Origin of the sequence: Klebsiella sp. PCX, from assembly GCF_021869705.1 — a bacterium.
GTDB lineage: Bacteria > Pseudomonadota > Gammaproteobacteria > Enterobacterales > Enterobacteriaceae > Klebsiella > Klebsiella quasipneumoniae.
The window spans coordinates 805,111-920,453 of record NZ_CP091527.1 but is presented as its reverse complement, the minus strand read 5'-3'; the positions used below and the strand labels follow the sequence as shown (position 1 = coordinate 920,453).

At 58.2% G+C, this 115,343-nt stretch carries 103 protein-coding genes and 1 riboswitch (2 of these 104 only partly in view); of the genes, 57 read left to right on the top strand and 46 right to left on the bottom strand.

Features of this window, described 5'->3' with window-relative positions; all coding sequences use genetic code 11:
* The 10 genes in view from gspF to GQR96_RS04220 are tightly spaced (at most 20 nt apart) and all read left to right on the top strand, a layout consistent with a single transcriptional unit that may run on beyond the window.
* Nucleotides 1-443, top strand: partial view of a type II secretion system inner membrane protein GspF gene (gene gspF, locus GQR96_RS04265; RefSeq protein WP_069734361.1) — the final stretch only. 772 nt of this gene lie to the left of the window's left edge; 443 of the gene's 1,215 nt are visible here — the last part of the coding sequence; its start codon lies off the left edge, out of view; it ends in the stop codon at nucleotides 441-443.
* Between the two features lie 20 nt (nucleotides 444-463).
* Nucleotides 464-886 (top strand): type II secretion system major pseudopilin GspG, encoded by a 423-nt coding sequence (gene gspG / locus GQR96_RS04260; protein ID WP_004204417.1) that lies wholly within the window; start codon nucleotides 464-466, stop codon nucleotides 884-886.
* A complete protein-coding gene (gspH, locus tag GQR96_RS04255) occupies nucleotides 886-1,401 on the top strand; it encodes a type II secretion system minor pseudopilin GspH (RefSeq protein WP_004204416.1) in 516 nt (171 codons plus the stop codon). Before gspG ends, gspH begins: the two co-directional genes overlap by 1 nt.
* On the top strand, nucleotides 1,398-1,763 hold the full coding sequence (gene gspI, locus GQR96_RS04250; RefSeq protein ID WP_069734362.1) for a type II secretion system minor pseudopilin GspI: 366 nt from the start codon (nucleotides 1,398-1,400) through the stop codon (nucleotides 1,761-1,763). The genes gspH and gspI overlap by 4 nt, the downstream gene beginning before the upstream one ends.
* Entirely contained in the window at nucleotides 1,760-2,356 is a 597-nt protein-coding gene (gspJ, locus tag GQR96_RS04245; RefSeq protein WP_065904245.1) for a type II secretion system minor pseudopilin GspJ, read from the top strand. Before gspI ends, gspJ begins: the two co-directional genes overlap by 4 nt.
* Entirely contained in the window at nucleotides 2,353-3,333 is a 981-nt protein-coding gene (gspK, locus tag GQR96_RS04240) for a type II secretion system minor pseudopilin GspK (protein ID WP_175936600.1), read from the top strand. Before gspJ ends, gspK begins: the two co-directional genes overlap by 4 nt.
* Nucleotides 3,326-4,522 (top strand): type II secretion system protein GspL, encoded by a 1,197-nt coding sequence (gene gspL / locus GQR96_RS04235; RefSeq protein ID WP_062914383.1) that lies wholly within the window; start codon nucleotides 3,326-3,328, stop codon nucleotides 4,520-4,522. Before gspK ends, gspL begins: the two co-directional genes overlap by 8 nt.
* Nucleotides 4,515-5,000 carry a type II secretion system protein M gene (locus GQR96_RS04230; RefSeq protein WP_065904241.1) on the top strand — a complete coding sequence of 162 codons (486 nt, stop codon included), beginning with the start codon at nucleotides 4,515-4,517 and terminating at the stop codon, nucleotides 4,998-5,000. The genes gspL and GQR96_RS04230 overlap by 8 nt, the downstream gene beginning before the upstream one ends.
* Nucleotides 4,990-5,718, top strand: coding sequence for a type II secretion system protein N (locus GQR96_RS04225; protein ID WP_065904239.1), 729 nt, complete (start codon nucleotides 4,990-4,992; stop codon nucleotides 5,716-5,718). The genes GQR96_RS04230 and GQR96_RS04225 overlap by 11 nt, the downstream gene beginning before the upstream one ends.
* 14 nt (nucleotides 5,719-5,732) lie before the next feature.
* Nucleotides 5,733-6,533, top strand: a complete 801-nt coding sequence (locus tag GQR96_RS04220) for a prepilin peptidase (RefSeq protein ID WP_065904237.1) — start codon at nucleotides 5,733-5,735, stop codon at nucleotides 6,531-6,533.
* Between the two features lie 47 nt (nucleotides 6,534-6,580).
* On the opposite strand, the gene hrpB is transcribed toward GQR96_RS04220, so the two are convergent.
* Nucleotides 6,581-9,010, bottom strand: coding sequence for an ATP-dependent helicase HrpB (hrpB, locus tag GQR96_RS04215; protein ID WP_065904235.1), 2,430 nt, complete (start codon nucleotides 9,008-9,010; stop codon nucleotides 6,581-6,583).
* A gap of 72 nt (nucleotides 9,011-9,082) precedes the next feature.
* Between hrpB and thpR the strand changes: the two genes are divergently transcribed.
* The 9 genes from thpR to panD all read left to right on the top strand — a co-directional run bounded on the left by thpR (nucleotide 9,083) and on the right by panD (nucleotide 16,078).
* Nucleotides 9,083-9,619: an RNA 2',3'-cyclic phosphodiesterase gene (gene thpR, locus GQR96_RS04210; protein WP_004204405.1), complete on the top strand. Its 537-nt coding sequence runs from the start codon at nucleotides 9,083-9,085 to the stop codon at nucleotides 9,617-9,619.
* A complete protein-coding gene (sfsA, locus tag GQR96_RS04205) occupies nucleotides 9,619-10,335 on the top strand; it encodes a DNA/RNA nuclease SfsA (RefSeq protein ID WP_004204404.1) in 717 nt (238 codons plus the stop codon). The genes thpR and sfsA overlap by 1 nt, the downstream gene beginning before the upstream one ends.
* A gap of 162 nt (nucleotides 10,336-10,497) precedes the next feature.
* Entirely contained in the window at nucleotides 10,498-10,953 is a 456-nt protein-coding gene (gene dksA, locus GQR96_RS04200; protein ID WP_002888845.1) for an RNA polymerase-binding protein DksA, read from the top strand.
* Nucleotides 10,954-11,012: 59 nt separating this feature from the next.
* Nucleotides 11,013-11,894 (top strand): tRNA glutamyl-Q(34) synthetase GluQRS, encoded by an 882-nt coding sequence (gene gluQRS / locus GQR96_RS04195; protein WP_049003548.1) that lies wholly within the window; start codon nucleotides 11,013-11,015, stop codon nucleotides 11,892-11,894.
* A gap of 62 nt (nucleotides 11,895-11,956) precedes the next feature.
* On the top strand, nucleotides 11,957-13,351 hold the full coding sequence (gene pcnB / locus GQR96_RS04190) for a polynucleotide adenylyltransferase PcnB (protein WP_071592560.1): 1,395 nt from the start codon (nucleotides 11,957-11,959) through the stop codon (nucleotides 13,349-13,351).
* On the top strand, nucleotides 13,348-13,827 hold the full coding sequence (gene folK / locus GQR96_RS04185; protein ID WP_017901161.1) for a 2-amino-4-hydroxy-6-hydroxymethyldihydropteridine diphosphokinase: 480 nt from the start codon (nucleotides 13,348-13,350) through the stop codon (nucleotides 13,825-13,827). The genes pcnB and folK overlap by 4 nt, the downstream gene beginning before the upstream one ends.
* Before the next feature lie 119 nt (nucleotides 13,828-13,946).
* Nucleotides 13,947-14,738: a 3-methyl-2-oxobutanoate hydroxymethyltransferase gene (panB, locus tag GQR96_RS04180; protein WP_004204400.1), complete on the top strand. Its 792-nt coding sequence runs from the start codon at nucleotides 13,947-13,949 to the stop codon at nucleotides 14,736-14,738.
* A gap of 11 nt (nucleotides 14,739-14,749) precedes the next feature.
* The gene (gene panC, locus GQR96_RS04175) at nucleotides 14,750-15,604 is read left to right on the top strand and encodes a pantoate--beta-alanine ligase (RefSeq protein ID WP_053810756.1); all 855 of its coding nucleotides are present in this window, start codon (nucleotides 14,750-14,752) and stop codon (nucleotides 15,602-15,604) included.
* Between the two features lie 93 nt (nucleotides 15,605-15,697).
* Nucleotides 15,698-16,078: an aspartate 1-decarboxylase gene (gene panD / locus GQR96_RS04170; RefSeq protein ID WP_004204397.1), complete on the top strand. Its 381-nt coding sequence runs from the start codon at nucleotides 15,698-15,700 to the stop codon at nucleotides 16,076-16,078.
* Nucleotides 16,079-16,114: 36 nt separating this feature from the next.
* On the opposite strand, the gene GQR96_RS04165 is transcribed toward panD, so the two are convergent.
* From GQR96_RS04165 to GQR96_RS04150, 4 genes are all read right to left on the bottom strand, one after another.
* Nucleotides 16,115-17,368 (bottom strand): polysaccharide deacetylase family protein, encoded by a 1,254-nt coding sequence (locus tag GQR96_RS04165; RefSeq protein WP_064178513.1) that lies wholly within the window; start codon nucleotides 17,366-17,368, stop codon nucleotides 16,115-16,117.
* A 58-nt stretch (nucleotides 17,369-17,426) separates the two neighbouring features.
* Entirely contained in the window at nucleotides 17,427-17,867 is a 441-nt protein-coding gene (locus GQR96_RS04160; RefSeq protein ID WP_064178514.1) for a PTS sugar transporter subunit IIA, read from the bottom strand.
* Nucleotides 17,868-17,990: 123 nt separating this feature from the next.
* Complete coding sequence (locus GQR96_RS04155) at nucleotides 17,991-18,761, bottom strand: ABC transporter permease (protein ID WP_004204389.1); 771 nt, start codon at nucleotides 18,759-18,761, stop codon at nucleotides 17,991-17,993.
* Nucleotides 18,758-19,684: an ABC transporter ATP-binding protein gene (locus GQR96_RS04150; RefSeq protein ID WP_004204387.1), complete on the bottom strand. Its 927-nt coding sequence runs from the start codon at nucleotides 19,682-19,684 to the stop codon at nucleotides 18,758-18,760. The genes GQR96_RS04155 and GQR96_RS04150 overlap by 4 nt, the downstream gene beginning before the upstream one ends.
* Before the next feature lie 178 nt (nucleotides 19,685-19,862).
* On the opposite strand from GQR96_RS04150, the gene can reads away from it, so the two are divergent.
* On the top strand, nucleotides 19,863-20,525 hold the full coding sequence (can, locus tag GQR96_RS04145) for a carbonate dehydratase (protein ID WP_004204385.1): 663 nt from the start codon (nucleotides 19,863-19,865) through the stop codon (nucleotides 20,523-20,525).
* A 55-nt stretch (nucleotides 20,526-20,580) separates the two neighbouring features.
* Here the strand turns inward: can and hpt are convergent, their stop codons facing one another.
* Both hpt and GQR96_RS04135 read right to left on the bottom strand, forming a co-directional pair.
* Complete coding sequence (hpt, locus tag GQR96_RS04140) at nucleotides 20,581-21,117, bottom strand: hypoxanthine phosphoribosyltransferase (RefSeq protein WP_004204384.1); 537 nt, start codon at nucleotides 21,115-21,117, stop codon at nucleotides 20,581-20,583.
* Between the two features lie 4 nt (nucleotides 21,118-21,121).
* Nucleotides 21,122-21,241, bottom strand: coding sequence for a hypothetical protein (locus tag GQR96_RS04135; protein ID WP_032426021.1), 120 nt, complete (start codon nucleotides 21,239-21,241; stop codon nucleotides 21,122-21,124).
* A gap of 79 nt (nucleotides 21,242-21,320) precedes the next feature.
* Here GQR96_RS04135 and GQR96_RS04130 point away from each other — a divergent pair, with 79 nt between their 5' ends.
* Complete coding sequence (locus tag GQR96_RS04130; RefSeq protein ID WP_023319745.1) at nucleotides 21,321-23,711, top strand: glucose/quinate/shikimate family membrane-bound PQQ-dependent dehydrogenase; 2,391 nt, start codon at nucleotides 21,321-21,323, stop codon at nucleotides 23,709-23,711.
* Between the two features lie 75 nt (nucleotides 23,712-23,786).
* Here GQR96_RS04130 and cueO read toward each other — a convergent pair whose 3' ends face one another.
* The gene (gene cueO, locus GQR96_RS04125) at nucleotides 23,787-25,388 is read right to left on the bottom strand and encodes a multicopper oxidase CueO (protein ID WP_069135385.1); all 1,602 of its coding nucleotides are present in this window, start codon (nucleotides 25,386-25,388) and stop codon (nucleotides 23,787-23,789) included.
* Between the two features lie 145 nt (nucleotides 25,389-25,533).
* On the opposite strand from cueO, the gene GQR96_RS04120 reads away from it, so the two are divergent.
* The 5 genes from GQR96_RS04120 (at nucleotide 25,534) to speD (ending at nucleotide 30,208) form a co-directional block, all read left to right on the top strand.
* Nucleotides 25,534-25,881, top strand: coding sequence for a YacC family pilotin-like protein (locus GQR96_RS04120; RefSeq protein ID WP_004204381.1), 348 nt, complete (start codon nucleotides 25,534-25,536; stop codon nucleotides 25,879-25,881).
* 245 nt (nucleotides 25,882-26,126) lie between these two features.
* Nucleotides 26,127-26,537 carry a hypothetical protein gene (locus tag GQR96_RS04115; protein WP_065904213.1) on the top strand — a complete coding sequence of 137 codons (411 nt, stop codon included), beginning with the start codon at nucleotides 26,127-26,129 and terminating at the stop codon, nucleotides 26,535-26,537.
* Between the two features lie 590 nt (nucleotides 26,538-27,127).
* Complete coding sequence (locus GQR96_RS04110; RefSeq protein WP_164877792.1) at nucleotides 27,128-28,381, top strand: FKBP-type peptidyl-prolyl cis-trans isomerase N-terminal domain-containing protein; 1,254 nt, start codon at nucleotides 27,128-27,130, stop codon at nucleotides 28,379-28,381.
* 147 nt (nucleotides 28,382-28,528) lie between these two features.
* Nucleotides 28,529-29,389, top strand: a complete 861-nt coding sequence (gene speE / locus GQR96_RS04105) for a polyamine aminopropyltransferase (RefSeq protein WP_004204376.1) — start codon at nucleotides 28,529-28,531, stop codon at nucleotides 29,387-29,389.
* Nucleotides 29,390-29,413: 24 nt separating this feature from the next.
* Entirely contained in the window at nucleotides 29,414-30,208 is a 795-nt protein-coding gene (gene speD / locus GQR96_RS04100) for an adenosylmethionine decarboxylase (RefSeq protein WP_004204375.1), read from the top strand.
* Between the two features lie 156 nt (nucleotides 30,209-30,364).
* Here speD and yacL read toward each other — a convergent pair whose 3' ends face one another.
* Both yacL and acnB read right to left on the bottom strand, forming a co-directional pair.
* Nucleotides 30,365-30,727, bottom strand: a complete 363-nt coding sequence (gene yacL / locus GQR96_RS04095) for a protein YacL (RefSeq protein WP_023319739.1) — start codon at nucleotides 30,725-30,727, stop codon at nucleotides 30,365-30,367.
* 187 nt (nucleotides 30,728-30,914) lie between these two features.
* Nucleotides 30,915-33,512, bottom strand: coding sequence for a bifunctional aconitate hydratase 2/2-methylisocitrate dehydratase (gene acnB / locus GQR96_RS04090; RefSeq protein ID WP_017901168.1), 2,598 nt, complete (start codon nucleotides 33,510-33,512; stop codon nucleotides 30,915-30,917).
* Nucleotides 33,513-33,943: 431 nt separating this feature from the next.
* Here acnB and GQR96_RS04085 point away from each other — a divergent pair, with 431 nt between their 5' ends.
* Complete coding sequence (locus GQR96_RS04085; protein WP_065904211.1) at nucleotides 33,944-35,575, top strand: DUF3300 domain-containing protein; 1,632 nt, start codon at nucleotides 33,944-33,946, stop codon at nucleotides 35,573-35,575.
* Between the two features lie 11 nt (nucleotides 35,576-35,586).
* The gene (locus tag GQR96_RS04080) at nucleotides 35,587-36,393 is read left to right on the top strand and encodes a DUF2950 family protein (RefSeq protein ID WP_004204369.1); all 807 of its coding nucleotides are present in this window, start codon (nucleotides 35,587-35,589) and stop codon (nucleotides 36,391-36,393) included.
* Between the two features lie 43 nt (nucleotides 36,394-36,436).
* Here GQR96_RS04080 and GQR96_RS04075 read toward each other — a convergent pair whose 3' ends face one another.
* The 5 genes from GQR96_RS04075 to pdhR form a co-directional block, all read right to left on the bottom strand.
* The gene (locus GQR96_RS04075) at nucleotides 36,437-36,721 is read right to left on the bottom strand and encodes a hypothetical protein (protein WP_004204367.1); all 285 of its coding nucleotides are present in this window, start codon (nucleotides 36,719-36,721) and stop codon (nucleotides 36,437-36,439) included.
* A gap of 164 nt (nucleotides 36,722-36,885) precedes the next feature.
* The gene (gene lpdA, locus GQR96_RS04070) at nucleotides 36,886-38,310 is read right to left on the bottom strand and encodes a dihydrolipoyl dehydrogenase (RefSeq protein WP_002888731.1); all 1,425 of its coding nucleotides are present in this window, start codon (nucleotides 38,308-38,310) and stop codon (nucleotides 36,886-36,888) included.
* Nucleotides 38,311-38,516: 206 nt separating this feature from the next.
* The gene (gene aceF, locus GQR96_RS04065; protein WP_065904209.1) at nucleotides 38,517-40,415 is read right to left on the bottom strand and encodes a pyruvate dehydrogenase complex dihydrolipoyllysine-residue acetyltransferase; all 1,899 of its coding nucleotides are present in this window, start codon (nucleotides 40,413-40,415) and stop codon (nucleotides 38,517-38,519) included.
* A gap of 14 nt (nucleotides 40,416-40,429) precedes the next feature.
* Nucleotides 40,430-43,093 (bottom strand): pyruvate dehydrogenase (acetyl-transferring), homodimeric type, encoded by a 2,664-nt coding sequence (gene aceE / locus GQR96_RS04060; protein WP_004204365.1) that lies wholly within the window; start codon nucleotides 43,091-43,093, stop codon nucleotides 40,430-40,432.
* Between the two features lie 137 nt (nucleotides 43,094-43,230).
* On the bottom strand, nucleotides 43,231-44,010 hold the full coding sequence (pdhR, locus tag GQR96_RS04055; protein ID WP_002888699.1) for a pyruvate dehydrogenase complex transcriptional repressor PdhR: 780 nt from the start codon (nucleotides 44,008-44,010) through the stop codon (nucleotides 43,231-43,233).
* 644 nt (nucleotides 44,011-44,654) lie between these two features.
* Here pdhR and aroP point away from each other — a divergent pair.
* From aroP to GQR96_RS04040, 3 genes are all read left to right on the top strand, one after another.
* Nucleotides 44,655-46,025, top strand: a complete 1,371-nt coding sequence (gene aroP / locus GQR96_RS04050) for an aromatic amino acid transporter AroP (protein ID WP_004204364.1) — start codon at nucleotides 44,655-44,657, stop codon at nucleotides 46,023-46,025.
* 184 nt (nucleotides 46,026-46,209) lie between these two features.
* Complete coding sequence (locus tag GQR96_RS04045; protein ID WP_062914375.1) at nucleotides 46,210-47,616, top strand: glycoside-pentoside-hexuronide (GPH):cation symporter; 1,407 nt, start codon at nucleotides 46,210-46,212, stop codon at nucleotides 47,614-47,616.
* The gene (locus GQR96_RS04040; RefSeq protein ID WP_069135388.1) at nucleotides 47,616-48,566 is read left to right on the top strand and encodes a glycoside hydrolase family 43 protein; all 951 of its coding nucleotides are present in this window, start codon (nucleotides 47,616-47,618) and stop codon (nucleotides 48,564-48,566) included. The genes GQR96_RS04045 and GQR96_RS04040 overlap by 1 nt, the downstream gene beginning before the upstream one ends.
* Before the next feature lie 235 nt (nucleotides 48,567-48,801).
* On the opposite strand, the gene ampE is transcribed toward GQR96_RS04040, so the two are convergent.
* Both ampE and ampD read right to left on the bottom strand, forming a co-directional pair.
* A complete protein-coding gene (gene ampE / locus GQR96_RS04035) occupies nucleotides 48,802-49,656 on the bottom strand; it encodes a beta-lactamase regulator AmpE (RefSeq protein WP_004204361.1) in 855 nt (284 codons plus the stop codon).
* The gene (gene ampD, locus GQR96_RS04030) at nucleotides 49,653-50,216 is read right to left on the bottom strand and encodes a 1,6-anhydro-N-acetylmuramyl-L-alanine amidase AmpD (protein ID WP_069734364.1); all 564 of its coding nucleotides are present in this window, start codon (nucleotides 50,214-50,216) and stop codon (nucleotides 49,653-49,655) included. The genes ampE and ampD overlap by 4 nt, the downstream gene beginning before the upstream one ends.
* A gap of 133 nt (nucleotides 50,217-50,349) precedes the next feature.
* Between ampD and nadC the strand changes: the two genes are divergently transcribed.
* The 4 genes from nadC to hofC all read left to right on the top strand — a co-directional run bounded on the left by nadC (nucleotide 50,350) and on the right by hofC (nucleotide 54,446).
* Nucleotides 50,350-51,243, top strand: coding sequence for a carboxylating nicotinate-nucleotide diphosphorylase (gene nadC, locus GQR96_RS04025; protein ID WP_004204359.1), 894 nt, complete (start codon nucleotides 50,350-50,352; stop codon nucleotides 51,241-51,243).
* A 180-nt stretch (nucleotides 51,244-51,423) separates the two neighbouring features.
* Nucleotides 51,424-51,855, top strand: a complete 432-nt coding sequence (ppdD, locus tag GQR96_RS04020) for a prepilin peptidase-dependent pilin (protein WP_004204358.1) — start codon at nucleotides 51,424-51,426, stop codon at nucleotides 51,853-51,855.
* A gap of 10 nt (nucleotides 51,856-51,865) precedes the next feature.
* The gene (gspE, locus tag GQR96_RS04015; RefSeq protein ID WP_069135391.1) at nucleotides 51,866-53,251 is read left to right on the top strand and encodes a type II secretion system protein GspE; all 1,386 of its coding nucleotides are present in this window, start codon (nucleotides 51,866-51,868) and stop codon (nucleotides 53,249-53,251) included.
* Entirely contained in the window at nucleotides 53,241-54,446 is a 1,206-nt protein-coding gene (gene hofC / locus GQR96_RS04010) for a protein transport protein HofC (RefSeq protein ID WP_069135392.1), read from the top strand. The genes gspE and hofC overlap by 11 nt, the downstream gene beginning before the upstream one ends.
* 36 nt (nucleotides 54,447-54,482) lie before the next feature.
* Here hofC and GQR96_RS04005 read toward each other — a convergent pair whose 3' ends face one another.
* The gene (locus tag GQR96_RS04005) at nucleotides 54,483-55,526 is read right to left on the bottom strand and encodes a GMP reductase (protein WP_004204353.1); all 1,044 of its coding nucleotides are present in this window, start codon (nucleotides 55,524-55,526) and stop codon (nucleotides 54,483-54,485) included.
* A gap of 343 nt (nucleotides 55,527-55,869) precedes the next feature.
* Between GQR96_RS04005 and coaE the strand changes: the two genes are divergently transcribed.
* Genes coaE through yacG form a run of 3 tightly spaced genes read left to right on the top strand, consistent with a single transcriptional unit; the run spans nucleotide 55,870 to nucleotide 57,437 of the window.
* Nucleotides 55,870-56,490, top strand: coding sequence for a dephospho-CoA kinase (coaE, locus tag GQR96_RS04000; protein ID WP_023319728.1), 621 nt, complete (start codon nucleotides 55,870-55,872; stop codon nucleotides 56,488-56,490).
* Complete coding sequence (zapD, locus tag GQR96_RS03995; RefSeq protein ID WP_004204350.1) at nucleotides 56,490-57,233, top strand: cell division protein ZapD; 744 nt, start codon at nucleotides 56,490-56,492, stop codon at nucleotides 57,231-57,233. Before coaE ends, zapD begins: the two co-directional genes overlap by 1 nt.
* A gap of 9 nt (nucleotides 57,234-57,242) precedes the next feature.
* Nucleotides 57,243-57,437, top strand: coding sequence for a DNA gyrase inhibitor YacG (gene yacG / locus GQR96_RS03990; RefSeq protein ID WP_004204348.1), 195 nt, complete (start codon nucleotides 57,243-57,245; stop codon nucleotides 57,435-57,437).
* Nucleotides 57,438-57,489: 52 nt separating this feature from the next.
* Here yacG and mutT read toward each other — a convergent pair whose 3' ends face one another.
* From mutT to leuO, 23 genes are all read right to left on the bottom strand, one after another.
* A complete protein-coding gene (gene mutT / locus GQR96_RS03985) occupies nucleotides 57,490-57,882 on the bottom strand; it encodes an 8-oxo-dGTP diphosphatase MutT (RefSeq protein ID WP_017901183.1) in 393 nt (130 codons plus the stop codon).
* Nucleotides 57,883-57,939: 57 nt separating this feature from the next.
* Nucleotides 57,940-60,645, bottom strand: coding sequence for a preprotein translocase subunit SecA (secA, locus tag GQR96_RS03980; protein ID WP_004204346.1), 2,706 nt, complete (start codon nucleotides 60,643-60,645; stop codon nucleotides 57,940-57,942).
* 62 nt (nucleotides 60,646-60,707) lie between these two features.
* Nucleotides 60,708-61,205, bottom strand: a complete 498-nt coding sequence (secM, locus tag GQR96_RS03975; RefSeq protein WP_236948500.1) for a secA translation cis-regulator SecM — start codon at nucleotides 61,203-61,205, stop codon at nucleotides 60,708-60,710.
* Nucleotides 61,206-61,528: 323 nt separating this feature from the next.
* Nucleotides 61,529-62,446: a UDP-3-O-acyl-N-acetylglucosamine deacetylase gene (gene lpxC, locus GQR96_RS03970; RefSeq protein WP_002888632.1), complete on the bottom strand. Its 918-nt coding sequence runs from the start codon at nucleotides 62,444-62,446 to the stop codon at nucleotides 61,529-61,531.
* A 100-nt stretch (nucleotides 62,447-62,546) separates the two neighbouring features.
* The gene (ftsZ, locus tag GQR96_RS03965) at nucleotides 62,547-63,698 is read right to left on the bottom strand and encodes a cell division protein FtsZ (protein ID WP_069135394.1); all 1,152 of its coding nucleotides are present in this window, start codon (nucleotides 63,696-63,698) and stop codon (nucleotides 62,547-62,549) included.
* A gap of 62 nt (nucleotides 63,699-63,760) precedes the next feature.
* Nucleotides 63,761-65,023 (bottom strand): cell division protein FtsA, encoded by a 1,263-nt coding sequence (gene ftsA / locus GQR96_RS03960; protein ID WP_004204343.1) that lies wholly within the window; start codon nucleotides 65,021-65,023, stop codon nucleotides 63,761-63,763.
* Nucleotides 65,020-65,850, bottom strand: coding sequence for a cell division protein FtsQ (gene ftsQ / locus GQR96_RS03955; protein WP_004204342.1), 831 nt, complete (start codon nucleotides 65,848-65,850; stop codon nucleotides 65,020-65,022). The genes ftsA and ftsQ overlap by 4 nt, the downstream gene beginning before the upstream one ends.
* A gap of 1 nt (nucleotide 65,851) precedes the next feature.
* Nucleotides 65,852-66,772 carry a D-alanine--D-alanine ligase gene (locus GQR96_RS03950; protein ID WP_004204341.1) on the bottom strand — a complete coding sequence of 307 codons (921 nt, stop codon included), beginning with the start codon at nucleotides 66,770-66,772 and terminating at the stop codon, nucleotides 65,852-65,854.
* Complete coding sequence (murC, locus tag GQR96_RS03945) at nucleotides 66,765-68,240, bottom strand: UDP-N-acetylmuramate--L-alanine ligase (protein ID WP_017901185.1); 1,476 nt, start codon at nucleotides 68,238-68,240, stop codon at nucleotides 66,765-66,767. Before murC ends, GQR96_RS03950 begins: the two co-directional genes overlap by 8 nt.
* A 47-nt stretch (nucleotides 68,241-68,287) precedes the next feature.
* Nucleotides 68,288-69,358, bottom strand: coding sequence for an undecaprenyldiphospho-muramoylpentapeptide beta-N-acetylglucosaminyltransferase (murG, locus tag GQR96_RS03940; protein WP_048294155.1), 1,071 nt, complete (start codon nucleotides 69,356-69,358; stop codon nucleotides 68,288-68,290).
* Nucleotides 69,355-70,629 (bottom strand): cell division protein FtsW, encoded by a 1,275-nt coding sequence (gene ftsW, locus GQR96_RS03935; protein ID WP_004204337.1) that lies wholly within the window; start codon nucleotides 70,627-70,629, stop codon nucleotides 69,355-69,357. The genes murG and ftsW overlap by 4 nt, the downstream gene beginning before the upstream one ends.
* Nucleotides 70,629-71,945 (bottom strand): UDP-N-acetylmuramoyl-L-alanine--D-glutamate ligase, encoded by a 1,317-nt coding sequence (murD, locus tag GQR96_RS03930; RefSeq protein ID WP_069135395.1) that lies wholly within the window; start codon nucleotides 71,943-71,945, stop codon nucleotides 70,629-70,631. The genes ftsW and murD overlap by 1 nt, the downstream gene beginning before the upstream one ends.
* Nucleotides 71,946-71,947: 2 nt before the next feature.
* Nucleotides 71,948-73,030 (bottom strand): phospho-N-acetylmuramoyl-pentapeptide-transferase, encoded by a 1,083-nt coding sequence (mraY, locus tag GQR96_RS03925; protein ID WP_004204335.1) that lies wholly within the window; start codon nucleotides 73,028-73,030, stop codon nucleotides 71,948-71,950.
* Nucleotides 73,024-74,382, bottom strand: coding sequence for a UDP-N-acetylmuramoyl-tripeptide--D-alanyl-D-alanine ligase (murF, locus tag GQR96_RS03920; RefSeq protein WP_053810767.1), 1,359 nt, complete (start codon nucleotides 74,380-74,382; stop codon nucleotides 73,024-73,026). The genes mraY and murF overlap by 7 nt, the downstream gene beginning before the upstream one ends.
* Nucleotides 74,379-75,866, bottom strand: coding sequence for a UDP-N-acetylmuramoyl-L-alanyl-D-glutamate--2,6-diaminopimelate ligase (murE, locus tag GQR96_RS03915; protein WP_017901188.1), 1,488 nt, complete (start codon nucleotides 75,864-75,866; stop codon nucleotides 74,379-74,381). The genes murF and murE overlap by 4 nt, the downstream gene beginning before the upstream one ends.
* Nucleotides 75,853-77,619: a peptidoglycan glycosyltransferase FtsI gene (locus GQR96_RS03910; RefSeq protein ID WP_004204330.1), complete on the bottom strand. Its 1,767-nt coding sequence runs from the start codon at nucleotides 77,617-77,619 to the stop codon at nucleotides 75,853-75,855. Before GQR96_RS03910 ends, murE begins: the two co-directional genes overlap by 14 nt.
* Nucleotides 77,620-77,634: 15 nt before the next feature.
* The gene (gene ftsL, locus GQR96_RS03905; RefSeq protein WP_002888550.1) at nucleotides 77,635-78,000 is read right to left on the bottom strand and encodes a cell division protein FtsL; all 366 of its coding nucleotides are present in this window, start codon (nucleotides 77,998-78,000) and stop codon (nucleotides 77,635-77,637) included.
* Entirely contained in the window at nucleotides 77,997-78,938 is a 942-nt protein-coding gene (rsmH, locus tag GQR96_RS03900; protein ID WP_017901189.1) for a 16S rRNA (cytosine(1402)-N(4))-methyltransferase RsmH, read from the bottom strand. The genes ftsL and rsmH overlap by 4 nt, the downstream gene beginning before the upstream one ends.
* A 2-nt stretch (nucleotides 78,939-78,940) precedes the next feature.
* Entirely contained in the window at nucleotides 78,941-79,399 is a 459-nt protein-coding gene (mraZ, locus tag GQR96_RS03895; protein WP_004204327.1) for a division/cell wall cluster transcriptional repressor MraZ, read from the bottom strand.
* 640 nt (nucleotides 79,400-80,039) lie between these two features.
* Nucleotides 80,040-81,044 (bottom strand): catabolite repressor/activator, encoded by a 1,005-nt coding sequence (cra, locus tag GQR96_RS03890; RefSeq protein ID WP_004145952.1) that lies wholly within the window; start codon nucleotides 81,042-81,044, stop codon nucleotides 80,040-80,042.
* A gap of 180 nt (nucleotides 81,045-81,224) precedes the next feature.
* Nucleotides 81,225-81,716 carry an acetolactate synthase small subunit gene (ilvN, locus tag GQR96_RS03885; protein ID WP_002888536.1) on the bottom strand — a complete coding sequence of 164 codons (492 nt, stop codon included), beginning with the start codon at nucleotides 81,714-81,716 and terminating at the stop codon, nucleotides 81,225-81,227.
* Between the two features lie 2 nt (nucleotides 81,717-81,718).
* Complete coding sequence (gene ilvI / locus GQR96_RS03880; protein ID WP_017901190.1) at nucleotides 81,719-83,443, bottom strand: acetolactate synthase 3 large subunit; 1,725 nt, start codon at nucleotides 83,441-83,443, stop codon at nucleotides 81,719-81,721.
* A gap of 394 nt (nucleotides 83,444-83,837) precedes the next feature.
* Nucleotides 83,838-84,806, bottom strand: coding sequence for a transcriptional regulator LeuO (gene leuO, locus GQR96_RS03875; RefSeq protein ID WP_072140386.1), 969 nt, complete (start codon nucleotides 84,804-84,806; stop codon nucleotides 83,838-83,840).
* Between the two features lie 614 nt (nucleotides 84,807-85,420).
* On the opposite strand from leuO, the gene leuL reads away from it, so the two are divergent.
* The 9 genes from leuL to aroD all read left to right on the top strand — a co-directional run bounded on the left by leuL (nucleotide 85,421) and on the right by aroD (nucleotide 95,601).
* Entirely contained in the window at nucleotides 85,421-85,507 is an 87-nt protein-coding gene (leuL, locus tag GQR96_RS03870) for a leu operon leader peptide (protein ID WP_017901192.1), read from the top strand.
* 95 nt (nucleotides 85,508-85,602) lie between these two features.
* Nucleotides 85,603-87,174 carry a 2-isopropylmalate synthase gene (leuA, locus tag GQR96_RS03865; RefSeq protein WP_065904203.1) on the top strand — a complete coding sequence of 524 codons (1,572 nt, stop codon included), beginning with the start codon at nucleotides 85,603-85,605 and terminating at the stop codon, nucleotides 87,172-87,174.
* Entirely contained in the window at nucleotides 87,174-88,265 is a 1,092-nt protein-coding gene (gene leuB, locus GQR96_RS03860; RefSeq protein WP_017901193.1) for a 3-isopropylmalate dehydrogenase, read from the top strand. The genes leuA and leuB overlap by 1 nt, the downstream gene beginning before the upstream one ends.
* 2 nt (nucleotides 88,266-88,267) lie before the next feature.
* Nucleotides 88,268-89,668 (top strand): 3-isopropylmalate dehydratase large subunit, encoded by a 1,401-nt coding sequence (gene leuC / locus GQR96_RS03855; RefSeq protein ID WP_004177417.1) that lies wholly within the window; start codon nucleotides 88,268-88,270, stop codon nucleotides 89,666-89,668.
* 10 nt (nucleotides 89,669-89,678) lie between these two features.
* Nucleotides 89,679-90,284, top strand: a complete 606-nt coding sequence (leuD, locus tag GQR96_RS03850) for a 3-isopropylmalate dehydratase small subunit (protein ID WP_004204321.1) — start codon at nucleotides 89,679-89,681, stop codon at nucleotides 90,282-90,284.
* 397 nt (nucleotides 90,285-90,681) lie between these two features.
* Nucleotides 90,682-92,715 carry an oxidoreductase gene (locus GQR96_RS03845; RefSeq protein ID WP_048294153.1) on the top strand — a complete coding sequence of 678 codons (2,034 nt, stop codon included), beginning with the start codon at nucleotides 90,682-90,684 and terminating at the stop codon, nucleotides 92,713-92,715.
* 11 nt (nucleotides 92,716-92,726) lie between these two features.
* On the top strand, nucleotides 92,727-93,590 hold the full coding sequence (locus tag GQR96_RS03840; protein WP_017901194.1) for a shikimate dehydrogenase: 864 nt from the start codon (nucleotides 92,727-92,729) through the stop codon (nucleotides 93,588-93,590).
* A gap of 10 nt (nucleotides 93,591-93,600) precedes the next feature.
* Nucleotides 93,601-94,815 (top strand): MFS transporter, encoded by a 1,215-nt coding sequence (locus GQR96_RS03835; RefSeq protein WP_057213392.1) that lies wholly within the window; start codon nucleotides 93,601-93,603, stop codon nucleotides 94,813-94,815.
* Nucleotides 94,816-94,845: 30 nt separating this feature from the next.
* Entirely contained in the window at nucleotides 94,846-95,601 is a 756-nt protein-coding gene (gene aroD, locus GQR96_RS03830; RefSeq protein ID WP_004204316.1) for a type I 3-dehydroquinate dehydratase, read from the top strand.
* A gap of 37 nt (nucleotides 95,602-95,638) precedes the next feature.
* Here aroD and GQR96_RS03825 read toward each other — a convergent pair whose 3' ends face one another.
* Entirely contained in the window at nucleotides 95,639-96,535 is an 897-nt protein-coding gene (locus tag GQR96_RS03825) for a LysR family transcriptional regulator (RefSeq protein WP_004204315.1), read from the bottom strand.
* Nucleotides 96,536-96,766: 231 nt separating this feature from the next.
* Here GQR96_RS03825 and GQR96_RS03820 point away from each other — a divergent pair, with 231 nt between their 5' ends.
* Nucleotides 96,767-98,077: an MFS transporter gene (locus GQR96_RS03820; RefSeq protein WP_004204313.1), complete on the top strand. Its 1,311-nt coding sequence runs from the start codon at nucleotides 96,767-96,769 to the stop codon at nucleotides 98,075-98,077.
* Nucleotides 98,078-98,121: 44 nt separating this feature from the next.
* On the opposite strand, the gene GQR96_RS03815 is transcribed toward GQR96_RS03820, so the two are convergent.
* Together GQR96_RS03815 and sgrT are read right to left on the bottom strand one after the other, a co-directional pair.
* Nucleotides 98,122-99,306 carry a sugar efflux transporter gene (locus GQR96_RS03815; RefSeq protein ID WP_004204311.1) on the bottom strand — a complete coding sequence of 395 codons (1,185 nt, stop codon included), beginning with the start codon at nucleotides 99,304-99,306 and terminating at the stop codon, nucleotides 98,122-98,124.
* 286 nt (nucleotides 99,307-99,592) lie between these two features.
* Complete coding sequence (sgrT, locus tag GQR96_RS03810; protein ID WP_004204309.1) at nucleotides 99,593-99,745, bottom strand: glucose uptake inhibitor SgrT; 153 nt, start codon at nucleotides 99,743-99,745, stop codon at nucleotides 99,593-99,595.
* Nucleotides 99,746-99,832: 87 nt separating this feature from the next.
* Between sgrT and sgrR the strand changes: the two genes are divergently transcribed.
* From sgrR to thiQ, 4 genes are all read left to right on the top strand, one after another.
* Nucleotides 99,833-101,488 carry an HTH-type transcriptional regulator SgrR gene (gene sgrR, locus GQR96_RS03805; RefSeq protein WP_065904202.1) on the top strand — a complete coding sequence of 552 codons (1,656 nt, stop codon included), beginning with the start codon at nucleotides 99,833-99,835 and terminating at the stop codon, nucleotides 101,486-101,488.
* 37 nt (nucleotides 101,489-101,525) lie between these two features.
* Nucleotides 101,526-101,745: riboswitch (TPP riboswitch) on the top strand.
* 32 nt (nucleotides 101,746-101,777) lie between these two features.
* Nucleotides 101,778-102,761, top strand: a complete 984-nt coding sequence (gene thiB, locus GQR96_RS03800; protein WP_032455549.1) for a thiamine ABC transporter substrate binding subunit — start codon at nucleotides 101,778-101,780, stop codon at nucleotides 102,759-102,761.
* The gene (thiP, locus tag GQR96_RS03795; RefSeq protein ID WP_069734365.1) at nucleotides 102,737-104,347 is read left to right on the top strand and encodes a thiamine/thiamine pyrophosphate ABC transporter permease ThiP; all 1,611 of its coding nucleotides are present in this window, start codon (nucleotides 102,737-102,739) and stop codon (nucleotides 104,345-104,347) included. Before thiB ends, thiP begins: the two co-directional genes overlap by 25 nt.
* Nucleotides 104,331-105,032 (top strand): thiamine ABC transporter ATP-binding protein ThiQ, encoded by a 702-nt coding sequence (gene thiQ, locus GQR96_RS03790; RefSeq protein ID WP_017901198.1) that lies wholly within the window; start codon nucleotides 104,331-104,333, stop codon nucleotides 105,030-105,032. The genes thiP and thiQ overlap by 17 nt, the downstream gene beginning before the upstream one ends.
* Here the strand turns inward: thiQ and GQR96_RS03785 are convergent.
* Together GQR96_RS03785 and araC are read right to left on the bottom strand one after the other, a co-directional pair.
* Nucleotides 105,019-105,786 (bottom strand): DedA family protein, encoded by a 768-nt coding sequence (locus GQR96_RS03785; RefSeq protein WP_004204302.1) that lies wholly within the window; start codon nucleotides 105,784-105,786, stop codon nucleotides 105,019-105,021. The two genes, thiQ and GQR96_RS03785, sit on opposite strands and share 14 nt — an antisense overlap.
* Before the next feature lie 128 nt (nucleotides 105,787-105,914).
* Nucleotides 105,915-106,760, bottom strand: a complete 846-nt coding sequence (gene araC, locus GQR96_RS03780; RefSeq protein WP_004204301.1) for an arabinose operon transcriptional regulator AraC — start codon at nucleotides 106,758-106,760, stop codon at nucleotides 105,915-105,917.
* 337 nt (nucleotides 106,761-107,097) lie between these two features.
* On the opposite strand from araC, the gene araB reads away from it, so the two are divergent.
* From araB to rapA, 5 genes are all read left to right on the top strand, one after another.
* Nucleotides 107,098-108,807, top strand: coding sequence for a ribulokinase (gene araB, locus GQR96_RS03775; RefSeq protein ID WP_017901200.1), 1,710 nt, complete (start codon nucleotides 107,098-107,100; stop codon nucleotides 108,805-108,807).
* A gap of 10 nt (nucleotides 108,808-108,817) precedes the next feature.
* Nucleotides 108,818-110,320, top strand: coding sequence for an L-arabinose isomerase (araA, locus tag GQR96_RS03770; protein WP_004204297.1), 1,503 nt, complete (start codon nucleotides 108,818-108,820; stop codon nucleotides 110,318-110,320).
* A gap of 137 nt (nucleotides 110,321-110,457) precedes the next feature.
* A complete protein-coding gene (gene araD, locus GQR96_RS03765; protein ID WP_017901201.1) occupies nucleotides 110,458-111,153 on the top strand; it encodes an L-ribulose-5-phosphate 4-epimerase in 696 nt (231 codons plus the stop codon).
* A gap of 175 nt (nucleotides 111,154-111,328) precedes the next feature.
* The gene (gene polB / locus GQR96_RS03760; RefSeq protein ID WP_065904196.1) at nucleotides 111,329-113,686 is read left to right on the top strand and encodes a DNA polymerase II; all 2,358 of its coding nucleotides are present in this window, start codon (nucleotides 111,329-111,331) and stop codon (nucleotides 113,684-113,686) included.
* 187 nt (nucleotides 113,687-113,873) lie between these two features.
* Nucleotides 113,874-115,343: the 5' portion of an RNA polymerase-associated protein RapA gene (gene rapA, locus GQR96_RS03755; RefSeq protein WP_065904194.1), read on the top strand. Its footprint extends 1,437 nt past the window's final position; 1,470 of the gene's 2,907 nt are visible here — the first part of the coding sequence; the start codon lies at nucleotides 113,874-113,876; its stop codon lies beyond the right edge, outside the window.

Below are 115,343 nucleotides of genomic sequence, written 5' to 3'. Positions count from 1 at the left end.
CGGTCATCGGCCGCGTGACGCGCAGCGTCAACAGCGCGCGCTACGCCCGCACCTTAAGCATTCTCAACGCCAGCGCGGTGCCGCTGCTGCTGTCGATGCGCATCAGCGCGGGCGTTCTCAGCAATGCCTGGGCGCGCAGCCAGCTGGAGACCGCCAGCGAGTCGGTGCGCGAAGGCGTCAGCCTGCATCGCGCGCTGGAGGCCACGGCGCTGTTTCCGCCGATGATGCGCTACATGATCGCCAGCGGCGAACAGAGCGGTGAGCTGACCGCCATGCTGGAGCGCGCGGCGGAGAACCAGGACCGGGAACTGAGCGCGCAGATCCAGATGTCCCTCAGCCTGTTTGAACCCCTGCTGGTGGTCACCATGGCCGGCATGGTGCTGTTTATCGTGCTGGCCATCCTGCAGCCGATCCTGCAACTGAATACCCTTATGAGTATGTGACTGTATTAATGGAGAAAACTATGCAACGGCAACGCGGCTTCACGTTACTGGAAATTATGGTGGTGATCGTCATTCTCGGCATCCTCGCCAGCCTGGTGGTACCCAACCTGATGGGCAACAAGGAGAAAGCGGACCGCCAGAAGGTGGTCAGCGATCTGGTGGCGCTTGAGGGGGCGCTGGACATGTATAAGCTGGACAACAGCCGCTACCCGAATACCGAACAGGGTCTGCAGGCGCTGGTGACCGCCCCGGCCGTCGAGCCGCATGCCCGCAACTACCCGGAAGGCGGCTATATCCGCCGCCTGCCGCAGGACCCATGGGGAAATGAGTATCAGCTGTTAAGCCCCGGTCAGCATGGCGCCATCGACGTCTTCAGCGTCGGCCCGGACGGGATGCCCGACACCAATGACGACATCGGCAACTGGACCCTCGGGAAGAAATAGTGTCTCAGCGCGGTTTCACCCTCCTGGAAATGATGCTGGTCCTGCTGCTGATCGGCGTCAGCGCCAGCATGGTGCTGCTGGCGTTTCCCTCCGCCCGCACCCAGGAGGCCACGCAGATCCTGGCGCGCTTTCAGGCGCAGCTGGATTTTGTCCGCGAGCGCGGGCAGCAAACCGGCCAGCTCTTCGGGATCGTTATCCACCCTGACCGCTGGCAGTTTATGCGCCTGCAGCCTGCCGACGAAGGCGCCCCGGCGGCGGCTGACGACCGCTGGGGCAACGCGCAGTGGCTGCCGCTGCAGGCCGGGCGCGCCACCACGGCGGAAACCCTCCCGCGGGCCAGGCTGACGCTGCGCTTTCCCAACGGCCAGGCGTGGACGCCGGGCGAGCAGCCCGACGTGATCATCTTTCCCGGCGGCGAAGTCACCCCGTTTCAGCTGCGGATTGACGCCGCGACGGGCATCAACATCGACGCCCAGGGCGACAGTCAGCCGCTGGCGGCGCGGGAGCAGCCATGAAACGCGAGAGCGGAATGACGCTTATCGAAGTGATGGTCGCGCTGGTGATTTTCGCCCTCGCCGGCCTGGCGGTGATGCAATCCACCCTGCAGCAGACGCGGCAGCTCGGGCGTATGGAAGAGAAAGTCCTCGCCAGCTGGCTGGCGGATAATCAGCTGGTGCAGCTGCGGCTGGAGAAACGCTGGCCTGCCCTCAGCTGGTCTGAAACCACCGTGGAGGCCGCCGGGACGCGCTGGTTCGTCCGCTGGCAGGGGGTGGAAACCGCGCTGCCGCAGCTGCGGGCGCTGGACGTGGAGGTCCGGCGGCAAAAAAGCGATCCCGCGCCGCTGGCGACTCTGCGCACCTGGGTGACGCCGCCATGATAACGAAAATGCGCGGTTTCACCCTGATTGAAACGCTGCTGGCGCTGGCTATCCTCGCCGTCCTCAGCGCCGCCGCCGTGATGGTGCTGCAGAACGTCATCCGCGCCGATGGCCTCACCCGCGAGAAGAGCCAGCAGATCGCCGCCCTCCAGCGCGCTTTTCGCCAGATAGCCGACGATGTCACGCACATCATTCCCCGTCGCGCCAGAAACAGCGACACGCTTTTCTTTGCCGGACGTTTTCAGTTGCAGAGCGATGACTGGGGGCTGGCCTTCAGCCGCAGCGGCTGGCCGAATCCGCTGGGGATCCTCCCGCGCTCGGAGATCCAGAACGTCAGCTACCGCCTGCGCCAGCAGCAGCTTGAACGGCTGAGCTTCGATCAGCAGGATCCGCTGACCGGCAGCCAGCCGACGGTCCGGGTGCTGCTGCGCGAGGTGACGGCGTTTCGCCTGCGGTTTTATGCCGACGGGCGCTGGCAGGAGACCTGGGACCGCCCTCAGACGCTGCCGCAGGGGCTAGAGATCACCCTGATCCTGGCGAACAGCGGGGAGATAACCCGCCTGTTTTTACTTACCCCGGGGGGCGGCCAGTGAAAAATCGGCAACGCGGCGTCGCGCTCCTGATGGTGCTGTTCATCCTCGCCCTGATGATGATCCTCGCCAGCGCCATGACCGAACGCACCTCGGTCATTTATCAACACACCGCCGTGACCCTCGATAATCTGCAGGCCAGATGGTACGCCCTGGCGGCGGAAAACATGGCCGCCGCGCTGCTGCAACGCGACGCGCTGGACTCGCCCAGTCAAACGAACCTGGCGCAAACCTGGGCGCAGGAGGGACGCCGCTTTACCCTCGACGATGGCGAAATCCTCGCCACGATCCGCGACGGGCACGCCTGCTTTAACCTCAATGCCATCAACCATCGCGCGGATGAGACCAGCGGCGAAACGCCCTACCCGACCGACGTCTTCGTCCGGCTGCTGGCGCTGCTCGGTGAATCACCGCTGCGCGCCAGCCAGATCGCCGCCGCCCTCGGCGACTGGACGGACAGCGACGGCCAGCCACGACTGAACGGGGCGGAGGACGAGGTTTATATGGCGCAAACCCCGGGCTATCTCGCCGCCAACCAGCCGATGCAGGACGTCAGCGAGCTGCGCCTGCTGGCCGGTATGGACGCCGCGCTCTATCAGCGCCTGCTCCCCTTCGTCTGCGTCCAGCCGGATGACGCGCTGCAGGTCAATGTAAACACCCTGCGGCCCTCCCAGGCCGCCCTGCTGGTGGCCCTCTTTCCCGGCGATCTGACGCTGCAGGAGGCGCAACAGCTGTTGCACAACCGCCCGCGAACCGGATGGAGCAGCGTCGCCGCGTTTCTCGCGCAGCCTACGCTGCAGAAAACCGATACCACGCTCGCCCGCCCCTGGCTGACGGTGCGCAGCACACGCTTTATCGCCGCCTTCACCGTGGTGACCGGCAACCTTCGCTTTCAGCTGCACAGCGTCCTGCAACAGGAAGGGCGCGCCTTTACCGTCGTCCAGCGGCGATACGGACTTTCTATGGTGGTTGATGAATAAGTTTAACGCTTCCCCCCAGGCCATGCTGATCGTGCGCTTCGCCCCCGGGCAGGCGCCGCTGCACTGGCAACTCTTCGCCCCCGGCGATCCGCATCACGAAGCCCGCGGCCGGTGGCCGGCTGACGACGCCAGCCCTTTCCCGGCGCTGGCGGCGCATTATCCAGCCTGGGTGCTGATCCCGGCCAGCGACTGCGCGTTTCACCCCCTCAGCCTGCCGGCGGGCCTGCGTAAACCGCCGCTGCAGGTGGCCCCGTTCCTGTTGGAAGAGCAGCTGGCCGACGATGTGGAAGCCACCCATTTTGCCCTGCTCCACCGCCAGCAGGCCCAGTGCGAGATCGTCGCCGTGCAGCGGCAAAAAATGCGCGACTGGCTGGCGCGCTGCGAGTCGCTCTCCCTACGCCCCCTGGCGTTGACGCCCGATGTGCTGGCCCTGCCCTGGCAACCGCCGGCGTGGAGCGCGGTGCAGGTGGACGAGCAGTGGCTGATCCGCCACCAGCCATGGAGCGGCATGGCGGCGGAAAGCTCCTGGCTGGCGGAGCTGCTGCAGGGCGAGGCGGAAGAGCACGTCATCGACAGCTATTCGCCGCCGCCCGCGGCGCCGGGAGCGTGGCGCGCGCAGCCTGCGCAGACGCTGCTCTCCCTCGCCGCAAATCATCCGGCGGCGCAGAAGCTCAGCCTGCTGCAGGGAGAGTTTGCCATCCGCCGTCGGCAGCCTGCGCAGGGGAGCTGGCGTCCGGCGCGGTATGCCGCGCTGGCCCTGGCGCTGCTGGCGGCGGTGAACAGCGTACTGGATCATCGCGATCTGGCGCGCCAGGCCGAGGCGGCCCAGCAGGCCAGCCGGGCCTACTATCATCGCTGGTTTCCTACGGAGAAAAAGGTGATTAACCCGCGACTGCAGATGCAGCAGCATCTGCAAACCCTCGCCCGTCAGGCGCAGCATGCCCCCCTCGTCGACCGCCTCAGCGCGTTGCAGAACATCATCAGCGAAACGCCGGGGATCCGCCTGCGGGCGCTGAGCTGGGATGCCGCGGCCAACCGTCTGCAGCTGGATATCGCCGCGGCCTCTTCCCGGGCGCTGGAGCAGTTCACCCAGCGGGCGCAGCCGCGGTTTCGCGTCCGGCCAGGCGACATGAGCACGAAACCGGATGGCATTGAAGGACAACTGACGCTGGAGGAAAACGATGGCTAATCTGTTTATCTGGTGGCGGCAGCGCACGCCGTCGGAGCAGCGCCTGCTGCTCGGACTCGCGGGGCTGCTGGTGGTGTGCGCCCTCTGGTACGGGCTGTGGCAGCCCTGGCGAGCCCGCGAGGCGCAGTGGCGGCAAACCCTGGTGAAAGAACAGGCCAGCCTGCGCTGGATGACGCAGCAGGGTCCGCGCCTGCAGCAGCTCAGCCAGCAGCCCGCGCTGGCGGCAAAAGAGGCGCTCACCGCGCTGGTGATGCGCGAGGCGGCGAGCCACGGGCTGGAAGTCGTTCTTCTGCAGCCGCAGGGAAAACGTCTTCAGGTCACCCTTCAGCCCTGCGCCTTTCAGGCGCTGATGGACTGGCTGGACGCCCCGGCGATGCGCGGCGTCAACGCGGTCTCGCTATCCGTAACCGCACAGCCGTCGCGGCCGGGCTGGGTCACGGTCAACCATCTGCTGCTGGAGCGCGACGATGAAAGCTAACGGGTTCGCGGTTGGGCTACTGCTGGCGCTCTATCTGCTGTGGTTGACCGCCACCGCCCCGGCGCGCCTGTTAGTCCCGATGCTGCCGCCCGAGGTACAGGTGGCCAACCTCAGCGGCAGTATCTGGCGCGGCGCGGCGCAGTCAGTCTCCTGGCGCGGCGAACGACTTGAGCGGCTGACGTGGTCGCTTACCCCGGCTGGCTGGCAGATCGCGCTCAGCGATCCCCGCGGCGTGGAGGGTCAGGCCCGGCTGTGGGGGATCCGCGATCTGCGCCTGCAGGAGGGACGGCTCACCGCCCCCGCCAGCCTGCTCGGTCGCTGGCTAACGCCGACCATGCCCGTCAGCGCCGAAGGAGAGGTCACTTTCAGCCTGGCCGAAGCGCACTTCAGCGAGGGGCGCTGTCAGCAAATCACCGCCGGACGCGCGCAGTGGCGTCAGGCCAGGCTGCACTCTCCGGTCGGTAGCCTGGAGTTAGCCCAGGTCAGTGGCACCTTAAGCTGTACGGCGACCGGCGCCGTGGCGCTGGCCATCCGCCAGGATTCTCATCAGCTGAGCCTCAGCGGCCAGGGAACCCTGTCGCCCGATGGCCGCTATCTGTTTCACGGTACGCTACAGCCCAGACAGGGGATACCGCCCCTGCTGGCGCTGCTGGTCACCCGCCCGATGGCCAAAAACGACCCGGGCCCGACGCCGTGGCAGCTGCAGGGAAAATGGTGATTAAAGGAGCAAAAATGACGACATTAGCCGCATTATCGCTGCATTTCCCTCTAATCTGGTATGGCTTTCTGCTGCTGTTCGGCCTGGCGCTGGGCAGCTTTTACAACGTGGTGATCTACCGTCTGCCGCGCATGCTGGCCCAGACCGCGGACGACGAGCCGCTAACCCTCAGCACGCCGGGCTCATCCTGTCCGCAGTGTCGCCAGCCGATCGCCTGGCGGGACAATATCCCGCTGCTCAGCTTCCTCTGGCTAGACCGTCGCGCCCGCTGCTGTCAGGCGCGCATCTCGTGGAGCTATCCGCTGACCGAGCTGACCACCGGCCTGCTGTTTATCCTCGCGGGGGCGCTGCTCGCACCGGGACTGGCGCTGGCGGGCGGCCTGGTGCTGCTCTCCTTTCTGCTGATACTGGCGCGGATTGATGCCCGGACCCAGCTGCTGCCCGATCGCCTGACCCTGCCCCTGCTGTGGGCCGGACTGCTGTTTAATCTTAACGAGGTGTACATTGCGCTGCCGGACGCGGTCGCCGGGGCGATGGCTGGTTATCTGGCGCTGTGGTCGGTCTATTGGCTGTTCCGCCTGCTGACCGGCAAAGAGGCTCTGGGCTATGGCGATTTTAAGCTGCTGGCGGCGCTGGGCGCCTGGTGCGGCTGGCAGGTTCTGCCGCAGGTGCTTTTGGTCGCCTCGGCCAGCGGGCTGACGTGGACCCTGCTGCAGCGCCTGTGGACCCGGCAGTCGCTGCAGCAGCCGCTGGCCTTCGGCCCCTGGCTGGCGCTGGCGGGAGGGGGCGTTTTTCTCTGGCAGCAGATGGTCTAGCGTGAGTGGTTCGACTGGCCGGGCAGAATGCCGCCCGGCGCCTGGGGCTACGAATATTTTTTGCTGCGCCGGGTCGGGGCGGCGTTGGCCGGATCGTCCGGCCAGACGTGTTTCGGATAGCGTCCCTTCATCTCTTTCTGTACCTCACGGTAGCTCCCCTGCCAGAAGGCGCTGAGATCGCGCGTGATCTGCAGCGGACGCTGAGCGGGCGACAGCAGCTCCAGCACCAGTGGCACTCGCCCCTCGGCGATAACCGGCGTCGTGGCCTCGCCGAACATCTCCTGCATACGCACCGCCAGCGCCGGCGGGTTCTCCGCATGGTAACGGATCGCCAGACGGCTGCCGGTCGGCACGGTATAGTGCGTCGGCAGCTCGCGATCCAGCTTCTGGCGCAGCGGCCACGGCAGCCAGTCCTGGAGCGCCTGCCGCAGATCCAGCGCCTTCAGCGCCCGCAGCGAGTGAACGCCGTTCATCTGCGGCAGCAGCCATGCCTCCAGCGAGGCCAGCAGCGAAGCGTCATCCACCGCGGGCCACGCCTCTTCCGGCAGCCATTGCGCCGCACACTGCAGCCGCAGCCGCAGCTGCTCGGCCTCTGGCGTCCAGTTGAGCACACCGAGGCCTTTCTCACGAATCCCGTTGAGCATCGCCTGATGCAGCTCCGCCTCAGAGGGCTTCGCCAGCGGCTGGGTCTTAATCACCAGCTGGCCCGTCACCGTCCGCCGCCAGGCTTTCAGCGTCCCCTGCGCTTCATCCCACTCCACCGTGTCGGAACGCTGCGCCAGCTCGGGACGGGCGGCGATCAGCTCGCCGATATCCACCGGCAGAGCCAGCAGCATGCGGGCATCCGGTGAGGCGCTGCCCTGCAGCAGCAGCGGAGCGATCAGCCACTCATGGCGGCCCAGCGCGTCGTCGGCGTCCAGCATCGCGCCCATACCGTTCGCCAGCTGATAGCGTCCCTCCTGACCGCGGCGGCGGGCGATGCGGTCGGCGAAGGCCGACGCCAGGAGCGCAGCCATTCGTCCCGCATCGGGCTGGCCGCTGCGGCAGGCCAGACGCTTCATCAGCTGCTGCGCGCGCTGCTGCCAGTTGGCCTGCTGACGGGAAAAGACGGCGCCCAAATCCGCCAGCCCGCCGCGCGGCGGCTCCTCAAGGATCGCCGCCAGCCTGGCCGCCGTCGCCACTTCGTCATCGGTCTGCGCAGCGGCCAGCATCGCCGCCAGCCGGGGCTCGTTGCCGAGGGTCGCCATTTTGCGGCCAAACGCCGACAGCCGCTCGCCGTCCAGCGCCGAGAGCGCCTCCAGCAGGCGGCGCGCGGCAGCCAGGTTCACCGCCGGCGGCTGATCCAGCCAGGCCAGCGAGGCCGGATCGTGGCAACCCCACTGCAGCAGCTCCAGCAACAGCGCCGACAGATCGCTGTGCAGGATCTCCGGTTCGCTCTGCGCCGCCGCTCGTTCGGCCTGTTCTTTGCCGAGCAAATGCAGGCAGATCCCCGGGGAGAGACGACCGGCGCGTCCGGCGCGCTGGGTCATCGATGCCTGGCTGATGCGCTGCGTCACCAGCCGGGTCAGGCCGGTGCGCGGGTCAAAGCGGGCAACACGCTCCTGGGCGGTGTCGACCACCAGGCGGATGCCCTCGATGGTTAAACTGGTCTCAGCAATGTTGGTGGCCAGCACCACTTTGCGCTTCCCGGCCGGCGCCGGGAGGATCGCTTTGCGCTGCTCGCTTAGGGGCAAAGCGCCATACAGCGGGCAGAGGATGACATCCTCCGCCACGCGCTCCGTCAGCTGTTCCTGAACGCGCTGGATCTCGCCGACGCCGGGCAGAAACAACAGCATCGACCCCTGTTCATGCCGCAGGAGCTCCGCCGCCGCTACCGCCACCGCCTCATCAAAACGCTGGTGCGCGGAGAGCGGGCTGAAGCGACGCTCCACCGGATAAGCGCGCCCCTCCGAGACCACCACCGGCGCCTCCGGCAGCAGACGCTGCAGGCGCTCGTTATCGAGGGTCGCCGACATAATCAGCAGCTTGAGATCGTCACGTAACCCCTGCTGGACATCAAGCAGCAGGGCCAGCGCCAGATCCGCCTGCAGGCTGCGCTCGTGAAACTCATCGAGGATCACCAGCCCCACGCCCGTCAGCTCGGGATCGCGCTGGATCATGCGCGTCAGGATCCCCTCCGTGACCACCTCCAGGCGGGTCTGTGGCCCGACGCAGGTTTCGGCACGCATGCGGTAACCCACGGTCTCCCCTGGCTTTTCGCCGAGCAGTTCAGCCAGCCGCTGCGCGACATTGCGCGCCGCCAGACGCCTAGGCTCCAGCAGGATAATGCGTCCCGCGATGTTACCCTCAGCGAGGATCTGCAGCGGCAGCCAGGTCGACTTCCCGGCGCCGGTCGGCGCGTTGAGCAAAACCTGCGGCGCATGCTGCAGGGCGGATAACAGTTCTGGGAGGACGGCGGCAACCGGCAATGAGGACACAAAAGGCTCCGGGGGTTAACATTCAGGGGCTCGCATTGTAGCATCCCCCTAATTCATTACCGAGTCTCTATCATGTCTGAGCCGAAAAGGCTGTTTTTTGCGATTGAACTGCCGCCTGCCGTCCGCAAACAGATTGTCCAGTGGCGGGCAACGCACTTCCCTGAGGATGCCGGCAGGCCCGTCGCGGCGGATAACCTTCATCTGACGCTGGCGTTTCTCGGCGAGGTGAGCGCGGAAAAACAGCGGGCGCTGTCTGCCCTCGCCGGCCGCCTCCAGCAGCCGGGCTTTACCCTGACGCTGGACGATGCCGGACAGTGGCTGCGTTCGCGGGTGGTCTGGCTCGGGACCCGTCAGCCACCGCGCGGCCTGCTGCAGCTTGCCAGTATGCTGCGCGCTCAGGCGGCGCGCAGCGGCTGCTATCAGAGTCCGCAGCCGTTTCATCCGCACATTACCCTGTGGCGCGATGCCCGTCAGGCGGTGCCGATCCCGCCGCCCGGCTTTCGCTGGACGTTTCCGGTGAACGAGTTCGTGCTCTATGAATCCAGCTTTAGCCGCGGGCGCACGCGCTACACGGCGCTGGAACATTATCCGTTTGATAAGGAAAATTGATGCAGTTTGATCCGCCGTTGCAACCCGCCATTTTGCTTAAACGTTACAAACGTTTTCTTGCCGACGTGGTGACCCCCGATGGCCGCGAATTGACGCTCCACTGCCCAAATACCGGTGCCATGACCGGCTGCGCCGTCCCGGGCGACACCGTCTGGTATTCCACTTCTGACAATGCGAAGCGCAAATATGCCCATACCTGGGAATTAACTGAAACGCAGCAGGGCGCCGTTATTTGCGTCAACACGCTGCGCGCGAATACGCTGGCGAAAGAAGCAATTTCCGCCGGAATAATCCCTGAACTTTCAGGCTATAACCAGCTGAAAAGCGAAGTGAAATATGGCGCTGAGAATAGCCGTATCGATATTATGTTACAGGCAGATGATCGCCAAAACTGCTATATTGAAGTGAAATCGGTTACGTTGGCGGAGAAAGAATACGGTTATTTTCCTGATGCGGTGACTATGCGCGGACAGAAGCACCTGCGGGAGCTGATGGCCGTCGCGGCAAATGGCGACCGCGCGGTGATTTTATTTGCCGTCCTGCATTCGGCAATTGACCGTTTCTCTCCCGCGCATCATATTGATGCCAGATACGCACAGCTGTTAACAGAAGCCCGCGACAAGGGGGTGGAAATTCTCGCCTGGAAAGCGGAACTTTCTACGACGAGGATGACTCTGAATAAGCCGATCGCCGTGGTGTTAAACCCCGGTAAATAAGTGGCTAAATAGTGTTCGGGTCGCAAGCGCGAATACGCTTTTCTTCACAGGGTTGTCAAGTGTAACGTTTAGATAATTGCTATCCGGAAAAGCATCTGCTATTTATAGCGGCCTGATTTTCCCCCACATGGGGATCGATAGTGCGTGTTAAGGAGAAGCAACATGCAAGAAGGGCAAAACCGTAAAACATCGTCCCTGAGTATTCTCGCCATCGCTGGGGTGGAGCCGTACCAAGAGAAACCGGGCGAAGAGTATATGAACGAAGCCCAGCTGGCGCACTTCAAGCGTATTCTTGAAGCATGGCGTAATCAACTCAGGGATGAAGTGGATCGCACCGTATCGCACATGCAGGATGAAGCTGCTAACTTCCCGGACCCGGTAGACCGTGCCGCCCAGGAAGAAGAGTTCAGCCTGGAGCTGCGTAACCGCGACCGCGAACGTAAACTGATCAAAAAGATCGAGAAAACGCTGAAAAAAGTTGAAGACGAAGACTTCGGCTACTGCGAATCCTGCGGCGTGGAGATCGGCATTCGCCGTCTGGAAGCGCGTCCGACAGCGGATCTGTGCATTGACTGCAAAACCCTGGCGGAAATTCGCGAAAAACAGATGGCGGGCTAATCCCCTGCTGCCTCACTCTCTGGCGGGAGTCTCTCCCGCCTGGTTCTGTTGTCCGTACCATGACTGACTCACGCTATATAGGGCGCTTTGCTCCCTCCCCCTCCGGCGAACTCCACTTCGGCTCTCTGATCGCCGCGCTCGGCAGCTACCTGCAGGCCCGCGCGAACCAGGGTATCTGGCGCGTTCGTATTGAAGATATCGACCCGCCGCGCGAAGTCACCGGGGCCGCCGACACCATCCTGCGCCAGCTCGACCACTATGGTCTGCACTGGGACGGCGAGGTGCTCTGGCAGTCGCAACGGCACGAAGCCTACCGCGAGGCGCTGGCCTGGCTGAGCGAGCAAGGGCTGAGCTACTACTGCACCTGCACCCGCGCGCGTATCCACGCCGTAGGCGGGATCTATGATGGTCACTGCCGCGACCTTGGGCTGGGGGCGGAAAACGCCGCGCTGCGTCTGCGCCAGACCCGTCCGGTTCTGCAGTTCACCGACCGCCTGCGCGGCACGCTGGTCGCCAACGAGCCGCTGGCGCGAGAAGATTTTATTATCCACCGTCGCGATGGACTGTTTGCCTACAACCTGGCGGTGGTGGTCGATGACCACTTTCAGGGGATCACCGAGATCGTCCGCGGCGCCGATCTGATTGAGCCGACGGTGCGGCAGATTTCGCTGTATCAGCATTTTGGCTGGCAGGCGCCGGACTACCTCCATCTGCCGCTGGCCCTCAATGCCGACGGCAATAAGCTCTCTAAACAAAACCACGCGCCGGCGCTGCCGGAAGGCGATCCGCGCCCCGAAATCGTCCGGGCGCTCCGCTTTCTGAATCAGGAGATCGCCGGGGAGTGGCAGGCCCTGAGCATCAATGATTTACTCGCCCAGGCCGTCGCCAACTGGCAGCCGGCGAAAATCGAGCATTCTCAAATGGCTCCCGCTGAGCTATGATTAGCCGCTATTTTTACACTGTACAGTTGATCTGAAGTCCGTCTGACACTACGAGGTGCACCATTTTTACCCGAGTCGCTAATTTTTGCCGTAAGGTGCTAAGCCGTGAGGAGCGCGAGGCAGAAGCCGCCGTCGAACCAACGCCTATGACGGTGATCCCGCGTGAGCAGCATGCTATTTCCCGCAAAGATATCAGTGAAAACGCCCTCAAGGTCATGTACCGCCTCAACAAGGCGGGCTACGAGTCCTGGCTGGTCGGCGGCGGCGTCCGCGACCTGCTGCTTGGCAAAAAGCCAAAAGATTTTGACGTCACGACCAACGCCACGCCGGATCAGGTGCGTAAGCTGTTCCGCAACTGCCGTCTGGTCGGGCGCCGTTTCCGCCTCGCGCACGTCATGTTCGGGCCGGAAATTATTGAGGTCGCTACCTTCCGTGGCCATCACGAAGGACACACTACCGATCGCGTCACCTCCCAGCGGGGCCAGAACGGCATGCTGCTGCGTGATAATATCTTCGGCTCGATCGAAGAGGACGCCCAGCGTCGCGACTTCACCATCAACAGCCTCTATTACAGCGTGGCGGACTTTACCGTTCGCGACTACGTCGGCGGCATGAAGGATCTGCAGGACGGCGTGATCCGCCTGATCGGCAATCCGGAAACCCGCTATCGCGAGGATCCGGTACGCATGCTGCGCGCGGTGCGCTTCGCCGCCAAGCTGGATATGACCATCAGTCCGGAAACGGCCGAACCGCTGCCGCGGCTGGCCGCCCTGCTCCACGACGTGCCGCCGGCGCGCCTGTTCGAAGAAGTGCTCAAGCTGCTGCAGGCCGGGCATGGCTATCAGACCTACCTGCTGCTGCGGGAATACAACCTGTTCCAGCCGCTGTTCCCGACCATCACCCGCTACTTTACCGAGCGCGGCGATAGCCCGATGGAGCGGATCATCAACCAGGTGCTGAAGAACACCGATACCCGCATTCGTAACGACATGCGCGTCAATCCGGCCTTCCTGTTCGCAGTGATGTTCTGGTATCCGCTGCTGGAGACGGCGCAGAAAATCGCCCAGGAGAGCGGTCTGGCGTACTATGACGCCTTCGCCCTGGCGATGAACGACGTACTGGACGAAGCCTGCCGTACGCTGGCGATCCCTAAGCGCATCACCACCCTGATCCGCGATATCTGGCAGCTGCAGCTGCGCATGTCCCGTCGCCAGGGCAAACGCGCCTGGAAGCTGATGGAGCATCCGAAATTCCGCGCCGCCTACGATCTGCTGGAGCTACGCGCTGGCGCTGAAAACAACGGCGAACTGCAGCGTCTGACCAAATGGTGGGGCGAATTTCAGGTCGCCGCGCCGCCGGCGCAAAAAGATATGCTCAACGACCTCGGGGACGATCCGGCGCCGCGCCGTCGCCACCGCCGTCCGCGCAAGCGCGCGCCACGCCAGGGTAACGCATGACCCTGGCCTATATCGCCCTCGGCAGTAACCTCGCTTCGCCACTGGCGCAGGTGCAGGCGGCTATCCACGCCCTGGGCGAAATTCCGCACAGCCGCGTGGTGAACGTCTCTTCGTTCTACCGCACGCCGCCGCTGGGCCCGCAGGATCAGCCAGACTATCTCAACGCCGCCGTCGCGCTGGAAACCACGCTGTCCCCTGAGGCGCTGCTCGATCACACCCAGCGCATTGAGCTGCAGCAGGGTCGGGTGCGCAAAGCCGAACGCTGGGGGCCGCGCACCCTCGATCTCGACATTATGCTGTTTGGCGATGCGCTCATTAACAGCGAGCGCCTGACCGTTCCGCACTACGATATGAGAAACCGCGGCTTTATGCTCTGGCCGCTGTTCGAGATCGCCCCGGACCTCCACTTTCCTGACGGCATGGCGCTGCGCGCCGTGCTGGATGATCTCGGCGCGGCAAAGCCCGCTATCTGGTAATTCCCTCTCCTTTTTTAGCATTTGCGGCGATCGTCGTAATCGGTTGCCCAAAATCATTGCCCCTCTGAATGCTGCTGTTAGAATGCCGGTTAATATGACTTTCATCATCAGGAAATGTTATGAAACCGACCACCATTGCCCTGCTGCAGAAATGCAAACAGGAAAAGAAGCGCTTTGCCACCATTACCGCCTACGACCATAGCTTCGCGAAGCTGTTCGCCGATGAAGGCATTAATGTGCTGCTGGTGGGCGACTCGCTGGGAATGACGGTGCAGGGTCACGACTCCACCCTGCCGGTCACCGTAGAAGATATCGCCTATCACACCCGCGCCGTCCGCCGCGGCGCGCCGAACAGCCTGCTGCTCGCCGACCTGCCGTTTATGGCCTACGCCACGCCGGAGCAGGCCTTCGAAAATGCCGCCGTCGTGATGCGCGCTGGCGCCAATATGGTCAAACTCGAAGGCGGCGCCTGGCTGGCCGAGACCGTGAAGATGCTGGCGGAACGCGCGGTGCCGGTTTGCGGCCATCTCGGCCTGACGCCGCAGTCGGTGAACGTCTTCGGTGGCTATAAAGTGCAGGGACGCGGCGATGCGGCGCAGACCCTGTTTGAAGACGCGTTAGCGCTGGAAGCGGCAGGCGCGCAACTGCTGGTGCTGGAGTGCGTCCCGGTCGCCCTGGCGAAACGCATAACCGAAGCCCTGACCATTCCGGTGATCGGCATCGGCGCGGGCAACGTCACCGATGGGCAGATCCTGGTGATGCATGACGCTTTCGGCATTACCGGCGGCCACATTCCGAAATTTGCCAAGAATTTCCTTGCCGAGGCGGGCGACATCCGCGCCGCGGTGCGGCAGTATATTGCCGAAGTTGAATCCGGGGTCTATCCGGGCGAAGAACACAGTTTCCATTAAGGAGTCTTGTTGTGCTGATTATAGAATCCGTGCTGCTGCTGCGTCAGCATATCCGCCGTCTGCGTCAGGAAGGCAAGCGTATCGCGCTGGTCCCGACGATGGGCAACCTGCATGATGGTCATATGAAGCTGGTTGATGAAGCCAAAGCCAGCGCGGACGTGGTGGTGGTCAGTATTTTCGTCAATCCGATGCAGTTTGACCGCGCCGATGACCTGGCGCGCTACCCGCGCACCCTACAGGATGATTGTGAAAAGCTGAACAAGCGTCATGTCGATTTTGTCTTCGCGCCGACGCCGGCGGAAGTCTACCCGCAGGGCACCGAAGGCCAGACCTACGTCGACGTCCCCGGCCTGTCCACCATGCTGGAAGGCGCCAGCCGCCCGGGCCATTTCCGCGGCGTATCGACCATCGTCAGTAAGCTGTTTAACCTGGTTCAGCCTGACGTCGCCTGCTTTGGCGAGAAAGACTTCCAGCAGCTGGCGCTGATCCGCAAGATGGTTGCCGACATGGGCTACGATATCGATATTATCGGCGTGCCGATCGTCCGCGCGAAGGATGGCCTGGCGCTAAGCTCGCGTAACGGCTACCTGACCGCCGACCAGCGCAAAATCGCTCCCGGCCTGTATAAAGTGCTGAGCGCGGCGGCGGAAAAACTGGCCGCCGGCGACCGTCAGCTCGACGAGATCATCGCTATCGCCGAACAGGAGCTGAACGAGAAAGGTTTCCGCGCCGACGACATTCAGATCCGCGATGCCGACACCCTGCTTGAACTGACCGACGCCAGCCAGCGCGCGGTGATCCTGATGGCCGCCTGGCTCGGTCAGGCCCGCCTGATCGACAACCAGATCGTCACGCTCGGTCAGTAGACAGCGGGTAAAAATCGGGCAATACTTGCCCGGGCTTTTCTCAGGGCGGACGTCGTGTCCGCTCTGCTACATTAAGGTTGAAGGGTAGAAGTTATGATGCGTAATATGCTGCAGGGCAAGCTCCACCGCGTAAAAGTGACGCAGGCTGACCTGCACTATGAAGGTTCCTGCGCCATTGACCAGGACTTCCTGGATGCGGCCGGTATTCTGGAGAATGAAACCATTCACCTCTGGAACGTCACCAACGGCAACCGTTTCTCCACCTACGCCATTGCCGCCGAGCGGGGCTCCAGAATCATCTCCGTTAACGGCGCCGCCGCGCACTGCGCCAGCGTCGGCGATATCCTGATCATCGCCAGCTTCGTCACCATGTCTGACGAAGAGGCGCGCCGCTGGCAGCCCAACATCGCCTACTTCGAAGGCGACAACGAAATGAAGCGCCAGGCAAAAGCGATTCCGGTGCAGGTCGCCTGATGACCACGGCGCCGCACTCAGGCGCAGCGCCGAAGTTTACCCCTGCGGCTGGTTACTGATCAGCCGCGACATCGTCTCCAACGAATCCGTGCGTAAGATATATAACCGCTTTAGCAGAAACGGATTGTCCCCCGGCTTCACCTTCCCACGCACCGTCGTCACCGCCATATGAAACCCGGCGTCATTCGCCGCCTGCACCGCCGTGGCGTTATACCCGCCGAAGGGATAGGAAAGGTAGAGCACATGTGGATTAAACTGGCTCAGCGCCCGGCGCGAGCGGGCAAAATCAAACAGAATATTATGGTAGTTGCGGCTGAATAAGATCGGCCGCCGGCTGGCGTCCACCCGGTGGAGAAAGTGGGTATGCGACTGAATGTCAAAGACGTCCTGGATCTGCCGGAGCTCAGAAATGCTCATGAACTGCAGCGATTTCGGATCCCATTGCTGCGGATGACGCTTAATACGCGATGAAATAATAAAGGCGGTGGCGTGGAAGCCATACTGTTTCAGCACCGGATAGGCGTAGCGATTTACCGATTTCAAGCCGTCATCGAAGGTGATGGCGACTGCCCGGGCCGGAAGGTTGATTTTATTGCGCACGTAGCCTTCCAGCTGATAGAGGGTCAGCGTGGTATAACCCTGATCCCGCAGCCAGGTCATCTGGTTATTAAAGGCGCGTACCGAGGTGGTGGTCGAGGTATGGCGGAAACGGGTGTTCTCTTCGTCACGCAGAATATGGTGATAGGTCAGCACGGGGATCCCGTTATCCTCCTGCGCATCCAGACTGCTGACCCACGCCAGCCGGTCGCCAATGCGGATCTGAAACCAGGTCTGATTGAGCCGGTCCTTCAGCTTGCTGAGGATCGGATAGCGCAGATTATTGGCCAGCGTGCCGAACGGCGCGCTGCTCACAGAGGGAGCGTCATAGAGCGGCGTATCTTTCCAGGTGAGTAAATTCTGGTTACTCAGCGGCTTATTGAGATCCCCAAGACGGTCCTCCACCCGCTGCTTACCCTGCACTGGCTCCAGATGGCCCTTGTCAATAAACCCGGTGCCGAAGCCGAAGCGAAACTCATAGTAATCAGCCGCCGTCGGGACAACCGCGAGGATTTGCCCGGCACGCACATTGCCGACGCTGACCACATGGTTCCCCACCTGCGCCCAGATAACCGCGTCTTCGGTGGTTTGCATATAGCGCACAGGCTCGCCCTGCTGGCTAAGCAGACTGGCGGAGGCGCTGAGTGAGGTCAGTAAAAGAAGCAGAGTAAAAAATCGGGCAAGCATGCGCATCGAACCGGTAAACCATCAACGGCGGTTATTGTAACAAAAGCGGCATCTGTCCCGCTGCTTAATTTCCAAAGGAATCATGACGCAACCGGAACGGGGGGTTCTTCTGCTGCTGATGCCACAGGCTGCTCACCATCGGACCGCCCGCGCTGACGATAGCCTGGCGAAACGCCTCGCTGCTTAACGTATTCCGCAGCAGATACATTCGCTCAAGTAATGAATAGCTGACGCCGGAGATCACTTCGCAGTGGGTATGTTTGTGGCTCATCAGCGCCGCGGCCCGATAAGGCGCCGCGCCGGTTCTGTCGGTAAGGAAAATGACCCCGTCCCCGGAGTCGGTGGCATGCAGCGCATCGCACATCATCCGGCTCAACATATTGCTGCTGAGATTGCGCCAGTAATTGACCGCCCGGCACTGGGCCAGTGGACCAAATTTTTGTTCAAGACGATCCAGCATCTCCTGCGCCAGCTCATCGTGGCAGGTAATGACCCAACCAAGCATGCTTCCCTCCTTAGCCAGCCAACAATGTAGCAAGGGGAAGATGGCGTATCGGTGATGGCGGTCAAAGATAAGCGGTTAGCGCTTCGCGTATTGGCGTCCGGAAGCGCTAAACCGTGATGAGTATCAGCTACGCAGGCCGCGGCCGCGCTGGATTAACGACCAGCAGAGGAGATAGAAGGCGACGATGAAGACCACCAGCACCGCAAAGGTGGTCACCAGCGGCACATCGTTGATACCGAGGAAGCCGAAGCGGAAACCGCTGATCATGTAGACGATGGGGTTCAGATGCGACAGCCCCTGCCAGAACGGCGGCAGCAGGGTCAGCGAGTAGAACACCCCGCCGAGATAGGTCAGCGGCGTCAGCACAAAGGTCGGGATCAGGCTGATGTCATCGAAGGTCTTGGCAAACACCGCGTTCAGCAGCCCGGCCAGCGAGAACAGCACCGCAGTGAGGAGCAGCGTCAGGGCAACAAACAGCCAGGAGTGAACCTGGAACGGCACAAAGAACAGCGACACCGCGGTCACCAGGATGCCCACGCACAGCCCGCGCGCCACCCCGCCGCCCACGTAGCCGGCGATAATCACGTGCGTCGGCACCGGCGCCACCAGCAGCTCCTCAATGTTGCGCTGAAACTTGGCGCTGAAGAACGACGAGGCGACGTTGGCGTAAGCGTTGGTGATCACCGCCATCATGATCAGGCCCGGCACGATAAACTGCATATAGGTAAAGCCATGCATCTCGCCGATGCGCGAGCCGATCAGGTTGCCGAAAATCACGAAGTACAGGGTCATGGTGATCACCGGCGGCACCAGCGTCTGCACCCAGATGCGCATAAAACGATGGATCTCTTTGGTCCAGATGCTTTTCAGCGCGACCCAATAAAGCTGCATCATGCTGACTCTCCTTTTCGCTCATGCACCAGGGTGACAAACAGCTCTTCCAGACGGTTGGCTTTGTTACGCATACTCAGTACCTGCACCCCCTGGGCGCTCAGCTGCGCAAAGACGCTGTTAATCCCCTGCTCGCGCAGGACCTCCACTTCCAGCGTCGAGGTATCGACCAGCTGATACTGGTAGCCCTCGAGCTTCGGCACCGGGCTTTTTGGCGCGAGGTCGAGAATAAAGGTCTCTGACTTCAGCTTCGACAGCAGCGCTTTCATCGAGGTGTTTTCCACCAGCGTACCGTGCTGGATGATGCCGATGTTGCGGCACAGCATTTCGGCCTCTTCGAGATAGTGGGTGGTCAGAATAATGGTGGTTCCGCGATCGTTGAGATCCTTGAGGAAGCCCCACATCGAGCGGCGGAGTTCGATATCGACGCCGGCGGTCGGCTCGTCGAGGATCAGCAGCTTCGGCTCATGCATCAACGCGCGAGCGATCATCAGGCGGCGCTTCATCCCGCCGGAGAGCATCCGCGCGCGTTCGCTGCGTTTTTCCCACAGATCGAGCTGTTTTAAGTACTTTTCGCTGCGGGCGATGGCTTCTTTACGCTCAACGCCGTAGTAGCCCGCCTGGTTAACGACGATCTGCTGCACGGTCTCGAACGGGTTAAAATTAAACTCCTGCGGCACCAGGCCAAGCTGGCGCTTGGCGTTGACGACATCTTTCTCCAGATCGTAGCCAAAGACATTGACCTGACCGGAGGTTTTGTTCACCAGCGAGCTGATGATGCCGATCGTCGTGGATTTTCCCGCCCCGTTCGGGCCCAGCAGGGCATAGAAATCCCCCGCTTCAACCTGCAGGTCGATTCCCCGCAGTGCCTGAACCCCGCCGGGGTAGGTTTTTTTGAGCTGTTTTAATTCCAGAGCAATGGTCATTAAATATCTCTTCTCGTGTCATGACACGTCATTAACCCGCCTGACTGACGTTTGCGCTGTACTGTCGCGGCCAGCGCATCTGCAGCCTGAAGTATCACGGGTTAAGATGGTTTTAAAAAAGGTGAGCTTACCCTATATTAGCGCAACGCACTTACTTGGTTACAGGCCGATAACGTCCATGAATGATATAGATACACTCATCAGCAACAATGCACTATGGTCAAAAATGCTGGTGGAAGAGGACCCCGGCTTTTTTGAGAAACTGTCGCAAACGCAGAAACCGCGCTTCCTGTGGATTGGCTGTTCTGACAGCCGCGTTCCCGCTGAGCGACTCACCGGCCTGGAGCCAGGCGAACTGTTTGTGCATCGTAACGTGGCGAATCTGGTGATCCACACCGACCTCAATTGCCTGTCGGTGGTGCAGTATGCCGTCGATGTCCTTGAAGTTGAGCACATCATTATCTGCGGCCACTACGGCTGCGGCGGCGTGCAGGCGGCGGTGGAGAACCCAGAGCTGGGGCTCATCGACAACTGGCTGCTGCATATCCGCGATATCTGGTTTAAACACAGCTCGCTGCTGGGGGAAATGCCGGAGGAGCGCCGTCTGGATACCCTTTGTGAACTGAACGTGATGGAGCAGGTATACAACCTGGGACATTCGACGATTATGCAATCGGCGTGGAAGCGCGGACAGAAAGTCACCATCCACGGCTGGGCATACGGTATTCACGACGGACTGCTGCGCGATCTGGATGTCACCGCCGTGAGCCGGGAAACCCTCGAACAGCGCTATCGCCACGGGATCTCCAACCTCAAGATCAAGCACATCAACCACAAATAGCCTTCAGACTTAGCCACTCAGGCGCGAGCGGCGCGCGCCTGAGTGGAATATCCCCTTACTCGTCCAGCAGGGTGACTTTGCCGATATACGGCAGATGGCGGTAGCGCTGAGCGTAGTCGATACCGTAGCCCACCACGAACTCGTCCGGAATGGCGAAACCGACGAACTCAACCGGGACATTCACTTCACGGCGGCTTGGTTTATCCAGCAGCGTACAAATGGCCAGCGACTTCGGCTCGCGCAGACTGAGGATCTCACGCACTTTAGACAGGGTATTGCCGGAGTCGATGATGTCTTCCACGATCAGTACGTCTTTACCACGGATGTCTTCGTCCAGATCTTTGAGGATTTTCACATCACGGGTGGTGGACATGCCGCTGCCGTAGCTCGAGGCGGTCATAAAATCGACTTCATGCGGCACCTGCACTTCACGGCACAGGTCGGCCATGAACATAAAAGAGCCGCGCAGCAGCCCCACCAGCACCATTTCGCTGCCGCTGTCCTGATAATGTTCGTTGATTTGACGACCCAGTTCCGCGATGCGCGCTTTGATCTCGGATTCCGGGATCATCACTTCTACAGTATGTTTCATAAGACTAACCATTTGATTCTAAATATAAATCATCAAAGCCGCTGCTTTCGCCCCGACGATGACCGGCAAGCCATCCAGTATACCAGCAAAAAGAAATCTGCGGTGCAGGGATTAATAAAGCCATATTTGTGATTCCGATCACACTTGTTAAATCCTATAATTAATTGCAGTTAAAAAATTAACAAACACATGAGTAACTTTCTATGGCTGAAACAAAGTCTCAACAATCAAGGCTCCTGGTGACGCTGACTGCGCTATTTGCAGCGTTCTGCGGCCTGTATCTTTTAATCGGCGGAGCATGGCTGGTCGTGCTTGGCGGCTCCTGGTACTATCCCATCGCCGGTCTGGTGATGCTGGGCGTGACCGTGATGCTGCTGCGCGGCAAGCGCGCTGCGCTGTGGCTGTACGCCGCACTGCTGCTGGCGACCATGATCTGGGGCGTCTGGGAAGTCGGCTTCGACTTCTGGGCGCTGACGCCGCGTAGCGACATCCTCGTCTTCTTTGGTATCTGGCTGATCCTGCCTTTTGTCTGGCGTCGTCTGCCGGTGCCTTCCGCTGGCGCCGTAGGCGCGCTGGTCGTCGCCCTGCTGATCAGCGGCGGCATGCTGACCTGGGCTGGTTTTAACGACCCGCAGGAGATCAACGGCACCCTGAGCGCCGACGCCACCCCGGCCGCGCCGATCTCCAACGTTGCCGACGGCGACTGGCCGGCCTATGGCCGCAACCAGGAAGGTCAGCGCTTCTCCCCGCTGAAGCAGATTAACGCCGACAACGTGAAGAACCTGAAGGAAGCCTGGGTGTTCCGCACCGGCGACCTGAAACAGCCGAACGATCCGGGTGAAATCACTAACGAAGTGACACCGATTAAAGTCGGCGACACGCTCTTCCTGTGTACCGCCCATCAGCGCCTGTTCGCGCTTGACGCCGCCACCGGTAAAGAGAAATGGCATTTTGACCCGCAGCTGAACGCCGACCCGTCATTCCAGCACGTCACCTGCCGCGGTGTCTCGTATCACGAAGCGAAAGCGGATAACGCCCCTGCTGACGTCGTGGCCGACTGTCCGCGCCGCATTATCCTGCCGGTGAACGATGGTCGCCTGTTCGCAGTAAACGCCGACAACGGTAAGCTGTGCGAAACCTTTGCCAACAAAGGTATTCTCAACCTGCAGACCAACATGCCAGTGACCACGCCGGGCATGTATGAACCCACTTCCCCGCCGATTATCACCGATAAGACCATCGTGATTGCCGGCGCAGTCACCGATAACTTCTCTACCCGTGAGCCGTCAGGCGTGATCCGCGGTTTTGATGTGAATACCGGGAAACTGCTGTGGGCCTTCGATCCAGGCGCGAAAGATCCGAACGCCATCCCAAGCGATGAGCATCACTTCACGCTCAACTCACCGAACTCCTGGGCGCCTGCCGCCTACGACGCCAAACTGGATCTGGTCTATCTGCCGATGGGCGTGACCACTCCGGATATCTGGGGCGGCAACCGCACGCCGGAGCAAGAGCGCTATGCCAGCTCGATTGTCGCGCTGAACGCCACCACCGGTAAACTGGCCTGGAGCTACCAGACCGTCCACCACGACCTGTGGGATATGGACATGCCTTCTCAGCCGACGCTGGCTGACATTGAAGTCAATGGCAAAACCGTGCCGGTCATCTATGCTCCGGCGAAAACCGGCAACATCTTCGTGCTGGATCGTCGTAACGGCGAGCTGGTGGTCCCGGCCCCGGAAAAACCGGTCCCGCAGGGCGCCGCCAAAGGCGATTATGTGGCCAAAACCCAGCCCTTCTCCGATCTGAGCTTCCGTCCGAAGAAAGATCTGACCGGGGCGGACATGTGGGGCGCCACCATGTTCGACCAGCTGGTGTGCCGCGTGATTTTCCACCAGATGCGCTATGAAGGTATCTTTACCCCGCCGTCTGAGCAGGGCACCCTCGTCTTCCCGGGTAACCTGGGGATGTTTGAATGGGGTGGTATCTCCGTCGATCCGAACCGTCAGGTGGCTATCGCCAACCCAATGGCGCTGCCGTTCGTCTCTAAACTGATCCCACGCGGCCCGGGCAACCCAATGGAACCGCCGAAAGATGCGAAAGGCTCAGGCACCGAGTCCGGCGTGCAGCCGCAGTACGGAGTCCCTTACGGCGTCACCCTGAACCCGTTCCTGTCGCCGTTCGGCCTGCCGTGCAAACAGCCGGCATGGGGCTATATCTCCGCGCTGGATCTGAAAACCAACGAAGTGGTATGGAAAAAACGTATCGGTACTCCGCAGGATAGCCTGCCGTTCCCGATGCCGGTTAAACTGCCGTTCACCATGGGTATGCCGATGCTGGGTGGGCCGATCTCCACGGCGGGTAACGTCCTGTTCATCGGCGCGACCGCGGATAACTACCTGCGCGCGTACAATATGAGCAATGGTGAGAAACTGTGGGAAGCCCGTCTGCCAGCCGGCGGCCAGGCGACTCCGATGACTTACGAAGTGAATGGCAAACAGTATGTTGTCATCTCTGCCGGCGGTCACGGCTCGTTTGGTACAAAAATGGGCGATTATATCGTCGCCTATGCGCTCCCGGATGAGGCGAAATAAAACGCAAAACGGCAACGAAAGTTGCCGTTTTTTTTGTCTTTATCCCCTATTTCCAAGCGCCAGGGCTATACCGCCCTAAACCGTGAATCCCAACATCATCCCGGTGTCTTCATGTTCCAGCAGGTGGCAGTGGGCCATATAGGCAAACTCCTTCGGCGCCGGATGATCAAACTTCACTAATACTTCACTCACGTCCCCTTCCACACGAACGGTGTCTTTCCAGCCGCTACGATGCGCCGCTGGCGGCTTGCCGTTTTCGCTAAGGATGCGGAACTGGGTGCCGTGAATGTGGAACGGATGTAGCATCATGTCGCCCTTGCCGGAGATGACCCAGCGTTCATACTCTCCTCTGGCGGCGGCAAACATCGGCACATTCATGTCGAAGGCTTTGCCGTTGATGCGGTTGGCGTTATGGAAATCAAACCCCTTAGCCGACGACATACCATGATTCATGCCGGACCCGTGGTTCATGTTGCTCATGTCGCCGTGGTGCATACTCCCCATGTCGCCCATCCCGCCGTGCCCCATCATGCCGTGATCCATTCCGGCCATCGCCTGATCGCCATATTTCTCCATCAGCGCCTGCATGCCCATCCTGTCAAGCATCGGATCCATCGACAGCTGGAGCTGACGCTGCGTCAGCCCCGTCAGGGACGGTAGCGCCGGCAGAGCGGCCAGGGTATCCAGCAGCTTACCGGAGGCAGGAATAACCAGCGGCTGGACGCGCAGTACCGGCTGTGGTTTATCGAAAGGCGCAATGGCCATGCCCATCTGGCTCACCGGCAGGGTCACCAGATCAAAAGGTTTACCGTCGCTGGTGTCCACCAGCACCTCAAAACGCTCCCCCATCAAGACCGGCAGTTCATTGACCTTCACCGGCTCCGCCAGCAGACCGCCGTCGCTGGCCACCACGTACAGCGGGCGCTTATCACTGGTCGCAAAATTGAGGGAACGGGCATTACAGCCGTTCAGCAAGCGCAGACGTAGCCAGCCGCGCGGGGCGGCATGTTCAGGATAGAGAGCGCCATTGGTCAACAGCGTATCGCCAAACCAGCCGACGGCGGCGCTCATGACATCCAGCTGATAATCAATTTCGCCAGCGGCGGTAAACTTCTTGTCCTGTACGATAACCGGTACATCATCGATTCCCCACTGCTTCGGCAACAGCAGGCGTCCGCTCTCTTCATCCTCGATCAGCACCAGCCCCGCCAGCCCCATCGCCACCTGCCGACCGGTGGTCCCGTGCTGATGGGGGTGAAACCAGCAGGTGGCCGCCCGTTGCGTTGGCGTGAAGCTCACCGTCCGAGTGGAGCCCGGGGCGATAACCCCCTGCGGTCCCCCGTCGACCTCGCCCGGTACCTCCAGACCATGCCAGTGCAGCGTGGTCTCTTCTGCCAGCTGGTTAGTAATGTCCACCGTGATGGTCTTCCCCTGCGTCAGCTGCAGCGCGGGCCCCAGCAGCGAGCCGTTATACCCCCAGGTGGTGGCGTTCATCGCGCCAAACTGCGTTTTGCCCGCCTGGATGGACAGCGCGATACGGTTGCGCGCATCGGCCGTCAACAGCGACGGTACCGGCAGGGCCGGGCGACTGGCTGCAAAGACCGCACGGCTCCAAAGCGGTAACGCGCTGGCCATGCTGACCGCGGCGGTCAGTTTGAGGAAGTCTCGACGTTGCATATTCACATCCTTTTATTCTGCGGGCGAATATTTGAGCTTAAACCCTACCGTAACGGGAAGGTCAAGCAGAAGAGTGAGAATAAAGATCGGCGCTGTGTAAAGAAGTATGCTAATTTGAAGCGTCGGTGATCTAACGGTAGAAAAAATGAAGACGCTTTTCAGAACAATGGTACTCGGCAGCCTGCTTACTCTCTCCGCCAACAGCTACGCGCTCAGCGAATCCGAAGCGGAAGACATGGCTGATTTAACCGCGGTTTTTGTGTTTCTGAAAAATGACTGTGGCTACCAGAACCTGCCCAACACACAGATCCGGCGCGCTCTGGTGTTCTTTGCCCAACAGAACCAGTGGGACCTGAGCAACTACGACAGCTACAACATGAAAGCGCTTGGCGAAGACAGCTATCGCGATCTCAGCGGCATTAACCTTCCGACGGCGAAAAAATGTAAAGCGCTGGCCCGCGATTCACTTAGCCTGCTGGCTTACGTCAAATAATTTCCCGCGCGGGCGGCAACGCGCCGCGCTTTTCCCCTCCTCACCCGCCTCTAATATTTACCATTATTATTTTATATAAAATAAACCTTATATATATCGCAATACATAAATCCAATAAATAAATTAAACCCGTACTAACAGCCTTTCCAGAAAAAAACAATAAAATATCCCTAATGATATATTGCAAAATAAAAAACAGCCTTTTAGAATCCGTTGAAAATATATCTACTTCATGGACTGAAATTGTGAATATCTCGCTGACTCTTCGTATTATTCCACTCGCCGCTACGTTATTAGCCGGCTGTAGCAATACCGCCTCTCGCCAGCAGGTAAAACCGCTCACCACTCCGCTAACGTCACAGCAGCAGGCAGAACAGGAGCGCGCGGCTAGCGAACAAGCGCGTATTGAATCCTGCCGACAGGCGCTGGACTCGCTAAAAGAGGTTAACCCACAGCAGGCAACCAAACTCAGCAATGACTTCAATGCCTTAGTGCGTGCGGCATCACAATACAACAGCGTGCGCGAGAAGGTGGCGGATCCCACCCGGCTTGGCATTGACTCCATGTATCAGTTTAAATCCATCAAACTATGCGCCGATATCCAGAAAACGCTGATCGATAGCCTGGTACAGCGGGGTGAAAGCAAACAGCCATGAACAGAGCCGCCACGCTGACCCTCAACGCGCCCCTGCTGATGCTCGTCGCGGCGCTGGCGCTTTCAACACCGTTCTTCGCCGGCGCCGCGCCGGCGTTTCTTGACTACGCCCAGCAACAAACCCAGGCGCATGAAAAAAGCGATGCTGCAACCGCAAAGCAAACGTCAGGCGATCGTCAAAATGCGGATAATAAAAAAAAGACGCCTAATACCGCGCAATTGCAAAAAAGAATCGCCAGCCAGCAGGCGACCATTGAGCAAAAAGATAAAACTATTCAGCAATTAAAAAAACAGCTTGCTAACACTCCGGCTACCGAAACCTCCATCGCAAATGAGCAAACGGCATTAAATAACAAAATAAAAGAATTACAGGTCGCCTTAACCGCCGCCACCGCGAAAAATGAGGCGTTAATAAAAAAAGAAAGCACAGCCCAGAATACTATTCTGCAGCAAAGTCAGGCCGCCGCGCTGCAGCAGATCCAACAATTAACGTCACAGCTTCAGCAAGCCGAAGCTGAAAATAAACGGCTCAGCGCCAGCCTCACCGCTATGAATACGGATAAACAGACGCTCGCTACCCGGTTGGCCGCGATGGAAAAAACGCAGCAGGCCGCTCCTGACCACGCAAAAGCCCTCGCCGCCGATAAGCAGTCGTTAACCACCCGGCTGGCCGTGATGGAAAAAGAGAAGCAGACCGCTCTCGACCAGGTCAAAGCCCTTAACGCCGATAAGCAGTCGCTGACAAACCGGCTCGCCGCGGCAGAGAAGACGCAGCAGACCACCCTCGACCAGGTTAAAACCCTTAACGCCGATAAGCAGTCGCTGACAAACCGGCTCGCCGCGGCAGAAAAGACGCAGCAGACCACCCTCGACCAGGTTAAAACCCTTAACGCCGATAAGCAGACGCTGGCTAACCGGCTCGCCGCGGCAGAGAAGACGCAGCAGACCGCTCTTGATCAGGTCAAAGCCCTTAACGCCGATAAGCAGTCTCTGGCTAACCGGCTCGCCGCAGCGGAGAAAGCGCCATCGAGCCGCGCCGATGCCGCCGTGGCGGCAAAAGATGAGCCCCCCGAGATGGCGGCCATAGTGGCGGCCTATCGCCTGCAGGCGGACAAAGATAACGCCCAGCTGCGGATGAAAGAGGATGCAATCCAGCTGCTGCGGACGCAGCTGACGGTCCCGCCGAGAAATACCACCGGCAAAACCGCCGCCAAACTCAGCGCGCCAGGTGAACAGCAGGCTTACGCCATCGGCGCCTCGATGGGTACAGAGGCGCTTAATGTCCTCACGACTCGTCGCACTCAGGGGGTTAACGTCGACGCTGGCCTGGTGCTGCAGGGCATCGAAGATGCTTTCAGCGGCCAGCTTCGCCTCGGCGAACAGGAGCGTAACAAAGCGCTGTTTGACATTTCACAGCAGGTTTTCCAGAACCTGAATAAAATCGAGCAGAAAAACATCAGCGCCGGTCAGAAATACCAGCAGGCGTTTGCGCGCAAAAAAGGTGTGGTCTTCAAAGAGGGCGTCTACAGCCGTATCGATTACCCGGGTAAAGGAAAAATTAGCGGCAACGATCTGGTGACCGTGGTGATCAAAGAGATGCTGACGGACGGAACGGTGATCAATGATATGGAGACGAAAGATCAGGCGCTTACCCAGAAACTGGATGCCTATCCCCCGGTATTTCGCGGGCCGCTGAAGCGCCTGCAGAACCACGGCTCCGTGACGCTGGTCGTCCCGCCCGACAAAGCCTATGGCAGTAAAGGGTTGCCACCGAAGATCCCCCCAGGCGCCACCATGGTCTATTCCGTGCGGATAGTGGATAGCCAACCCGCGCCGGCAAAATAGCCCTGTCTCCCCACCGCCCTCTCCGGGCGGTGCTGTTATTCCTGCCGCATTGCTGCAATAACCGCCGTGCATCCTCATCTATAGTTGTCTATGATGTTGCACTCGTTTTACGGGTGTAACAGATGTTAACGAAGGAGGAGCCTCACCGTGGCCGATAATCCACTGTGGCATGAAACGCTGCATGACCATTTTGGTCAGTACTTTAGCGTTGATAACGTGCTGTACCACGAAAAAACCGATCATCAGGATCTGATCATCTTTGACAACCGCGCCTTTGGCCGGGTGATGGCGCTGGATGGCGTCGTGCAAACCACCGAACGCGATGAGTTTATCTATCACGAAATGATGACCCACGTGCCGCTGCTGGCTCACGGCAACGCCAAGCATGTCCTGATCATCGGCGGCGGCGATGGCGCGATGCTGCGCGAAGTCTCTCGTCATCGCAGCATCGAAAGCATCACCATGGTGGAAATCGACGCCGGGGTGGTCTCATTCTGCCGCCAGTACCTGCCCAACCATAGCGCCGGCGCCTATGACGATCCGCGCTTTACGCTGGTAATTGATGATGGCGTCAATTTTGTTAACCAGACGACGCAAACGTTTGATGTGATCATTTCGGACTGTACCGACCCTATTGGCCCGGGGGAAAGCCTCTTCACCTCGGCTTTTTATGAAGGCTGCAAACGCTGCCTGAATCCGGGAGGGATTTTCGTTGCGCAGAACGGCGTCTGCTTCCTGCAGCAGGATGAAGCGGTCGGTAGCCATCGCAAACTGAGCCACTATTTTCGCGACGTCAGCTTCTACCAGGCGGCGATTCCGACCTATTACGGCGGGATAATGACCTTTGCCTGGGCGAGCGACAACGAGGCGCTGCGCCATCTTTCCAGCGAAATCATTCAGGCGCGCTTTCACAAAGCCAACCTGACCTGCCGTTACTACAATCCGGCAATCCATACGGCGGCCTTCGCCTTACCACAATATCTGCATGATGCTCTGTCCGCACCGTGAAGCGAAATAAGGGGGTGAACTAAATTGAAAAAATTGAAGCTGCACGGCTTTAACAACCTGACCAAAAGCCTGAGTTTTTGTATCTACGATATCTGTTACGCCAAAACGGCAGAAGAGCGCGACGGCTACATCGCCTATATCGACGAACTTTATAATGCCAATCGCCTGACAGAGATCCTGAGCGAAACCTGCTCTATTATTGGCGCTAATATCCTGAATATCGCCCGCCAGGATTATGAACCCCAGGGCGCCAGCGTGACCATTCTGGTAAGCGAAGAGCCCGTCGACCCGCGGCTTATCGACCAGACCGAACACCCCGGCCCGCTGCCTGAAACCGTGGTCGCCCATCTCGATAAAAGCCATATCTGCGTGCATACCTATCCGGAGAGCCACCCGGAAGGCGGCCTGTGCACCTTCCGCGCCGATATCGAAGTCTCTACCTGCGGGGTTATTTCACCGCTCAAAGCGCTGAATTATCTGATCCACCAGCTGGAATCGGACATTGTGACCATTGACTACCGCGTGCGCGGCTTTACCCGCGACATCAATGGGATGAAGCATTTTATCGATCATGAAATCAACTCAATTCAGAACTTTATGTCTGACGATATGAAGTCGCTGTATGACATGGTCGACGTCAACGTTTACCAGGAAAATATCTTCCATACCAAAATGTTGCTCAAGGAGTTCGACCTTAAGCACTACATGTTCCATACCCGACCGGAAGAGTTGACCGCTGAAGAGCGCAAGGTCATTACCGACCTGCTGTGGAAAGAGATGCGCGAGATTTACTACGGCCGCAATATTCCTGCCGTGTAATGCCTCAAATGCCCGGCGGCGCTTGTGCTTGCCGGGCCTGGGTTCTGCGCCGGCTGGTAGCCGGGGCAAGGTACTCGTCGCGACCCGGGGATGTGCCCTGCGCACGCGACGCTTAGCAAGGCTACGCTTTTCCGCAGCCCGGCGCAAAATAAGTCATCAACGCTGCTGCATAAACTCACGATAGGCGGCAACTACCTGCAGGAAATCCTCAATGCCGCACAGAGAGAGGCTTTCTTCATCGTAGTAGCTCATCCCCTCCTCGATTTCGTCGCCGGAAAATTCCAGCTGATTGGCGCGGATCATCACCTCTTCGCCATCCAGCCACAGCGTATATTCATGTCCGGCACGCTGCCAGGAACGTTCACTGCCTTTCACGGTGCGCGCAGCCTGCTCCACTTCGTCAAGCAGAGCAAGATTGTCTTTCACCTCCTCGTTGAACCAGTGTCCAATCGCCTCGTGATCCATCGACATTCGCACCTTTACCACTCCGGTAATATCGCGCAGAAATTCGTAGTCCATAGTCTTTTCCTCTGCAAGGGCAATGCGTCACCGCTGCACTGTACCCATGGAGTAATTATCGCAGCAGACCGAAAGAAAAAAAGCGTAACAGGCAGGAGGTTTGGAAATAAAAATGCCCGGTGATGCAATGTTCACCGGGCATTGAGGAGTTTGTAGCCAAACGGTCAGCCAGGCTGACCGATTGGTTTTACACCGCGGTCTGGAAGATCACGCCGTCAGCTTTTTCAGTGTACTGATCCAGCTGGTTGAAGTTCAGATAGCGATAGGTATCTTCCGCTGTCTTATCCACCTGAGCCACGAAGGTCTGGTACTCTTCCGGCGTCGGCAGTTTACCGAGCAGAGAAGCTACCGCCGCCAGTTCGGCAGAGGCCAGATAGACGTTAGCGCCGGTACCTAAACGGTTCGGGAAGTTACGGGTAGAGGTGGAAACCACCGTCGCGCCGTCGGCCACGCGCGCCTGGTTACCCATACACAGGGAACAGCCAGGGATTTCGATACGCGCCCCGCTCTTACCAAATACGCTGTAGTAACCTTCTTCGGTCAGCTGCGCGGCGTCCATACGGGTTGGCGGCGCCACCCACAGGCGAGTCGGCAGCTGGCCTTTGTGGCTGTCCAGCAACTTACCGGCGGCACGGAAGTGGCCGATGTTGGTCATGCAGGAGCCGATGAACACTTCGTCGATCTTCTCGCCCTGCACATCAGACAGCAGGCGGGCATCGTCCGGATCGTTCGGCGCGCACAGGATAGGCTCTTTGATATCAGCCAAATCGATGTCGATTACTGCCGCGTATTCCGCGTCAGCATCGGCTTCCAGCAGCTGTGGATCCGCCAGCCATTTTTCCATACCCTGAATACGACGCTCCAGAGTGCGGCGATCGCCGTAGCCTTCGGCAATCATCCACTTCAGCAGGACGATGTTGGAGTTCAGATACTCAACGATCGGCTCTTTGTTCAGCTTGATGGTGCAACCTGCAGCAGAACGTTCAGCAGAGGCATCGGTCAGCTCGAACGCCTGCTCCACTTTCAGATCCGGCAGGCCTTCAATCTCAAGGATGCGGCCAGAGAAGATGTTTTTCTTACCTTTCTTCTCAACGGTCAGCAGGCCCTGCTTGATGGCGTACAGCGGGATAGCGTGAACCAGGTCGCGCAGCGTGATCCCCGGCTGCATTTTACCTTTGAAACGCACCAGCACCGATTCCGGCATATCCAGCGGCATCACGCCGGTCGCGGCGGCGAAGGCCACCAGACCAGAGCCCGCCGGGAAGGAGATCCCGATGGGGAAACGGGTATGGGAGTCGCCGCCGGTACCCACGGTATCCGGCAGCAGCATGCGGTTCAGCCAGGAGTGGATAACGCCATCGCCCGGACGCAGCGAGACGCCGCCGCGGTTCATAATGAAGTCCGGCAGAGTATGGTGCGTGGTGACGTCAACCGGCTTCGGATAGGCCGCGGTGTGGCAGAAGGACTGCATCACCAGGTCAGCGGAGAAGCCCAGGCACGCCAGGTCTTTCAGTTCATCACGGGTCATTGGACCGGTGGTGTCCTGAGAACCGACGGAGGTCATTTTCGGCTCGCAGTAGGCGCCCGGACGGATACCGGCAACGCCGCAGGCGCGGCCAACCATTTTCTGCGCCAGAGAGAAGCCGCGGGTGCTTTCCGCCACGTCTTTCGCCTGACGGAAGACATCGCTGTGCGGCAGACCCAGCGCTTCGCGCGCTTTGGTAGTCAAACCGCGACCAATGATCAGCGGGATACGGCCGCCGGCGCGCACTTCGTCGATCAGCACATCGGTTTTCAGCTCGAAGCTGGCCAGCAGTTCGTTGGTTTCGTGGTTACGCACTTCGCCTTTGAACGGGTAAACGTCAATCACGTCGCCCATGTTCAGGTTTGACACATCCACTTCGATAGGCAGCGCGCCTGCATCTTCCATGGTGTTGAAGAAGATTGGCGCGATTTTGCCGCCAAGGCACAGGCCGCCGCCACGCTTGTTCGGCACGTTCGGGATATCGTCGCCCATAAACCACAGCACCGAGTTGGTGGCCGATTTACGTGAAGAGCCGGTCCCGACCACGTCGCCAACGTAGGCCAGCGGGTAGCCTTTCTGCTGCAGGGCTTCGATCTGTTTGATCGGGCCAACCACGCCCGGCTGATCCGGTTCAATGCCTTCGCGGGCGTTTTTCAGCATCGCCAGGGCGTGCAGCGGGATATCCGGACGCGACCAGGCATCCGGCGCCGGAGACAGGTCATCGGTGTTCGTTTCGCCAGTCACCTTGAAAACGGTAACGGTGATTTTCTCTGCCAGCTGCGGGCGGTTCAGGAACCACTCAGCGTCGGCCCAGGATTGCATGACCTGTTTTGCGTGCTCGTTACCTGCTTTCGCTTTCTCTTCCACGTCGTAGAAGTTATCGAACATCAGCAGAGTATGGGAGAGCGCTTTCGCGGCGATCGGCGCCAGTTTCGCGTCGTCCAGGGCATCGATCAGCGGGTGGATATTGTAACCGCCCTGCATGGTGCCCAGCAGTTCAACGGCTTTTTCAGGGGTAACCAGGGGGGAGGACGCTTCGCCTTTGGCGATCGCGGCAAGGAATCCAGCTTTAACATAGGCGGCTTCGTCAACGCCCGGCGGTACACGATTAATCAGCAGGTCTAACAGGAATTCTTCTTCGCCCGCAGGCGGGTTTTTCAGCAGTTCTACCAGCGCGGCCATTTGGGTTGCATCTAAGGGTTTGGCAACAATCCCCATGGCGGCACGCTCAGCTACGTGCTTACGGTATTCTTCTAGCACGACGGTTCTCCTCGCTTCTCATTGTCATAATGCGGCCTACACGTCTTCAATCAATCTGCTTCGGTATTGGCAGTTTGCCGCCTTGACGCATCTTGAAGGATTTAGTGGCTGGGCGATTTTCTTCACGCTCCTGTGAGACAGCAGTTTGTAGGGTAAATGCCCGATACCGCGTCGGCAGCATAGCAGGATTTTTGAAAGGTGTTAATCTGTTTACAAAAAAGCAACATTAAAATTTAGCTGAATCGTTAAGGGCAGGATATTGCAGGCTTTCTGTTCAAATCCCGCGACAAAAATTCCTTTCCGCGTACAACGCCATGGGCCGATCCCAACAATCATCAATAAAAAGCCATACCGCTTACTTATACTCAGCAAACGCGCCGTTTTCGCCGATACTTTAGCGAGATGGGTTACTTTTTGGGTCAGGAGCTTCTATGTCACTGCCGTTCAAACCCCATATTATCACCCTGCTCTGTAGCGCTGGCTTACTCGCGGCGGCGGGAACACTCTATGTGCAAAGCCGTACTCCAGAGACGGTCACTCAGCCGACGGCGCAGCCTGCGCCAGCGCCAACGCCAGCCGCACCCGCCGCCGCGGAGCCGGTGGCCGCCACCTACACCCAGGCGCAGATTGACCAGTGGGTTGCCCCCATCGCGCTCTACCCGGACAGTCTGCTGTCGCAGGTGCTGATGGCTTCCACCTACCCGGACAACGTCATGCAGGCGGTGCAGTGGTCCCAGGATAACCCCACCATGAAAGGGGATCCCGCCGTTCAGGCAGTTGCCAGCCAGCCGTGGGATCCCAGCGTTAAATCGCTTGTCGCTTTCCCGGCCCTGCTGGCGATGATGGGCGAGAATCCGCCCTGGGTGGAAAATCTCGGTAATGCGTTTTTGGCCCAGCCGCATGATGTGATGGACTCGGTGCAGCGTCTGCGTGACATCGCCCAGCAGACAGGGACGCTGAAATCTACGCCGCAGCAAAAAGTGATTGTCGCCGCAGCGGCGCCTGCGCCGGCCTCCACCTCGAAAAGCAGCACGGTAACAACGTCAACGACCAGCGCGGCGGCGCCCGCACCGACGCAGGTCATAAAAATAGAACCGACCGATCCACAGGTGGTCTATGTTCCCAACTACAACCCCTCCACCGTCTATGGTACCTGGCCGAACAGCGCCTATCCTCCGGTCTATCTGCCGCCGCCTCCCGGGGAGCAGTTTACCGATAGCTTCGTCAAAGGCTTCGGTTACAGCCTGGGCGTGGCGACCACCTGGGCGCTGTTCAGCAGCATCGACTGGGATGATGATGACCACCACCATCACGATGACGACTACCACCGCGGCGATTACTCGCATAACGGCGATAACATCAATATCAATGTGAATAACTTTAACCGCATTACCGGACAAAACCTGCCGGGCGACCGCGTAAACTGGCAGCACAACCCCGCCTATCGCGGTCACGTGCCATACCCCGATAATACCGTCGCCCAGCGCTTTCATCAGACCAACGTATCCGGCGGACTGAGCGCGACCCAGCATGCGCCGGTCGATCGTGAGGCGCAGCGCCAGGCGGCGATGACCCAGCTTCAGCAGCGCAGCGCGCCGACCGCCACGGCGGGCAACCTGGCGGCAAACACCGCCTCGCGCGATGCCCAGCGTCAGGCGGCCTCGGCGCAGTTGAAACAAGCCACCCAGCGCAGCAACTACCGCGGTTACGACAGCGAGCCGACATCGACCCAGCAGCGTCGAGACGCGGCGAAAGCGCAGTTGAAAAACCCGACGCCGCAGCAACAACAGCGTAGGGAAACCATTAAGAGCCGCGAGCAGAATACTACACCGCAGCAGCAACAGCGCCGGCAGCAGCTCCAGTCCGCCGCGCCAGCCCAGCGTCAGCAGACGGTCAGTCATCTGCGCGCCAGCGCCCTTAGCGGCAACGAAAGCCGCGCCCCCTCCTGGCAAGCGCAGCAGGAACGGGGACGGCAGAGTCGTCAGTTTTCCAGCGTAAACCGCGAGCAGCGCGACGGCGCCAGAGAGCGTCTTTCTGAACACCATGAACTACGCCGCCGCTGAGGATGAGCAGAATGAGAAACCCATTATCAATTGCCCTGTTCACGTTAATGCTGTCGCCGCTTGCCGCCTTCGCCCAGCAGCAGTATGCCACCCCCGAGCAGGCCGCAAACGCGCTGGCCGAGGCGATCGGCCAGCAAAATGACGCGGCGCTGAGTGAAGTGCTTGGCGATAACTGGCAGCATTTTTTACCCCCCGACGGGATCGACCCCACTGCCGTCGACCGCTTCCAGCGCGACTGGCAGGTGAAACATGTGATTGTGCAGCAGGGTGAAAAAGCCTGGCTCGACGTCGGTAGCGAAGCATGGCGGCTGCCCGTCCCCATCGTCAAAGCATCCCAGGGCTGGCGCTTTGATATGGCCGCTGGCGAAGAAGAGATCCTCACCCGCGCTATCGGCCGTAATGAACTGTCGGCGATAGCCGCCATGCATGCCTACGTTGACGCCCAGCAGGATTACTATCAACTGAACCACCGCTGGGCGCAGAAAATCATCAGTAGCGAAGGCAAAAAAGATGGTCTGTACTGGCCCACCTCGCCGGGCGAAGCGCCAAGTCCGCTTGGGCCAGCCTTTAGCCCGACGGTTCCCGGCAGCGGCTACCATGGCTACCGCTTCCGCATTATCACCGGTAGAGATGAGCAGAGCGTCGCCCTGCTGGCGTGGCCGGTGGCGTGGGGGGAAACCGGCGTGATGAGCTTTATGATCGATCAGCACGATACCGTTTATCAGGCCAATCTCGGTGAAGAGAGCGCGGCAAAGGCCCAGGCGATAACGCGCTTTGCCCCCGACGCTGACGCCGGCTGGCAGGTGGTCAACCCATAAAAAACGCCCGGTTACGTACACGCAACCGGGCGTTTTCATTCACTTAGCCCTGGTGGGGCATCAGCGACGGATCGCCGGCAAAGGCTGGTTTCGTACTGGACAATGCCGATTCGTCAGCGCTGATGCTGCCGGAATTCGCCGCCCATACTCCTTCACTGGTCTTGGTCACTTGCTGATGCTGAGCATTCAGATCCTGGCCCATCGCCGCAATATGGGTCGTTTCCGTACCACCGCTGTTATCCGCCCACGGAATCGTGGCGTCAGCCGCGCAGGCGACACCGGATAAGCACGCTGCTGCGACCAGCGCTGTGGTTAAAAAGCGTTTCATCACACACCTCATTGATATCGTTAACTACCTATAAGTTTACAGAGTGACTATTTACAAAGTATGTATGAGGTGTAGCGGTTTATGAATAGCGACATAGTTCTAAACATCAGGCATAAAAAAAGCGGCTCCGGGAGCCGCTTATGCTTTTTGCCTGAAAGAAAAAGTTACTTTTTCTTCGCTTTGGCGTTCGGCAGGTCGGTGATGCTGCCTTCGAAAACTTCTGCCGCCAGGCCAACAGACTCGTGCAGAGTCGGGTGAGCGTGGATAGTCAGCGCGATGTCTTCAGCGTCACAGCCCATCTCGATAGCCAGGCCGATCTCACCCAGCAGCTCGCCGCCGTTGGTGCCGACAATCGCGCCACCGATAACACGGTGGGTCTCTTTGTCGAAGATCAGTTTGGTCATGCCGTCTGCGCAGTCGGAAGCGATAGCACGGCCGGAAGCAGCCCACGGGAAGGTGGCGGTTTCGTAGCTGATGCCTTTCTCTTTCGCTTCTTTCTCGGTCAGACCCACCCATGCCACTTCTGGCTCGGTGTAGGCGATCGATGGGATCACTTTCGGATCGAAGTAGTGCTTCAGGCCGGAGATAACTTCTGCGGCAACGTGACCTTCGTGGACGCCTTTGTGCGCCAGCATCGGCTGACCGACGATATCGCCGATAGCAAAGATGTGCGGCACGTTGGTGCGCATTTGTTTGTCAACGCGGATGAAGCCACGATCGTCAACTTCCACGCCCGCTTTGCCTGCGTCGAGGTTTTTACCGTTCGGTACGCGGCCGATAGCCACCAGCACGGCGTCGTAACGCTGTGCTTCCGCCGGCGCTTTTTTGCCTTCCATGGAAACATAAATACCGTCTTCTTTTGCTTCAACGGCAGTCACTTTGGTTTCCAGCATCAGGTTGAATTTCTTGCTGATGCGTTTGGTGAAGACTTTCACCACATCTTTATCGGCAGCCGGGATGACCTGGTCGAACATTTCAACCACGTCGATCTCTGAACCCAGCGCATGGTATACGGTACCCATTTCCAGACCGATGATACCGCCGCCCATGACCAGCATGCGTTTCGGCACAGATTTCAGCTCCAGGGCGTCGGTGGAGTCCCATACGCGCGGATCTTCATGCGGAATAAATGGCAGTTGAATCGGACGGGAGCCCGCCGCGATGATGGCGTTGTCGAAGTTGATCACGGTTTTGCCGTTTTCGCCTTCCACTTCCAGGGTGTTAGCGCCGGTGAATTTACCCAGACCGTTAACCACCTTCACTTTACGCCCTTTGGCCATGCCAGCCAGACCACCGGTCAGCTGAGTGATGACTTTTTCTTTCCAGGTGCGGATCTTGTCAATGTCAGTTTTCGGTTCGCCGAAAACGATGCCGTGTTCGGCCAGCGCTTTCGCTTCTTCGATAACTTTTGCCACGTGCAGCAGCGCTTTAGAAGGGATACAACCCACGTTCAGGCACACCCCACCGAGGGTGCTGTAACGTTCTACGATGACGGTTTCCAGACCTAAATCAGCGCAACGGAAGGCTGCAGAGTAGCCTGCAGGACCTGCCCCAAGTACCACGACCTGAGTTTTGATTTCAGTACTCATCATGACCTCTGTAATTTATATCCGGCGGGTCTGACGCTATTATTTTTACGCCCAAGTCCACCGGGACGTTCTATCCGCGTGTATTTTACAAAATTGTTAACAATTTTTAAACAACAAACGGCAAACGATTTTGTCCTTTGTTGCTGATAATCCCAAACAGCCTGAGGTTATCAGAAAAAAGCCGGCCGTCAGGCCGGCTTTTTCAATTACATCACCAGGCGGCGAATGTCGCTCAGGGTGTTGTTGATGATGGTAATGAAGCGGGCACCATCAGCACCGTCGATGACGCGGTGGTCGAAGGACAGAGAAATCGGCAGCATCAGACGCGGCACGAACTCTTTACCATTCCATACCGGCTCCATCGCGGACTTAGACACGCCGAGGATGGCCACTTCCGGCGCATTAACAATCGGCGCGAAGTGGGTGGTACCCAGGCCGCCGATGCTGGAGATGGTGAAGCAACCGCCCTGCATTTCGCCCGCCGTCAGTTTGCCATCGCGCGCTTTCTTCGAGATGGTGGTCAGTTCACGAGACAGCTCGGTGATGCTCTTCTTGTTCACGTCTTTAAAGACCGGAACCACCAGACCGTTCGGGGTATCCACCGCCACACCGATGTTGATGTATTTCTTCAGTGTCAGACGCTGACCATCTTCGGAGAGCGAGCTGTTGAAGCGCGGCATCTGCTCAAGCGCAGCGGCCACGGCTTTCATGATGAAGACAACCGGGGTGAATTTCACGTCCAGTTTACGCTTCTCAGCTTCGGCGTTCTGCTGCTTACGGAACGCTTCCAGATCGGTGATATCGGTTTTGTCGAAGTGGGTAACGTGCGGGATCATGACCCAGTTACGGCTCAGGTTGGCACCAGAGATTTTCTGGATACGGCCCAGCTCCACTTCTTCGATTTCGCCGAACTTGCTGAAGTCAACCTTCGGCCATGGCAGCATGCCCGGGATACCGCCGCCAGCGGCAGCAGCAGGCGCCGCTTCAGCACGCTTAACAGCGTCTTTCACGTAAGCCTGAACGTCTTCGCGCAGGATACGACCTTTACGGCCGGTGCCTTTCACTTTCGCCAGGTTAACGCCGAACTCGCGCGCCAGACGGCGAATCAGCGGAGTGGCGTGGACGTAAGCGTCGTTTTCAGCGAATTCGGTTTTACCTTCCGCTTTCGCAGCCGGTGCCGCGGCAGGCTTAGCGGCCTGAGCCGGAGCTGCAGCCGGTGCCGGCGCAGCCGCCTGAGCCGGTGCGGCGGCAGGCGCAGCGCCTTCCACTTCGAAGACCATGATCAGGGAGCCGGTTTTGACTTTATCGCCGGTGCTGATTTTGATCTCTTTGACGGTGCCCGCGAACGGCGCCGGCACTTCCATAGACGCTTTGTCGCCTTCGACGGTGATCAGGGACTGCTCAGCAGCCACTTTATCGCCGACTTTTACCATCACTTCGGTCACTTCAACTTCGTCGCCGCCGATGTCCGGTACGTTAACGTCTTTCGCACCACCAGCCGCAGCTGGAGCAGCCGCCGCCGGAGCAGCAGCCTGAGCAGGTGCGGCAGCAGGCGCAGCGCCCGCCACTTCGAAGATCATGATCAGGGAGCCGGTGGACACTTTATCGCCGGTGTTGATCTTGATCTCTTTCACGGTACCCGCGAACGGCGCCGGCACTTCCATCGAGGCTTTATCGCCTTCGACGGTGATCAGAGACTGCTCAGCCGCAACGGTATCGCCCACTTTCACCAGAATTTCAGTGACTTCAACTTCGTCACCGCCGATGTCCGGCACGTTCACTTCTTTCTCTGCCGCGGCAGCTGCTGGAGCAGCGGCGGCCGGAGCGGCTTCTTTCTTCTCTTCCTGCGCAGGTGCAGCGGCTGCTGCACTCTCGGCGGAATCGAAAATCATAATCAGTTTGCCAGTCTCGGTTTTATCGCCGACGGAGACTTTAATCTCTTTCACGACGCCAGCCTGCGGAGACGGGACTTCCATAGAGGCTTTATCGCCTTCTACGGTGATCAGCGACTGTTCAGCTTCAACTTTGTCGCCCACTTTGACCAGAATCTCGGTGATTTCAACTTCATCAGCCCCGATGTCCGGTACTTTGATTTCGATAGCCATTATTCTTTTACCTCTTACGCCAGACGCGGGTTAACTTTTTCTGCATCGATGTTGAATTTGGTAATTGCGTCCGCAACCACTTTCTTATCGATTTCACCACGTTTAGCCAGTTCGCCCAGCGCTGCAACGACCACATAGGAAGCATCGACTTCGAAGTGGTGACGCAGGTTTTCACGGCTGTCGGAACGACCGAAGCCATCGGTACCCAGTACGCGGTAATCGTCAGCCGGTACGTAGGTACGAACCTGCTCGGCGAACAGTTTCATATAGTCAGTGGATGCCACTGCCGGAGCGTCGTTCATCACCTGAGCGATGTACGGCACGCGCGGGGTTTCCAGCGGGTGCAGCATGTTCCAGCGTTCGCAATCCTGGCCATCACGCGCCAGTTCGGTGAAGGAGGTGACGCTGTACACGTCAGAGCCCACGCCGTAGTCTTTCGCCAGGATCTGCGCTGCTTCACGGACGTGACGCAGGATAGAACCGGAGCCCAGCAGCTGAACTTTACCTTTGCTACCTTCGATGGTTTCGAGTTTGTAGATACCTTTGCGGATACCTTCCTCGGCGCCTTCCGGCATGGCCGGCATGTGGTAGTTTTCGTTCAGGGTAGTGATGTAGTAGTAAACGTTCTCTTGTTTCTCACCGTACATACGCTCCAGGCCGTCATGCATGATGACCGCCACTTCGTAGGCGTAGGACGGATCGTAAGAGATACAGTTCGGGATAGTCAGAGACTGAATATGGCTGTGGCCATCTTCGTGCTGCAGACCTTCGCCGTTCAGCGTCGTACGACCGGAAGTACCACCAATCAGGAAGCCGCGAGCCTGCTGGTCGCCAGCCTGCCAGCACAGGTCACCGATACGCTGGAACCCGAACATCGAGTAGTAGATGTAGAACGGGATCATCGGCAGGTTGTTGGTGCTGTAAGAGGTCGCCGCAGCCAGCCAGGATGCGCCTGCGCCCAGCTCGTTGATCCCTTCCTGCAGGATCTGACCTTTCTCGTCTTCTTTGTAGTATGCAACCTGCTCACGGTCCTGCGGGGTGTACTGCTGGCCGTTCGGGCTGTAGATACCGATCTGACGGAACAGACCTTCCATACCGAAAGTACGCGCTTCGTCGGCGATGATCGGCACGAGGCGGTCTTTGATGGATTTGTTCTTCAGCATCACGTTCAGGGCACGAACGAACGCGATAGTGGTAGAGATCTCTTTATTCTGCTCTTCCAGCAGCGGGCGGAAATCTTCCAGCGTCGGCAGCTCCAGCTTCTCAGTGAAGTTCGGCTGACGGCTCGGCAGATAGCCGTGCAGTTTCTGACGCTGAGCGTGCAGATAGGTGTGCTCTTCAGAACCTTCCGGGAAGGTGACGTAAGGCAGTTTTTCCAGATCGGCATCGGCAACCGGCACGTTGAAACGATCGCGGACGTAGCGAACGCCGTCCATGTTCATTTTCTTAACCTGGTGAGCGATGTTCTTACCTTCAGCAGTGTCACCCATGCCGTAACCTTTGATGGTATGGGCGAGGATAACGGTCGCTTTGCCTTTGGTTTCCTGCGCTTTTTTCAGAGCAGCATAAACTTTCTTCGGATCGTGGCCACCGCGGTTCAGGGCCCAAATCTGCTCGTCAGTCCAGTCGGCAACCAGCGCAGCGGTCTCCGGATATTTACCGAAGAAGTGCTCGCGCACATAAGCGCCGTCTTTGGATTTAAAGGTCTGGTAATCGCCGTCAACGGTTTCTTCCATCAGCTGAATCAGCTTACCGCTGGTGTCTTTACGCAGCAGCTCATCCCAACGACCGCCCCAGATAACCTTGATAACGTTCCAGCCAGCGCCCGCGAAGATGCCTTCCAGTTCGTTAATGATTTTGCCGTTACCGGTGACCGGACCGTCAAGACGCTGCAGGTTACAGTTGATAACGAACACCAGGTTGTCGAGCTTCTCACGGGTTGCGATGGTGATCGCGCCTTTAGATTCCGGCTCGTCCATCTCACCGTCGCCCAGGAACGCGTAAACGGTTTGTTTGGAGGTGTCTTTCAGACCACGGTGTTCCAGATATTTCAGGAATTTAGCCTGATAAATCGCCCCGATTGGGCCCAGGCCCATAGAAACGGTCGGGAACTGCCAGAATTCCGGCATCAGTTTCGGGTGCGGATAAGAGGACAGACCTTTACCGTGAACTTCCTGACGGAAGTTGTTCATCTGCTCTTCAGTCAGACGACCTTCCAGGAACGCACGCGCATAAACGCCCGGAGAGATGTGACCCTGGAAGTACACCAGGTCGCCGCCATCCTGCTCATTGCGTGCGCGGAAGAAGTGGTTGAAGCACACTTCGTAGAAGGTTGCGGAAGACTGGAAAGAAGCCATGTGGCCGCCCAGTTCGAGATCTTTTTTCGATGCGCGCAGAACGGTCATGATGGCGTTCCAGCGGATCGCAGAACGGATACGACGTTCCAGATCCAGATTACCCGGATATTCCGGCTCATCTTCAACGGCAATAGTGTTGACGTAACCGCCGGTCGATGCGCCAGCAGCCACTTTCACCCCGCCTTTGCGGGCTTCAGAAAGGAGTTGGTCAATAAGATACTGAGCGCGCTCAACACCTTCTTCACGGATGACCGATTCGATCGCCTGTAGCCAGTCGCGAGTTTCGATCGGATCCACGTCATTTGGTAAACGTTCTGACATGGGGGGTATTCCTTATCTATCTAATCGTTGATTAATCTGGAACCTGTCCCATTGAACTCTTCGTTCTTCACGCTGGAACAACCAAAAATTCAATAAGACAGGTTCTGCGTTTAGTTGCCGCGCTCTAAAAATGGCGCTTAAGAACCGGAGTTCTCGTCCTTTCGTTGCTGTAAACGACGCAGTGAGCGCTCTCGACGGCTCTGCTCACGACTACGATCCAGCAAAATTTCCTCAATGAACGCCAGGTGACGGTGCGACGCTTCACGCGCCTGCTCCGGCTCCCCAGCCATTATCGCCTCGAAAATGCGAGTGCGATGGTTGCTGACCAACGGGAGCATTTCCCGCCGGGCATACAGCAATTCAAAGTTCTGACGCACGTTTTGCGCCAACATCGGCTCCATACACCTTAGCAGATGAAGCAACACCACATTGTGTGCCGCCTCGGTGACGGCGATTTGATACTGGACGACGGCGCCGGACTCAGCGTCCAAATCGCCCGACTGCTGAGCGCGTTCAATAGCCTGATGCAGCTCACGGATACGGTCGCGATCCTCATCATTGCTGCGCAGCGCCGCGTAATAGGCCGCGATGCCTTCCAGCGCGTGACGGGTCTCAAGCAAATCGAATTGGGATTCAGGGTGATCGGACAGCAGCTCAACCAGCGGATCGCTGAAGCTCTGCCACAGGCGGCTCTGAACAAACGTTCCACCTCCCTGACGACGAAGCAACAGGCCCTTGGCTTCGAGGCGTTGAATCGCCTCACGCAGCGAGGGGCGGGAAACGTCGAACTGTTTAGCCAGTTCGCGTTCAGGCGGGAGTTTTTCACCGGGGCGCAAGGTCCCCTCAAGGATCAGAAACTCCAGCTGCTGCTCTATCACATCGGATAATTTTGGTTGGCGGATTTTGCTGTAGGCCATATTCCCTGTCTCTGCCATTAGCCCGGAGTCAATTGGTCTTACCAATTTAAAGTTCGTAGCGCTAAAGTAACAAAGTATTCACCTTCTGTCCATACAGGTTTTGATTGAAATCAGTAAACGACGGACATTTTAACAACCTTACAGAAATAACATTTCAGAAATGTAACCTTGCACAAATGTTACGTTTACTCATAAAGAGGTAGCATTAACTTAATGGAAACGAAAAATTACGCTATCTGAACCGATTCAACGACCCAATAAATGAATATAAAGACAATATCATTGAATAAATAATCAGAAAGAAGCAATGCGCCGGAATAATACAGAATGTGTCTATTGATGTCTTTTTAGACACATGGTCATCATCCCTTCATAAAGCAGGTGCATTCAAACGCGCTTACCACTATTCTCCCTGAGACGAAAGGCCTTTTTCTTAATTACCGCACCGCCTTCCGTAAACAAAACAATACAGAAACGGAAGTCGTTAAATACACAAACACAACAATATGTGCGCGCCATCACTCAGGTAAAAAGTGGGCCACGTCGCCCAAATTTTCGCTGGCTATGCTTTCAGGCAGGGACAGCAGTGAAGCAGCAACCTGACGGATGACGTACACAAAAAATAACCACACACGAGGTTTCATATGGAAGGTCAACAGCACGGCGATCGGCTGAAGCGCGGCCTGAAAAACCGTCACATTCAGCTCATCGCGCTGGGCGGGGCTATCGGCACCGGCCTGTTTCTGGGGAGCGCGTCCGTCATTCAGTCCGCCGGCCCGGGTATCATTCTTGGTTACGCGATTGCCGGTTTTATCGCCTTTCTGATCATGCGTCAGCTGGGCGAAATGGTGGTAGAAGAGCCGGTAGCCGGTTCGTTTAGCCACTTTGCTTATAAATACTGGGGCGGCTTTGCCGGCTTCGCCTCCGGCTGGAACTACTGGGTACTGTATGTCCTGGTGGCCATGGCGGAACTCACTGCCGTCGGCAAATATATCCAGTTCTGGTGGCCGGAAATCCCAACCTGGGCCTCAGCGGCGGTCTTCTTCATCGCCATCAACGCCATTAACCTGACCAACGTGAAAGTGTTCGGGGAAATGGAGTTCTGGTTTGCCATTATCAAAGTGGTCGCCGTTGTGGCGATGATTTTGTTCGGCGGCTGGCTGCTGTTCAGCGGCAACGGCGGCCCGCAGGCGACGGTACGTAACCTCTGGGATCAAGGCGGGTTCCTGCCGCACGGCTTTACCGGGCTGGTAATGATGATGGCGATCATCATGTTCTCCTTCGGCGGTCTGGAGCTGGTGGGTATCACCGCGGCGGAAGCGGATAACCCGGAGCAAAGCATCCCGAAAGCCACTAACCAGGTTATCTACCGTATCCTGATCTTCTATGTTGGCTCGCTGGCGGTCCTGCTCTCGCTTCTGCCGTGGACGCGTGTGACTGCGGACACCAGTCCGTTCGTCCTGATTTTCCATGAGCTTGGCGATACGCTGGTGGCAAACGCCCTCAACGTAGTGGTGCTGACGGCGGCCCTGTCGGTGTATAACAGCTGTGTCTACTGCAACAGCCGTATGCTGTTCGGTCTTGCCCAGCAGGGGAACGCACCGAAAGCGCTGCTCAGCGTCGACAAACGCGGCGTGCCGGTGAATACCATTCTCGTCTCCGCCGTGGTCACCGCCCTGTGTGTGCTGATCAACTACCTGGCGCCGGAATCCGCATTTGGCCTGCTGATGGCGCTGGTAGTCTCCGCCCTGGTGATCAACTGGGCGATGATCAGCCTCGCGCATATCAAATTCCGTCGCGCCAAACAGCAGCAGGGCGTCACCACTCGCTTCCCCGCCCTCTTCTACCCGCTGGGTAACTGGGTGTGCCTGCTGTTTATGGCCGCGGTGCTGATCATTATGCTGATGACCCCGGGGATGGCGATTTCCGTTTGGCTGATCCCGGTATGGATCGCCGTGCTGGGCGTGGGCTATCTGTTTAAACAGAAAGCCGCCGCCACCATAAAAGCACAATAATACATCTCATCAATAATTCTCTTTGCTCTGCGCCCCTCCCTGAATGACGGGCGCAGAGCATTGTTATCTGCTTCACACTTTCCCCTCCATAGCTTTTTTATCCATATCGTCAACGCGTTCCTGCAACGTAATTCTCTCGATAGCAGCCAATAATTCTCTCCATACTGCAACGGAGAGACCGCACATGGCAGACAATAGACTTTCAATAAAAGAAAAGATTGGTTATGGGATGGGGGATGCCGGATGCAATATCATCTTTGGCGCCATCATGCTGTTTGTTAACTATTTTTATACCGATATTTTCGGTCTGGCGCCGGCGCTGGTGGGCGTACTGCTGCTGTCGGTGCGCGTCATCGATGCGGTGACCGACCCGATCATGGGCGCCCTCGCCGACCGCACCCGCAGTAAATATGGCCGCTTTCGTCCATGGCTGCTGTGGATTGCTTTCCCCTACGCCCTGTTCAGCGTCCTGATGTTCACCACTCCTGAGTGGACCTATAACAGCAAAGTCATCTATGCGTTTGTCACCTACTTTCTGCTGTCGATTACCTATACCGCGATTAACATCCCCTACTGCTCGCTGGGAACGGTGATGACCGCCGATCCGAAAGAGCGCGTTGCCTGCCAGTCTTATCGTTTCGTGATGGTGGGTATCGCCACGCTGTTGCTGTCATTAACGCTGCTGCCAATGGCCGACTGGTTCGGCGGCGCCGATAAAGCGAAGGGCTATCAGATGGCGATGACCGTGCTGGCCTTCATCGGCATGTGTATGTTCCTGTTCTGCTTCGCTACCGTACGCGAACGCATCCACCCGGCGGTACAGACCAATGATGAACTGAAAAAAGATCTCAAAGATGTGTGGAAAAATGACCAGTGGGTACGCATCCTGTTGCTCACGCTGTGCAACGTCTGTCCGGGCTTTATCCGCATGGCCGCCACCATGTACTACGTCACCTGGGTAATGGGGCAAAGCACCCATTTTGCCACTCTGTTTATCAGCCTCGGCGTGGTCGGGATGATGATTGGCAGCATGCTGGCAAAAGTCCTCACCGACCGCTGGTGCAAACTGCAGGTCTTCTTCTGGACCAATATCGTGCTGGCGATCTTCTCCTGCGCCTTCTATTTCTTTAATCCGCACGCCACCACGCTGATTATGGTGCTCTACTTCCTGCTCAACATCCTGCATCAAATTCCCTCCCCGCTGCACTGGTCGCTGATGTCCGATGTTGACGACTACGGCGAGTGGAAAACCGGCAAGCGCATCACCGGCATTAGCTTCTCCGGCAATCTGTTCTTCCTCAAAGTCGGCCTGGCGGTCGCCGGGGCGATGGTCGGATTCCTGTTGTCATGGTACGGCTACGACTCTGGCGCCAAAGCGCAAAGCGCCTCCGCCCTCAACGGCATCGTGCTGCTGTTCTCGGTTATCCCCGGCGTCGGCTACCTGATCACCGCCGGCGTGGTGCGCCTGCTGAAGGTTGACCGTACCCTGATGCGCCAGATTCAGAGCGATCTGGAGAAGCGCCGCAGCAACTACAGCGAGCTGAACGAATACCAGGAACTGAAAACCAGTGAACACGTAAGGAAAGCCTGATGAACAACTGGCCAAACCCCTTTATTGAACAGCGCGCAGATCCCTTTATTCTGCGCCACCTTAATCACTACTACTTTATTGCCTCGGTGCCGGAATACGACCGGCTGGAGATCCGGCGCGCGGCGACCCTTGAAGGATTACGCGATGCGGAGCCGGTAGTGGTCTGGCGCGCACCGCAAAGCGGGCCGATGAGCCAGCTGATTTGGGCGCCGGAGCTACATGAGATAGACGGGAAGTGGTATATCTATTTTGCCGCCACCCATACCCACGATCTGGATGCGCTGGGCATGTTCCAGCATCGTATGTTCGTGATCGAGTGCGCCGACAACGATCCGCTGACCGGCCGCTGGCAGGAAAAAGGCCAGGTGGTCACGCCTTTCGATACCTTCGCCCTCGATGCCACCACTTTTACCCATCAGAGGAAATGCTGGTATCTGTGGGCGCAAAAATCCCCGCATATCGAAGGCAACTCAAACCTGTATCTCGCCGAAATGGCTAACCCGTGGACGTTAAAAGGCGAGCCGGTCATGCTGAGCAAGCCGGAGTTCGACTGGGAGTGCCGGGGATTTAAGGTCAACGAAGGGCCTGCGGTACTGATGCATGGCGATAAGCTATTTATCAGCTATTCCGCCAGCGCCACCGATGAAAACTACTGCATGGGGTTGTTATGGATCGACCGGCAGGCCGATCCGCTGCAGCCGGCAAACTGGCATAAAGCTCCGCAGCCGGTGTTCCGCACCAGCTATGAAAACCGCCAGTATGGCCCAGGTCATAATAGTTTTACCCAAACGCCGGAAGGGGAAGATGTGCTGGTGTATCACGCGCGGAATTACACTGAGATAGAAGGCGACCCGCTGTATGATCCCAATCGCCATACGCGGTTAAAGCTGGTCAGCTGGCGGGAAGACGGGATGCCCGACTTCGGTATTCCACCGGCGGATACGCTGTAGCGGTTCGGAATGTTACCCGCTGGCGCGGGTTCTCCAGGCCGGGTCAGGCGAAGCCGCCACCCGGCAACATGACCAGCACGGCGTCTGATATATCGCCCGGCGGCGCTGTTGCTTGCCGGGCCTACGTGACGTGAGCCTGCGGGTGACTCGCCAGGCCGGATAAGCGCAGCGCCATCAGGCAACAAAAGCCCCGCAGGTACGTACATCGTGGCAGGCAGCGCGCGGGCTCAGGCCGTTAAACCAGGGTACCGTAAATCGTCAGCAGCGCCATAATCACCACTACCACCAGCGAAGTCTTCTTAGCCATCGATACCGCAGCCTTCGGCGTCGCTACTTTATCCACGTGCGGTTCACGAGCCAGGGAATACTGCGCCAGGCGGGTCAATACCTGATACTGCGACGAATGGCGGTCGCCTAACGATGCAAACCACGCAGGGAGCGCTTTCTCTCCATGCCCCACCAGAGCATAGACAACCCCCACCAGACGCACCGGCAGCCAGTCCACAATATGCAGGATACCATCGATTCCGGACTGCAAACGATGATGCGGCGTCTGGTAGCGCGCCAGCCACGTCTGCCAGGCACGCAGGACGCTATAGGCGATAAGCGTCAGCGGCCCCCACGCCCCACCGACCACAAACCAGAAGAGTGGCGCCAGGTAGTAACGATAGTTAATCCATAGCAGCGCATTTTGCAGTTCGCTAAGGTACTCGCGCTCATCACAGCCCGGGGGGACGCCGTGTATCAACGTCAGCTCGCTGGCCATCGCATCGCAGGCGCGGCTGTCATTGCGCGACGCCGCTTTCAGATAGGCATGATAGTGCAGCCGAACCTTACCGGCGCCGATGCACAGCAGGCCTAGCAAAATCCAGAACACCAGCAGCGGTACGTTGAACAGCTGCCCCTGCAGCAAGCGCTGAATAATGTAGACCACCGCGACGGCGACCAGGGTCATCAGCAGCGTTCCCGGCAACGAGAAATGTTTTATCCGGCGGAACGCCACCTCCAGCCGATGATCAAGCTGCCAGTGTTCGCCCAGTTTAAACAGGCGTTCAGCGATAAGCACCAGCAGCGTAGTAAACAGCGTCATGAGGTCTCCTTTTCGGACGGCGCGCTGAGCAGCGCACGAAATTTTTTCCAGTCAAAGGCCGGTCCCGGGTCCGTCTTGCGAACGGGCGCGATATCGCTATGGCCCGTGATGTTTGCGGCGATGGCAGGATAAATCGTGATAAGCAGATCCGTCACCGCCGCCAGCTGCTGGTACTGCGCTTCGGTATACGCCAGGGTATCCGTGCCTTCCAGCTCTATGCCGATGGAAAAGTCATTGCAGCGTTCACGCCCCTGATAGCTGGAGACACCCGCATGCCATGCACGCTTATCGAAAGGCACATACTGCACGATTTCACCATCACGGCGAATCAGACAATGCGCCGAAACGCGCAGATGAGCGATCTCGGCAAAGAAAGGATGCGCGTGAGGATCCAGGGTGCCGGTGAACAGCGCGTCAATCCATGGACCACCAAATTCACCTGGCGGCAGGCTGATATTATGCACCACCAATAAGGAAGGGGCCTCTTCATCCGGACGGCAGTCATGGTGCGGCGAGGGAACCCGCCGCGCGCCGACCAGCCATCCCTCGTTCAACTGCATGCGGGATCTCCTTTCGCGAACTCATGCTTCCGGGCCACACGCCGGCCCAAAGGATGAAGTGTGTATGGTACTGAAACGTCGTTCAGGTTAGCATGTTTCCCACTTCTGAATCTTATCTATCTGGAGCTTTATCATGTCGCCTCGTCGTTACAACCCCGACCGCCGCCGTGACGTGCTGCTGGAACGTATTAATCTCGATATTACCGATGCTGTCGCACACTCCCTGCGGGAAGATTTGGGCGGCGAAGTCGACGCCAGCAACGATATTAGCGCACAATTATTGCCGCAGGATGCACGCTCCCATGCGGTGGTCATTACCCGCGAAGATGGCGTCTTCTGTGGTAAACGCTGGGTGGAAGAGGTCTTCATTCAGCTCGCCGGTGACGACGTGAATATCACCTGGCACGTCGCCGATGGCGATGCGGTCAAAGCCGATCAACCCCTGTTCGAGCTGGAAGGCCCATCGCGCATTCTGCTCACTGGCGAACGTACGGCGCTGAACTTTGTACAAACCCTCTCCGGCGTCGCCAGCGTTGTCCGCCGCTATGTCGACCTGCTGGCGGGCACCAAAACCCAACTCCTGGATACGCGCAAAACGCTGCCAGGGCTGCGTACCGCTTTGAAATACGCGGTTCTCTGCGGCGGCGGCGCCAACCACCGCCTGGGGCTGTTCGACGCTTTCCTGATTAAAGAAAACCACATCATCGCCTCCGGCTCGATCCGTCAGGCGGTGGAAAAGGCGTTCTGGCTGCATCCTGATGTGCCGGTGGAAGTGGAAGTGGAAACGCTGGATGAGCTGGAGCAGGCGTTAAAAGCCGGGGCCGATATCATTATGCTCGATAACTTCACCACCGACCTGATGCGCGAGGCGGTGAAAATCACCGCTGGCCAGGCGTCGCTCGAGGTCTCCGGCAACGTCACCTTTGACACCATCCGCGAATTTGCCGACACCGGGGTCGACTATATCTCCGTCGGGGCCCTGACCAAACATGTGCAGGCGCTCGACCTGTCGATGCGTTTTCGCTGAAGATTGGGCCTTCACGTTTCCGGCGTGAAGGCCTGAATTTGCGACCCGACTCGCAGCCGCTCTTGCTCACCATGCAATCCCGCTAAAAACCCTGGAACCCGGTTTCCCGGATCGTTTTCGTCTCCTCGCCTGTCCCCCTGAATCCCGTCACAGTGCTTCTGTCACAACAAGGAGCGACTTATGGATAAACAACGAGGTTTTACCCTGATTGAACTGATGGTGGTCATCGGCATCATCGCCATTCTCAGCGCCATCGGCATCCCGGCCTACCAGAACTACCTGCGTAAAGCCGCCCTCACCGATCTGCTGCAGACCTTTGTCCCCTACCGGACGGCAATTGAACTTTGCGCGCTCGATCATGGCGGCCTGACGACATGCGACGGCGGCAGCAATGGCATCCCCTCGCCAACCACCACGCGCTACCTCTCCGCCATGAGCGTGGCAAAAGGGGTCGTTACCCTCACCGGCCAGGAAAGTCTCAACGGACTGGGCGTCACCCTAACCCCGACCTGGGATAACGCCGAGGGCGTCACAGGCTGGCAGCGGGTCTGCACTATCACCGACAACAGCGCGCTTCAGCAGGCCTGCGAAGACGTCTTCCGCGTGAAGTGAGGGCGACAACATGAAAACAGAACAGCTGATCCCTCTCTGTCGTCGCCATCACGCCCTGCTGCTGCACAGCGATGAGCAGACGATATCCATTGCGGTGGTCGATACCCCGCCGACGGAGCTAATGGAGGCGCTACGTTTCGCGACGCAAAAACGGATCGATATTGAATGCTGGAGCCAGGAGCAGATGGATAAGCGCCTGCAAGTCCAGGAAAAGCAGGCGCTGCTGGCGCAAAATGCAGGGCCGGAAAACATCGCCGAACGAGTCAATCAGATCCTCGAGCAGGCCCTGCGTCAGCGGGCCTCCGATATTCATATCGAACCTACGGAAACACACTTACGGATCCGCCTGCGTGTCGATGGCGTGCTACACGCCTTGCCGCTGCTGGCGCCCGAGCTGGCCGCGCCGGTTATCGCACGACTCAAAGTGATGGCCAGTCTCGATATCGCCGAGCATCGTTTGCCGCAGGATGGTCAGTTCGCGCTGAACCTCGCCGGACGGCAGCTCTCCTTTCGCATCGCCACTCTGCCCTGCCGCTATGGCGAGAAAATTGTCCTGCGCCTTCTGCATCAGGTTGACCAGGCGCTGGATCTGGAGGCGCTCGGCCTCTCATCCTCTCAGTTGGCGGCCTTCCGCCAGGCGCTGAATCAGCCGCAGGGGCTGCTGCTGGTCACTGGCCCAACCGGAAGCGGGAAAACGGTGACCCTCTACAGCGCCCTGCAGGCGCGAAACCGGGAACAAGTGAACATCTGTAGCGTCGAGGATCCTCTGGAGATCCCCATCGCCGGGATGAACCAGACGCAAATCAACCCGCGCGCCGGGCTGACCTTTCACAGCGTACTGCGCGCCCTGTTACGTCAGGATCCGGATATTGTGATGGTGGGTGAAATCCGCGATGCCGAAACCGCTGAAATCGCGCTGAAAGCCGCCCAAACGGGTCATCTGGTGCTCTCTACTCTGCACACCAATTCCACCAGCGAAACCCTCACCCGCCTGCAGCAAATGGGCATCGCCCGCTGGATGATCTCCTCTGCGCTCTCGCTGGTTATCGCCCAGCGTCTGGTCCGCAAGCTGTGCCCCCACTGCCGGCGCAATGCCGGCAGTGCCGCCGACCTGCCGCACAGTCTGTGGCCCCGTCCGTTGCCGCGCTGGCAGGCCGCGGGCTGCGAACACTGTTATCACGGGTATCACGGCAGGCTGGCGCTGTTCGAGGTCTTGCCTGTCACTCCGGGGCTACGTCAGGGGATAGTCCAGGGGCTCAACGCCATTGAGATCGAATCTCTGGCGCGAGCCGCGGGCATGATGACGATCTTCGAAAGCGGATGTCAGGCTATTGAACAGGGCTTGACCAGCCTCGAAGAGGTGGTGCGGGTGTTGGGGATCCCCCATGGCGACTAAGCGTCTCTGGCGCTGGCGAGGCGTCGATGCGCAAGGCGCTCCTTGTCAGGGGATGCTATGGCAAGCCAGTCGTCCGGAGGTGCTGCATCACCTCCAGCAGCAGCGCATCCTGCCGTTGGCTATACGCCGCTGTACGGTGAAGCAAAGCCTGTGGCACCCGCGCTACAGCAGCGAAACAATCCGCCAGTTGGCAACCCTGCTGCAGGCCGGGCTACCGTTGGCGGAAGGGTTATCGCTGCTGGCGCAGCAGCAACCGCATGGGCAGTGGCAGGCGCTGCTTGAGGCGCTGGGCCGCGAACTGGCCCAGGGCGTGACTTTCTCTGCCGCACTGGCGCAGTGGCCGCAGGCTTTTCCGCCACTGTATCTGGCGATGATTAGCACTGGCGAACTGACGGGCAAGCTCGATATTTGCTGCCAGCAGTTGGCCAACCAGCAGCAGGAACAGCAGCGGCTCGCCGGCAAGGTCAAGAAGGCGCTGCGCTACCCGCTGATCGTGCTCACACTGGCGCTGCTGGTGGTGCTGGGGATGCTTTATTTTGTCCTTCCTGAATTCACTGCCATCTACCAGACGTTCAATACGCCGCTGCCGTTATTAACGCGAATGGTTATTGCGGCAGGGGACATGCTGAGCCGCGGCTGGCCATTACTGCTGGCCTTTCTGCTGAGCCCGCTGCTGCTCAACCAGCTGGTCCAGCAGCGCGCCGACTGGCTGCTGCGTCGCCAGCAACTGCTTAACGCGCTCCCTCTCATCGGCCCCCTGATCGGCGGCCAACAGCTGAGCCTGATATTCACCGTTCTGGCGTTAACCCAAAGTGCCGGTATCAGCTTTCTACAGGGGCTGCAAAGCGTTGAAGAGACCCTGTCGTGCCCGCTGTGGCGCCAGCGCCTGGCGCAGGCCCGCGCGCTGATCGTTCAGGGGGATCCGATCTGGCAGGCGTTAAGCCGCTGCGGCGGTTTTACACCGCTGTGTCTGCAGCTCATCCGCACGGGGGAAAGCGCGGGGGCACTGGATCAGATGCTGGAAAACCTGGCGCATCATCATCGTGAGCAGACCCATCAGCGAGCCGACAGTCTGGCTGCGCATCTGGAACCCCTGATGCTGGTGATAACCGGCTCGCTGGTCGGGCTCCTGGTGGTGGCGATGTATTTGCCCGTTTTTCATCTGGGCGATGCCATTGGCGGGGCGGGAGGATAAGCAACGCTGGCACCGCGCAGGCGCCAGCGCAGCCGGTTACAGGCTATTGAATACCCGGTTCTCTTGTTCCTGAACGCGGATAAAGGTGGTGCGTTTGGTCAGCTCTTTCAGTCGCGAGGCGCCAACGTAGGTGCAGGCAGAGCGCAGGCCGCCGAGAATGTCGCGCGCGGTATTGTCCACCGGGCCACGCAGCGGCAGCTTAACGGTTTTCCCTTCCGCCGCGCGGTATTTCGCGACACCGCCCACATGGCGGGTCATCGCCGATTCAGAGCTCATACCGTAAAACAGCATGAATTTTTCACCGTTCTCTTCAACCACAGTACCGCCGCTCTCTTCGTGGCCCGCCAGCATACCGCCAAGCATCACGAAATCAGCGCCGCCGCCGAAGGCTTTCGCCACATCGCCCGGCATGGTGCAACCGCCGTCGCTGATGATCTGGCCGCCAAGGCCATGTGCGGCATCAGCACACTCGATCACGGCGGAGAGCTGCGGGTAGCCGACACCGGTTTTGACGCGGGTGGTGCAGACGGAGCCCGGGCCAATGCCAACTTTGACGATATCGGCGCCGGAGAGGATTAGCTCTTCACACATTTCACCGGTGACCACGTTCCCGGCAATAATGGTTTTTTGCGGCCAGGCTTCGCGCGCCTTCGCCACAAACTGGACGAAGTGTTCAGAGTAGCCATTGGCGACGTCAATGCACACAAAGTTCAATTGTGGGTTCTGAGAGAGGATCTGTTGCGTTTTATCAAAATCCGCATCGGAAGTACCGGTGGAAACCATCACATGCTTGAGAACGTCTGCGGATACGCTCTGGACAAACGCCTGCCATTCTTCCGCGGTGTAGTGCTTATGTACTGCGGTCAGAATGCCAAAAGTGGCCAGCGCTTTCGCCATGCTGAAGGTGCCCACGGTGTCCATGTTAGCCGCAATAATCGGCACACCGGACCAGGTCAGGCCTGAATGTTTAAAGGTGAATTCACGTTCCAGCTCAACATCAGAACGGCTTTTGAGGGTAGAGCGTTTCGGGCGGATAAGAACGTCTTTGAAACCAAGCTTCAGATCTTCTTCAATACGCATGTGCGAATTCCTGGGGTTAATGGCATTAATGTGAGAGCACAACTCCAGTGACGTTATCATACGCACGAATCAGGCCCGCGCAAGACTGCGATTTTCACTTTTTTTACGCTACAATCGTATAAATTTACCTGGTGAATGGAGAAAAAAGCGCTTATATCTCCAGCCGCCAGCGCATTATTTTTAACCATTTGATTTGCTTGATTAAAAGAAACAGAATAGCGGACGGCGCTCCCGGCTGGCACGGGGCCATCACGACAAGATCGCTGTCGCCTCTCCGGCATACTGCCCGTCCTCGCTGTCTGAATACCAAAAATACGAGCAATCCGTTTCAGGGTCAGAAGATATGGGGTACACAGTCGCGTTAACAGGCGGGATTGGCAGCGGTAAAAGTACGGTCGCCGACGCCTTCGCGCAGCTCGGGATTAAGGTTATCGATGCCGATGTTATCGCCCGCCAGGTGGTCGAACCTGGCACCCCGGCGCTCCAGGCCATTGCTGACCACTTCGGGCCACAGATGATTGCCCCCGACGGCACGCTAAACCGCCGTCTGCTGCGGGAAAAAATTTTTGCTCAGGTGGAGGAAAAAGCCTGGCTCAACGCGCTGTTGCATCCGCTGATTCAGCAGGAAACGCGCCGCCAGATGCAGGCCGCCACCTCCCCTTATCTCCTCTGGGTCGTACCTTTGCTGGTCGAAAACCGCCTGTCCAGCCAGGCCGATCGCGTACTGGTCGTCGATGTGCCAAAAGAGACGCAAATCGAACGCACCATGCTGCGCGATAAGGTCAGCCGCGAACATGCTGAACATATTCTTGCCGCCCAGGCCACGCGCGAGCAGCGCCTGGCCATCGCGGACGATGTTATTGAAAACACTGGCACTCCGGATGCAGTAGCATCGGATGTTGCCCGCCTGCACGAAAAGTACTTAACGCTGGCATTGCAGGCCGCCTCACAGGAAAACTCGTAATGCATACCCCCGTTCTGTTTGAACATCCTCTTAATGAGAAAATGCGCACCTGGCTGCGCATCGAATTTCTGATCCAGCAGATGGCTTTCCATCCGATGATTGCCAGCCATGGCGATGCGCTCCATTTTTTCCGTAACGCCGGCGATCTGCTGGATGTCCTGGAGCGCGGCGAGGTGCGTACCGATCTGGTCAAAGAGCTGGAGCGCCAGCAGCGTAAGCTCCAGTCCTGGGCAGAAGTGCCGGGAGTCGATCAGGAGCGCATTAACGCGCTGCGCCAGCAGCTCAAGCAGTCTTCCAGCACCCTGATGGCCGCGCCGCGCATTGGTCAGTTTCTGCGTGAAGATCGCCTGATTGCGCTAGTGCGCCAGCGCCTGAGTATCCCTGGCGGCTGCTGCAGCTTCGATTTACCGACCCTGCATATCTGGCTCCATATGCCGCAGGCGCATCGTGACGAGCAGGTGGCCAGCTGGCTTGCCAGCCTCGATCCATTGGTCCAGTCCCTGAGCCTGATCCTCGATCTGATTCGTAACTCCGGACAGTTTCGCAAACAGACCAGCCTCAATGGCTTTTATCAGGATAATGGCGAAGATGCCGATCTGCTGCGCCTGCGTCTCGATCTGGCCCACCAGCTTTATCCGCAGATCTCTGGCCATAAGAGCCGTTTCGCCATCCGCTTCCTGCCGCTGGACAGTGAGTATGGGATCGTGCCGGAGCGCTTTGATTTTGAACTGGCCTGCTGTTAAGGAGATAACATGTCAGAAGAGACTATCGTCAATTGTCCGACCTGCGGCAAAAACGTGGTATGGGGCGAACAAAGCCCCTATCGTCCATTTTGCAGCAAACGCTGCCAGCTGATCGATTTGGGAGAATGGGCAGCAGAGGAGAAGCGCATCCCCAGCGCGGGCGATCTCTCCGACAGCGATGACTGGAGCGAACAGCAGCCCTGATTTGACGGCACGCTAACCCAACGCCAGTTGGGTTAGCCTCCCAACCTGGGGTTCAGCCCTGGGCGATAAGTTTGCGGATAACCGGTTCATTCGCCGGGGGAAACGCTTCCGGATCCAGCGCCTGCCGCGTCATCCACTGTCCCGGCTGCCCCTCTTTACCCCAGGGCTCGCCTTCCCAACTTTCCACGAGGAAAAACCACAGCGTAATGTGGCGATCGGGGAACTGATACTCCAGCTTATCAAATAGTGAAAAGGTAGTGGCCGTAATTCCCACCTCTTCCTGCAGCTCGCGGATCAACGCCTGCTCCGGCGTTTCATCAGATTCAATCTTCCCGCCCGGGAACTCCAGCTTATTCGCCATATGGGCATCCGCGGCGCGCTGGGTAATAAAGATGTCGCCTTCTGGATTGCGAATTATCCCTACGGCGATTTGCAGTTTTTTCATTGAATCAGCTCCATAAAAAAGGCGCAGAACTCTGCGCCTTTGTTTTTTTATCAGCCCTTAGCTCAGACGGCCATGGCACTGTTTGTATTTTTTACCGGAACCGCACGGGCAAGGATCGTTACGCCCCACTTTACGTTCGCCGGTTTGTGCCGCCAGATCCTGTGCAGCGGCTTCATCATCGCTCTGATGGCTGAGCTGCTGCATCTGCGCCAGGCGCTCGGCCTCTTCACGACGTTGCTGCTCCATCGCCTCGACTTCTTCCGGCATCCGCACCTGCACTTTGCTCAGGGTGCTGATCACTTCATACTTCAGTGACTCCAGCATCGCGGCAAACATAGAGAACGATTCGCGCTTGTACTCCTGCTTCGGATCTTTCTGCGCATAGCCGCGCAGGTGGATACCCTGGCGCAGGTAGTCCATCGCCGCCAGATGTTCTTTCCACAGTGAATCCAGAGTCTGGAGCATCACGCCTTTCTCGAAGTGGCGCATCATTTCAGCGCCGACCACTTCCTCTTTACGCTGGTAGGTCTCTACCGCGCTCTGCAGAATACGTTCGCGCAGGGTCTCTTCATGCAGCTCCGGCTCTTTATCCAGCCACTCTTTGATTGGCAGGTCGAGATCGAAGTCGTTTTTCAGACGCTCCTGCAGGCCTTCGATATCCCACATCTCCTCCAGCGACTGCGGCGGAATATGGGCATCGATAGTCGCCTTAAACACGTCTTCGCGGATGCTGTTGATGGTTTCGCTGACGTCAGACACGTCCAGCAGTTCGTTACGCTGGGTGTAAATCGCCCGGCGCTGGTCGTTGGCCACATCATCATATTCCAGCAACTGCTTACGAATATCGAAGTTACGGCTCTCAACTTTACGCTGCGCGTTGGCGATAGCCTTGGTGACCCACGGGTGCTCAATGGCTTCGCCGGGTTTCATCCCCAGTTTACGCATCATGCCGGAAACGCGATCGGAGGCGAAGATACGCATCAGGGCGTCTTCCATCGACAGGTAGAAGCGGGAAGAACCGGCATCCCCCTGACGACCGGCACGGCCGCGCAGCTGGTTATCGATACGGCGTGATTCATGACGCTCGGTACCGATAATGTGCAGGCCGCCTGCGGCCAGTACCGCATCGTGGCGCACCTGCCAGTCGGCTTTGATTTTTTCAATCTGCTCAGGCGTTGGATTTTCCAGCGCCGCGACTTCCGCCTGCCAGCTACCGCCGAGCATAATATCGGTACCACGGCCCGCCATGTTGGTAGCGATGGTCACCGCGGAAGGATAGCCTGCCTGAGCGACGATATCCGCTTCGCTGGCATGGAACTTGGCGTTCAGAACGTTGTGCTTAATGCCGGCTTTGGTCAGCTCACGGGAAACCACTTCCGATTTTTCGATCGAGATTGTCCCCACCAACACCGGCTGACCGGCTGCGGTACGGGTTTTGATATCTTCGATAATCGCCTGAATTTTTTCCGCTTCGGTCATATAGACCAGATCCGCCATGTCTTTACGGATCATCGGACGGTTGGTCGGCACGACCACGGTATCCAGCTTATAGATAGAGCTGAATTCAAAGGCTTCAGTATCGGCGGTACCGGTCATCCCCGCCAGTTTCTCATACAGACGGAAATAGTTCTGGAAGGTGATAGAGGCCAGAGTCTGGTTCTCGTTCTGGATCTCCACGCCCTCTTTGGCCTCAACGGCCTGGTGCAGACCATCGGACCAGCGGCGGCCCTGCATTGTACGACCAGTGTGCTCATCGACGATGATAACTTCGCCATCTTTAACAATGTAGTCAACGTCGCGGGTGAACAGCGCATGGGCGCGCAGCGCGGCGGTGACGTGGTGCATCAGCATAATGTTGGTCGGGGAGTACAGGGACTCACCTTCATCCATAATGCCTTCCTGTACCAGCAGCTCTTCAATCAGCACCAGACCACGTTCGGTCAGGTTAACCTGACGCGCTTTTTCATCCACCGAGAAGTGGCCTTCGCCGGTGAAGGTGTCCGAATCTTCTTTTTCCTGACGGATCAGGTGCGGAATGATCTTGTTGACCTTACGGTACATTTCAGAGCTGTCTTCCGCCGGGCCGGAAATGATCAGCGGCGTACGCGCCTCATCGATCAGGATGGAGTCCACCTCATCCACCAGCGCATAGTGCAGTTTACGCTGAACGCGCTCTTCCGGGCTGAAGGCCATGTTGTCGCGCAGGTAGTCGAAGCCGTATTCGTTGTTGGTGCCATAGGTGATATCGGCAGCGTAGGCTTCACGCTTCGCCGGCGCCGGCAGGCCGGACATGTTGATGCCAACCGTCATGCCCAGGAATTCAAACAGCGGGCGGTTATTTTCGGCGTCACGCTGCGCCAGATAGTCGTTGACGGTCACCACGTGAACGCCTTTGCCGGTCAGCGCATTGAGGTAGGCCGGCAGGGTCGCGGTCAGGGTTTTACCTTCACCGGTACGCATCTCGGCGATGCAGCGATCGTTAAGCACCATACCGCCCAGCAGCTGGACGTCGAAGTGGCGCATGCCGAACACACGCTTACTGGCTTCGCGAACGACGGCGAACGCTTCAGGGATCAGATTTTCCAGCACTTCGCCTTTTTCCAGGCGCGCGCGGAATTCAGCGGTTTTCGCTTTCAGCTCGTCATCAGAGAGTTTTTCCATCGCCGGTTCCATACCGTTGATGATATTGACGACTTTGCGCATACGACGCAGCGTACGGTCGTTACGGCTGCCGAAAACCTTAGTTAACATTTTAATAAGCATAATAAAATCTCAAACGCCCCGCGGTGCGGAGTCACAAAAAATAGGATGGTCCGTGGTTATTTTCAGCTGAGACGTTGAGGGCCTGCGCGGATCCCCGCTACCTGGCTTATCCAGGCGCTGACGCGGAAGGCAGAATATGAGGAAGGGATATACGCCGCCTGGCGGATCACTACCGGCGGCGTACTGTCCTGCGTCAGCAGCGCGCTGAGCGTGTCGAGCAGCGCCAGATGCTGCGCCTGCAGCGGAGACGCTTCTTCCGCCACCGGCAACGCCTGCGGCGCCATGGCGAAAGAGAGATGACGAATAACGGTGCGAATGGCATGCTGATGCCAGTAGTCGACGGTAAAGTTGGGCCGGCGATTCGTCTCCAGCAGCGCCAGCTGGGAGAAATTAACTTTACTCGGGTTGTGGTTGCTGGCGGTCGCCTTTGCTGACGTCGCGGTCTCATGGCCGTTGCTAAGCGCAGGCAGGCCGAGGCTGGCCGCGACCATCCCCAACAGGAGATGCGGCCAAAAATACCGTCTGCCAAACTGTCGCCAGCGCGTCAGCAATCCACTCACGTTCATTACCTTTCTTTGGTATACCCGTCGTCGTTCAGGCTGTCTCTTTATTGACGTTTTTCGCAGGACAACCTGATGTCCACGGGGTAAAGCAACCCGGAGAAATAATTTTGCGCTCAAATACTAACATTAATAGCGCGCTGAGGCAGCATGAATGAAGGCCGTTGCCCGGGGAAAACGCTTAATAAAGCAGCGAACGCGCGCTAATTATTACCCAGCGATCGCAGTGAAAAATAACGGGAAGAGGCTATAAAAGAAAAACGACTGGTTCCCTGGTCGGAGAGAGTACCAGGTTACCAGTCGAATTTACTGAATGGTCAGGCTTACGCCAGAACCATCGACGGTGCGCGGAACGCCATTGGCAATTTTGCGTCGTCTTCGAAGGTCACATACTCCCAGGCTTCCTGTTTTGCCAGAACAGCCTGCAGCAGTTTGTTGTTCAACGCGTGACCCGATTTGTACGCCGTGAATGCGCCGATAATATTGTGACCACACATAAACAGGTCACCGATCGCATCCAGCATTTTGTGGCGAACAAATTCGTCTTCAAAGCGCAGACCGTCTTCGTTCAGTACGCGATAATCGTCAACAACGATGGCACAATCGAAGCTGCCGCCCAGGCACAGGCCACGGGACTGCAGATATTCGATATCGCGCATGAAACCGAAGGTACGCGCACGGCTAATCTGACGCATGAACGCATCGGCCGAGAAGTTCAGCGTATAGCGCTGGGTGCTGGCATCAATCGCCGGATGGTTAAAATCGATGGTGAAGTCCAGCGAAAAACCATTGTACGGTTTGAATTCAGCCCATTTGTCGCCATCTTCGACGCGAACCGTCTCTTTGATACGTACAAATTTCTTGGCGCAGTTCAGTTCATCGATGCCGGCGTCCAGCAACAGATAAACGAACGGAGCCGCACTGCCGTCCATAATCGGGATTTCCGGTGCATCGACTTCAACAATAATGTTGTCGATACCCAGGCCAGCCAATGCGGCGTTCAGGTGTTCAACCGTAGAAATCCGCACGTCATGCTCATTAACCAGGCAAGTACAGAGCATGGTATCACGCACAGATTTGGCATCAGCCGGAAAATCTACCGGTGGATTCAAGTCGGTGCGACGATAGATGACCCCGGTATTTGCCGGCGCAGGGCGTAACGTCAGTGTGACTTTCTTGCCGGTATGCAAACCGACACCAGTCGCCTGAACGATACGTTTAAGAGTCCTTTGTTTGATCATCGTATAATCTCGCCAATTTACCTATCCAACCGAAGTGTACACCACTATCGGGAGGCCAGTTTAGCACAAAGAGCGCAGATGCCCAACTTCCAGTCGATTCTTAATCGGCTTGCTTACGCAGGAAGGCTGGGATATCCAGATAATCCGGCTCTTTCGCGGTTTGCGGCGTATTGTCGTTCACCACTTTTGCCGCCGGCTTCTGCTCTTGCGTCAGCGGGGACATACCGTGCTGCTGGTAGCGATCCATCGCCGGCTGCTGAACCTGTTTGTTGGTCACCAGGGTAATTTCCGGACGCTTGTCCATGCCGATACCGGTCGCCACTACGGTGACGCGCAGTTCGTCGTTCATATCCGGGTCCAGAGAGGTACCGATAACCACGGTGGCGTTATCCGAGGCAAATGCGCGGATAGTGTTACCCACGGTTTCGAACTCATCCAGACGCAGGTCGAAGCCCGCGGTGATGTTAACCAGCACGCCGCGCGCACCGGACAGGTCGATATCTTCCAGCAGCGGAGAAGAGATGGCCATTTCAGCCGCTTCTTCCGCACGGTCTTCACCGCTCGCCACGCCGGAGCCCATCATCGCGTAGCCCATTTCAGACATCACGGTACGGACGTCCGCGAAGTCAACGTTCATCAGACCCGGACGGGTGATCAGTTCAGCGATACCCTGCACCGCGCCTTTGAGGACGTCGTTTGCCGCGCCGAACGCGTCAAGCAGAGAAATACCGCGGCCAAGTACTTTCAGCAGCTTGTCGTTTGGGATGGTGATCAGTGAGTCAACGTGCTTGGACAGCTCGGTGATCCCCTGCTCAGCAAACGCCATGCGCTTCTTACCTTCAAAATTAAACGGCTTAGTGACCACCGCAACGGTGAGGATCCCCAGATCCTTAGCCACTTCGGCAACAACAGGCGCCGCGCCGGTACCGGTACCACCGCCCATGCCTGCCGCGATGAACACCATGTCTGCGCCATCAAGGGCCGCACGCAGCGCTTCACGGTCTTCGTCCGCCGCATTACGGCCGACTTCCGGGTTCGCGCCAGCGCCCAGACCTTTGGTAATACCGCTACCGATCTGGATAGTCTGGCCAACAGCCGTTTTACGCAGCGCCTGCGCATCGGTGTTCACCGCGAAGAATTCAACACCCTCAATGCGCTCGCGCACCATGTGTTCAACGGCATTACCGCCGCCGCCACCGACGCCGATGACTTTAATCACCGCGTCGTTGGTCAGTTCCATAGGTTCAAACATAGTTTCTCTCCGTCTTGTGCCTGTCGCCTGAGAACGCTAATTGTCTGCGTTCTCTTAAAAAATTAAAACTCTTTTCGCAGCCAGCTGTTGAGTCGCTTAATCCACGAGCCCACCGACGCCGTCACGCGTTTTTCGACTTCCGCTTCACCACTCAGATGTGACTCTTTTCCGTAGTGCAGCAGCCCCACCGCCGTCGAATAATACGGCTCCTGGGCATAGTCCGTTAAACCGGTGATGTTCAGCGGCGCGCCAATGCGCACCTGGGTATGGAACACGCGCTGCGCACAGGCCGCCAGACCTTCAATTTGCGCCGCGCCGCCGGTTAACACAATCCCCGCCGCCAGATGGTGTTTCACCCCCTGCTGGCGGAGCTGTTCCTGCAGCTGCAGGATCTCTTCATTGACCAGATTAAGCAGTTCGGTATAGCGCGGTTCAATCACCTCAGCCAGCGTCTGACGCTGCAGGCTACGCGGCGGCCGTCCGCCTACGCTCGGTACTTCGACGTTTTCGTCTTTACCGACGATGGAACCCAATGCGCAACCGTGACGAACCTTGATGGCTTCGGCGTCGCTCGGCGGCGTCCCGAAGGCATAGGCGATATCGCTGGTCACCACGTTGCCCGCGTACGGGATCACTTTGGTGTGACGCAGCGCGCCGCCGGTATAGACGGCGATATCCATTGTACCACCACCAATATCCACCACGCAGACGCCCAGCTCACGTTCGTCTTCTGTTAATACGGAATAACTGGCCGCTAAACCGGCGAAAATAAGTTGGTCAACTTTCAGACCACAACGTTCCACCGCTTTAACAATGTTTTTCGCCATATCGTTATGGCAGGTAATCAGATGCACCTTCGCCTGCATGCGCACGCCGGACAGCCCAACCGGGTTTTTAATCCCTTCCTGGTAGTCAATGGCGTATTCCTGCGGAATCACGTGCAGGACGCGATGCTCATCGCGGACGCGAACCGACTTCGCGGTATGGACCACGTTTTCGACGTCGTCCAGCGTCACTTCTTCTTCCGAAATCGGTACCATCCCGATTTCATTCTGACAGCTTATATGTTTACCCGAAAGAGCCAAATAAACTGATGAAATCTGGCAATCCGCCATCAGTTCGGCCTGGTCGATGGCGCGCTGTACGCATTTCACCACCGACTCGAGGTCGTTCACACCGCCTTTATCCATACCACGCGATGGGCAACTGCCCACGCCGATGATATTAATCATGCCGTCGGGCAGAACTTCCCCTACTAAAGCGGCCACCTTGGCGGTGCCAATCTCCAGTCCAACTACCAGTTTTCTGTCCGTCGCCTTGATCATTGTTGTTCTGCCTGTGCCTGATTCTGTTGTTGATTAGTTTCCTCTGCGGGAGCAGGTACCCAGCCCACTGCCGCACCCGAGTCATAACGCAAATCAACGTAGCTAATCCGTTTGCCGTCGGTCTGCGCCTGCTGCTGAAGAACCGGGTAGAGTTCCATAAAGCGCTGAAGCCGTTTCATGGTGTCGCCACGACCAAGGTTGAGCTTAATGTCATTATTAAGCGTCAACTGCCAGGAGCGACGGGCGGTCATCGCCGCCACTTTCAACGTGAATTTATCCTTTGCCAGCACCTGCCCCATGTCACGATACCCTTGCAGCACTTCGTTCTCGCTGCCTTCCGGGCCGTATAACATCGGTAAATTCTGTTTGCTGGTGCGATCCGCCGGCACGCTGAAGGCATTTCCCTCTGCATCCACCATATGTTGATCATTCCAGCGCGCAATCGGCACATATTCAACCAGATGAATCTTCAATTCATCGGGCCACTGCTTTCGGACGCTCGCCTGCTTAATCCACGGCAGACGTTCAATCTGACTCTGAATGATGTTCACGTCCTGAGTCATAAAGGTGCCCGGCGAACCCAGCGCCAGGATCGCCTGGCGGATGTCATCATTGCGCGTATAGTGACGCTCGCCGGTCACCACCATCTTCGACAGCGGTAAACGCTGCGCGTCTTCCATCCAGCCAAGAACCATCCACCCGCTGACCAGCACGGTAAACAGCACCGCCAGCAGGAAAACGATCCCTGCCAGCCGCGTTCCATTACTCCGACGCGAAGAAGAAACGTCCTCTTCATGGTTCCGCGTATTCAGCGCAGCCTGCGACATATCACCCCGCCAGGTCCAGAATTCGTACAACAAGCTGGGAGAAGCTCATTCCTGCCTGACGCGCCGCCATCGGTACAAGGCTATGGCTGGTCATGCCCGGAGAAGTATTCGCTTCCAGCAGATAAAACTGGCCATCGCTGTCCAGCATGACGTCAATACGGCCCCAGCCTTTGCAACCCAGAACATTCCAGGCTTTAAGCACCAGGCTTTGAATGGCTGACTCACGCGCTGGATCCTCCAATCCTGGGCAGAAATATTGCGTCTCATCAGAGAGATACTTCGCCTCATAATCATAGAAGGTTCCAGCCGTCTGGATACGTATTGACGGTAAAATTTCTTCACCGACGATGGCGACGGTAAATTCCGGCCCACTGAGCCATTTTTCGACTAAAACTTCATCATCATGCTGAAAAGCCAACGCCAGTGCACTCGCTAAATCACAGCTTTCGCTGACTTTCGACATCCCAACGCTGGAGCCTTCGCGGCTGGGCTTGATGATGAGCGGCAGACCCAGCGCCGCAATCTGCTGTTCGACATCAGCAGACAATCCGGCGCTAAACTGGGCGCGGGTCAGAGCCACCCACGGCGCGACCGGTAATCCGGCCCCCTGCCACAGCCATTTGCTGCGCAGTTTATCCATTGAAATCGCCGAAGCCATCACGCCGCTGCCGGTATAAGGCAGCTGGATCAGATCCAGCAGCCCCTGCAGCGTGCCATCTTCCCCGCCGCGGCCGTGGAGGGCAATAAACGCTTTCTTAAAGCCCAGCTTTTTCAACTGGGTAATATCGACATCGCGCGGGTCAACCGGATGGGCATCCACCCCGGCTTCACGCAGCCCGGCCAGCACCGCGGCGCCTGAATTCAGCGACACTTCACGTTCAGCGGAGGTTCCACCGAAAAGCACCGCGATTTTATCAGCCATGGCGCTCCTCCTCCGTTTTTTGCGGGATCAGTTTGATTTCAGCCAGGTGACGGGCGATTTTTCCAATGTTTCCGGCCCCCTGCACCAGCACTAAATCGTTGCCGGTCAGCACCGACGCCAGCATCGCCGCGGCCTGCGTCGGGTCGGACACCAGAATCGGGTCAACTTTACCGCGACCACGGATTGTACGGCACAGCGAGCGGCTGTCGGCACCCGGGATCGGCGCTTCGCCTGCCGGGTAGACATCGAGCATCAGCAGCGCATCGACCTGGGTCAGCACGTTGGCGAAATCATCGTACAGATCGCGAGTACGGGTATAACGGTGCGGCTGGAATACCATCACCAGATTTTTATCCGGCCAGCCGGCACGCGCCGCTTTGATAGTGGCGTCGACTTCCGTCGGGTGGTGGCCATAGTCATCGATCAGCATCGCGCTGCCCGCTTTGCCGTTGACTTCCGTCAGCGGATATTCGCCAAGGAAGTCGAAACGACGGCCGGTACCCTGGAAGCTTTCCAGCGCGCGCAGGATAGCCTGATCGTCAATCCCCTCTTCCGTCGCCACGGCGACCGCCGCCGCCGCGTTCAGCGCGTTATGGCGTCCCGGGGCATTGAGCGTCACCTGCAGCAGTTCTTTATCCTGACGCACCAGGCGGAAATGCCCCTGCGCTCCAACCTGACGGTAGTCTTCTACGCGGACGTCGGCGTCGTCGCTAAAACCGTAGGTGGTGATCTGCCGGCCGACGCGCGGCAGCAGTTCTCGGATCACCGGGTCATCCACACACATCACCGCGCGTCCGTAGAACGGCAGGTTGTGCAGGAAGTTAATAAAGGTCTGCTTCAGATTCTCGAAATCGCCATGGTAGGTGTCCATGTGGTCGGCTTCGATGTTGGTAACAATGGCCACCATCGGCTGCAGGTGCAGGAACGATGCATCGCTCTCATCCGCTTCCGCAATCAGGTAACGGCTATGGCCGAGGCGCGCATGGACGCCCGCCGCTTTCACCAACCCGCCGTTGACGAAAGTCGGGTCCAGCCCGGCTTCGGCGTAAATACTGGATACCATCGCGGTGGTGGTGGTTTTGCCATGGGTCCCGGCAATGGCGATCCCGTGACGGAAGCGCATCAGCTCCGCCAGCATTTCCGCACGACGGATCACCGGGATACGCGCCTCGTGCGCGGCGACGATTTCCGGGTTATCGGCGGAAATCGCGCTGGAAACTACGACCACGCTGGCATCGCGCACGTTTTCCGGGCGATGATTGAAATAAATAGTGGCGCCAAGCTGCGACAGCTGCTGGGTCACCGGATTCGGCGCCAGGTCGGAGCCGCTGATCTGATAACCTTCGTTAGCCAACACTTCGGCAATACCGCCCATACCGGCACCGCCGATGCCGACAAAGTGAATGTGCCGGACGCGACGCATCTCGGGCACTATGGAACGCAGTTTTGCCAAATCTTGTGTATTCATTCTTTACGCCATCAACTTCTGTATTCGGGCGGTGAAAATCACCGCAATTAGCGCGCCAAAGCTACGGCGCTGACCTCTTCTGCTACCCGCTCGGTAGCGTCCGGAATCGAAGCGCCACGCGCTCGTTCCGCCATATCCAGCAAGGTTTCCCGATCCCAGCTCGCCAGAGTAGAGGCTACCGCCTCAACCGTGAACGCCGGCTGTTCGAGAATTTTCGCCGCGCCGGCTTTCTCCAGCGGCAGCGCATTCCAGTACTGCTGACGATCTTTGTGCTGGAACGGTACAAACAGCGCCGGTAAGCCCGCAGCCGCGATTTCGCTAACCGTCAGGGCGCCGGAACGGCATACCACAACATCTGCCCAGGCATACGCCGCGGCCATATCATCAATAAATTCCGTCACTTTATGCTGCGGCTGCCCCGCGGCGGCATAGGCCTGCTGTACGGTTTGCTGGCCGCCTTTACCGCTCTGATGCCAGATGGTCACCGTATCGCCGAGCTTCGCCGCCACCTGCGGCATGGTCTGGTTCAGGACGCGCGCGCCCTGAGAGCCACCGACCACCAACACGCGAATCGGCCCCTGACGGCCCACCAGACGCTGCCCCGGCAGCGGCAGCGCCAGCACATCTGTGCGCACCGGATTCCCGACCACGTCCGCATGCGGAAAGGCGCCGGGAAACGCCTGCATCACTTTCTTCGCAATCTTCGCCAGCCATTTGTTGGTCAGGCCGGCAATGCCGTTTTGTTCGTGGAGGACCACCGGGATCCCCAGCGACCACGCCGCCAGGCCGCCAGGCCCGGACACATAGCCGCCCATGCCCAGCACCACGTCCGGCTGGAAACGCTTCATGATCGCCCGCGCCTGGCGCCAGGCGTTGAAGATCCGTATCGGCGCCAGCAGCTGTGCTTTAATCCCTTTGCCACGCAGGCCGGAGATACGGATAAAATCAATCTCGATGCCGTTTTTCGGCACTAAATCCGCTTCCATACGATCGGCGGTACCCAGCCAGCGAACCTGCCAGCCCTGGTCCATTAGATAGTGTGCGACCGCCAGTCCCGGGAACACATGCCCGCCGGTACCGCCCGCCATCACCATCAACCGCTTTTCCTGACCGCTCATCGAACACCCCGTGTAAACGCCTGGGCTTTTTCCAGACGCGTTTCATAATCAATTCGCAACAACAACATGATGGCCGTCGACATAATCAGCAGACTGGAACCACCATAACTGATCAGCGGCAGCGTCAAACCTTTCGTCGGCAGCATCCCCGCCGCCGCCCCGACGTTAACTAACGCCTGGAAGCTAAACCAGATACCAATCGCACAGGCGAGGAAGCCGGAGAAGCGATGATCGATCTCCAGCGCTTTTCGGCCAATCGACATGGCGCGGAAAGCGACGAAGAATACCATTAAAAGCGCCAGTACCACACCGATATAACCGAGTTCTTCGCCGATGATGGCGAAGATAAAGTCAGTGTGCGCTTCCGGCAAATACTCCAGTTTTTGCACCGAGTTGCCGAGTCCCTGCCCCCACATCTCGCCGCGGCCAAAGGCCATCAGCGACTGGGTCAGCTGATAGCCGCTGCCGAACGGGTCTTCCCACGGGTTCCAGAAGGAGGTCACGCGGCGAATACGGTACGGTTCGGCGAGGATCAACAGGACCACCGCCGAGATGCCCATGCCGATAATAGCGATGAACTGCCACAGCTTGGCGCCGGCGAGGAAAAGCATCGCCAGCGTGGTGACGAACAGCACCACCACCGTACCGAGGTCAGGCTGCGCCAGCAGCAGGATCGCCAGCACGAAAATCACGCCCATCGGTTTTAAGAAGCCGCGCAGATTGTTGCGCACTTCGTCGGCTTTGCGCACCAGATAGTTGGCGATGTAGCAGAACAGCGACAGCTTGGTGAACTCCGCCGGCTGGATGCGCAGCGGACCGAGGGCGATCCAGCGCGATGCGCCGTTTACCGAGCTACCCACCACCAGCACGATCAGCAGCATGACGATCGAGGCAATCAGCATCGCGGTACTGTGGCGCTGCCAGAAATCCATCGGCAGGCGCAGCGTCACCAGCGCGAGGACAAAGGCCAGCACAATGTACAGGCCGTCACGTTTGGCGAAGAGGAAAGGATCGTTCGCCAGGCGCTGTCCCACCGGCATTGACGCCGAGGTCACCATAATAAAGCCGATCGCCGCCAGACCGAAGGTCAGCCACAGCAGCATCCGGTCATACATCACCAGACTGTCGTTATCTTTTGGGCGCGAGCCCATCACCCAGCCTTTCAGCGCGGCGAACAGCCAGGCGAAGATAAACATCCCCGGCAGTCGCGGCAGTCTCAACCGAGGCAAGCTCAGCTGCGGCATTCTCAGGCGTGGGAGAGAGAAACGCATCAACCTAACTCCTTCGCCAGGCGGGCAAACATCTCGCCCCGTTGTTCAAAGTTCTTAAACTGATCCAGGCTGGCGCAGGCTGGCGACAGGAGAACCATATCGCCCGCCTTCACCAGGGGCGCTATCTGACGCATCGCCTGCTCCATGGTTTCAGTTTGTACCGCCACCTCAGGACGCAGCTCGGCGAGCTCGGCGCCGTCGCGACCAAAGCAGTACAGACGGATACAATCGCCGCCAAGGTAGCGCTTCAGCGGAGTGAAATCAGCGGACTTGCCGTCGCCGCCCAGCAGCAGATACAGCGTGCCATCAAGCTGCAGGCCGTTCAGCGCCGCCTCGGTACTGCCGACGTTGGTTGCCTTCGAGTCGTTAATCCAGCGCACGCCGTTGTGATCCAACACCAGCTGGAAGCGATGCGCCAGGCCAGTAAAGGTGGTCAGCGCCTTCAGGCTGCTGGCACGCGGCAGACCCGCGGCATCGGCCAGCGCCAGCGCCGCCAGGGCGTTGCTGTAGTTATGCTGACCCGTGATAGACATCTCTTTCACATTGAGGACTTTCTCACCTTTTACGCGCAGCCAGGTCTCGCCCTGCTGACGGTTAAGGTGATAGTCACCGACGTCGATACCAAAGCTGATGCAGCGATCGTCCGCGCCGCGTACCGGCATGGTGAGCGCATCGTCCGCGTTGACCACGCAGGTCTTCGCATTCTCGTAAATCCGCAGCTTCGCCGCGCGATACTGCTGCAGCCCCAGCGGGTAGCGGTCCATATGGTCCTCAGTCACGTTGAGGATGGTTGCCGCCACCGCCTGCAGGCTGGAGGTGGTTTCCAGCTGGAAGCTGGAGAGCTCCAGTACATACAGCTCACGATCGGTATCCAGCAGCATCAGCGCCGGCAGGCCGATATTGCCGCCCACGCCGACGTTAATCCCGGCCGCTTTCGCCATCTCGCCCACCAGGGTGGTGACGGTGCTTTTGCCATTCGAGCCGGTAATGGCGATGATCGGCGCCTGCGCTTCGCGGCAGAACAGTTCGATATCGCCAACGATCTCTACGCCAGCGTCTGCCGCCGCGCTCAACGAAGGATGGGCCAGCGCGATGCCAGGACTGGCGACAATCAGATCCGCCGCCAGCAGCCAGGTATCATTGAGGCCACCGACATGGCATTCGACCGATTCAGGCAATTTATCCAGCCCAGGAGGCGCGACGCGGGTGTCCATCACGCGCGGGGTTACGCCGCGCGCCATGAAAAAGTCCACGCATGACAGGCCGGTCATGCCCAGCCCAATAATGACGACTTTTTTACCCTGATAATCTGCCATGATTAACGTACCTTCAGCGTCGCCAGGCCAATCAGCACCAGCATCAGCGAAATAATCCAGAAGCGCACGATAACGCGCGGCTCCGGCCAGCCTTTCAGTTCATAGTGGTGGTGGATCGGCGCCATGCGGAAGATACGCTGACCGCGCAGCTTAAAGGAGCCAACCTGCAGGATCACCGACAGGGTCTCCACCACGAAAACGCCGCCCATAATCACCAGCAGGAATTCCTGACGCAGCAGCACGGCGATAATACCCAGCGCGCCGCCGAGCGCCAGCGAACCGACGTCGCCCATAAAGACCTGCGCCGGGTAGGTGTTAAACCACAGAAAGCCTAGCCCCGCGCCGACGATCGCCGTACAGACGATCACCAGTTCGCCGGCGTGGCGCAGATAAGGAATGTGCAGGTAGTTGGCGAAATTCATGTTACCGGTCGCCCACGCCACCAGCGCAAAACCCGCCGCGACGAAGACGGTGGGCATGATCGCCAGGCCGTCGAGACCGTCGGTCAGGTTAACCGCGTTGCCGGTGCCGACGATCACGAAGTAGGCCAGCAGGATATAGAACAGCCCCAGCTGCGGCATGACGTCTTTAAAGAACGGCACCACCAGCTCGGTCGCCGGGGTGTCTTTCCCCGCCAGATACAGGGCAAAGGCGACCCCAAGGGCAATCACCGACATCCAGAAGTACTTCCAGCGGGCGATCAGGCCTTTGGTGTCTTTGCGCACCACTTTACGGTAGTCATCAACGAAGCCGATGATGCCGTAGCCGATCAGCACCGTCAGCACGCACCAGACGTACGGGTTGGACGGGTAAGCCCACAGCAGCACCGACACGGTGATCGCGGTGAGGATCATGATCCCCCCCATGGTCGGGGTACCGCGCTTACTGAAATGAGACTCCGGACCGTCGTTACGAACCACCTGGCCGAAGGAGAGTTTTTGCAGACGGGCGATCATGCGCGGGCCCATCCACAGAGAGATGAACAGCGCGGTCAGCAGGCTGACGATGGCGCGAAACGTCAGATACGAAAAGACGTTAAAGCCGGAATAATATTTGACCAAATGTTCGGCCAGCCATACTAACATGTCCCAGTCTCCTGTAATGCGCGTACTACCTCTTCCATGGCGGCACTACGTGAACCCTTCACTAAAATGGTCATTATCTTATGCTCCGCCAGCAGCTCGCGCAGGCGAGCCACCACGGCGGCTTTATCGTTAAAATGTTCGCCCACGCCGCTGGCGTGGCTGATATCCGCGCTCAAGGCGCCGACGCTGAGAACGCGATCCAGGCCTGCCGCTTTCGCCGCTTCGCCGACTTCACGGTGGCAAGCCGCGCTTTCCGCGCCAAGTTCGGCCATATCGCCGACCACCATCGTCCGGAAGCCGGGCATCTCTGACAGGACCTGCACCGCCGCGGTCATCGAACCGACGTTAGCGTTGTAGGAGTCATCCAGCAGCAGCTGGCTCTCGGTCAGGCGGATCGGGAACAGACGTCCCGGAACGGCCTGCAGCTGCGCCAGACCGGCTTTCACCGCCGCCAGATCGGCGCCTACCGCCATCGCCAGCGAGGTCGCCGCCAGCGCGTTAGCGATGTTGTGGCGTCCCGGCAGCGGCAGCAGTACATCAACGTTACCGGTTGGAGTCTGCAGCGTAAATTCGGTGCCGTGGCTGGTGATCTGCACGTTAGTCGCAGTGAAATCGCTGTTGGCCGCATTCGGTGAGAAGCGCCACACTTTGCGATCGCCAATCACCGCCTGCCAGTTCAGCCAGTCGTTGTTGTCGGCATTGAGAATGGCGATGCCGTTTTCCGGCAGTCCGGTATAGATTTCGCCCTTCGCCTTCGCCACGCCCGCCAGCGAGCCGAAACCTTCAAGGTGCGCGGCGGCAAGGTTGTTGACCAGCGCCGCTTCAGGACGCGTCAGGCTGACGGTCCAGGCGATTTCGCCCTGGTGGTTGGCGCCGAGCTCAATCACCGCGTACTGATGTTCTTCGGTCAGACGCAGCAGAGTCATCGGTACGCCGATATCGTTGTTCAGGTTACCGGCGGTATACAGCGTATTGCCGCACTGGCTGAGGATCGCCGCGGTCATCTCTTTGACCGAGGTTTTACCGGACGAGCCGGTTAGGGCGACGACGCGGGTCGGCACCTGCTGACGGACCCAGGCGGCTAACTCGCCGAAAGCCTGCCGGGTATCTTTCACGATCACCTGCGGGAGATCGCAGGCCAGCGGACGGCTCACCAGCAGCGCGCCGGCGCCTGCCGCTTTCGCCTGTTCGGCAAAATCATGGGCGTCGAAACGCTCGCCTTTTAGCGCCACAAACAGGCAGCCCGCTGTGACTTTACGGGTGTCGGTGGTTACCTCGTCGATAGCGATATCGCTACCCTGCCGTTCGCCATGGGCGATCGCGGCGAGCTGGCTTAACGTAAAGCGAATCATGCTACCGCTCCCAGCAGACGCGCGACGGTGACGCGGTCGGAATAATCCAGACGACGGTTACCGACGATCTGGTAATCTTCATGGCCTTTACCCGCCACCAGCACCACGTCGTTCTCCTGCGCCTGCATCACGGCGTTGGTCACCGCTTCCGCACGGCCTTCCATCACTTTTGCATGACCTGCATCGAGCATGCCGGCCAGAATATCGTTGATAATCGCCCGCGGTTCTTCGGTACGCGGGTTGTCGTCAGTGACGACCACGATATCGGCGAACTCTTCTGCAATCGCCCCCATCAGCGGACGCTTGCCTTTGTCACGGTCGCCGCCGCAGCCGAAGACGCACCACAGCTTGCCGCTGCAGTGCAGGCGCGCGGCCTGCAGTGCTTTTTCCAGCGCGTCAGGGGTATGGGCATAATCCACCACCACCGCCGGTTTACCGGGCGCGCTGAACACTTCCATACGGCCGCATACCGGCTGTAAACGCGCCGCAGTTTTCAGCAGATCGGCCAGCGGATAGCCCAGCGCCAGCAGCGTGGCCAGCGCCAACAGGAGGTTGCTAACGTTAAAGGCGCCCATCAGGCGGCTTTCGATTTCACCGTTGCCCCAGCTGGAGTCAAACTGGATGGTGGCGCCGCTGTCGTGATAGTTAACCGCGGTGGCCTTCAGCCAGCGGCCGTGGCAGTTCGGATTGATATGATCTTCCATCGACACCGCCACCGCGTCCGGCAGCTTCGCCAGCCAGCGACGACCGACTTCATCGTCAGCGTTGACGATGGCCTGGCCGCAATGGTGGGTGGAGTACAGCAGCCATTTCGCCGCTTCGTAGTGCGCCATGTCGCCATGGTAGTCGAGGTGGTCGCGGCTCAGGTTGGTAAATACCGAGGCGGCAAACTGCAGGGCCGCCACGCGGTGCTGCACCAGCCCGTGGGAAGAGACTTCCATCGCGCCGAAGGTTGCCCCCTGCTCGACCAGGCCGGAAAGCACGTGCTGAACATCGACCGCAGAACCGGTGGTGTTTTCGCTCGGCACCACTTTATCCAGCAGGCCGTTGCCGACGGTCCCCATCACCGCGCTGGTTTCGCCGAGTAGTTTCGCCCATTGCGCCAGAAGCTGGGTGGTGGTGGTTTTGCCGTTGGTACCGGTCACGCCCACCAGACGCAGTTGCTGCGACGGCTGATGATAAAAACGCCCGGCCAGCGCCGATAAGCGTTCGTTAAGCTGGCTCAGGTAGATAACCGGCACGCCGTGCATTTCACGGATCTCACCGTCTTTAGCTTCGCCCTGGGCTTCAGCAATAATGGCAGCCACACCTTGCGCTATCGCCTGCGGGATATAACGACGCCCGTCCGCCTGATGACCCTGTACCGCGATAAAGAGATCGCCGGAAGCAGCCACCCGGCTGTCCAGCGTCATCTCTCGCAGAATGCGCTCCGGTGCGTTTGGCACCCATGGAGCGAGAAGGTCGCGCAAATTACGATCTGCCACCTGTTCCCTCGCCTTGATTAATTACAAATTCACTTTTTTCGCCCGTTGCCAGCGCATCCGGCTCGATGTTCATGGTGCGCAATACGCCGCCCATGATGGCACCGAACACCGGCGCGGAAACGGCGCCACCGTAGTATTTACCTGCCTGCGGGTCGTTGATCACCACCACCAGCGCAAAGCGCGGATGGCTGGCGGGCGCAACGCCTGCGGTGTAAGCAATATATTTGTTGATGTAGCGGCCATCCGGCCCCACTTTTTTCGCCGTACCGGTTTTAATCGCGATGCGATAGCCTTTGATCGCCGCTTTCACGCCGCCGCCGCCAGGCAGCGCCACGCTTTCCATCATATGAACGACGGTACGAACGAGTGATTCCGGGAAGACACGTTCGCCCGGAACCGGTGGATCAACTTTGGTAATCGACAGCGGGCGATAGATGCCGTAGCTGCCAATCGTTGCGTAGACTCGCGCTAACTGTAACGGGGTTACCATTAGCCCGTAGCCGAAAGAAAAGGTGGCCCTCTCTATGTCAGACCACCGTTGTTTTTGAGGATATAAGCCACTGCGTTCTCCGACCAACCCCAAATTGGTCGCCTTTCCAAGCCCAAAACGTGAGTAAGTATCTACTAACGCTGAGGACGGCATCGCTAACGCCAGCTTAGAAACACCGACGTTACTCGACTTCTGTAGTACCCCGGTCAGGGTCAATTCGCTGTAGCGCGCCACGTCTTTAATTTCGTGGCCGTTAATTCGATAAGGCACGGTATTGAGCACGGTATTTTCGTTGACGATACCGCGCTGCAGCGCCGTCATCACCACCATCGGCTTCACCGTCGAACCCGGTTCGAACACGTCGGTGATGGCGCGGTTACGCATGGTGTCTTTCGCCGTGCCGGCAAAGTTGTTTGGGTTGTAGGACGGGCTGTTGGCCATCGCCAGCACTTCGCCGGTGTTCACGTCCACTAACACCGCGCTGCCGGACTCGGCTTTGTTAAAGGCCACGGCGTTGTTCAGCTCACGATAGACCAGCGCCTGCAGACGCTCGTCGATGCTCAGCGCCAGGTTGTGCGCCGCCTGGCTGTCGGTGGAAGAGATGTCTTCAATTACCCGGCCATAGCGGTCTTTACGCACGATACGCTCGCCCGGCTGGCCGGTAAGCCATTTATCAAAGCTCTTTTCGACCCCTTCAATCCCCTGGCTGTCGACGTTGGTAAAGCCGATGAGGTGAGCGGTCACTTCCCCGGAAGGGTAGTAACGACGGGATTCTTCACGCAGATGAATGCCCGGCAGCTTCAGTTTTTTGATGTAGTCGGCCATGTCAGGGTTAACCTGACGCGCCAGATAGATGAAACGCATCCGCGGATTGGTATTGATGCGCGTCGCCAGCTGATCCAGCGGCATATTGAGGGCATCCGCCAGCGCCTTCCAGCGCGTATCCAGGGTTACCCCGCCGGCATCATGAAGTTCTTTTGGATCGGCCCAGATAGCCTTCACCGGCACGCTGACCGCAAGCGGACGACCGGAGCGGTCGGTAATCATCCCGCGCGCGGTGGATACTTCCTGTACGCGCAGAGAACGCATATCGCCCTGGCGCACCAGCATGTCCGGGCTGACTACCTGTAGCCAGGCAACCCGCCCCAGCAGAAAAGCCAGCGCCAGTAGAATACAGCCGCACAGCAACGCAAAACGCCAACTGATAAAGTTGGCCTGTTCTTCCTGACGTTTTGCTTTAGGCGTTTTTGGCGCTGCTTTCATCCGTCGCAATAATCCTTATTTCTGTACAACGATATTTTCTTGGGATGGATCGACGTGCTGCATCTGCAACTTCTCGGTCGCGATCCGCTCAACCCGACTGTGATCGCCGAGCGCGTTCTCTTCGAGGATCAGGTTGCGCCATTCAATGTCCAGGGCGTCGCGTTCCAGAACCAGTTGTTCACGCTGCGCGGTCAGCAGGCGCGTGTGGTGCGCGGTGGTGACCACGGTAATCGCCGTAATAATGATGCAAATGAACAGGCAGAGTGGCAGTTTCCCAAACCGCAGAAGGTCGTCCCCGATCACGCCAGGCAAAGCATGGCGCTCGTTGCTTCCAATCGACCCTTTAACCTTGCTTAAGGCCTCTGTCACTCTGCCGATCATGCGTTCGTCCTCTCTGCAATACGCAGCACTGAACTACGGGCGCGTGGATTCTCTGCCACCTCTTCTTCGCCCGGCATCAACTTGCCTAGTGCTCGTAACTCACGGCCGCCCAGTTTTTTGAGCTGCGATTCGGTCATCGGTATTCCCGCCGGAACCTGCGGACCGCGGCTTTGCTCGCGCATAAAGCGCTTTACAATGCGATCTTCCAGCGAATGAAAACTAATGATCGACAGCCGCCCACCCGGGGCCAGCACGCTGAGCGAGCTTTTTAGCGCCTGCTCTATCTCCTCCAGTTCACTGTTTACCCAAATGCGCACCGCCTGGAAGGTACGGGTCGCGGGATGTTTGTGCTTATCTTTTACCGGCATAGCCGCGGCGATGACCTCCGCCAGCTCTTTGGTGCGAGTCATCGGTGCAATGCGATTACGTTCAACGATCGCGCGGGCAATCCGTTTGCCGAAACGCTCTTCGCCGAAGGTTTTAATCACCCAGGCGATATCCGCTTCTTCAGCGGTCTGCAACCATTCGGCCGCAGACTGACCGCGCGTCGGATCCATGCGCATATCCAGCGGTCCGTCGCGCATAAAGGAAAAACCGCGTTCCGCATCGTCAAGCTGTGGGGAAGAGACGCCGAGATCGAGCAGAATGCCGTCGATCTTACCGGTAAGATTGCGCTCGCCGACATAATCAGCAAGCTGTGAAAATGGACCATGTACGATGGAAAAGCGGGGATCATCGATGGTTTGCGCGACGGCAATCGCCTGTGGATCGCGATCGATTGCCAGCAAGCGTCCTTCCGCTCCCAGCCGGGAGAGGATCAGGCGCGAGTGACCGCCGCGACCAAAGGTACCATCAATATAGATACCGTCTGGACGAATATTGAGGCCGTTGACGGCTTCATCCAGAAGTACCGTAGTGTGTTTAAAATTTTCCATCATTTTTATAAAGACAAATCCTGCAGGCGCTCCGACAGTTCACCGGTCGCGGACTGCTCAGCGTCGATATCTTCCTTGACCCGTTGATACCAGGTCGTTTCGTCCCACAGTTCAAATTTATTAAACTGCCCGACCAGCATCACTTCTTTTGTCAGCCCGGCATGCTGCCGTAACACCGGCGCAATCAGCAAGCGACCGGCATTATCCATCTGACATTCGCTGGCATGACCCAGAAGCAAACGCTGTACGCGCCGCTCAACGGGATTCATGCTCGATAAACGCGACAATTTCTGCTCGATGACTTCCCATTCAGGCAATGGATAAAGCAGCAGGCACGGGTGATGAATGTCAATGGTGCATACCAATTGACCGGCAGCGTCCTCGATCAGCCCATCGCGATAACGCGTTGGCACGGCCAGGCGGCCTTTGCTGTCGAGATTGACTAACGTTGCTCCACGGAACATGCCAGCCTCACCCCTTTTCGCCACTTTATCCCACAAATTCCCACCAGAAGGAGTTTACGGAGCGGAGGAAAAGCTTGTCAAGCCAGCACGAATGCCAACGGAGCTCAAAAACCCATTATTTACAGCCGACATTAGCCCTGATGAAAAAATCATCAACAGGCGAGGCAAATTAACGTTATGAATACGTGTAAGAAAATAACCAACAAACTCGTAACAGTTATAAACAACAAAATATCTTCGGCGGGAAAATATAAAGTGTCAGTTTGCGACGCGAGCGGCATTTTAGGCCATTATGCCGGCCGTTAACAGTACCTGTTGCTGCCTGAGGGGTGGACCAGGCGCGGGATAAGGCAGGGGAGAACGGTAGTGGCGAACAAAATGGGTGTTAATTCAGCAATTAACCTGGTGAATGTAACAAAATAATACAATTAAAGCCTGCACCATCATTTTTTGTGTCCTGTTTTGAGTCACAAAACGATTGCCAGGGAATAAAACAAAATAACGCGTAAAGAAGTTTAGGGATTTGTCTGAAATATATTCAGTTTTGCATTCTGGACGTCAGTTGCCTGATTTATCGCCAGCGGCCTGCTCTCTGGCAGGCCTGCCAGGAATAATCCTGGATGCTGACGATATTGCGCCCTTAACGGCGATTCAGGCTGCCGCGGCGATAAAGATTACGACGAATACGGCTGAGGCCTGGTTTCGGCTTGCGCGGTTCATCGAGGCTAGCGAGGACGATCTCGAGCACCCGCTCAGCAACATCGCGATGGCGCTGGGCCACGGCCAGTACCGGACACTGCAGGAAATCGAGCAGCTCATTATCGCCGAAGGTGGCGATCGCCAGCTCGGAAGGCAGTTTACCCTCACGGCGCAGCGTCACATCCATGACGCCCTGCAGCAGCGGGAAAGAGGTGGTAAACAGCGCCTGCGGCATCGGATGGGTTTCAAGCCATTTTTCAAACAGCTGGGCCGCCGCTTCTCGCTCATAGCTGTTGGCATAGAGATAATGCACCTCACGCGGATCGTCCTGCCAGGCTTTACGGAAGCCTTGCTCGCGCAGGAAGCTCACCGACAGTTCCGGCAGCGCGCCAAGATAAAGCACCGTTTCGCCTGGAAAAGTCCGCAGCTCGGCGGCGAGCATCTCGGCGTCATCCTGATCAGCGCCGACGACGCTGGTGAAGTGCTCGCGATCAAGGGCGCGGTCGAGGGCGACAATCGGAAACGGATCGTTAGCCCAGCGCTGGTAGAAAGGGTGCTCCGGCGGCAGCGAGGTGGAAACAATGATGGCGTCCACCTGGCGCTGTAGCAGATGCTCGATACAGCGCATTTCGTTATCGGGCTGATCCTCCGAGCAGGCAATCAGCAGCTGATAGCCGCGCTGGCGCGCCTGCCGCTCCAGATAATTTGCAATGCGGGTATAGCTGGTGTTTTCCAGATCCGGGATCACCAGACCGATAGAGCGTGTGCGTCCTGCACGCAGGCCAGCAGCGACCGCATTCGGATGATAGTTGTGCTCTCGCACGACAGCCATCACCTTTTCGACCGTCTTGTCGCTTACGCGGTACTGCTTCGCTTTGCCATTAATCACATAGCTCGCGGTGGTTCTTGAAACACCGGCCAGCCGGGCGATTTCATCCAGTTTCACAATTGCCCCTTGGGTAAGAAGTGCCAAACATAACCATTATTCAGGTATGGAACCCTTTTTATAACATCTAAACGCAGAATAGTTAGCGCAGCAACCGCTTTCGCTTACAGTTCCTACTGATTTCGCAAAAAAAAAGCCCGACAGTCGCTGCCGGGCTATTTTTGCATCAATTCCCGATCCTCAGCGCATGATTTTATCACCGCGAGACAGGCCGACCACGCCGGAGCGAGCCACTTCCACGATCCGAGCGACATCGCGTAGCGAGGCCAGGAAGGCGTCGAGCTTATCGCTGGTGCCGGCGAGCTGGACGGTATAGATAGAAGGCGTCACGTCGATAATCTGTCCACGAAAGATTTCGGTGTTGCGCTTCACTTCTTCACGGCCGTAACCGCTGGCCTGGACCTTCACCAGCATGATTTCACGTTCGACATGAGCCCCCTGCCCCAGTTCGCTGACCCGCAGGACATCCACCAGCTTGTGCAGTTGCTTTTCAATCTGCTCGATCGCTTTTTCATCGCCCACGGTCTGGATGGTCATCCTGGAGAGGGTCGGATCGTCTGTCGGCGCGACAGTCAGGCTTTCTATATTATAGCCGCGCTGGGAAAAGAGGCCGATAACGCGGGACAATGCGCCCGATTCGTTTTCCAGTAATACCGATAATATCCGGCGCATAATCAGGTCCTCTCCGTTTTGCTCAACCACATTTCATCCATGCCGCCGCCGCGGATCTGCATGGGGTACACATGCTCACTGCCGTCGACGGTGACATCGACAAACACCAGCCGGCGCTGTCGCACCTGCTCCAGGGCTTCAGCAAGCTTCGTCTCCAGTTCCTGTGGCTCACTGATGCGGATGCCAACGTGGCCATAGGCTTCCGCCAGACGCACAAAGTCCGGCAGCGACTCCATATAGGACTGCGAGTGGCGCCCGGAATAGAGCATATCCTGCCACTGCTTCACCATCCCCAGATAGCGGTTGTTGAGGTTAAGCACCAGGACCGGCAGTTCATATTGCAGCGCGGTAGAAAGTTCCTGAATATTCATCTGGATACTGCCGTCACCGGTCACGCAGACGACCATTTCGTCCGGCAGAGCCATTTTGACCCCCAGCGCTGCCGGTAGGCCAAAGCCCATGGTGCCGAGACCACCGGAGTTAATCCAGCGCCGCGGTTTGTCGAAGGGGTAATAAAGGGCGGCGAACATCTGGTGCTGACCCACATCGGAAGTGACATAGGCATCGCCCTGGGTCAGTCGCCAGATCGTTTCAATCACCGCCTGCGGTTTGATCTTATCGCTCTGGTCGTCGTAGCGCAGACAATGGCGGGCGCGCCACTGCTCAATCTGTAGCCACCAGTCGCGAATATCGTCCAGCGGCTGCTGCGCCTCTTCCTGTTCCAGCAGCTCCAGCATCTGTTCCAGCACCAGCCGGGCATCGCCGACGATCGGCACATCTGCCGGCACGGTTTTCGAGATTGAGGTCGGATCGATATCAATATGCAGCACAGTCGCGTTCGGACAGTATTTGGCCAGGTTATTGGTGGTCCGATCGTCAAAGCGAACGCCAACGGCAAAAATCACGTCTGAATGGTGCATGGTCATGTTGGCTTCATAGGTGCCGTGCATGCCCAGCATCCCCAACGCCTGCGAGTGCGTCGCCGGGAAAGCGCCCAGCCCCATCAGGGAGGAGGCCACCGGCAGCTTCAGCTTTTCCACCAGTTCGCGCAGCTGTGGTTCGCATTGCGCATTGATCGCCCCGCCGCCGACGTAGACGACCGGCTTGCTCGCCGCCACCAGGGTCTGCAGGGCGCGTTTAATCTGGCCTTTATGGCCGCTGGTCGTCGGGTTATACGAGCGCATGCTGACCGCGTCTGGCCAGACGTACGGCAGTTTCTTCGCCGGATTGAGTATATCCTTCGGCAGATCGACCACCACCGGCCCGGGGCGACCGCTGGCCGCTAACCAGAAGGCTTTCTTCAGCACGCCGGGAATATCTTCGGTCTGCTTCACCAGGAAACTGTGCTTCACCACCGGGCGGGAAATCCCCACCATGTCGCACTCCTGGAAGGCATCGTAGCCGATAAGCGATGTCGCCACTTGCCCTGAGAGGATCACCAGCGGGATAGAGTCCATATAGGCCGTCGCGATACCGGTGATGGCGTTCGTCGCCCCAGGCCCTGAGGTCACCAGCACCACACCGACCTCCCCGGTCGCTCGCGCCAGACCATCCGCCATATGCACCGCCGCCTGCTCGTGGCGAACCAGCACATGATCGATACCGCCAAGGGTATGTAACGCATCATAGATATCGAGGACTGCGCCTCCGGGATAGCCGAATACTTGCTTGACGCCCTGATCGACAAGCGATTGGACGACCATCTCGGCTCCTGACAACATCTCCATGGTTTGCCTCCAGGCTTATTGTTTTACGACAGCGGAACTCAATTTCCGCGCGCTCGCACGATGCGAAGGGGTACCCCTCCGCACTGAGGTGAATGGACTGCATGCCACTACCATAACTGCTCGCCAGCAGGCAGGCAATTCGCCACGACAGGGGCTTTCTAAGTGGAATAAGAAGAAAAACAAGCGGAGAGAGGAAAATATGGTGGAATGCTTCAGAGATAAGAAAAGAGAATAGTAAATACTCGGAGAAAAGGCGCGATAGCAGGAATTGATCCATTTTTTGTTAACGGGCGGAGAGCAACTGAAAGGGTAAACAGCATAAAATTCTGCATTCTTGTAATTCAATCATATAAAAAAAGGAGCCGAAGCCCCTTTCATGATCATTGCCATCGGCTCAGCGCTGACAAATATCCACCAGCAGCTCTTCCATCCACTGATGGCCTTTATCGCGACCCGCCGCTTCGTGCCAGGAGAGATAGCAGGTCCGGCTATTCACCTTCAGCGGTAGAGGTAATATTTGCAGCGCTAACTTATCGGCAAACTCATTTGCCAACCAGCGCGGCGCAATGGCCACCATCTGTGTTTGTGACACCACGTTTAATACGCTGACCATCGCATTACCTTGATATGCGATGCGCGCTTGTTTATCGGCCGTGTCATACCACGGCAGACTGAATGAGGCATACCGATCGAGAGCCACCGCGGCATGCTCCTCGCGATAAATATCAGCCTCCATCACCGGTCCGGAGATACGCGGATGGTTGCGACTGGCCACCAGAACCATTTCATCTTTGAATAGCGGCACACAGGCAAACTCAGGGCGACGGAACTCTTCATAACCGATCACAAATTCCGTTTCCTGATAACGTAGCTGATGTTCCGTATTTTGATTAAGCGCTGATTTAAAGACTAAATGAATATTGGGCGCGATTTCAGCGACTTTATTAAATATCACCGACGTCAGGATGTTATCCAGCGGGCTACAGACGCACAGATTGAAAACACGCTCACTGCTCAGTGGTTCAAAACCGGAGCCTGGCAATTCGTTTTGCACCAGCTGCAGCGCCTGGCGCACTGAGCCAAAGAGCTGATAGGCCCGCGCCGTCGGCTGAATACCGCGGCCATAGCGCACAAACAGTTCATCATTAAACATCACTTTCAGACGTGAAACCGCGTTGCTCACCGCTGGTTGAGACATGCCGAGCGTATGGGCGGCACGGGTAATATTCTGTTCCTGCATAACCGCATCAAAAACGGTAAGCAGATTGAGATCAACCATCCGTAGTTGAGGTTTTACGACTTCCTGTCCGGGGGCTGATTTATATTCTGGACTTTCAATTAACATATCTAGTTCCGCCGTCACGATGAATTCCCTTTGCTAAACCGCTATGATTAGCGGCGAAAATATCATTTATCATGCTAATGACATTTGCAAAATAGCAAAGGTGTATTTTAGGAATATATCAAGGCTATGAGTGGCAGTGTAAATCCGGTACCGCCAGAATAGGTGAACTGCTCAAACCATACTAGTTACTTAATGATGATGAGTTTAACCATAATTCAGAAAAATAAAAACAACACCAATGATTAACTGTAACTTAAGCAATAATAAAGCATTTTATTTTCTACCCCATAAAATTAACAACCATTTATCATTGAAAAAAGAGCCGTTAAGGGGTGGAGATATTCACACGAAAAATAAATATAATCTTTTCATTTAGATAGCGATTTTTTGCCGCCTCGCTCGCGGCGCATCGTGAGCGAAGCCTTTAATGCAAAGTACATTGTCAAATGAAACATATCCCAGTGCGCTCCCGCAGGGCCAAAAAAGGATCTTCGGCAAAAAAGGGCAAACATCAGCACAATTAGCTAATTCACGCCGTGGACCAAAAACGCTTTTTCCATGCCAGGGGTTGACTTTGAAACGGCTATCCAGTAACTCTAAAAGCATAACGATTTCATCTGGAGTTTGACGCAATGATTCGCACCACTCGCATCACCAGCCTACTACTACTAAACGCATGCCATTTGCGCGGTAGGCTGTTGGGCGACGTTCAGCGTTAAGTCATCTTCCAGCAAGACTATAAAACCCGCGCCTTGGCGCGGGTTTTTTTATGCTCGTCAACAAGGCGCCAGGACACAGACTAAGGATCCAAACCATGAGCCAGCAAGTCATTATTTTCGATACGACCTTACGTGATGGCGAACAAGCGTTACAGGCAAGCCTGAGTGTCAAAGAGAAGCTGCAGATCGCTCTGGCCCTCGAGCGCATGGGTGTTGACGTGATGGAAGTCGGTTTCCCGGTTTCTTCTCCGGGCGATTTTGAATCCGTGCAGACCATCGCGCGCACCATCAAAAACAGCCGCGTATGCGCTCTGGCGCGTTGCGTTGAGAAAGATATCGACGTGGCGGCGGAATCCTTAAAGGTGGCCGAAGCGTTCCGTATCCACACCTTCATCGCCACCTCGCCGATGCATATCGCCACCAAACTGCGCAGCACCCTGGATGAAGTCATTGAGCGAGCGGTTTATATGGTGAAGCGGGCGCGCACTTACACTAACGATGTCGAATTCTCCTGTGAAGACGCCGGCCGTACGCCAATAGCTGACCTGGCTCGCGTCGTGGAAGCAGCGATTAACGCTGGCGCCACCACCATAAATATTCCGGATACCGTCGGCTACACCATGCCGTTCGAGTACGCCAACATTATCAGCGGCCTGTATGAGCGCGTACCGAATATCGACAAAGCCATTATCTCCGTTCACACCCATGATGACCTGGGCATTGCCGTCGGCAACGCCCTCGCCGCGGTCCACGCCGGAGCTCGCCAGGTAGAAGGCGCGATGAACGGTATCGGCGAGCGCGCCGGCAACTGCGCGCTGGAAGAGGTCATCATGGCGATTAAAGTGCGCAAAGACATCATGAACGTGCACACCAATATCAACCACCATGAAATCTGGCGCACCAGCCAGACCGTCAGCCAGATCTGCAACATGCCGATCCCGGCGAACAAAGCCATCGTCGGCACCGGCGCCTTCGCCCACTCCTCCGGTATCCACCAGGACGGCGTGCTGAAGAACCGCGAAAACTACGAGATCATGACCCCGGAATCCATCGGTCTGAACCAGGTGCAGTTGAACCTGACCTCCCGTTCCGGCCGCGCGGCGGTGAAACACCGGATGGAAGAGATGGGCTACCAGGAGAGCGATTACAACCTGGATCATCTGTATGACGCGTTCCTGAAGCTGGCGGACAAAAAAGGACAGGTCTTCGATTACGATCTGGAAGCGCTGGCCTTTATCAACAAGCAGCAGGAAGAGCCAGAGCATTTCCGCCTGGATTACTTCAACGTTCAGTCCGGCTCCAGCGATATCGCCACCGCCTCGATCAAACTGGTCTGTGGGGATGAGATCAAAACTGAAGCCGCCAACGGCAACGGTCCGGTCGATGCTATCTACCAGGCGATTAACCGCGTCACCAATTACAACATTGAATTAGTGAAATATGGCTTAAGCGCGAAAGGCCACGGCAAAGACGCCCTGGGCCAGGTGGATATCGTCGTTGACTACAACGGCCGCCGTTTCCACGGCGTTGGTCTGGCAACGGATATCGTAGAGTCGTCAGCCAAAGCGATGGTTCATGTGCTGAACAACATCTGGCGCGCCGCCGAAGTCGAAAAAGAATTGCAACGCAAAGCTCAGAATAAAGAGAACAATAAGGAAACCGTGTAATGTCGAAGAATTACCATATTGCCGTTTTGCCGGGTGATGGCATTGGCCCGGAAGTGATGAACCAGGCGATGAAAGTACTGGAAGCCGTGCGCCAACGTTTTGCCATGCACATTACCACCAGCCAGTACGACGTCGGCGGCGCGGCCATCGACCGTCAGGGAACTCCCCTGCCGCAGGCGACGGTCGCCGGATGCGAGCAGGCGGACGCGATCCTGTTCGGCTCCGTCGGCGGCCCGAAGTGGGAACACCTGCCGCCCGCAGAACAGCCAGAGCGCGGCGCCCTGCTGCCGCTGCGTAAACACTTTAAACTGTTCAGCAACCTGCGCCCGGCCAAACTGTATCAGGGGCTGGAAGAGTTCTGCCCACTGCGCGCCGACATCGCCGCCAACGGCTTCGACATTCTCTGCGTTCGCGAACTGACCGGCGGCATCTACTTCGGCCAGCCGAAAGGCCGCGAAGGCAGCGGTCAGCATGAGAAAGCTTTTGATACCGAGGTGTATCACCGCTTTGAAATCGAACGTATCGCGCGCATCGCTTTTGAATCTGCCCGTAAACGTCGTCACAAAGTGACCTCCATCGATAAAGCCAACGTTCTGCAGTCCTCTATTCTGTGGCGCGAAATCGTCAGTGAGATCGGCAAAGAGTATCCGGACGTTGAGCTGGCGCATATGTATATCGATAACGCCACCATGCAGCTGATTAAAGATCCGTCTCAGTTCGACGTGCTGCTGTGCTCCAACCTGTTCGGCGACATCCTCTCCGACGAGTGCGCAATGATCACCGGCTCGATGGGTATGCTGCCGTCCGCCAGCCTTAACGAACAAGGTTTCGGGCTGTACGAGCCTGCAGGCGGCTCGGCGCCGGATATCGCTGGCAAAAATATCGCTAACCCGATTGCGCAGATCCTCTCCCTGGCGCTGCTGCTGCGCTATAGCCTTGACGCTAACGAGGCGGCGAGCGCAATTGAAAGCGCGATTAACCGCGCTCTGGAGGAAGGGGTTCGTACCGGCGACTTAGCGCGCGGCACGGCGGCGGTCAGCACTGATGAAATGGGCGATATCATTGCCCGCTATGTCGCAGAAGGGGTGTAATCATGGCGAAGACGTTATACGAAAAATTGTTTGATGCGCACGTGGTGTATGAGGCGCAAAACGAAACCCCGCTGTTGTATATCGACCGCCATCTGGTGCATGAAGTTACCTCCCCGCAGGCCTTTGACGGCCTGCGCGCCCACGGCCGCCAGGTGCGCCAGCCGGGTAAAACCTTCGCCACCATGGATCACAACGTCTCGACGCAGACCAAAGACATTAACGCGTCCGGCGAGATGGCCCGCATTCAGATGCAGGAGCTGATTAAGAACTGTAAAGAGTTCGGCGTTGAGCTGTACGACCTGAATCACCCGTACCAGGGCATCGTTCACGTAATGGGCCCGGAACAAGGGGTGACCTTGCCGGGGATGACCATTGTATGCGGCGACTCCCATACCGCCACCCACGGCGCGTTCGGCGCGCTGGCCTTCGGCATCGGCACTTCCGAAGTGGAACATGTGCTGGCGACCCAGACCCTGAAACAGGGTCGTGCGAAAACCATGAAAATCGAAGTGCAAGGCAAAGCGGCGCCGGGCATCACCGCCAAAGATATCGTGTTGGCGATCATTGGTAAAACCGGCAGCGCCGGCGGCACCGGCCACGTGGTGGAATTCTGCGGCGAAGCGATCCGCGATCTGAGCATGGAAGGTCGCATGACCCTGTGCAACATGGCGATCGAGATGGGCGCCAAAGCGGGCCTGGTCGCGCCGGATGAAACCACCTTCAATTACGTACGCGGCCGTCTGCACGCGCCGAAAGGCAAAGATTTTGACGATGCGGTGGCGTACTGGAAAACCCTGAAAACCGACGACGGCGCCACATTTGACACCGTGGTGACGCTGCAGGCGGCTGAGATTGCTCCGCAGGTGACCTGGGGCACCAACCCAGGCCAGGTGATTTCGGTCACCGATAATATCCCCGATCCTGCGTCATTCAGCGACCCGGTGGAACGCGCCAGCGCTGAGAAAGCGCTGGCCTATATGGGACTGAAATCCGGCATCCCGCTGACGGAAGTGGCTATCGATAAAGTGTTCATCGGCTCCTGTACCAACTCGCGTATCGAAGATTTGCGCGCAGCGGCGGAAATCGCCAAAGGGCGTAAAGTGGCGCCGGGCGTCCAGGCGTTGGTGGTACCAGGTTCCGGTCCGGTGAAAGCGCAAGCGGAAGCGGAAGGCCTGGATAAGATCTTTATCGAAGCCGGCTTTGAGTGGCGCTTACCGGGCTGCTCGATGTGTCTGGCGATGAACAACGACCGCCTGAACCCGGGCGAGCGCTGCGCCTCCACCAGCAACCGTAATTTTGAAGGCCGTCAGGGCCGCGGCGGACGCACGCACCTGGTGAGCCCGGCAATGGCCGCGGCGGCGGCTGTGACCGGCCATTTCGCCGATATCCGTAATCTGAAGTAAGGAGACCATCATGGCAGAGAAATTTACCCAACATACCGGCCTGGTGGTTCCGCTGGATGCTGCAAACGTCGATACCGACGCGATCATTCCCAAGCAGTTTCTGCAGAAAGTGACCCGCACCGGCTTTGGCGCGCACCTGTTCAACGACTGGCGCTTCCTCGATGATAAAGGTCAACAGCCGAACCCGGAGTTCGTGCTGAACTTTCCTGAGTACAAAGGCGCCTCTATCCTGCTGGCGCGGGAAAACTTCGGCTGCGGCTCCTCCCGCGAGCATGCGCCGTGGGCGCTGACCGATTACGGTTTTAAAGTCGTTATCGCCCCAAGCTTTGCCGATATTTTCTACGGCAACAGCTTCAACAACCAGCTGCTGCCGGTGACGCTGAGCGATGAGCAGGTCGACGAGCTGTTCAGACTGGTGCAGGCCAACCCGGGCATTACGTTTGAAGTGGACCTGGAAGCGCAGGTGGTGAAAGCGGGGGATAAAACCTACAGCTTTAAGATCGACGATTTCCGTCGCCACTGCATGCTTAATGGCCTGGATAGCATCGGCCTGACGCTGCAACATGAAGCGGCGATTTCCGACTATGAGCACAAGCTGCCGGCGTTTATGAATTAAGTTTCGCGCCCGGTCATTTGACCGGGCTTTTTAATTTATTGCGGCAGAAAATTGAGATCTCACGCACAAAAAACAATATTAATTCTTCGAACGTCAGCCCATGACGTTGGCCTGCCCCACGCGATAAAGACGAATGATTTCGCTTTCTTCCCCCTGACCTGCGCGGTTTATGTATTAACCCTTCACTGCAAGTAAAAATAAGGTATGAGTGTTTAATATAAAAATATAACAATGTGAAAGAAGCGTTAATCTCATAGAGAACCCCTATAGCTCACAGCAAAAAAAAACATTATTTTTCAATTTTTCCCCTCGCTATCTTTTTCCACAGAGAAATATTAACTAAGGACACGCCCGGGCCCCCGCATAGCGGCCTCCCGGCCTCCTGGGGAGAGAAGAGATGAGCCACTATCCGCACCTTTTCAGTCCGTTGACCATCAACGGCATGACGCTAAAAAACCGCATTATTATGCCCCCGATGGGCACCAATATGGCTACGCTCAATGGCGAGGTCTCGCAGGAACAGCTGGAATACTACGAACTACGGGCCAAAGGCGGCACCGGTCTTATCACCATCGAAAACATCTGTATTGATTTCCCTTTCGCTTCCAACGGCACCACCCAACTGCGGATCGATAACGATCAATATATCCCGCGGCTGTTTAAATTAACCGAGACCCTGCATAAACACGGCGCCTGCGTATCCATTCAGTTAAATCACGCTGGCGCTTCCGCTTATGCCTACCGCCTCGAGGGTCAGACACCGCTCTCCTCCTCGACGACGCCCTCGAAAAAGCACGGTAATATTCCGCGGCCAATGACCCATGAGGAAATTTATCACGCGGTGGAAAAATTCGGGGACGCCGCAGAGCGCGTTCGTCGCGCGGGTTTTGACTGCGTCGAAATTCATGCCGGCCACTCCTATTTAATTAGCCAGTTTTTATCGCCGTTATTTAACAAACGCACCGATGAATTTGGCGGCAGCGTCGAAAACCGCACTCGAATATTAGGTCTGATTGTCGATAAAGTTCGCGCCTGCGTCGGGCCACGTTTTCCGGTCAGCCTGCGCATCAGCGCCGACGACTTCCTCAAAGGCGGCAATACCCTCGAAGATTCCTTGCGCATCCTTGAGCTCTGTCAGGAGAAGGTCGATATCATCAACGTCTCGGCGGCGCAGAACGACAACCTGAATCTGCAAATCGACCAGATGTCGCTGGAGGATGGCTGGAAGCGTTACCTCTCCCGCGCGGTGCGCGATAAATTCCATAAGCCCACGGTCATCGCCGGCAATATCCGTACCCCGCAGGTGGCCGAGGATATCCTCGCCAGCGGCGATGCCGATCTCATTGCCATTGGTCGCGGTCTGATTGCCGAGCCGGAGTGGGTGCAGAAGGTGCAAAGCGGTAAAGAGCGCCTGATGCGCAAATGCATCTCCTGCAACATCGGCTGCGCCGACCATCGCATCGCCCGCTCGCGTCCGCTGCGCTGTTCAATTAACCCGGACATCATTCACGGCGATGCCTACAAAACGCGGCGCGTTAATCGCGAAACGAACGTGGTCGTCATCGGCGCCGGCACTGCCGGGATGGAGGCCGCCTGCACCGCGGCGGAAGTCGGCTGCCACACCTGGCTGCTGGAGGCGAAAAATCACGTCGGCGGTCTCGCCAGCGATATCGCCCGTCTGCCGGAGAAAAAACGCATCGCGGATTTCCCGCAGTTTATGAAAAACCGCATCGCCGCGCTGGACAACCTGATGCTGCAGGTCGGCAAACGGGCAGACGTGGCCTCGGTTTCCGCCCTGCGTCCACATCTGATCGTCAATGCCACCGGCTCAACCCCCCTGCTGCCGCCCATTGCTGGACTGCGGGAGAATATTGACGCCGCGGAAGGCAAAGTCTTCTCCATTACCGGCATGATCGACAATCTGGCGAAATTTACCCATGTCGAGGGCAAACGCATCGCCGTTGTCGGCGCGGGCGCCGTTGGCCTCGACGTCATCGAATACTTTACCGCTCGCGGCGCGCAGGCGGTCTTAATCGAAATGCAGGACGCCGCCGGTCGCGATCTCGACATCATTACCAAGAATGCCATGTTGACCATGCTCGACGAGCACCAGGTCGAACAGCACATGAATACGCAACTGATGGCGGTGGCTGCCGACCATTTCCAGGTGAAAAATACACAGCACACCTTCGATATCCCCTTCGACTACGGCTTTGTCTGTCTGGGGATGCGCGCCAACCGGACGGGTCTCGACGAGATCGAACGCTGGGCCAATGCCAATAACGTCAAAATCATGAATATCGGCGACAGCGTGATGGCGCGACGCATTATCGACGGCATCCGCGAAGGCCGCAACGTGCTGGACACCCTCGAAGACATGGGTGCGCTGGGCAGCCGCGAAGCACAACGAATTCCCTTTCTAACTTATTGAGGATTTTTGTCATGGCAGAACGTATTACTGGACACACTGAGCTGATTGGTCTGATAGCCACCCCGATTCGCCACAGCATGTCGCCCACCATGCACAACGAGGCTTTCGCCCATCTCGGGCTGGACTACGTCTACCTGGCTTTTGAAGTCGGTAATCAGGAGCTGAAAGACGTTGTCCAGGGCTTCCGGGCTTTGAAGCTGCGCGGCTTTAATGTCTCTATGCCGAACAAAACCGAGATTTGCCAGTATCTCGATAAGCTGTCGCCGGCGGCGCAGCTGGTCGGGGCGGTGAATACCGTGGTCAATGACGACGGCGTCCTGACCGGGCATATCACCGACGGCACCGGCTATATGCGCGCCCTTAGCGAAGCGGGTATCGATATCATTGGCAAGAAGATGACCGTGCTCGGTGCCGGCGGCGCGGCGACCGCACTCTGCGTCCAGGCGGCACTGGATGGCGTGAAGGCGATTTCCATCTTCAACCGTCGCGATAAATTCTTCGCCAACGCCGAAGAAACGGTCGCCAAGATCCGCAACAACACGCGCTGTGAGATCCATCTGTTCGATCTTGACGATCATGACAAACTGCGTGCCGAAATCGATAGCAGCGTGATCCTGACCAATGCCACCGGGGTCGGCATGAAGCCGTTCGAAGGCCAGATGCTGCTGCCGGACGACAGCTTCCTGCGTCCGGATCTGATCGTCTCCGACGTCGTATACAACCCGCGCAAAACCCACCTGCTGGAAGTGGCTGAGAAAAAAGGCTGCCGCACGCTAAACGGCCTCGGGATGATGCTGTGGCAAGGCGCGCGCGCGTTCGAAATCTGGACGGGTAAACAGATGCCGGTTGATTACATCAAAAGCATCCTGTTCTAAGGGGCAAGCGATGAAAAATAAATACGTCCCTACCGCGGCAGGGCTGTACCTCAACTACCTGATCCACGGCATGGGGGTGCTGTTAATCACCCTCAACATGGCCCATCTTCAGGAACAGTGGGGAACAGATAAAGCCGGCGTATCGATCGTTATCTCCTCGTTAGGTATTGGTAAGTTAGCGACCATCGTGACCGGATTTCTCTCGGATCGCTTCGGTCGCAAGCCCTTTATCTATCTGGGGATCCTCAGCTATCTGATCTTTTTTATCGGCATTCTGCTGACCAAAAATATCTATCTGGCCTATGTCTTCGGCATTATGGCGGGCCTGGCGAACAGCTTCCTCGACTCCGGCACCTATCCGGCGCTGATGGAATCTTTCCCGCACTCCGCCAGCCGGGCCAACGTGCTGATCAAAGCCTTCGTTTCCGCCGGACAGTTCCTGCTGCCGTTCATTATCAGCTTCCTGATCTGGGCGAATCTATGGTTCGGCTGGTCGTTCGTGATTGCGGCGGCGCTCTTTGTACTGAGCGGGATTTACCTGCTTAAAATGCCATTCCCTGACAGCCAGGCAGCGAAAAAAGAGGAATCTCCTGAGCCACAGGCGGAAACGTTCGCCCGTCCGCAGGCCAACAAACTGGATATGATGATCTTCACGCTGTACGGCTATATCGGCATGGCGACGTTCTATCTGGTCAGCCAGTGGCTGGCGCAGTACGGCCAGTTCGTGGTCGGGCTGCCCTATGCCTCGGCGATTAAGCTGCTCAGCATCTATACCGTTGGGTCGTTGGTCTGCGTCTTCGTGACTGCTGCCTTCGTCAAAGAGGTGTTCAGCTCTGCCGTCGCCATGATCATCTATACTGGCCTGTCGATGGTCTCGCTGCTGCTGGTGTGCCTGTTCCCGACGCCGATGATGGTTACCGGCTTCGCCTTTGTCATCGGCTTTGCCGCCGCGGGCGGAGTGCTACAGCTGGGAGCGACGATCATGGCGATGAGCTTCCCGAACGGGAAAGGCAAGGCAACCGGGATCTTCTACACCGCCGGCAGTATCGCCAGCTTCACGATCCCGCTGATCACCGCCAAACTTTCGCAGATCAGTATTGCCAGCATTATGTGGTTTGATTTTGCGATCGCCGTGATCGGCTTTGTGATCGCCCTGTACATCGGCTATCGTCAACTGCAGGCTCGGGCGGCGCAAAAAGTATCACCCACCGCAGTCACCGCCTGAGGTTCAACGCGAATAATAATGGATGCCTACATGACAAATGCAGTTACCGTAAAGAACATCACCTTCCAGGAAGGGGAAACCTTAATTTGTGTACCGCTGATCGGCAAAACGCTGGATGAAATACTGGGTAACGCCCACGGCCTGGTCGACGCCGGCGCCGATATCATCGAATGGCGCGTTGACCACTTTACGCAGGTCAGAGAGATGGCCCAGGTGATGGCCGCGCTGGCGGAAATCCGTGGTGCGCTGAAAGCCCTGCCGTTGCTGTTCACCTTCCGCAGCAAGAAAGAAGGCGGCGAGACCGAGCTCAGCGACGATGCCTACTTCGCGCTCAACCGCGAAGCGGCGCGCAGTGGACTGGTTGATGTCATCGATGTCGAGCTGTTCAATGATGAAGCGCAGATCCGCGCGCTGGTTGACGATGCGCATGCCGCGGGTGTCAAAGTGATCATGAGTAACCATGATTTTCATAAAACCCCCGCCCAGGAAGATATCATCTATCGCCTGCGCCGCATGCAGGATCTGGGTGCCGATCTGCCGAAGATCGCGGTGATGCCGCAATCGCCGCAGGACGTTCTGACCCTGCTCGCCGCCACGCTGACCATGAAAGAGAAGTATGCCACCCGCCCGCTGATCACCATGTCGATGGGAAAATCAGGCGGCGTCAGCCGGGTGACCGGGCGTCTTTTTGGCTCAGCCATGACCTTCGGTACCGTGGGTCAAGCTTCCGCGCCGGGACAGATCGCCATCAATAAGCTGCGTGAAGTGATGGATATTCTCTCCTGATAACCCCTTAGCCCGGAGGACCACTCCGGGCTATTCGCTAACAGATCTTCTGGCTGTCGTGGATGACCACATTTTTAAACGACTGCAGCGCCGGGGAAAGTCCCCGGTCTTTCATGGTCGCCAGATAGATATAGCGCGGAGGGAGGGTGTTTTTAATCTTCAGGATATGGACGTTGTAATGGGAGAGCGCCGAGATCCGCGGCATGATCGCGATCCCGTAGTCAATGCTGACCAGCCCGGCCATCGCGGTATCCTCTTCCACGTAGCAGGCAATCTCCGGCACCAGCTTTTGCTGCATAAATACATTATCGATAAACGGACGTAAGCCGCTATTTTCTGAAAAATAGATATAGGGATAATGAATCGTCTCCACGAGGTCGACTTCATGTTCATACAGACGGGCCAGCGGATGATCCCTGGCGGTCACCACCACCAGCTCCTGCTGAATAACCGGAATAAAATCGATATCTGGCTCATCGGCAATATAAGAGCAGATCGCCAGATCGACTTTTCCCGCTTTCAGCTCCTGCAACAGCGTCAGCGAGGTCCCTTGAGTAAAAGAAAAAGTCACATTGTGAAACTCAGGTGAAAGAGAATATTTATTAATTAACTGCGGAACAACATATTCGCCCATCGTGTAAATAAAGGCGATACGAATGTTTTCTTTATTTTCAGCGCCGTTTTTTTGCAAAACTGTGCGGCCATTTTCCAGTGAGGCCAGGGCATCTTCGACATACGGCAGAAAACGCTTGCCGTTTTGCGTAATTTTAACGTTCCGTCCCTGTCTGGCGAACAGCGCGACCCCTAACTCCTTCTCCAGCTCTGATATCGCATGGCTTAGCGAAGGCTGAGTGATGCACAGACTGGAGGCCGCTTCGGTATAATGTTCAGTTTCAGACAGACGTTTAAAATAATAAAGTTGCTTTAGGTTCATTATTTTTGCCCGTATAATATAAGAATAAATCCACTGATGCTAATATACCATGCAAGCCACCAATAATGCGCATGAGCGGGTAAATATCGGCGGTGTATCAAATATTATTTTCTGAAGCGTATGAATGTGCCACAAAGCGTTGCCATTCATAGATACTACCTATAGTTCCCGGAGATATTTTTGCATATACAAATATATGCAAAAATATTTTAAACTTTAAAGGAACTCGCTATGAGTATGTCAAACTCTCAGGAAGTCCTCACTTCCTCATCAGGGACGAAAAAAAGAAGCCGCGTTCGGATAGTTATTTTACTGCTGTTGTCCGTCGGAACGATGATCAATTATCTCGACCGCACCATCCTCGGTATCGTTGCCCCACAGTTAACCCAGGAAATTCATATCGATCCGGCGATGATGGGCATCATTTTCTCCGCCTTTGCCTGGACCTATGCCCTGGCGCAGATCCCCGGCGGCATGTTTTTAGACCGCTTCGGCAACAAACTGACCTATGCCCTGTCAATTTTCTTCTGGTCGCTGTTTACCCTGCTGCAAAGTTTCACCCTCGGGCTTAAATCTCTGCTGCTTCTGCGCCTGGGACTTGGCGTCAGTGAAGCGCCCTGCTTCCCGGCCAACAGCCGCATCGTCAGCACCTGGTTCCCGCAGCATGAGCGCGCACGGGCGACGGCAACATATACGGTTGGTGAATATATAGGACTGGCGGCCTTCTCACCGCTGTTATTTTTAATCCTCGAACATCACGGCTGGAGAACGCTTTTTTTCCTCACCGGAGGATTAGGTATTTTATTTACTTTGGTGTGGTGGCGTTTTTATCACGAACCCCATGAATCGCGCACGGCTAATCAAGCGGAGCTGGATTATATCGGCGCAAACGGTATTAACAATAAAATCCAGAACGTTCCATTTAACTGGCGTGACGCCAGGCGCCTGCTGGGCTGTCGCCAGATCCTCGGCGCCAGTCTGGGTCAGTTTGCGGGCAACACCACGCTGGTGTTTTTCCTGACGTGGTTTCCCAGCTATCTGGCCAACGAGCGCCATCTTCCCTGGCTGCACGTTGGCTTCTTCGCCACCTGGCCGTTTCTCGCCGCCGCCATCGGCATCCTCTTCGGCGGCTGGATCTCGGACCGACTGCTGAAGCGAACCGGCTCCGTCAATATCAGTCGGAAGTTACCAATAATTTCCGGATTATTACTCTCCAGCTGTATTATTGCGGCGAACTGGGTGAGCGCCAACAGCACCGTTATTATTATTATGTCAGTGGCATTTTTTGGTCAGGGAATGGTTGGTCTGGGCTGGACGTTAATTTCTGATATTGCCCCGGAAAATATGGCAGGCCTGACCGGCGGGATATTTAATTTCTGCGCTAATATGGCGTCGATTATAGCCCCACTGATAATTGGCGTGATTATCTCCGCAACGGGTAACTTCTTTTACGCACTGATCTACGTCGGCCTGACGGCGCTGATCGGCGTGATTGCCTACATTTTTATCATCGGCGACATCAAGCGAATCGAACTGAAGTAAAGACGGCGGCCCCGGCGAATTGCACGCCGGGGCGAAGAGGACGGTCAGATATCTTTCACCTTGCTGGTTAAAAACAGCGTCACCAGCGAAATCGCGGCGATCGTCCAGTAGACGCTGGCGTGGCCATAGCTCTGCGACAGCGCCCCCTGCATCACGCCGGCGAGGATCACGCCAGTGGAAATACTGTTGGTAAACAGGGTGGTCGCCGCCCCCGCGCGTCCCGGCATTAAATCCTGGAACCACAGCATGCCGATCCCGGCGATTATGCCGATAAAAATGGCGTTGAACAGCTGCAGGGCCAGCAGCGCCGTTCGGGCATGAAACAGGATCAGCCCCAGATAAAACAGCACACCGGCCGCCACCGCCGCTACCATCATTTTACGTTTACCAAAGCGCTTCACGTAGTAGCCGGCGAGGATCATCGCCGGAATCTCCAGGCCGGCGGCGGTGCCCATCAGGATCCCGGCCAGACTGTCGGGAAGCCCGAGATCGCTGCTGATCCACAGCGGCATATCAATGATATACATGGTGTTGCAGGTCCACATCAGGGTGGAGGCGATAAACAGCATCCGCACATTCTTGTCCTGCCAGCCGCCGGCCTGCGCCAGCGCCTCCGCCTCTTCCGAGGGCTGTTCCACGCGCGGAACCGAGGGCAGTTTGACCGCAATCAGCGCCAGGCTGATCGCAAAGATGCCCGCCGCAATAGAGAACATGGTGGTAAAGCCATAGTTGAGCGCCAGCATAAAGGCCAGCGGCGGGCCAATCACCCACGCCAGAGACAGCTGGGCACGCATGACCGAGCTGAACATCACCACTTCCCGCGCCGAGCTGTCGGCATATTCCCGCGCCAGGGCAAAGAGCTGAGGCATGGCGGCGTTAGCGATGGATGCCAGCATCACCCCACAGGTGATCAGCGTCAGATAGTGGCGGTTGAAGGCAAACAGCAGCGCATTGCCTACCGCCATCAGACAGCAGAACATAATTAACCGCCGCCGGTCGCCGCGGCTATCGGAGCGCTTGGCCAGCGCCAGGCTCACCAGGATCCCGGCTATCGCATTCACGGTGTAGAACAGGCCCACCCAGAACGGCTGCGCCCCCACTTCGCGGCTGAGAAACAAACTCAACGTCGGGGCCTGCAATGCGCCCGCCACGCCCATCATAAAAGCAACCAGCATAAAGGCGGCATAGACGCCGTTTAGCCGTCGTCCCATCGTCATCAACCACAGCATGGAATGTCCTTAACACACGCGAAGTAAACGAAAAAAGCCAGCAGAGGCTTTCTGCTGGCGGGTGATTCTATACTCTGTGGATTTCACGTTGCAGGACAAACGGTTAACCGTTTTGCGCAGCGCTTACGCTGGCTCCGAAAGGGTGAGTCCCGTAGGGGCGATTCACGCGGCCAGAACATAGGCTCTGGGAGCATCGACAGCGATAGACCCGGGCAAGCGCGCGCACCTGCAGCTTGAAAAACGACGAGTATAACACCAATACTCAGTCACACATGATGTCTGCAAGTCAATGATCAGAGGTCTTTGACGTCACTCCCCACTGCATCAGTTCGCCCAGGATTTCCTGCTGTCGTCCTGCCATCAGGCGGGCCAGCCAGGACGCTTCCTGCGTCGCAGAAAAGTAGCGCTGGTAGAACGATTTTGCGGTAGACCTCATCATATTCACCTCCTCGCTTCATCGGGATTCATTATTGGCTTAATATGGGGAGTAATAAATTGCTGAGTTTTGCGCAGGAGTTCCCCTTTTATGTCTTCCGGCCGTCTGCAACAACAGTTCATCCGTCTATGGCAGTGCTGCGACGGCAAGTCGCAGGAGACCACCCTCAACGAGCTTGCGGAAATGCTAAGCTGCTCGCGCCGCCACATGCGCACCTTGCTCAATATGATGGAGTCCCGCGGCTGGCTGACCTGGAAGGCGGAGGCTGGCCGCGGAAAACGCTCGCGGCTGACCTTTCTCTATACCGGCCTCGCCCTGCAGCAGCAGCGTGCCGAAGATCTGCTTGAACAGGATCGCATCGATCAGCTGGTGCAGCTGGTCGGCGATAAAGCCGCCGTCCGTCAGATGCTGGTCTCGCATCTCGGGCGCAGCTTCCGCCAGGGGCGGCACATCCTGCGCGTGCTCTACTACCGGCCGATGAAGAATTTACTGCCCGGCAGCGCGCTGCGACGTTCGGAAACCCATATCGCCCGGCAAATATTCAGCGCGCTGACGCGGGTAAATGAGGAAAATGGGGAACTGGAAGCTGATATTGCCCACCACTGGCAGCAGTTGACGCCCACCCACTGGCGCTTTTTCCTCCGGCCAGGCATCCATTTTCACCATGGCCGTGAGCTGGAGATGAGCGATGTGATCGCTTCTCTGCAGCGCAGCAATGCCCTGCCGCTCTATTCGCATATCGAACGCATCGAGTCGCCCACCGCCTGGACCCTGGATATTCATCTGCGCCAGCCCGACCGCTGGCTGCCCTGGCTGCTGGGCCAGGTGCCAGCGATGGTGCTGCCGCAGGAGTGGCAGACCATGAACCACTTTTCTTCGATGCCGGTCGGCACCGGCCCGTATGCCGTGGTGCGTAACAATCAGAACCAGCTCAAGATCCACGCCTTTGAGGACTATTTTGGCTACCGGGCGCTGATCGATGAGGTGAACGTCTGGGTGCTACCGGAAATTAGCGAAGAGCCCAACGGCGGCCTGACGCTGCAGGGCAATACCGAAAGCGAAAAGGCGGTGGAGAGTCGTCTGGAAGAGGGGTGCTACTACCTGCTGTTTGACTCGCGAAGCCCGCTGGGCGCCAACGAGGCGGTGCGCCGCTGGTTAAGCTATCTGTTCCAGCCCGCGAACCTGCTCTACCACGCGGGCGAACTTTACCAGGGCAACTGGTTTCCCGCCTACGGCCTGCTGCCGCGCTGGCATCACGCCAGCAACCACGCCAGCGACAAGCCGGCGGGGCTGGAGACGGTCACCCTCACCTATTACCGCGATCACGTCGAACACCGGGTGATCGGCGGGATCATGCGCGACCTGCTGGCCGCGCATCAGGTGAAGCTGGAGATCCAGGAGCTGGAGTACGATGCCTGGCATCGCGGCGAGGTGGTCAGCGATATCTGGCTCAACAGCGTTAACTTCACCTTACCGATCGAATTCTCGCTTTTCGCCTATCTGTACGAAGTCCCGCTGATTCAGCGCTGCATCCCCATCGACTGGCAGGAAGACGCCAGCCGCTGGCGCGCGGGAGAGTTTAATCCGGCCACCTGGAGTCAGCGTCTGCTGGCCAGCCAGCATATCGTGCCGCTGATCCATCACTGGCTGATGATTCAGGGCCAGCGCAGTATGCGCGGCGTGCGGATGAACACCCTCGGCTGGTTCGATTTTAAATCCGCATGGTTTGCGCCGCCGGAGCCGTAAGCGCTTTCCGTCATCTGACAAAATCATTACACTAAGGCCGTTCTCAACGGGGTGCTAATAAACATACGCAATATCATTCAAGTTGCATCAAGGCAGCAAGCGGGTGAATCCCCTGGAGCATAGATAACTATGTGACTGGGGTGAACGCGCGAAGCTAACGCAGATGCGGCTTGAAGGATGAAGCGTATGGGCTGAGAAAATACCCGTCGAACCTGATCCGGATAACGCCGGCGAAGGGATTTGAGGCTCACTCAAAATCCTTTGCCACCCCTTTTTTCTGAGGTGCAAAGTGTTGAAAAAATTACTCCCGCTGCTGGCGCTGGTCGCCATGCCCGCTCTGGCTAAGCCTGTCCTCACCGTCTATACCTATGACTCCTTCTCTGCCGACTGGGGCCCCGGCCCGGCGGTCAAAAAAGCGTTTGAAGCGGACTGCGGCTGCGAGCTGAAGTACGTCGCGCTGGAAGATGGCGTTTCACTGCTAAATCGTCTGCGCATGGAAGGCAAGAACAGCAAGGCTGACGTCGTGCTGGGCCTGGATAACAACCTGCTGGAAGCCGCGGCACAGAGTCAGCTGTTCGCTAAAAGCCAGGTTCCCGCCAGCGCGGTCAGCGTGCCGGGCGGCTGGGATAACGACACCTTTGTCCCCTACGACTACGGCTATTTCGCCTTCGTCTATGACAAAAACAAACTGGCCAACCCGCCGAAGAGCCTGAAAGAGCTGGTCGAGAGCCCGCAAAAATGGCGGGTCATCTATGAAGATCCGCGCACCAGCACCCCGGGGCTGGGGCTGCTGCTGTGGATGCAAAAGGTCTATGGCGATAAAGCGCCCGAGGCCTGGCAGAAGCTGGCGGCGAAAACCGTTACCGTCACCAAGGGCTGGAGCGAAGCCTACGGTCTGTTCCTGAAAGGGGAAAGCGACCTGGTCTTGAGCTACACCACCTCGCCGGCCTACCACATGATTGAAGAGAAGAAAGACCACTATGCGGCGGCGAACTTCGCCGAAGGCCACTATCTGCAGGTCGAAGTTGCCGCCCGCACCGCCGCCAGCAAGCAGCCGGAACTGGCGGAAAAATTCCTCAAATTCATGGTCTCGCCTGGCTTCCAGAACGCCATCCCCACCGGCAACTGGATGTATCCGGTGACCCAGGTCGCGCTGCCGGCCGGTTTTGCAAGCCTGGTAAAACCGCAGACCACGCTGACGTTTACCCCGCAGCAGGTCGCCAGCGAGCGTCAGACCTGGATTAGCGCATGGCAACGCGCCGTCAGCCGCTAAACCTGAGCGGGCTGCTGCCGGGCCTGTTCGCCGCTACGCTGCTCTTCGCCGTCGCGCTGGCGGCGTTTCTGGCGCTGTGGTTCAGCGCGCCCGGCGCGGGCTGGCGGACGGTCTTCAGCGATAGCTACCTCTGGCATGTGGTGCGCTTCTCCTTCTGGCAGGCGTCGCTGTCAGCGCTGCTCTCGGTGGGGCCGGCTATCTTTCTCGCCCGCGCGCTTTATCGGCGTCGCTTCCCCGGCCGCACGTTGCTGCTGCGTCTGTGCGCGATGACCCTGATCCTGCCGGTGCTGGTGGCGGTGTTCGGCATCCTCAGCGTCTATGGCCGCCAGGGCTGGCTGGCCTCGCTGTTTCACACTTTTGGCTGGCAGTGGGATTTCTCACCTTACGGCCTGCAGGGCATCCTGTTGGCGCACGTCTTTTTCAATATGCCGATGGCCACCCGCCTGCTGCTGCAGGCGCTGGAGAACATTCCCGGCGAGCAGCGGCAAATTGCCGCCCAGCTTGGCATGCGCGGCTATGCCTTCTTCCGCCTCGTCGAATGGCCATGGATGCGCCGGCACATTCCCGCCGTCGCCGCGCTGATTTTTATGCTCTGCTTTGCCAGCTTCGCCACCGTGCTGTCACTGGGCGGCGGCCCGAAGGCCACCACGATTGAGCTGGCTATCTACCAGGCGCTGAGCTTTGACTACGATCCGGCGCGAGCGGCAATGCTGGCGTTGATTCAGATGCTCTGCTGCCTCGGGCTGGTGCTGCTCAGCCAGCGCCTCAGTAAAGCGGTGGCTATCGGCGTCAGCCATGTCCGCGGCTGGCGTGACCCTGACGATCGCCTGCATAGCCGGCTGAGCGATGGGTTGCTGATCGGCGCCGCCCTGCTGCTGCTGCTGCCGCCGCTGCTGGCGGTCATCGTCGACGGGGTCAACCGCAATATGCTGGACGTGCTGGCGCAGCCCGCCCTCTGGCAGGCATTAACGACTTCCCTGCGCATCGCCATCGCCGCCGGGCTGTTGAGCGTGACCCTGACAATGATGCTGCTATGGAGCAGTCGAGAGCTGCGCGCCCGCCAGCGGCCGCTGGCCGGGCAGGCGATGGAGCTGAGCGGCATGCTGATCCTTGCCATGCCGGGCATCGTGCTGGCTACCGGCTTCTTTCTGCTGCTCAATAACAGCATCGGCCTGCCGGAGTCCGCCGACGGCATCGTCATCTTTACCAACGCTCTGATGGCGATCCCCTACGCGCTTAAAGTGCTGGAAAACCCGATGCGCGACATTGCCGTCCGCTACAATATGCTGTGCCAGTCGCTGGGGATCGAAGGCCTGACGCGACTGCGGGTCATCGAACTTCGCGCGCTCCGGCGCCCCCTAGCCCAGGCGTTAGCCTTCGCCTGCGTGCTGTCGATTGGCGACTTCGGCGTGGTGGCGCTGTTCGGCAACGAGGCGTTCCGCACCCTGCCTTTCTATCTCTACCAGCAGATAGGCGCCTACCGCAGCCAGGACGGCGCCGTCACCGCTCTGCTACTGCTGCTGCTCTGTTTCTTACTATTTACGCTGATTGAAAAACTTCCGGGGCGTGATGCTAAAACTCAATGATGTGACCTGGCTGTACCAACATCTGCCGATGCGCTTTACTCTCGACGTCGCGCGCGGCGAGCGCATCGCGGTGCTCGGCCCCAGCGGCGCCGGAAAGAGCACCCTGCTGAATCTGATCGCCGGTTTTCTGCCGCCCGCCAGCGGCAGCCTGCAGATTAACGGCGAGACGCATCACGCGACGCCGCCGGCGCAGCGTCCGGTCTCGATGCTGTTCCAGGAGAATAACCTGTTTAACCATCTGACCATTCGGCAGAATATCAGCCTCGGGATCCACCCTGGCCTGAAACTGAGCCGCGAACAGCAGCATAAAGTCACGGCGATTGCCGCCCAGATGGGAATTGATGCCCTGCTTGACCGCCTGCCGGGAGCGCTCTCCGGCGGTCAACGGCAGCGCGCGGCGCTGGCCCGCTGTCTGGTGCGCCAGCAGCCGGTGCTGCTGCTGGATGAACCCTTCTCGGCGCTCGACCCGGCGCTGCGTCAGGAGATGCTGGCGCTGGTGGCGGATGTCTGTGAACAGCAGCAGCTCACCCTGCTGATGGTTTCGCACAGCGTGGAAGATGCCGCGCGCATCGCGCCGCGCTCGATTGTGGTCGCCGAAGGGCGCATTGTCTGGGATGGCGCTACCGCCGAGCTGTTAAGCGGCCGCAGCAGCGCCTCGCATCTGATGGGGATCAGCGCGCGATAACCTTGTGCAGGATCGCCAGATAGACCGGCATCAGCGGATGGCGGAAGACAAATGTTAACGCCGTTGCCGCCAGCGCGACCATACACGGCGCCAGCCACAGCAGACGCCCGCGCGGCAGCCAGCGGGACAGCCGATCGCCAGACGTTTTCGCGCTCCGCCACAGCCGCCAGCACAGCCACCCCGCCAGCCAGGCCAGCAGCGCCGCCCCCAGCAGCAGCCATTGAAAGCTGGCGCTGTTTTCATCGGCCGGAATATCAATCGCCGCGCCGGCGAGAATCCCCGGCAGGAAATAGAGCGGCGGCCAGAGCAGGCAGCCGATAATATTCGGGAGCACGAATTTGGCCACCGGCAGGTCGAGCATCCCGGCGACCATCGGCACCAGCGGACGCGTCGGCCCGACAAAGCGGCCAATCAGGATGGTGATCATGCTGTGCTGGTGCAGCGCATGCTCGGTTTTTTCCAGCAGGGCGCGGTTTTTCTTCATGAACGACCAGCGGTGCAGCGGCTTTTTAAAGCGCCAGCCGAGCCAGAATGAGATCCAGTCTCCCAGCAGACAGCCCACGATCCCCGCCAGCCACGCCTGCCAGAAATTAACCTCACCGCCGCCAATCAGCGCCCCAAGGCCGGCCATCATCACCGTTCCGGGTAAAATAAGCCCCACCAGCGCCAGCGACTCGAGAAAGGCCACCAGCATCACGGCTAACAACGAGTAGACCGTGGATTGGGTAATAAAGTGTTCGAGCAATGCTTGCATAATGTACCCGGTTAAAAAACGAAGCCCGGATTCTCCGAAGCCATCGCGCCGTCGTCAAGCCAACAATTGTCTTAATAGTTTACTGGCTGTGACATTTAAGCGGGTCATCATTTCACTTTCTTTACTTTTTATTCACATCCCGCGCGGAATTCGCTCGGGCTGGCGCCGGTGCATTTTTTGAATACGCGGGAAAAATAGAGCTGATCTTCAAAGCCGACGTTGCGCCCGACGGTGGCGATCGGCATCCGCGTGGTGCTCAGCAACAGTTTGGCCTGGCTGATGCGCTGATCTTCACGCCAGCCGAGCACGCTGATCCCCAGCTGCTGGCGAAACAGGTGCGACAGACGCGAGGGCGACAGGCAGACGTGCTGGGCGACGCTGGCGATATCAAAATGGCTGTCCGCCAGATGGTCGCTGATGTACTGGCAGGCGTCGCGCACCCGGTTATCCAGCGGCGGATGCAGCGATTCGTTGATCGCCTCCATCCGCCGCAGCAGGAGCTGTTCCAGCAGATTAATCGCCAGCAGTTCGGAATAGCGCCCCGCCCCCTGTCCGGCATCGACTATCTGGCCGAACAGCTCGCCAAAGCGCGCCTGCCACTGCTCGTCCGGACGGAAAAAGCCGGTCTGGGCGAAGATGGTCGGCCAGTTGAGCCACTCGTGCCAGTAGGCGCGCGGGCGGAAGTAGACCCACTGGTGATACCACTCGCTGGCGTCGGGATGGCGGCCGTAGTGATGGATCTCCCCCGGCGGGAACAGCAGCATATCGCCCGGCCGGCAGACAAACTGCTCGCCGTGGTTGTTGATCACCCCCTCGCCGCGGATCGTCAGGTTGAGGATATAGCCTTTCATACCCAGCGGGCGGTCGATAAAAAAATCCAGGTATCCCTGCGCCTCAATCGGCGTCAGACCGGTGACCAGATGAGCGTTAAAAGAGTAGCCCGGCAGCAGCGGATCGTTTTGCGTTTCGGCCATACGCGTGGTTCTCCCCGAAGGTATTAGTGACACCAATTGTCCATATTCATCATTTTATCGCTCTCGGCCCTGTCACGACTGCGACGGCAGTGGGAATTTCGCTAAAAAGCCGCACAGCAAGCGAAAAAAGCGCCAGCGGCGTGCATTCCACCGTGATATGCCGGGTAACAAAAGTGTCTATAAATACGGCAGGAAAGTCCACATCGAATATTTGCACGACGTCACACTTTGCGAGGTGACAGCAAAATAATCCATAAGATTAGCGAATCCGGCCTGACGGATTTTGCCGGGGATATCTACTGTTGCTGCATGAATGATTTCTGCATGGAGTAACAAGATGGCAATTGCGATTGGCCTCGACTTTGGTAGTGACTCAGTCCGCGCCCTGGCGGTGGAATGCGCCTCCGGCGCAGAACTGGCGGCAAGCGTGGAGTGGTATCCGCGCTGGCGGGAAGGACAGTATTGCGATGGCGCTAACAACCGGTTCCGCCACCACCCGCGAGATTACATCGAGTCCATGGAAGCGGCGCTGAAAAGCGTACTTGCCTCCCTGAGCGCCGAACAGCGCGCCGACGTCGTGGGCATTGGCGTCGACAGCACCGGCTCAACCCCGGCTCCCGTTGATGCCGAGGGCAACGTGCTGGCGCTGCGCGAAGAATTCGCTGACAACCCTAACGCCATGTTTGTCCTGTGGAAGGATCACACCGCGGTCGAGGAAGCCGAGGCGATCACCCGCCTGTGCCACCAGCCGGGCAAAGAGGATTACTCGCGCTATATTGGCGGGATCTACTCCAGCGAATGGTTCTGGGCCAAAATCCTCCACGTCACCCGGGAAGATAGCGCCGTCGCCCAGGCAGCCGCCTCGTGGGTGGAGCTTTGCGACTGGGTACCCGCCCTGCTCTCCGGCACCACCCGTCCGCAGGATCTGCGCCGCGGCCGCTGCAGCGCCGGGCATAAATCCCTGTGGCATGAGAGCTGGGGCGGTCTGCCGCCGGCCAGCTTCTTCGATGAGCTTGATCCCATCATTAACCAGCATCTGGCCTGGCCGCTGTTCACCGATACCTGGACGGCCGATGTGCCGGTCGGCACGCTGAGCGCAGAGTGGGCCCAGCGCCTGGGCCTGTCGCAGACCGTGGCCATCTCCGGCGGCGCCTTCGACTGCCATATGGGCGCCGTGGGCGCCGGCGCGCAGCCTAACGCGCTGGTGAAAGTCATCGGCACCTCCACCTGCGACATTCTGATTGCCGATAAAGAGAGCGTCGGCGACCGCACGGTCAAAGGCATCTGCGGCCAGGTCGACGGCAGCGTAGTCCCGCACTTTATCGGTATGGAGGCAGGCCAGTCCGCCTTCGGCGATATTTACGCCTGGTTCGGTCGCATTCTCGGCTGGCCGCTGGAGCAGCTAGCCCAGCAGCAGCCAGCGTTGCGGGAGCAAATCAAAGCCAGCCAAAAACAGTTACTGCCGGCGCTCACCGAAGCCTGGGCCAACAATCCATCGCTGGAGCATCTGCCGGTGGTGCTTGACTGGTTCAACGGCCGCCGCACGCCGAATGCCAACCAGCGCCTGAAAGGGGTGATCACCGACCTTAACCTGGCCACCGACGCGCCGGCGCTATTCGGCGGTCTGATCGCCGCCACCGCCTTCGGCGCCCGCGCCATTATGGAGTGCTTCACCGAGCAGGGGATCCCGGTTAACAACGTCATGGCGCTTGGCGGTATCGCGCGGAAAAACCAGGTCATCATGCAGGCCTGCTGCGACGTGCTGAACCGTCCGCTGCAAATTGTCGCCTCCGATCAGTGCTGCGCGCTGGGGGCGGCTATCTTCGCCGCCGTCGCCGCCGGCGTCTATGAGGATATTCCAGCCGCCCAGCAGCGGATGGCAAGCCAGGTGGAAACCACACTGCAGCCGCGCCCGGCGCAGGCACAGCGTTTCGAACAACTCTATCAGCGCTACCAACAGTGGTCGGTCAGCGCCGAACAACACTATCTCCCTTCGGCTGCAAAGGCGGAAAAAGCCCCGCAATCTCAGGCAGCGCTCACCCATTAAGGATACGAAAATGACGATTTTTGATAACTATGAAATATGGTTCGTTATTGGCAGCCAACATCTGTACGGCCCGGAAGCCCTGCGCCAGGTGACGAAGCATGCCGAACATGTGGTGAACAGCCTGAATGCGGAAGCCAAACTGCCGTGCAAACTGGTCCTTAAGCCGCTGGGCACCACCCCGGACGAGATCACCCACATCTGCCGCGACGCTAACTACGATGACAAATGCGCCGGGTTAGTGGTCTGGCTGCACACCTTCTCGCCGGCAAAAATGTGGATCAACGGCCTGACCATTCTCAACAAGCCGCTGCTACAGTTCCATACGCAGTACAATGCCGCGCTGCCCTGGGACAGCATCGATATGGACTTTATGAACCTGAACCAGACCGCGCATGGCGGCCGCGAGTTCGGCTTCATCGGCGCCCGTATGCGCCAGCAGCACAGCGTGGTGACCGGCCACTGGCAGGATAAAGAGGCCCACCAGCGCATCGGCGGCTGGATGCGCCAGGCGGTCTCCAGACAGGATACTCGCCATCTGAAAGTGTGCCGTTTCGGCGATAACATGCGCGAAGTGGCGGTGACCGACGGCGATAAAGTCGCGGCGCAGATCAAGTTTGGCTTCTCGGTGAACACCTGGGCGGTCGGCGATCTGGTGCAAGTGGTCAACAGCGTCAGCGACGGCGATATCAGCGCCCTGGTCGATGAATACGAGAGCAGCTATCGTCTGACCCCGGCGGCGCAGGTTCACGGCGACAAGCGTCAGAACGTGCTGGACGCCGCGCGCATTGAGCTGGGGATGAAACGCTTCCTCGAACAGGGCGGTTTCCACGCCTTTACCACCACCTTTGAAGATCTCCACGGCCTGAAACAGCTCCCGGGGCTCGCCGTACAGCGCCTGATGCAGCAGGGCTACGGCTTTGCCGGCGAGGGCGACTGGAAAACCGCCGCTCTGCTTCGCATCATGAAGGTGATGTCAACTGGTCTGCAGGGCGGCACCTCCTTTATGGAGGATTACACCTACCACTTCGACAACGGCAACGATCTGGTGCTCGGCTCGCACATGCTGGAAGTGTGCCCGACGATCGCCACCGCCGAGAAACCGATCCTCGACGTCCAGCCGCTGGGCATCGGCGGCAAAGCGGATCCGGCGCGCCTGATCTTCAATACTCAGACCGGCCCGGCGATTGTCGCCAGCCTGATCGACCTGGGAGACCGCTTCCGTCTGCTGGTCAATACCATCGAAACCGTCCCGACCCCGCACGACCTGCCGAAGCTGCCGGTGGCCAACGCCCTGTGGAAAGCGCAGCCGGATCTGCGTACCGCTTCGGAAGCCTGGATCATCGCCGGCGGCGCGCACCATACCGTCTTCAGCCATGCGCTGAACCTCGACGATATGCGCCAGTTCGCCGAACTGAATGATATCGAGCTGACGGTCATCGACAACGACACCCGTCTGCCGGCCTTCAAAGACGCGCTGCGCTGGAATGAAGTCTATTACGGTTCAAAACGCTAAGAGGTCGCCCCCTCACCCTCCCCCTCTCCCCGCCGGGGAGAGGGTACCGGCCTGGCGCGATGCCGCCTTTCTCCCTCTCCCGACGGGAGAGGGTCGGGGTGAGGGATACCCGACTCGCCTGCTATTCGGAGCACACTATGTTAGAAGATCTTAAACGCCAGGTGCTGGAAGCCAATTTAGCGCTGCCGCAGCATAATCTGGTGACCTTAACCTGGGGCAACGTCAGCGCCGTCGACCGCGACCAGGGCGTTCTGGTTATCAAACCCTCCGGCGTGGATTACCGCGTGATGACCGCCGACGATATGGTGGTGGTCAGTCTGGAGAGCGGCGAAGTGGTGGAGGGTAAGAAGAAACCCTCGTCGGATACCCCGACCCATCGCCTGCTGTATCAGGCCTTCCCGACGCTGGGCGGCATTGTGCATACCCATTCGCGCCACGCCACCATCTGGGCGCAGGCCGGGCAAGCTATTCCGGCGACCGGCACCACCCACGCCGACTATTTCTATGGTCCGGTGCCCTGCACCCGGCTGATGACCGATGCGGAGATCAACGGCGAATACGAATGGGAAACCGGCAAGGTGATTGTCGAAACCTTCCGCCAGCGCGAGATCGACCCGGCGCAGATGCCCGGCGTGCTGGTGCATTCCCACGGCCCGTTCGCGTGGGGTAAAAACGCCGAAGACGCGGTGCATAACGCCATCGTGCTGGAAGAGATCGCCTATATGGGCATCTTCTGCCGCCAGCTGGCGCCGCAGCTGCCGGATATGCAGCAGACGCTGCTGGATAAACACTATCTGCGTAAGCATGGGGCCAAAGCCTACTACGGCCAATAATCACCCTGCTCGCGCTGCGTTTAGCAGGGCTACGGCTCTGCACCGTCTGGCAGACCGGATAAGGCGCAAGCCGAAATCCGGGGCCACCTCAGCGCCGAATACCTGTATAAAATCCCAGCACCCATTGAGAAACCAGGCTATAATCAGGCCTGGTTTTTTATCATCGAGAGCACCCGTGACCCAGCCACGAGCAGGTTTTCTACTCACCCGTCACTGGCGGGACACTCCGCAAGGCACCGAGCTTTCCTTCTGGCTGGCCACCGACGACGGCCCGCTGCAGGTCACGCTGCCGCCGCAGGAGTCCGTCGCCTTTATCCCCGAAGCGCAGCGGGCGCAGGCTGAGCGACTGCTGCAGGGTGAGAAAGGCTTCCGCTTCGCCCCGCTGGCCCTGAAAGATTTCCATCGCCAGCCGGTTGTCGGCCTCTACTGCCGCGCCCATCGTCAACTGATGCGTCTGGAGAAGATGCTCCGCGACAGCGGCGTCACCCTCTATGAGGGCGATATCCGTCCGCCGGAGCGCTACCTGATGGAGCGCTTTATTACCGCCCCGGTGTGGGTGGAAGGCGAAACGCGCGGCCCACAGCTGGTTAACGCGCGCATGAAACCCAATCCTGACTATCGCCCGCCGCTGAAATGGGTATCGCTGGATATCGAAACCAGCCGCCACGGCGAGCTGTACTGCATCGGCCTGCAAGGCTGCGGTCAGCGGGTGGTCTTCATGCTGGGCCCCGAACCGGAAACGCCGCCAGACGTCGATTTCGATCTGGTCTACGTCGCCAGTCGCCCCCTGCTACTGGAAAAACTCAACGCCTGGTTTGCCGATCACGACCCCGACGTGCTGATCGGCTGGAACGTGGTGCAGTTCGATCTGCGCGTCCTGCAAAAGCATGCCGAACGCTACCGCATCCCGCTAAGGCTCGGCCGCGGCAACAGCGAGCTGGAGTGGCGCGAGCACGGTTTTAAGAACGGTGTCTTCTTCGCCCAGGCCCACGGCCGGCTGATTATTGACGGCATCGACGCGCTGAAATCGGCGTTCTGGAATTTCTCCTCCTTTTCGCTGGAGGCGGTGGCCCGCGAGCTGCTGGGCGAAGGCAAAGCCATCGACAACCCGTGGGATCGGATGGACGAGATCGATCGCCGCTTCCATGAAGATAAACCGGCGCTGGCCATCTATAACCTACAGGACTGCGAGCTGGTGACGCGGATCTTCCACAAAACGGAGATCATGCCATTTCTACTCGAGCGGGCGACGGTCAACGGCCTGCCCGCCGATCGCCACGGCGGCTCGGTCGCCGCCTTCAGCCACCTCTATTTTCCGCGCATGCACCGCCTGGGCTACGTGGCGCCGAACCTCGGCGACGTGCCGCCCCAGGCGAGCCCCGGCGGCTATGTGATGGACTCCCGCCCCGGCCTGTATGACTCGGTGCTGGTGCTGGACTACAAGAGCCTGTATCCGTCGATCATTCGCACCTTTTTAATCGATCCGGTCGGCCTGGTGGAGGGCCTGGCGCAGCCCGATGACCAGCACAGCATTGAGGGCTTCCTCGGCGCCCGCTTCTCGCGAGACAAGCACTGCCTGCCGGGGATTGTCAGCCAGATCTGGCACGGCCGCGATGAAGCCAAGCGCCAGCACAATAAGCCGCTCTCCCAGGCGCTGAAGATCATCATGAACGCTTTTTACGGCGTGCTGGGCACCAGCGCCTGCCGCTTCTTCGACCCACGTCTCGCCTCGTCGATCACCATGCGCGGCCACGCGATCATGCGTCAGACTAAAGCGTTAATTGAAGCCAATGGTTATGACGTCATCTACGGCGATACCGACTCCACCTTCGTCTGGCTTAAGCGCCCGCACAGCGAAGCGCAGGCGGCGGAGATCGGCCGGACGCTGGTGAACGACGTCAACGCCTGGTGGGCGCAGGAGCTTGGCAAACTCCAGCTAACCAGCGCCCTGGAGCTGGAATACGAAACCCACTTCTGCCGTTTTTTGATGCCGACGATCCGCGGCGCCGATACCGGCAGCAAGAAGCGTTACGCCGGAATGATTCAGGAGGGCGACGGCCAGCGCATGGTTTTCAAGGGTCTGGAAACAGTGCGCACCGACTGGACGCCGCTGGCCCAGCAGTTTCAGCAGGAGCTGTACCTGCGCATCTTCCGCAACCAGCCCTATCAGGATTATGTGCGGGAGACTATCGCCAGGCTGATGAACGGCGAGCTCGATGAGCAGCTGGTTTATCGCAAACGCCTGCGTCGGCCGCTGGCGGAGTATCAGCGCAACGTGCCGCCGCATGTGCGCGCCGCGAGGCTTGCCGATGAGCACAACCTGAAGCGGGGTCGGGCGCAGCAGTATCAGCAACGCGGCACCATCAAATACGTCTGGACCACCGGCGGTCCGGAACCGGTGGATTATCAGCAGTCGCCACTCGATTACGACCACTATTTGTCAAAGCAGCTGCAGCCGGTAGCAGAAGGGATCCTGCCCTTCGTCAACGACGACTTTGCTACAATAGTGACAGGACAGCTGGGGCTATTTTGATTTTTTCTCACCCATTCCGCGGGCGCAGAAGCCTGAAAATGAACCGTGAGGAGGACGTGACGAACGTTCTGCCATCCAGTAATATAGCGCCCTTTCCATTCCTGGCCCCAATTTTGACGCATCTCCGGTTGTACATGGAGATGATCAACTATTGCCTGCAATTAAAGAACTAAAGAGCCGAACATATATGCCTTTTACACTTGGTCAACGCTGGATTAGCGACACAGAGAGCGAACTAGGATTAGGGACGGTGGTAGCGCTGGATGCGCGCATGGTCACTCTCCTTTTCCCCGCCATCGGCGAAAACCGTCTGTACTCACGCAACGATTCCCCGATCACTCGCGTGATGTTTAACCCGGGCGACACCATTACCAGCCACGAAGGCTGGCAGCTCCACGTTGACAAAGTGCATGAAGAGAATGGGCTGCTGTCCTACACCGGCACCCGCCTCGATACCCAGGAAGCGAACGTCACCCTGCGTGAAGTGCTGCTCGACAGCAAACTGGTGTTCAGCAAGCCGCAGGACCGTCTGTTCGCCGGCCAAATCGACCGCATGGACCGCTTTGCCCTGCGCTACCGCGCGCGCAAGTTCCAGAGCGAGCAGTACCGCATGCCGTGGAGCGGCCTGCGCGGCCAGCGCACCAGCCTGATCCCGCATCAGCTGAACATCGCCCACGACGTGGGCCGTCGTCACGCGCCACGCGTCCTGCTGGCCGATGAAGTGGGCTTAGGTAAAACCATCGAAGCCGGGATGATCCTGCACCAGCAGCTGCTCTCCGGCGCCGCCGAGCGCGTACTGATTGTGGTCCCTGAAACTCTCCAGCACCAGTGGCTGGTGGAGATGCTGCGCCGATTCAACCTGCGCTTCTCGCTGTTTGACGACGAGCGCTACGCCGAAGCGCAGCATGACGCCTACAACCCGTTCGAAACCGAACAGCTGGTGATCTGCTCTTTAGACTTCGTGCGCCGCAGCAAGCAGCGTCTGGAGCACCTGTGCGACGCCGAGTGGGACCTGATGGTGGTCGATGAAGCGCACCATCTGGTGTGGAGCGAAGACGCCCCGAGCCGCGAATATCAAGCGATTGAACAGCTGGCCGAGCGCGTGCCGGGCATTCTGCTGCTGACCGCGACGCCGGAACAGCTGGGGATGGAGAGCCACTTTGCGCGCCTGCGCCTGCTGGATCCGAACCGCTTCCACGATTTCGCGCAGTTTGTCGAAGAACAGCAGAACTACCGTCCGGTGGCCGACGCTGTCGCTCTGCTGCTGGCGGGCAACAAGCTAAGCGATAGCGAACTCAATACCCTCGGCGATCTAATCGGCGAGCAGGATATCGAGCCGCTGCTGCAGGCCGCCAACAGCGATCGCGAAGACGCTCAGGCCGCGCGCCAGGAGCTGGTCTCGATGCTGATGGACCGCCACGGCACCAGCCGCGTGCTGTTCCGTAACACCCGTAACGGCGTCAAAGGTTTCCCGAAACGCGAGCTGCACACCATTCGCCTGCCGCTGCCGACCCAGTACCAGACCGCCATCAAAGTATCCGGCATCATGGGCGCCCGCAAAACCGCGGAAGAGCGCGCGCGCGACATGCTCTACCCGGAGCAGATCTATCAGGAATTTGAAGGCGATACCGGCACCTGGTGGAACTTTGACCCGCGC

Excerpts from the sequence above, each read along its gene's own strand:
- aceE (WP_004204365.1), bottom strand. The coding sequence starts at position 43,093 with ATGTCAGAACGTTTACCAAATGACGTGGATCCGATCGAAACTCGCGAC.
- murG (WP_048294155.1), bottom strand. The coding sequence starts at position 69,358 with ATGAGCGGTCAGGAAAAGCGGTTGATGGTGATGGCGGGCGGTACCGGC.
- GQR96_RS04130 (WP_023319745.1), top strand. The coding sequence starts at position 21,321 with ATGGCTGAAACAAAGTCTCAACAATCAAGGCTCCTGGTGACGCTGACT.
- panD (WP_004204397.1), top strand. The coding sequence starts at position 15,698 with ATGATGCGTAATATGCTGCAGGGCAAGCTCCACCGCGTAAAAGTGACG.
- yacL (WP_023319739.1), bottom strand. The coding sequence starts at position 30,727 with ATGGACTACGAATTTCTGCGCGATATTACCGGAGTGGTAAAGGTGCGA.
- GQR96_RS04075 (WP_004204367.1), bottom strand. The coding sequence starts at position 36,721 with ATGAAACGCTTTTTAACCACAGCGCTGGTCGCAGCAGCGTGCTTATCC.
- GQR96_RS04135 (WP_032426021.1), bottom strand. The coding sequence starts at position 21,241 with ATGGCTTTATTAATCCCTGCACCGCAGATTTCTTTTTGCTGGTATACT.
- ilvI (WP_017901190.1), bottom strand. The coding sequence starts at position 83,443 with ATGGAGATGTTGTCAGGAGCCGAGATGGTCGTCCAATCGCTTGTCGAT.
- GQR96_RS03845 (WP_048294153.1), top strand. The coding sequence starts at position 90,682 with ATGAGCCACTATCCGCACCTTTTCAGTCCGTTGACCATCAACGGCATG.
- sfsA (WP_004204404.1), top strand. The coding sequence starts at position 9,619 with ATGCAGTTTGATCCGCCGTTGCAACCCGCCATTTTGCTTAAACGTTAC.
- GQR96_RS04165 (WP_064178513.1), bottom strand. The coding sequence starts at position 17,368 with ATGCGCATGCTTGCCCGATTTTTTACTCTGCTTCTTTTACTGACCTCA.
- gspG (WP_004204417.1), top strand. The coding sequence starts at position 464 with ATGCAACGGCAACGCGGCTTCACGTTACTGGAAATTATGGTGGTGATC.
- ppdD (WP_004204358.1), top strand. The coding sequence starts at position 51,424 with ATGGATAAACAACGAGGTTTTACCCTGATTGAACTGATGGTGGTCATC.
- folK (WP_017901161.1), top strand. The coding sequence starts at position 13,348 with ATGACCCTGGCCTATATCGCCCTCGGCAGTAACCTCGCTTCGCCACTG.
- GQR96_RS04005 (WP_004204353.1), bottom strand. The coding sequence starts at position 55,526 with ATGCGTATTGAAGAAGATCTGAAGCTTGGTTTCAAAGACGTTCTTATC.
- gspI (WP_069734362.1), top strand. The coding sequence starts at position 1,398 with ATGAAACGCGAGAGCGGAATGACGCTTATCGAAGTGATGGTCGCGCTG.
- GQR96_RS04155 (WP_004204389.1), bottom strand. The coding sequence starts at position 18,761 with ATGATGCAGCTTTATTGGGTCGCGCTGAAAAGCATCTGGACCAAAGAG.
- hofC (WP_069135392.1), top strand. The coding sequence starts at position 53,241 with ATGGCGACTAAGCGTCTCTGGCGCTGGCGAGGCGTCGATGCGCAAGGC.
- GQR96_RS03835 (WP_057213392.1), top strand. The coding sequence starts at position 93,601 with ATGAAAAATAAATACGTCCCTACCGCGGCAGGGCTGTACCTCAACTAC.
- lpxC (WP_002888632.1), bottom strand. The coding sequence starts at position 62,446 with ATGATCAAACAAAGGACTCTTAAACGTATCGTTCAGGCGACTGGTGTC.
- aroP (WP_004204364.1), top strand. The coding sequence starts at position 44,655 with ATGGAAGGTCAACAGCACGGCGATCGGCTGAAGCGCGGCCTGAAAAAC.
- GQR96_RS03820 (WP_004204313.1), top strand. The coding sequence starts at position 96,767 with ATGAGTATGTCAAACTCTCAGGAAGTCCTCACTTCCTCATCAGGGACG.
- araA (WP_004204297.1), top strand. The coding sequence starts at position 108,818 with ATGACGATTTTTGATAACTATGAAATATGGTTCGTTATTGGCAGCCAA.
- mraZ (WP_004204327.1), bottom strand. The coding sequence starts at position 79,399 with ATGTTCCGTGGAGCAACGTTAGTCAATCTCGACAGCAAAGGCCGCCTG.
- thiP (WP_069734365.1), top strand. The coding sequence starts at position 102,737 with ATGGCAACGCGCCGTCAGCCGCTAAACCTGAGCGGGCTGCTGCCGGGC.
- rsmH (WP_017901189.1), bottom strand. The coding sequence starts at position 78,938 with ATGATGGAAAATTTTAAACACACTACGGTACTTCTGGATGAAGCCGTC.
- GQR96_RS03815 (WP_004204311.1), bottom strand. The coding sequence starts at position 99,306 with ATGCTGTGGTTGATGACGATGGGACGACGGCTAAACGGCGTCTATGCC.
- leuL (WP_017901192.1), top strand. The coding sequence starts at position 85,421 with ATGATTCGCACCACTCGCATCACCAGCCTACTACTACTAAACGCATGC.
- GQR96_RS03825 (WP_004204315.1), bottom strand. The coding sequence starts at position 96,535 with ATGAACCTAAAGCAACTTTATTATTTTAAACGTCTGTCTGAAACTGAA.
- araC (WP_004204301.1), bottom strand. The coding sequence starts at position 106,760 with ATGGCCGAAACGCAAAACGATCCGCTGCTGCCGGGCTACTCTTTTAAC.
- ftsW (WP_004204337.1), bottom strand. The coding sequence starts at position 70,629 with ATGCGTTTCTCTCTCCCACGCCTGAGAATGCCGCAGCTGAGCTTGCCT.
- pdhR (WP_002888699.1), bottom strand. The coding sequence starts at position 44,010 with ATGGCCTACAGCAAAATCCGCCAACCAAAATTATCCGATGTGATAGAG.
- gspL (WP_062914383.1), top strand. The coding sequence starts at position 3,326 with ATGAATAAGTTTAACGCTTCCCCCCAGGCCATGCTGATCGTGCGCTTC.
- ampE (WP_004204361.1), bottom strand. The coding sequence starts at position 49,656 with ATGACGCTGTTTACTACGCTGCTGGTGCTTATCGCTGAACGCCTGTTT.
- leuC (WP_004177417.1), top strand. The coding sequence starts at position 88,268 with ATGGCGAAGACGTTATACGAAAAATTGTTTGATGCGCACGTGGTGTAT.
- GQR96_RS03840 (WP_017901194.1), top strand. The coding sequence starts at position 92,727 with ATGGCAGAACGTATTACTGGACACACTGAGCTGATTGGTCTGATAGCC.
- coaE (WP_023319728.1), top strand. The coding sequence starts at position 55,870 with ATGGGGTACACAGTCGCGTTAACAGGCGGGATTGGCAGCGGTAAAAGT.
- gspJ (WP_065904245.1), top strand. The coding sequence starts at position 1,760 with ATGATAACGAAAATGCGCGGTTTCACCCTGATTGAAACGCTGCTGGCG.
- GQR96_RS03785 (WP_004204302.1), bottom strand. The coding sequence starts at position 105,786 with ATGCAAGCATTGCTCGAACACTTTATTACCCAATCCACGGTCTACTCG.
- thiQ (WP_017901198.1), top strand. The coding sequence starts at position 104,331 with ATGCTAAAACTCAATGATGTGACCTGGCTGTACCAACATCTGCCGATG.
- can (WP_004204385.1), top strand. The coding sequence starts at position 19,863 with ATGAATGATATAGATACACTCATCAGCAACAATGCACTATGGTCAAAA.
- nadC (WP_004204359.1), top strand. The coding sequence starts at position 50,350 with ATGTCGCCTCGTCGTTACAACCCCGACCGCCGCCGTGACGTGCTGCTG.
- ftsL (WP_002888550.1), bottom strand. The coding sequence starts at position 78,000 with ATGATCGGCAGAGTGACAGAGGCCTTAAGCAAGGTTAAAGGGTCGATT.
- GQR96_RS04230 (WP_065904241.1), top strand. The coding sequence starts at position 4,515 with ATGGCTAATCTGTTTATCTGGTGGCGGCAGCGCACGCCGTCGGAGCAG.
- murD (WP_069135395.1), bottom strand. The coding sequence starts at position 71,945 with ATGGCAGATTATCAGGGTAAAAAAGTCGTCATTATTGGGCTGGGCATG.
- GQR96_RS04085 (WP_065904211.1), top strand. The coding sequence starts at position 33,944 with ATGTCACTGCCGTTCAAACCCCATATTATCACCCTGCTCTGTAGCGCT.
- aceF (WP_065904209.1), bottom strand. The coding sequence starts at position 40,415 with ATGGCTATCGAAATCAAAGTACCGGACATCGGGGCTGATGAAGTTGAA.
- zapD (WP_004204350.1), top strand. The coding sequence starts at position 56,490 with ATGCATACCCCCGTTCTGTTTGAACATCCTCTTAATGAGAAAATGCGC.
- lpdA (WP_002888731.1), bottom strand. The coding sequence starts at position 38,310 with ATGAGTACTGAAATCAAAACTCAGGTCGTGGTACTTGGGGCAGGTCCT.
- GQR96_RS04160 (WP_064178514.1), bottom strand. The coding sequence starts at position 17,867 with ATGCTTGGTTGGGTCATTACCTGCCACGATGAGCTGGCGCAGGAGATG.
- ftsQ (WP_004204342.1), bottom strand. The coding sequence starts at position 65,850 with ATGTCGCAGGCTGCGCTGAATACGCGGAACCATGAAGAGGACGTTTCT.
- dksA (WP_002888845.1), top strand. The coding sequence starts at position 10,498 with ATGCAAGAAGGGCAAAACCGTAAAACATCGTCCCTGAGTATTCTCGCC.
- ftsA (WP_004204343.1), bottom strand. The coding sequence starts at position 65,023 with ATGATCAAGGCGACGGACAGAAAACTGGTAGTTGGACTGGAGATTGGC.
- ftsZ (WP_069135394.1), bottom strand. The coding sequence starts at position 63,698 with ATGTTTGAACCTATGGAACTGACCAACGACGCGGTGATTAAAGTCATC.
- GQR96_RS04080 (WP_004204369.1), top strand. The coding sequence starts at position 35,587 with ATGAGAAACCCATTATCAATTGCCCTGTTCACGTTAATGCTGTCGCCG.
- leuD (WP_004204321.1), top strand. The coding sequence starts at position 89,679 with ATGGCAGAGAAATTTACCCAACATACCGGCCTGGTGGTTCCGCTGGAT.
- GQR96_RS04225 (WP_065904239.1), top strand. The coding sequence starts at position 4,990 with ATGAAAGCTAACGGGTTCGCGGTTGGGCTACTGCTGGCGCTCTATCTG.
- GQR96_RS03950 (WP_004204341.1), bottom strand. The coding sequence starts at position 66,772 with ATGGCTGATAAAATCGCGGTGCTTTTCGGTGGAACCTCCGCTGAACGT.
- leuB (WP_017901193.1), top strand. The coding sequence starts at position 87,174 with ATGTCGAAGAATTACCATATTGCCGTTTTGCCGGGTGATGGCATTGGC.
- murF (WP_053810767.1), bottom strand. The coding sequence starts at position 74,382 with ATGATTCGCTTTACGTTAAGCCAGCTCGCCGCGATCGCCCATGGCGAA.
- araB (WP_017901200.1), top strand. The coding sequence starts at position 107,098 with ATGGCAATTGCGATTGGCCTCGACTTTGGTAGTGACTCAGTCCGCGCC.
- mraY (WP_004204335.1), bottom strand. The coding sequence starts at position 73,030 with ATGTTAGTATGGCTGGCCGAACATTTGGTCAAATATTATTCCGGCTTT.
- panB (WP_004204400.1), top strand. The coding sequence starts at position 13,947 with ATGAAACCGACCACCATTGCCCTGCTGCAGAAATGCAAACAGGAAAAG.
- thpR (WP_004204405.1), top strand. The coding sequence starts at position 9,083 with ATGTCTGAGCCGAAAAGGCTGTTTTTTGCGATTGAACTGCCGCCTGCC.
- GQR96_RS04150 (WP_004204387.1), bottom strand. The coding sequence starts at position 19,684 with ATGACCATTGCTCTGGAATTAAAACAGCTCAAAAAAACCTACCCCGGC.
- gluQRS (WP_049003548.1), top strand. The coding sequence starts at position 11,013 with ATGACTGACTCACGCTATATAGGGCGCTTTGCTCCCTCCCCCTCCGGC.
- ilvN (WP_002888536.1), bottom strand. The coding sequence starts at position 81,716 with ATGCGCCGGATATTATCGGTATTACTGGAAAACGAATCGGGCGCATTG.
- GQR96_RS04120 (WP_004204381.1), top strand. The coding sequence starts at position 25,534 with ATGAAGACGCTTTTCAGAACAATGGTACTCGGCAGCCTGCTTACTCTC.
- leuA (WP_065904203.1), top strand. The coding sequence starts at position 85,603 with ATGAGCCAGCAAGTCATTATTTTCGATACGACCTTACGTGATGGCGAA.
- secA (WP_004204346.1), bottom strand. The coding sequence starts at position 60,645 with ATGCTTATTAAAATGTTAACTAAGGTTTTCGGCAGCCGTAACGACCGT.
- sgrT (WP_004204309.1), bottom strand. The coding sequence starts at position 99,745 with ATGATGAGGTCTACCGCAAAATCGTTCTACCAGCGCTACTTTTCTGCG.
- araD (WP_017901201.1), top strand. The coding sequence starts at position 110,458 with ATGTTAGAAGATCTTAAACGCCAGGTGCTGGAAGCCAATTTAGCGCTG.
- sgrR (WP_065904202.1), top strand. The coding sequence starts at position 99,833 with ATGTCTTCCGGCCGTCTGCAACAACAGTTCATCCGTCTATGGCAGTGC.
- GQR96_RS04220 (WP_065904237.1), top strand. The coding sequence starts at position 5,733 with ATGACGACATTAGCCGCATTATCGCTGCATTTCCCTCTAATCTGGTAT.
- GQR96_RS03910 (WP_004204330.1), bottom strand. The coding sequence starts at position 77,619 with ATGAAAGCAGCGCCAAAAACGCCTAAAGCAAAACGTCAGGAAGAACAG.
- ampD (WP_069734364.1), bottom strand. The coding sequence starts at position 50,216 with ATGCAGTTGAACGAGGGATGGCTGGTCGGCGCGCGGCGGGTTCCCTCG.
- mutT (WP_017901183.1), bottom strand. The coding sequence starts at position 57,882 with ATGAAAAAACTGCAAATCGCCGTAGGGATAATTCGCAATCCAGAAGGC.
- hpt (WP_004204384.1), bottom strand. The coding sequence starts at position 21,117 with ATGAAACATACTGTAGAAGTGATGATCCCGGAATCCGAGATCAAAGCG.
- yacG (WP_004204348.1), top strand. The coding sequence starts at position 57,243 with ATGTCAGAAGAGACTATCGTCAATTGTCCGACCTGCGGCAAAAACGTG.
- GQR96_RS04110 (WP_164877792.1), top strand. The coding sequence starts at position 27,128 with ATGGAAAAAACGCAGCAGGCCGCTCCTGACCACGCAAAAGCCCTCGCC.
- cueO (WP_069135385.1), bottom strand. The coding sequence starts at position 25,388 with ATGCAACGTCGAGACTTCCTCAAACTGACCGCCGCGGTCAGCATGGCC.
- gspE (WP_069135391.1), top strand. The coding sequence starts at position 51,866 with ATGAAAACAGAACAGCTGATCCCTCTCTGTCGTCGCCATCACGCCCTG.
- murC (WP_017901185.1), bottom strand. The coding sequence starts at position 68,240 with ATGAATACACAAGATTTGGCAAAACTGCGTTCCATAGTGCCCGAGATG.
- aroD (WP_004204316.1), top strand. The coding sequence starts at position 94,846 with ATGACAAATGCAGTTACCGTAAAGAACATCACCTTCCAGGAAGGGGAA.
- GQR96_RS04040 (WP_069135388.1), top strand. The coding sequence starts at position 47,616 with ATGAACAACTGGCCAAACCCCTTTATTGAACAGCGCGCAGATCCCTTT.
- GQR96_RS04045 (WP_062914375.1), top strand. The coding sequence starts at position 46,210 with ATGGCAGACAATAGACTTTCAATAAAAGAAAAGATTGGTTATGGGATG.